Consider the following 115,343-nt stretch of genomic DNA (forward strand, 5'->3'; position numbering starts at 1 on the left):
TCTCCAACAGAATCCTACACGGTGGTTTATTGTTCCTTGTTTTAGTAGTGCATTTTTATGGTATAAATCATGTGTTATTTCATCATTTGTTTCTCTTGTTGGTTTTGATGCATATTTTCCTGCTTCTTCTGTGTAGCATCCGTTTTCATCTACTGGACAGAATGGTTTTATTCCATTCTTTATAGATACTTCATAGTCTTCCGGTCCATGTCCTGGTGCTGTATGTACACAACCAGTACCTTCATCTAGTGTTACGTGTGTACCTAGGATTACTCTGTGATTAAATTCTTTTTGTAAGGTTACTTCTTCCACTAGTGGATGGTTGTATTCTAAACCGTCTAATTCTTTTCCCTGTACTGTCTTAAGTATTGTTTTTTCTGTGTCACCAAAGACTGTGTCTATTAGTTCATCAGCCATTATAAATATTTCATCTTTTCCAGTTTCAGGATTAGCTACTTTAACATAGCTGTATTGATAGTCTGGATGTACACTTACTGCAAGGTTTGATGGTATTGTCCATGGAGTTGTTGTCCAGATTAGAATGTATGTTGTTGCATCATCATATTCCTGTTCTTTTAGTGGGAATTTAACATAAATTGATGGGTCTTCTTGTTCACCATATTCTATTTCTGCATTTGCTAATGCTGTTTCACAGTGTGGACACCATGTGATTACTCTTTTATCCTGTACTAGTAAATCATTTTTATCTGCTTGTTGTAATGTCCACCAACATGATTCTATATATCCATTATCATAGGTTACGTATGGATCATCCCAGTCCATCCATATACCCATACTTTTGAATTGTTTTGTCATGTCTTCCTTGTTTTTTATGGCGAATTCTTTACATTTTTCTACAAACTTATCGATTCCGTATTTTTCCTCGATTTCTTGTTTACTTTTAATATTTAGTAATTCTTCCACCTTGTGTTCTATTGGAAGTCCATGTGTATCCCATCCAGCTTGTCTTCTTAGACTATATCCAGACATGCTTTTAAATCTTAAGTATGCGTCTTTTAATGTCTTATTCCAAGCTGTTCCTAAATGTATTCTTCCACTACAATATGGTGGTCCATCAAGAAATGAGTATCTTGGTTTATGTTCTCGTAGTTTATTTGTTTTGTTATATATATCATTTTCATTCCAAAATGATTCGATTTTCTTTTCTAAATCTTTATTATATCCCTGTTCTACCTCATTTATTGGCATACAGAATCTCCTTTTATGTTTTATTTAATTATTGGGAAGTGTATTCATGAGTTTATGGTTTAAGTGTTTAATGAATAAATCCCTTTAGTATATCTATAATCTCATCATTTAATAGATGACATTATAATCATTAATATATTTGTAAGTACTAACAATAATATCTAACCATTTTATCTTATTATACAAATCAAGGAGTAATTCATAAAACTTTTATTGTTATCTATTTCTCCATTTATTATCCTATTTATTACATGAAAGTATAATATAATAATTAATGAATAGGATTGGGTGAACATAGAGATGAATTATTTAATTATTAATGGAAGTCCTAGACGTGAAAATACATGGAAGATTGTTGAGAGAGTTAAGGACACCTTATCAGATAGAAATAATGATGCATCATTTGAAGAGATTGATTTACTAGATATTAATTTACCTCCTTGTATTGGATGTTATAGTTGTTTTACTAAAGGAGAATCTACTTGTCCTCACAGTAGTATTATTGAACCAATTGTTGAAAAAATGAAGAAATGTGATGGATTCATAATAACAAGCCCTGTATATGCTTTGAATGTGACAGGTTTGATTAAAAATTTCATAGATCATTTAGCATACTTTTATCATAGGCCTTACTTTTTTAAGAAAAAAGCTATGATAGTTGTAACTACTGCCGGGTCAGGACATAATAAAGTGGGAGATTATCTTGATGAGACATTACGTAATTGGGGATATAATGAACGTTTCAAACTATGCTTTGTTACCGCTCATGATACAAAAGGCCGTCTTCCATTGAAAACTAAGCAGAAGATTGATGCTGTAACAAATAAATTCTATAATAGTATTTACAGTAAAAGTCTTAAAAGTCCTGATAGAAAAGCATTATTCTATTATAATCTATGGAGAGCTATGGCCTATAATAACCATGTGCCTCTAGATAATAAGTATTGGGTTGATAATGATATGATTAACAATGAATTTCATCCAGATATTCCATGTAATTCATTAAAAAAGATTCCATACAAGATTTTTTATAGAATATTATTAGGATTTCTTAGTCGTAATACTGTGAAATAATCATTTAATAAAAAAAATATATCCATTATGGATTCTAATTCTCCACCATATTTTTATTTCTATTTTAATGAAGAATTTATAAAAAAATATTTAAAAAAAAAATAGTTAAGTAAGTATTATTTAACTATACTACTTAAAATGTTCTGAGTTTTCCTTCTAACATGAAGTCTTTGATGTCAGTTATGTTTTCTAACCATCTGTCAATGATTCTGGTTACATCTTCTTCTACATCTTCAACAGTGTATCCATCTTCGGTTTGGATTTGTGCTCTTGCTGTTTTAGGTTGGTCGATAGGTTTACCAATTTGACTTAATATAATCATGTCAATGTTTTTTACTCCTTCAACATCATTTACTACTTCTCTTGTTATTTCATTTGAGAGTAAGTTGTATATTTTACCTACGTGGTTAATAGGGTTTTTACCGGATGTTGCTTCCATGGACATTGGTCTGTTTGGAGTTATTAATCCATTTGCTCTGTTTCCTCTACCTACTGAACCATCATCTCCCATTTCAGCACTTGTACCTGTTACTGTTAAATAGTATCCTGATTCATCTTTTTTAGTTTCATCGTCTGCTGTGTTGATTAATGTTTCTACGTTTAAATCAGTTGTTTTTGCAGCTAAATCTTCTACTATGTCTGTTAATTCATGTTTCATGTTAATGTATGAGTCTACATCATCAACATATTTTGATACGAAAGCTGCTGCTATTGTTAATGTAATGTTATCATTTTCACGAAGACCCATTACTTTTATATCTTCTCCTACGTGAGGATATTGTTTTTTGAAGTCTTTACTGTTTAATAATTCCTCTGTTTTTAATACTAGATTTTCTGTTTCAGTAAATGGTGCAAATCCTACTCCAAATGATGTATCATTTGATGATGGTATGTCGTTTGGTCTTTGGAATACATCTCTTAGGTCAGCTGAACCTTGTCCTATTTTACATTCTACAACTGTACCATATTCAACGTCTAAGTTTATAATAGTATCATTTAGGAATTGTTTTGCTGCTTGTATAGCTATTGTGTCTACTCCTACTTTATGTGTTTCACCATTTGGTAGGGTAAACTCGTTTGCTGCTCTTCCTGTTAATAATATTTGGATTGGTTTTATAATTTGTCCGCCACCGAATTTAGGATCAGATTCACCTGCGGTAATTTGTACTTCATCAGTATTGTGGTGTAATACATGTCCTGCTTTTTCTTTGTATGTTTGTGATAAAACTCTACTTACAGTCTCTGCAATTCCATCACTTATACTGTCAGGGTGACCTATTCCTTTTCTTTCTACTACTTCTATCTCATTTTGTCCTGCTGTTTTTCCTATAGCTTTTTCGATTTTTATATTGCGCATTGCTACACCTCTTATTTTCTGTGTTAAAAATGATTTATGACTCTAATTTTTGTTAAAAAAAACTAATGATTGTAATTTTTGTTGAAAAAATATTTTACTATATTATGATGTTACTTTAATCAAACCATTATAATAAGTATATTTATTTTTTAAATATTTAATAGTTTTAGTTGGTAATACCTGAGATTTTAGCTTCTTTTATATTATTCTATTTTCAATGAATAATTAATAAACTAACAAAACAATTATTGTATAATGATAATATATTATAAAATAACATTATATTATGTATAAAATTATAATAAATAACAAAAATAATGAACAAATTATAATAAAAACAAATTATGCATCAAGTTATGTTAAAAGAATGAAAGGGTTAATGTTTCAAGAAAACATTACCCCACTACTGTTCAAACAAAAAAATTCAAACAAGTACCTCTCAGCAATACACACTATGTTCATGAAAAAGACAATAGACATTCTCTACATAAATACAGAAGATAAGATAGAAGAAATGATAACATTACAGCCATGGAAGATACACATACCAAACAAATCAAATACAAAATACATAATTGAATTACCCGAAAATACTATTAAAAAAAATAACATAACACTAAATAATAAGATAAAAGTCGTGAAAATCATGAAACTATTAAAAAATAATGATGAACATGTAAATAACAGCATGATTGCACGCAGCACAATACAAACAGCCATGAATACTACGCGCGATAAATTAAATAGGGGAACATTTAAAGAAAATGAGTATGAAGTAGTACCTTTAACTATTCAAGATAAGAGAATACCATCAGAATTTGATGGATATCGAATAGTACATTTAACAGATTTACATTTAGGTCAGTGGATAAATCAGAAAAAATTGGATGGAATTGTTAAATTAACAAACAAACAACACCCTGATTTAATAGTAATGACAGGAGATTACATGTCCTACCAGGCAGATAAATACATTCCACAATTAGAAGAAAGTCTAAAAAATCTCAAATCAAAGGATGCAACATTATCAGTACTAGGAAATCATGACCACTGGACAAATCCTGAAAAAATCAAAGAAGCACTGAAAAAAGACAATATAATAAACTTAGAAAATGAAGTATACACTATCACACGAAATAACAAGAAACTACAAATTGCAGGAGCTGACAGTGTAACTGTAGGAAAAGATGATATAAAAAAGATAGAAAAACAGTTAGATAAAAATGCTCCAGCAATCATGTTAGTACATGAGCCAGACTTTGCAGATACAACAGCACAATTAGACCAATTCATACTGCAATTATCAGGACATAGTCATGGCGGACAAATAAGCATACCTAAAATTGGAACTCCTGTTAGAGGAAAGAATTTCATAAAATATCCAAAAGGAAAATACAAAGTAAAAAATATGATACAATACACTAGTAGTGGAGTAGGAACTAATACATTTTGGTTAAGAATAAACTGTCCCCCAGAAATAACAAAAATTACCTTGAGGACAAAAGAATGAGAATAATATGGGCAATAACAGGAGCAGGACATCTTATAAAAGAAAGTATTGATGTACTAGAAAAGATAAGCGAAGAACATGAAATAACAATAATAACAAGTAAAGCTGGAGAGGAAGTACTGCAATTATATGGGTATACTAACACGATAAATAATATAATCACTAAGAACAAGAATAATCAACTGATAAAAGATGAAGATCAGCAGTATAGTTATCCATTCTCTGGAAAGATAACAGAATACAAGTATGATTTAATAATAATAGCACCTGCAACAGCAAACACAACAGCAAAAATAGTACATGGAATAGCAGATACACTTATAACCAATGTGGCAGCACAGTCAGGAAAAGGCAGAATACCTCTACTTATAATTCCAGTAGACCAGAAAGAAGGTCTGCTACAGACACAAATACCACCATACATAGATAAAAAATTATGTAAAAAACATGACCCCTGTTATGCTAACAGATATTGTCCGGAAGATGCTATACATCCACCGAAAATAGATGCTACAAAGTGCACAAGCTGTAAAAAATGTGAAAAAAAATGTCCAGAAAATGCAATAATAACTGATAAAATCATAGAAATATACATAAGAAAAATAGATGCAGATAATGCTAAACATCTAAACAATATAGAAAATATAACAACATTAGAAAAACCAGAGGAAATACTAGAAAAAATAAGAAAAATGGAGAAAAATTAATTCTCCACCTTATTCTCCCATGAATTTTTAATCTCTTTTTTGAAGAATTTATAAACATTCTCAGCGCCAATAATAGGTTCGTTTAACTCCCAATTACTAGGATATAATATAAATGGTTCTTGCTGAGTACTGCCAGCACCACCATGACTACCAATTAACTCTTCAAATGCATATACTTGGTCATTATATGAGTCATATTCACTGTTAACAAGAATATCTGGAACATGTTCAAAGCTATCTGTACGTTTTAAGTGACTGACGATGTTTTCACCATATTTATCGAGAAAATGGTCACCAACATATTTATCATCATCCATGTAATAAACATCATCATTACATAAACAGATTGTTTCATATATAGCACTATGAACCATTACAAATCCGATACCTGGATGTTTTGCTAAACCGCTTATAAGTCCGGGGAATGCATCTTCTATCTGTTCATATGTTAATCTAGTAGACCAGTCTGTGAAGTAGATTAAACCAAGATTTCCTGAAGCAAGTACAATTGTTTGAGCTTCTTCAATACTAACCTCATCATGGGGTAAATGTATGTCAAGACCTACCTCCTCTGCAATATCATTAAGTCTGTCAATAACTGGTTCACCATCAGTCAGTAATTCTTTTTTCCTTTTAATTTCAGTAATATATTTCTGATATACTTCATTATCACTGAAATCCCTTATATGGTCTAGTGTATCATCAAAGGTATTATCAAGTTTATGTGTTAGTTTTCTTCTATTTTTTGAAGCATAATCCTTTAAGGAGAAATGTTCGATGAAGTGGTCATCGTTAGAGTGAAGTATACTGTGTATAGTAACACTCTCAGGAAGAAGTTCATCCACTAATTCTTTAAGAGAAATACCAAATTTTTGTTTAAATGTTGGTCCTTCTGATTGACCATGATCAGATAATACTATGAGATTATATTTACGTTTTGATGATTGAATTGCTTTTTCAAGGTAACTAAATTGTTTATCAATTTGACGAAGAGCATAAAAAGCATCATAATCACGAATACCTGAGTGATGAGCAATTTCATCATAGCCCATATATGTTGTATATACTGTATCACGTTGTCCTGCGAAGATATCACCAATAAGAGTGAATGTTGATGCTTCTCTCATTACAACATTAGCCCCTGCACGACCAAAGAAGTACAAAAAACCTCTGAAAGATAATCTTGGTTTAATATTTCTTATTGGATGATATATTCTTGAACATAATTCCATGAACATATCCCATAAGAATAGGATTAGTACTCTTGCAATGAAATAGGGGTTAGAGTATACATAGTACCATGATTTTGAATAGAATCCCTTGATAGATCCTAGTTTACTAAATGTTAACAAGTAATCTGATGCATCACCTGAGAATAGATTACTTCTACTAGCACCATTATTTGATAATAATCCATTATGATTAGAGATACGTTCTTCTATCATTGTTGCATCACCAAATCCATTTGATGATACTAGTTTATTATTATTCTCTTTTTCAACCCATCGAAATGCTGGTATATTCTTATTATTACCATGAAGTATACCTGCCTGTGATGCTCCTGTTTGACTTGATAAATCTGTCTCCCATTTAGTTAATTTATGTGTACCTTCATCAATCCATCTTTTTAACGTTGGCATATCTCCCCTGTCTATTGCTTGTTCTAGAATATTACGAGCTAATCCATCAATTTCTAGGAAGATAAAACCATCTTTATCTGAAATATTTTTATTGTTGAATTCCATTTCCTTTTTAAGAACATAACGGTAATATGTACTTGTCTCATCAACATTAAGTATAAATGAGAGTATTGAATTGATAATTCCTATAACTAGGGGTACTGTGAATATTGATGAACCGGTTATACTAAATTCCGGTATAAAAAAAGATAATAAAGATAATATAAATCCATCAAGAAGAAACGTACCTATACCTAACGTGAATACAATGAAACTCAGTGATATATATGAGACTAGTGGCCATAATATAGCATTAGCAACTGCTAAGGTTAATAGAACTATAACGGCTGTTCTAAGATCAGGAATGTGCATTCCATCAAAATAAGGTGCTATATTAAAGAATATATAAACTTCTAAAAAAAAGAAAAATATTAATTTAGCTATTCTGACAACTCGTTCTTTTAATAGTTTATCCAATTAAAAAACCTCCAGAATAGTTAATTATAGAAAAAAAATGTTTTGGGAGATGTTATATATCTCCCTGTTAATAGGATTACTTAAAATTCTATGTAATCGTAAGCTTCGCATCCATCATCAAAGGAGTAGTGAACTTTGGTGAAGTCTTGCATGAATTCTGTTACATCATCAGTTACATCTTTTCCATCAATTACTACTTGTTTAATGAATTCTGCTACTTGACTCATTTCACTTTCTTTGAGTCCACGGTGTGTTAATTCTTGTGTACCTAATCTTAATCCTGATGGGTCATCACTGTTGTTTACATCGTCCCATGGGAGTAGGTTTTTGTTTAATATAATGTTGTTGTTTTGTAATGTTTTTGCCATGTCAGATACGTCACCGTATTCTCGTACATCCATAGCTACTTGGTGTGATTCTGTGAATCCTTGTTCTTCGCATAATACATTGAAACCTAATTCGTATAAGTCTTGAGCTAATGCTTGAGCGTTTTTGATTGTTTGTTTTGCGTATGCTTCTCCGAATTCCATCATTTCTGCTGTTGCTATTCCTAAACCTGCTACGTGGTGTAGGTGATGGTTACTTACTAGACCGGGGAATACACAGTTATCAATTTTCTTGTGAAGTTCTTCTTTACATAAAATGATACCTCCCTGTGGTCCTGGGAATGTTTTGTGTGTACTTCCTGTTATAACATCAGCACCTTCTTTTACAGGGTCTTGGAATTGATTTCCAGCAATTAATCCTAGTACGTGTGCTCCATCATAGATTACTTTTGCTCCAACTTCTTGAGCTGCTTCGGATATTTCTTTTACAGGGTGTGGGAATAAGAATAAACTTCCACCAAGAACTATTGCTTTAGGTTCTTTATCTCTTATTTTTGCTTGTGCTTTATCAATGTCTACATTCATTATGTCTGTATCCATAGGTAGTGAGGATATTTTTAGTCCTCTTACACCAGCAGCACTAACTCCTGCGTGGCTGATGTGTCCTCCTTCTGGTACATTAATGGTTAGTACTCTGTCACCAGGTTCAGTTAATGCAAAGAAACTTGCTAAATTTGCTACTACTCCAGATGTTGATTGTACGTTAGCATGATCTGCTCCAAATAACTTTTCTGATAAGTCAATTGTTATTTGTTCAATATCATCGATGTAGTCACATCCTTCATATTTTCTTTCACCTGGTAATCCTTCTGCATATCTGTGTGATAAATCAGAAGCCATTGCCTCTCTTACAGATCTACTAGTGATGTTTTCACTAGCAATTAAGTTTAAACTGTTTTTCATCCAATCGTGATGTTTTTTAGTTAAATTTTTAATCTCTTGTGCGTATTCCAAATTAGACATTAAATATATTCCTCCAAAATAGGTTTCAAGTATTAATTTAATTTTTATAAAACTAATTAAATCATCTGCTTTTATTTGATGATTTGTAAATTTACGTTTTGTAGTTAATAGATTACTCTATAGTATATGTTATATTATTTAGTATTATAATTAATTTATGTTAAAAATAGTTTTTTATTAATGAAATTATATGATTTGCAATGAATTTGAAAAAATAGAGTAATTGATTTTTATTTAATAAAAAGTAAAATAAGGGAAGAACTTCTTCCTCCTTTTTACTCTTGTTTAACAGCTTATTGGAAAGCTGCTTCGATTTGTGCGAATATTTGTTCGTTTTTGAAGTGTGCTTGGTTTAGTGCACCTGTTGGACATGCTCCTACACATGTTCCACATCCTTTACATAATGCAACATTTACGTCACATTTACCATCAACGATGGAAAGAGCTCCAAATGGACATAATTCGATACATATTTGACAACCACCACAGTTGTCTTTGTCTACTTCAGCAGTGATAGGTTCAATAGCTACTTCTCCTTTAATCATAGGAATTGCTGCTCTTGCTGCTGCACCAGAAGCTTGTGCTACTGTATCAGGAATATCTTTAGGACCTTGTGCTACACCAGCGAGGTAAATACCGTCTGTCATTGTGTCTACAGGTCTGAGTTTAGGATGAGCTTCCATGAAGAAACCGTCTGCACTTGCGGATAATCCTAATGTTTGTCTTAATTCTTCTTTACCAGCAGGAGGTACAAGTCCTACAGATAATACTACTAAATCATAAGTGAATGCGGTTGCTTTACCTAAGAGGGTATCTTCTGCACGTACTGTAATTGATTTATCTTCATTTTCGATAAGTTGTGCTGCTTTACCTCTGATAAATCTAATTCCGTATTTTTCTTGTGATGTTCTGTAGAATTCTTCGTAACCTTTACCGAATGCACGGATATCGATGTAGTATATTGTTACTTCAGTATCTGGTTCGTGGTCAATACATAATTGTGCGTTTTTCATTGCGTACATACAACATACTCTTGAACAGTATGGGTTTCCAACTTTTTCGTCACGTGATCCTACACATTGGATGAAAGCAACTTTTTTAGGTGTTTCACCAGAGGATGGTTGAATTACGTGTCCTTGTGTTGGTCCAGATGCGTTTATGTATCTTTCAATTTGTAGACCAGTGATTACGTTTTCAGCTTGATCGAAGATGTATTCTTCTTTTAATGTTGGGTCGAATGGGTCGTAACCTGTTGCTACTACAATTGTACCAACGTCTAATTCAACGTCTTCAGGTTGTTGATCGTGGTCAATTGCACCAATTTCACAAGCTTTATCACATAAGTGACATCCAATACAGTAATCGTCATCGATTGTAGCTACAAGAGGTACTGCTTGTGGGAATGGAATGTATGCTGCTTTTACCATACCAGTTCCTTCATCGAAGTAGTTTGGCATTTCAATTGGACATGCTTCTTGACATACTCCACAACCGGTACATGCTTCTGCATCTACAAATCTTGCTTTTTTCTCTACTGTTACTTTGAAGTTTCCTATGTAACCATCTACATCTTTTACTTCAGAGTATGCTAATAATTCAATGTTAGGGTGTTTACCAGCATCTACCATTTTAGGTGCTAAAATACACATTGAACAGTCTAGTGTAGGGAATGTTTTATCTAATTGTCCCATTCTTCCACTTAAGGTTGGGTTTCTTTCTACTAAGTATGTTTTGAATCCCATGTCACCTAAATCAAGTGCTGTTTGGATACCTGCAATACCTCCACCAATAACCATTGCGGTTTTTGTTACAGGTACTACTTCAGCTGTTAATGGGTTTAATAATCTTGCTTTTGCAATTCCCATACGTACTAAGTCTTTAGCTTTTTCTGTAGCTCCTTCTGGGTCATCTCCGTGTACCCATGAGTCTTGTTCTCTTAAGTTTACAAATTCAAATAAGAATTCGTTTAATCCTGCTTCTTTTACACATCTTCTGAATGTAGGTTCGTGTAAACGAGGACTACATGCTGCTACTACTACTCTGTTTAAGTTTAATTCTTTAATATCATCTTGGATAAGTTTCTGTCCTGGGTCAGAACACATGTATTTGTATTCACGTGATACTGTAACGTCAGGAAGGTTTTCTGCATATTCTGCTACTGCTTTACAGTCTACTACACCACCAATGTTTACTCCACAGTGGCATACGTATACTCCTATACGTAATTCTTCATTATTATCTGCCAAGTTAAATCACCTATTTAATTAAGACTATGCGTTCAAAATTTAGCTTTTTTTATTAAAAAAAATCTTTTAAAAAAATTTTGTTAACTATTAAAAATTTAACAAATTATATCCTATAATCTAAGTTAAGAAAACTTAATATTTAAACTTTTTTAAAGTTCGTTTAAAAACAAATTAATCTTGTTAATGATAAAAAAATAGAAAAAAAGAGAAGATTATGTTAAAACAGTTATAACACATGTTAATGATATTAAACTTAACAGAATATCTATAAATATACATGAACTCATAAGTTTATTATCTAATCCATATGTGATAGATAATACTAAAGCAGTCATAGCTGTAGACATACCTGATTCTAATACAGCAACTTTAAATATTAATCCTGTAACATTTAAAGCACTTAAAGCTACAAATACTATTATAGGTGCAATGACTAACCTAATTGCAGAAACAACAAGGGAATCACTGAGATAATCCTTAATACCTTTAAAGTCAATAGTTAAACCTAATGAAATCATTATTAAGGGTACTGTTGAATTAGCTAGATAAGTTAAAGCACTATTTAAAACATAACCATATTGAATATGGCCAATGTTAAATATTAATCCAAATATAACTGCCCACAGTGGCATGAAACTTAAACCACTTTTAACTACTTCTTTACGGTCTCCACCAAATTGGCTGACGAGAACCATACCATACACTACAAATATTATTGATGTAGATAAGTCAAAGAAGATAGCATTTATTAATCCTTCATTACCAAATACACCTAAAGTAATTGGATAACCCACGAAACCAGTGTTCATCATTGCAGATGCAATCATGAGGGTCCATGTTTTAATTTTAGAGTAACCTCTACTTTTACAGAATAAAAATGCAATTGTCATACATATTAAACTGACAATAATAGAAGTAATTGGTAATATAATCATATTAATACTAATATTAGCAGTGACTAAATTAGTAAAAATCAATGCAGGCATACTTACATTTATAACAATTTTTGATAACGTTGTACTGTCCTGTGCTTTAAGAATATCTACTCTTTTAAGAGCATATCCTAGAAATATCATTAACGTTGGAATCAATATAATTTCAATAGAACTTACCATGTAACTTTGCCTCCATTTTATTTCTAAATATACTTTATCATAAAAAGTATTTATAAATTAAATTAAAATGAAAAATTTCCAATTTAAATCTTAAAAATAGTTTAAAAAATAAACATTATACTTAAAAAATACGTGAAAACGGTATTATGAACAATACAAATATAAATCAACTTAGAAAGTTACATATTTTGAATAATATACTATTAAAATTACTTCTTAATATAGAACATCATCTATTCTTTGAAAAATTAAATAATAAATGATAAAATTTGAATAAAAAAAGAGTAGTAAAAAAAGTTGATGTAATTAATCAACTAATCCTTCTGTAGTTATTTTAAATACAGCTTCTCCTTCAGGTAAGTGAGGACTATCTACAAGACGAGCAATTCTTTTACCTGATAATCCTTTCTTAATTAATATACGATATGTTGATGCGTGACCTAAAACGTGTCCACCAACAGCTTTTGTTGGAGTACCAAAGAATGCATCCGGTTTAGATTGAACCTGGTTAGTTATTAATATAGCAACATTATATGTGTTTGCAATATTCTGTAATGTGTGTAAATGCTGGTTTAGTTTCTGCTGACGGGTAGCTAATGATTCACGTCCAACATATTCTGCTCTGAAATGAGCCATTAATGAATCTACAATAACAAGTTTAATATTAACTCCACTTTGTATTAATTCATTAATCTTATCAGCCATTAACATTTGATGGCTACTATTAAATGCTCTTGCAACATGAATCTTCTTAAGAACCTCAGTAACATCAAGACCAAATCCTGTTGCAATTTGTTCTATCCTTTCTGGACGGAAAGTGTTTTCTGTATCAATAAATACTACTTCACCATCTAATCCTCCTTCTTCTTCTGGTAACTGTGTTGTTACAGATAGTTCATGTGATATTTGACTTTTACCTGAACCAAATTCACCATATACCTCTGTGATAGACTGAGTTTCTACTCCCCCACCGATTAATTCATCTAATCCTTTACTACCAGTAGTTATTCTTCCCACATCTTCACGTCTTTCCATAACTTCATATGCTGTTTCAAAGTCTATTTTTTCTGCTTTACGTGCTGCTTCTATAACCTTTGCAGCTACACCTTCACCAATTTCTACTTTAACACTTAGCTCTTTTGGTGTTGCTGTTGCTAAACGCATCATATCTGCAAATCCGGCATCACGTAGTTTTTGTGCTGTTTTTTCTCCTACACTTGGTAGATCTTCTAATTCTGTCATTTACAATACCTCTTAATATTTAATAAATTTTTATAATACGATTACTAAACGTCTTACATTTAATCGGATGTCCTCATCATATTCATTAAAATTGGAATCTGCTATTATAGTAACTTCATGTCCAACTAAATCCTCTATTCTTGATGACATAGATGATTCATCGCTAGTTTGTTCAAATATTTTTATTACTTCTTCTGTTGTTGTATCAATTAATTCTTCTGCCTGTTTTCTGAAGAATGTTGCTTGAATTGTTCCTGTTTCATCCCGTAATGTTGTTGATATAATCATTAGATAATTTGGTTTTTCTATTTTTTCTCCACATATATCACAGATATATCCTTCTTCACTTTGTACTATACGTTTGTTACAATTTGGACACATTGCATATAATATTTTGTCACCATTGATTTCTTCAATGACTCCTTTAACTTTAATATGTTGGTCATCTTCTTCAATATCTTCAATTGCTTTTTCAACGTATAGTTTATTTTCTATTTCACGTAGTGATGGCATTAGTTCAGCTTCTTCTTGTCTTGCTTGTCTAATTGTACTTCCATTACCTATGGATAGTCTTAGATGTCCATTTTGTGAATTGATTACTGGATTTTCTATGATTATAGCTAGTCCTTCAGGGAATTTCTTCTCTGTATCATCATCCCATAGAGATACTTGAATTTCAGCTGTTTCATCTGCTACATTTATTGGTCTTACTCTTCCATCTCGTCCATCAACACGTGTGAATGTGCTAACTTCTCCAACATTTGTGATTCTGACTCTTAGTTTTGTATTTTGTTCATTTTCTTCTAGTTGACTTATTGTTCTGTCATTATATCTGTCTCTTTCAAGATCTTGATATGATGGTAAATCAGCCATTTCTTCTTCAGATGGAACTGTGATTCTTGATGATCTTCCCACACTTAATTCCATTACATTTTGGCCAAGTCTTGTTCTTGCATTTTCAATTTTTATTGCATCACCTAATCCTTGGTCTATGTCTGATTTTTCATCCCATAGTGAAGTTCTTACAATACCTGTTTCATCAGCTAAGTCTATACTTCTTACTTGTCCTTCTGTTCCATCTACTCTTTGGAATTCTCGGATATCTTGCATTGATAATATTCTTCCAATAACATCTACTTCTCTACCCTCATCTTCATCAATGTTGAGTACGTTTTTTATTTTTGTTATTTGGAAATTGTTTATATCTGCTAGTTTTTTGCTTAGTTCATCATCTATCTCAGGGTTTATTACAATAGATGCATTCCATCCAGTGTTTAATCTGTAACTATCACCTGCATAGTCATCAAATTCCACATTTCCACCACTGATTTTAATGATGTCTCCTTTGTCCATAGCGATTTCTGTTTCCTTATTCCATAGTGTTACTCTGATAGAACCTGTGTCATCTGTTACTTCAATACTTCTTACTTGTCCTTCAGAACCATCATTTTTGTCGAATGTTATTGTATCATATATTTTAGTGATTACACCTATTATTGTAACTTTTTCTGCTTCTTTTGCATCGCCTATCTTTAATATTTCTTCTTGGAATTCAGGAACATCATAGTCGCCCTTAATTATTCTTCCATTCCAACTGTTAGATAATGATGTTTGATCATATCTTGTCTGTGCTCTTGCTTTTAGTATTTTAATTGTATCATGTTCTTTAAGGTCCAGTGTTTCTACGAGTTTTGTGTCCTTGTTCCATAGTGTAAATTCCATTGCACCTGTTTTATCCATTACATCCAATGTTACTATTTGTAGTGTCCTGTCATCTTTTTGTATTTCACGGAGTGTTGATATTTTCTTGATTCTTACTATGACATTGTATTCTCCGTCTTCTTTTATGTCGCCTAGGTTTGTTATTACCTCTTCATATTTTGGAAGAGATGGATCCACTTCTTCAGGTAATACTTGGATTGATGAGTTGTTTCTCATCTGTACTTCTAAATCACCAGTATATCCTTTACGTACTTCGAGATTGTTTATTTTTACTATGTCTCCTTCAGATATACGGCTCATATATTTCATGTTGTCTGTCCACATTACTACTCTGATTTTTCCTGTGTTGTCTTCTACTGTGAGATTTGCTACTTTTCCTTCACGTCCTTTTTTTGTTGTGAATGTTTTTATGTTAGATATAGCTATTAGTCTTCCTTGGATGCTTATGTTCCCGTTTCCTTCTATAAGGGAGGATATTTCCTGTACTTGGTTTGTATGAGTTTGTTGTATATTTTGTCTTCCTGCGTATTTTTCTATTGCCATATCCACTATTTGTTCTTCTGTTATAAATGGTGAGTCACCATTTTCTTCTTTTATTTCTTTAATATCATTTAAGAAATCTTTGTATTCCACTTTATCTTTAACTTCTTGATATCTTTCTTTATAATATTCATCTTCAGAAGCCATGAAAATTCTCCTATTGGTGTTTTTAATTATTTTATTAATATAGTGAATTTTTAAAAATAATGTATTTTTTTATTATAATAATATATATTTACGTTATCTGTTTTAGATTTTTGTATATTAGATATAAAGGTTTTTATGGTAGCGTGTGATAAGTATTATTTATTATACATTAACCTAGTTTTTTTATTAATTTAAGGTGATTTATTAATTTTTTATGTAATAGTTATATCTATTTTTCATGTTTTATTCACTAATTATTAACATCATATTGTATTACTAACTAATAAATATATAATACTTATACTTTTGGAAAAACAACAAACAACAATAAAAAATAATAAACAAAATTATCAAAAATATATATAAAGTGATGTTATAAATTCAAGATAATAATTTCAATGAAATAAAAAACACTTTATTAAAGAAAATCCACAGAAAAAATGGAGGAAAAATAAAACATGTCAATGACAATGTCTGAAAAAATATTAGCAAAAGCTTCAAACAAAGAAAAAGTAGAAGCTGGAGAAATAATCATGGCAAACATAGACACAGCCATGGTACACGATCTAACAGGTCCACTAACATTACAAGCACTAGACCAAATAAATACCGATAAAGTATGGGACCCTGATAAAATAGTAATCCCATTCGACCATCAAGTGCCAGCAGATACATTAGATGCTGCAAAAAACCATCAAATGCTAAGAGAATTTGTAAAAGAACAAGGAATAAAAAACTTCTATGATGTATATGAAGGAGTATGCCACCAAGTACTACCAGAAAAAGGACATATCATACCAGGAACAGTAGTAGTAGGATGTGACTCACACACATGTACACACGGAGCACTCGGAGCATTTTCAACAGGAATCGGATCAACAGATATGGCAATGGTATTTGCAACAGGACAACTATGGTTCAAAGTACCAGAAACCAAACAATTCAACATCACCGGAAAACTACAAGAAAATGTTACAAGTAAAGACGTAATCCTAAACATCATCGGACAAATAGGCCAAGATGGTGCAAGATACAAAGCATGTGAATACGCAGGAGAAACCGTAGAAAACATGGATGTATCCGACAGAATGGTACTAAGTAACATGGCAATAGAATGTGGTGGAAAAACAGGACTAATAGCACCAGACAAAGTAACAGACGCATACCTAAAAAACAGAACATCCAAACCATACCAGAAATACACAACAGATCCTGACGCTGCAAGTCTAGAAGTTATGGACATAGATGTATCAGACCTAGAACCACAAGTAGCATGTCCAAACCATGTTGACAACGTAAAACCAGCAAGTGAAGTAGAAGACGTTGAAGTAGACCAAGTATTCATAGGATCATGTACTAATGGAAGACTAAAAGACTTAGAACAAGCAGCAAAAGTACTTAAAGGAAAGAAAATCAAAAAAGGAGTAAGAACATTAGTCATACCAGCATCAAGAACCATCTATAAACAAGCATTAGACGAAGGATTATTTGACATATTCATAGATGCAGGAGCATTAATCTGCAATCCATGCTGTGGACCATGTCTAGGAGGACATGTAGGTCTCATTGGAGACGGAGAAGTAAGCCTTTCAACTTCAAACAGAAACTTCAAAGGAAGACAAGGTAGTCCAGAAGGAAAAGTATACCTCAGCTCACCAATCGTAGCAGCTGAAAGTGCCATAACAGGACACATAACAGCACCAGAAAAAAACTAAAAAATAGGATAGGAGTAGATTAGAATGGAAAAAATAATAGAAGGAAGAGTTCTAAAATTAGGCGATGACATAGACACAGACAGCATACTTCCAGGAAGATACTTAACACTAACCGAACCAGAAGATTTAGGAAAACATGTTATGGAAGGATATGACCTACACTACAAAGACAAAATCCAAGAAGGAGATGTAATCGTAGCAGGATCCAACTTTGGATGTGGATCATCACGTGAACACGCACCAATAGCACTAAAAGCAGCAGGAATAAAAGCAGTAGTAGCAAAATCCTTCGCAAGAATATTCTACAGAAATGCTATAAACATAGGATTAGCACTTGTAGAAGCACCAGAAGGACCAGATGACATAAATGAAGAAGATACTGTAAAAATAGATCTTGAAAACGGAACATTAGAAGATGAAACACAAAACACAAACTATTCAACAACAAAATTACCAGAATTCATGTTTGAAATACTGGAAAATGATGGATTAATAAACTACTTAAACAGAACAAGATTCAATGAATAAAAAAAATAAGAAGGCGAAAAGAATGTATAATATAGCAGTAATACCAGGAGACGGTATAGGACAAGAAGTAGTAAAAGCAGCAGTAACCATACTTGATAAACTACCAATAGATTTTAATTACACATATGCAAAAGCAGGAGACGAATGCAAAGAAGAAACAGGCGTTCCTCTTCCTGATGAAACAATCGAATTAGCAAAGAATTCAGATGCAGTACTATTTGGAGCAGCAGGAGAAACAGCAGCAGATGTAATAGTAAGATTAAGAAGAGAACTAAATACATTTGTAAACTTAAGACCTGTTAAATCTCTACAGCCAGATAAGTATGGAAACATAGACTTCATGATAGTAAGAGAAAACACAGAAGACCTATACATAGGAGACGAAGAAGAAACACCAGAAGGAGCAATAGCACGTAAAAAAATCACTAAATTTGCATCAGAAAGAATAGCTAAATATGCATTTAAATATGCTGAAGATACAGGTAGAAAGAAAGTTACAGCAGTACATAAAGCAAACGTACTAAAACTATCCGATGGATTATTCAAAAAATCATTCTATAAAATAGCAGAACAATATCCAGACATTGAATCAAATGATTTCTATGTAGATGCAACAGCAATGTATCTTATAACAAATCCATTAGACTTTGAAGTAATTGTTACAACAAACTTATACGGAGATATTCTCTCAGATGAAGGAGCAGGACTTGTAGGTGGACTTGGAATGATTCCATCAGCAAACATTGGAGATGACAATGGATTATTCGAACCAGTACATGGATCTGCACCAGACATAGCAGGACAAGGAATTGCAAACCCTGCAGCAACAATATTATCTGCATGTATGATGCTTGACTACCTCGGCGAATCACAATATGCACGTAAAGTAGAAGAAATATTAATAGATGTAATACAAGAAGGAAGTCATGTAACCCCTGATTTAGGTGGAGACTCATCTACTCAGGAAATGGCTGAATACATTGCAAGTAAATTATAAGAAAAAAGAGATTACTCTTTTTATTAACTTTTTTTAATAAGACATTATATAAAATTAATATATTACATAAAACAAAAATAAATTATCAGTATACAAAGACAACTCACAATAGCAATAATGGAGGTATAAACATGAACACAGCAAAAGCAGCAGCAATATTTATTATATTTATCATGGTAGTGAGTTCAGTATCAGCTTTCGTATTATACCTATTGTAATAGAATAACCCTGAAGAAACTATTAATTAAATAAAATAAAGGAGAAATAGATACAAATGATAAAATTAGGAGCAGTTGTATCAGAATTTAACTTTGATATAACAAGTATGATGCTAGAATTAGCAAAAGAACATGCAAAATTTCTAGAAGCAGAAATAACTGAGATAATTGCAGTACCAGGCGTATATGATATGCCAATAGCAATAAAGAAAATGTTAGATGATGGAAACGTTGATGCAGTTATAACACTCGGAGCTGTAATTGAGGGAGATACAGAACACGATGAAATTGTTGTTCAGCATGCAGCACGTAAAATCACAGATTTATCACTTGAATATAATAAACCTGTAACTCTTGGAATATCTGGTCCAGGTATGACTAGATTAGAAGCTCATCAAAGAGTAGAATATGGTAAACGTGCAGTTGAAGCTGCAGTAAAATTAGTTAAAAGACTTCAATAAACACGTATTATTTGAAAACATATCCTTTAATTATTCTTTTTTTAAGTTTAACTAAATTCTAAAAATATTAAGGAAAAATGAAAATATGGAAATTTTAACACCTGAAGAATTAAAAGAAAAATATACAGATGCTTGGATTACTCCTTATCATGAAATCCTAACTTTAACTGATGAGGATGAAGAAGAAATTGAGTTAATTGAGTATCATCCATGTCCTATTGGATCAGATTGGATGATAGAACAGTATAAAAGAACCAGCCCTCTTATTTTAGATGCTAAACGTGATGGAAATAAACATACATATTATGTTAAGAAGGGTAAAACAGAATTAGATTTAAAACCTAGTTTTCAAGCAGCTGGTATTGAAGAAGCTATCATTGAAGAGGATGATGTGAAAATAGTTCATGCGGGTCTTGCTGGTGCTGGTGTTGGAGCTGCTTTCTGTCGTGGAAAAGCATCAGGTGTAGAAAGAGTGGAAATTTTTGAAAAAGGCGGAGGTTCTAAGGTAGGTAAAGCTGCTGTAGTAACTCCTAAACTTAGAAAAGTAATTATTGGTATTGACGATACTGATATTCCTACAGAGGGAGCTACTTGGACTCTTGCTAATAATATTGGTAATGAAATTCAAGAAGAAAAAGGTTACAGATACCTTGAACATATAACTTGCCAATTATATCCAAATAATCCTAATAAAACCAAGAACTGTGTTTCTATTATACTAGTATTTGCTGTTAGAGAAGAGGATAAAGAGGATTTAATTAGCCAAGTTAAAGCTAAACTATTAAAAAATACATTATCTGATAATACAGCTTTCGTAGTCTATGATAAACTTGAAATTCCAGAGCCTGTTCAAAAATATGGTCTTGAAGCAAAGAAATCAATGAAATACTTTGATGAAGCAGAACGTGTTGCTAAAGAAAATAATATTCGTATTGAATATGTTACTGGAAAAGGTGGTCTCATCGGTGCTTTAGCTGCTATTGGATTATATAATAATCCTACAGAATATGCAAAAGTATATTATGATGAGTAATTACTTCCTTAAACCCCTTTACTCTTCTAATAAATTAATTAAATATTTTTTATCTTGTTTTGTCTGTCTATTTCCTGTGCTTTAATTAGTATGTTTATTGCTGCATTAACATCCCTATCATGAAATGTTTTACATTCAGGACATGTCCATTCTCTGTCTTTTAGTGTTAACTTATTATTTTTATATCCGCAGTTATGACATAATTTTGTTGATGGATAATTAGATGGTACTTGTATGAATGTTTTTCCATGAGCCTGTGATTTGTATTTTGTCATTTCAATTAATTTTCTCCAGCTTGCATCTCTAATTTTATCATTATTTGATTTGTTTAACATGTCCAGTATATGCAGGGTTTCCATTGCTATAAAATCATATTCTTTAACTAATCTTGCTGATAATTTATTTAAATAATCATTGATTTTATTAGTTCTCTTATCATTTGCTTTATGTACCTTTTTTAGTATTTTTTCATAGTTTTTACTGTTCTTGTCTTTTCTATTGAGTTGTTTGTATAATTTATTTAGTTTTTCATCTTCTTTTTCTAGGTTGATATTATGTATTTTTTCGCCATTAGATAGTATGGCTAACTCTTTTATCCCTAAGTCAATTCCTACAGCTTTTCCTGTTTTAGGATATTTTTGTGTTTGTTGTCGTGTTGTGACTATTATATACCATTCATCGTAGTGTTTTTTAATTATGTAGTTTAATATTTTTCCTGTGATTTTTCTTTTATCATGTATTTTTATTGTCCCGTATTTGTCTAGGTGTATTTTCTGATTTTCAATGTAAATATTAGGATTAGGTCTTATTTTAAAGGAGTTTAATGTTTTTGTATTGGATTTTTTTGGATGGTTTGATATTCCTTTCTTGTATAATGTTATTGCTCTTATTAAATTGTGATATGCATCTATTAGTATTCTTTGATCTGTTTCCTGTAGGCAGGGGTATTGTTTTATTAGTTGTTGTAATAGGTTATAGAAGTATTTTTTACCCTGTGGTTCATCTTTTGTGTATTCCTGTTTTTTAAGGTCTTGTTCATATTTTTCTTTACATTTATTGTAGACTATACGACATGCCTTTAAATCTTTTTCAAATTTTTGTATTTGTGTCTTATTTGGGTATATTCTACATTTGTAGGACAGTATTTTAGTAATCATAACTTTTATATTTTCGATTTTGATATTTAAAAATATTATTATATAAAGTTATGTATTGTATAATTTTATTATTAAAATATTATAAAAAATAGTAAAAATTGGAGGTTAATATATTAATTTGTTCTATTAACTTCAATGTTTGTAGTGTTATTTGCTAGTGACTCATTAAAGTTTAAGTTTATGTTAAGGAATTTTACCGTTGAATTCTGATTAGCAAAGACACTGTTTGTTGTTCCATTTTGATTTTCTAGTTCTACCCTTATAGTTGTGCCATCATATGTTGAATTATAGATAATTCCCGTAGATGAATTATTAAGCATTATAGAATCATCATAAACTCCATCAATGTACACATTATATGAACTATTAAGTACAGCAGCACTAGTCTGAGCAACAGGCGTGTTATTCAAGTACACTGTTAAAACCTTCTCAGGCAGTGTCTGTGATGTATATTCACTACCAATATTAACAGTAGTATTATTAGTGTTAATCTGTGATGTTGTATTATTAAAGCCTGTATTATTATCTATTTGTTCCTCACCAGGATTTATATTCTGTACCAGGTAAACATTTTCAAAGGAACTTCTTAAATCACTATCCCTTATAATATCCCCTGGAGATACATCTAAAGCCGTCCTTGCAGATTCTGGCATCCTGATAAGATCATTTTCACCATCTAATGCTTGTTCTAGTTGATACCGTTCCCCATCAATATAAATATAATCACCATACTGTGCATGCAACGTGCTCAACGCTGAATTAGATAAACGTACAAGATGTTCCTCATTTTCTAATGCATTATCAATAGTATATGGTCCTCTTACATCCACCGCAGAGTGAGGCTCAGGAGATGTTGATATAACCAAGTTTTTACTTACCGGTTCTATAGAAATCTGATTAGAAGCAATATTCACAGAACCCAGTAATGATGCAGCAATAACCAATAATATTACAACAGATATTAAAACTGGAAAATGCATCTGTATAAAAGTTCTTATAATCTGCCTATTAGGTATCTTACTCTGTCTGTACACACGTAACGAGGTACGTATAATACGTACCAGATAAACCGCGGCTATCACTATACCTATTACAATAATAGCCCCAGCAATTATTGGAGTCATTGGATTAATAAAGAATAATCCGAATATTCCGAAGATAATAAGAGTTAATCCCATAATTTCCATTCTTATGGAACTACCCACATCATCCATCATTGTTAATCTACCATAATGGATTGCTCTATCAACAATAGTACGTACTACTTCATTAGCCATTATATTCAATTCTTTAAGAGTAGACATCTCATGTACTATATTACCTATATCTACTTCTTGAATTCTCATCCCCTGAGCATCTGCATCTAATACTATACCTATATCTACCCCATAATCATGTTCAAGATCAATATTATCTAAAAAGCTCTTTATTGCAGCAAATTGTCCACTTAAAGGCTGTTCAAAACTTAATTCTGGGAAGAAAAAGTTAAGTAATGGTTTAGCTGTTAGTTCTGTTACTCTTCCAGCTTCTCTTTTAAACTTTGTTTTTGTAATATCTGCATCGCCGTTAAGGATTGGCTTAATTATTGATTCAACCTGTAATTTATTTATCTCTGATAGATCAGCATCTAAAAATAATACTATATCATTCGTGACGCGTTTAAGTCCTGTTTTCATAGCAGAACCTTTACCCTTATTTTTTTCATGAGTCAATAATATAACATTATCTTGCCGTGATACAATGTTATGGGTGTTATCTGTACTTCCATCGTCAACTATGATGATTTCAGTTATATCCTTAACTTGTTTTACCGTGTTAATTACATGTTCTATTGCTTTTTCTTCATTATATGCAGGTATTACAACGGATACTTTACCATCTATCTTAGATTTCTTTGAAGATCCTGCAAATAATAAGGATACTAATACAAATACAATTAAGTATGCAATATTTAACATGTAATTCTCCGTAAAATTAATCATTTATTATTCAATAATTTGTTTAGTATTAATCATTTATGTTAAATATAATATAAAAAGTAGTTGATTGAAAAAATCATGAGAATAAAAATTCACTGAAAAGGATTAAACAATATCATTAAACTAACTTAATAAAAAAATTAATGAATACTATAGAATATAACTAATATATATCGATTTTACAATAATGACGGAATAATTTAACATACATAAAGGGGGAGTATATATTAAAACTAAAGTTATGATAATTTTAGGAAGTGGATCTGACTACAAAATAGCAGAAAAATCTGTTAAAGTATTAGAGGAAATGAAAGTTCCATATGATATTAAAGTAGCATCAGCTCACAGAACACATGGCAGAGTAAAAGACATAATGACCAATTATACTGATAATGTAGAAGTATTTATAGCAATAGCCGGACTAGCAGCACATCTTCCAGGAGTAATCGCATCTTATACAACAAAACCTGTAATTGCAGTGCCATGCACAGGTAAAATAGGAGGATTAGATGCATTATTATCTTCAACTGAAATGCAATTAGGAACACCTGTAGCAACAATGGGTATTGACCGTGGAGAGAACGCAGCATGGCTAGCATGTCAAATTATTGCATGTAATGATGATAATATGAAAGAGGCTCTGAAAAATAAACGTGAATCCTATAATCAGAAAATGGAAAATGACGAAAAAGATGTTATAGAAAAGATTGCCGGAGAATATTACACTAAATCAGAACGTGTAGAACATGAAAGACCAGCTGTCAAAAAGGAACTAGTACTACCTGAAAATACTAAAGTATTAATCATATCTGGTAACTATTCTAACATGGAAATAGTACATAAAATAACACAAACCCTTGAAACACTAGGAATTGGTAGTAATTATAAAGTAGTATCTGCAACAAGAACACCAGATAAATTAGAAAAATACATGAAAGAAGCCGATGCCCAAGTAGATTTATATATTGCAGTATCCAGTTTATCAACTGTTCTTTCCGGTGCAATGGTTTCTCATACAACAAAACCAGTTATTGGAGTACCATGTACTACTAAAAGATTAGGAATAGATTCCTTATTATCTATGGTGGAAATGCCACCGGGTGTACCTACAGCTACTATGGGACTTGATGCAGGAGAAAATGCAGCATTATATGTTGCAAGAATATTATCAATATATGATGAAGATATACGAAATTCATTAATAAAATACATGAAAACATTACATAGAAACATCTATTATGAATAAATAGGAGAAAAGCATATGACACGCTTAATTGATGAAATAAAGGAAGATGTAATTGAAATAACCGATGAAGTATCAACAGATTATGAGATAACATCCATCCTCAAAAAACATCCTACAGATACATTAATATTTACAAATGTTAAAGATTCCGATATGAACATCATATCTGGAATATGTAACACAAGAGAAAAAATAGCAAATTCAATAAATACAACTGTTGATAAAATTACTGAGAATATAATAAGAGCAACAAACAATCCTACACCAATATACGATATAAAAGATATTGAAGAAGTATATGCAAACAATGAAGATGCTGACTTATCAAAAATACCTATACTAAAACATTACCCTAAAGATAAAGGAAAATATATTACTGCAGGAGTAGTTATTGCTAAAGATCCGGATAATGGACAAGTAAACGCAAGTATCCATAGAATGCTTGTTAATGGAAAAGATGAATTAGGCATACGTATTGTACCAAGACAATTATATACTTATTATAAAAGAGCAGAAGAACTTAATAAACCATTAAAAATAGCAATCGCCATAGGTTTAAATCCATCAACATTACTTGCAAGTACAACAAGTATACCTATTAATGAAAACGAGTTAGAAGTAGCTAATACATTTAAAGATGGAAAACTTACATTAGTCAAATGTGAAACTGTGGATATTGAAGCACCAGAATGTGAAATATTACTTGAGGGTAAAATATTACCAAATGAACGTAAAACTGAAGGACCATTTGTTGACTTAACAGATACATATGATAAAATAAGAGATGAACCAGTAATAAAACTTACACGAATGCACTATAAAGACAATCCATATTATCATGCAATTCTACCAGCAGGCAATGAACATAAACTATTACAGGGATTACCACAGGAACCAAGAATATTTAATAGTGTAAAAAACACACTACCAACAGTACAAAATGTAATACTTACAGAAGGTGGATGTTGTTGGCTACATGCAGTAGTATCTATCAAGAAACAAACAGAGGGAGATGCAAAAAATGTACTTATGGCTGCATTATCTGCACACCCATCACTTAAACATTGTGTTATAGTTGACGAGGATATCAATATATTTGACCCAGTTGATGTGGAATATGCTATTGCTACCCGTGTAAAAGGAGACGATGATATAATTATCATACCAAAAGCACGTGGATCATCACTTGACCCAGTAGCACAAATAGATGGTACAACCACTAAAATTGGTGTAGATGCAACAAAATCATTCCATAACCTTGAAGACTATGAACGTGTAAGTAAAACATTAGAAGACTAACATCTTCATAATCCCCAATCTTTTTTTGTGATACTATGACAGAGATTATAGAACAAGCCTTTCAAGGAGTTATATTCAATATCAGCTATTTTAAAGAAATTGAAGAAAAATTATTAACATATCAATTAAAACATCCTTCTGAGTGCATTCCCATAGTTCCTTTCTTTAGTAATTCTAATAAAAAGAAATTAGATGATTTCTATGTTAGTGACATTACTCCCGCTGAAAGCTATGATAAATACATGTTTAGCCTAGTAAATTATGGCTTTCCTTTTATTGTTCAAGATTTTATTAATAAACATCCAGAATGGTCCCGACTAGTTATTAGATATGAATAATCTATTAAAAATCATCTTGAACTATTCTCTTTTTTTACAATTTAATATTACTGTTTATTAAAAAAAATACAATTACTCGTTTTTATGTTTTGAATTATCATATTAGGTTTATGTAAAAATACCTGGATAAAAATTTAGTTACAGCTAAAATAAAGCATCTTTATATAATAAAAAAGCATAAGAGTATAAATAATAACTTAAATAGGTGTGGGTGTAATTATGATAACGATTAACAAAAATGAAATTAAAAAACTAGAAAAGTATTATACAAAAGAAATAACTTCTGAACTGATTGATAACTTAGTTGATGAACTTGCAGAACTAATGGAAAAATCTAGCGGATTAGAAGTTGAAATCTTCCAAGATATGGATAATCCTAATTATTACAGATTATATGCTGGATGCAGTGCTGTAGAAGTTTATCTTGAAAATAATAGAATACAAATTGATTTTGACATTGGATGGCAGTTAAGCTCAAATAATCAGTTAACCGAAGGAATCCTTGAATACTAAAAATAGAAATAAAACTAATAATTTATCAATATTACACCAAAAAAACTCTTTTTTTATTTTTAATTTAGAAATAGTTGTTAAATATAGAATAATATTAATTAAAATTATAATTAATTAATATTATCCATTATTAAGTTTTAGTTATTGTATTATTAACAACAATGACAATACTAAAGTATTATCCCCATAATAAGTTAGTATTACTTTTGTCATCACATAGATATATAATTATATTTAAAACAAATACTATTTAAAAGGTAATCTCAAAAATACATGATAAATAATAAAGTATAGTCTAATTAGCATCTTGTTACCCTACTCTTTAATATAACTAGTTAATTTGGAAATAATTATCTTAAGAAATAGTTCTTTAAACTATAAATATATTCAAATAACCATATAACATCATGTAATCAAAGAAGAATATAATTGTCCCTGTCCCTTATCTGATATTATATTCAAATATAATTCTGTTAATTCTTCAAGATTTTCATCCATACCATTTTCAATCCAACATATTATAAAGTTATAGATCCCACCTATATTATGATATAATTTATATAATTCCTCTTTGGATGATATTACAGGTATATTATCTTGTAGATAATCTAAGTAAACTTGCTGCATAATGTATAATTGTCTTGATTCTTGTATGGTTAAAAAGAACACTCTATGTTCATTATAAGTGTTTAGTATTGTGTAGATATGATTTTTTTCTGTTTTTTCTTCAACTGATTCAAACTTATTTATGTATTCTTCAGTTATCTTTCTTAATTGAAATTTCAAAATATCTTCTTTTGATTTGAAGTTTCTATAATAAGTTGATCTATTTACATGTGCATTTTCTGTTATTTCTTTAATTGTTATAGTTTCAAAATCTTTTGTTTTCATAAGACCTATCAAACTATATGCTATATATTCTTTTGTTTTCATAATAAGCTGTATAATAATAAATATTGTTTAGTAATATATATAAATTTATGTAAAATTATTATTTATTTTATTATATAATGAAAATTATAAAAAACAAGAAAAAGAAATCATAAAAGTGTTAGAAGTAAATGATTTATAATCCACCTAGAAAAGAAAGAAGAGTAACAGACTGAACAATAACACCCGTCACGCAGATAATTAACTGTATATAACCATGCTTTCTAACACTAGGATCATCAGCTCTAATTAAATCAAATGGGAAAATTAAACCAAAGAATCCCATGAACAATAATGAATTATTAATAGTTGATAGCAATGATAAAATAACACCACCCCAACCAAATAATATAGCTAAAATATATCCTACAACAACAGAACGATTTTGAAGATAAGACACGTCAAAATGATAATTACTACCATCAACCATTAATTGACAACCACAGGCCTTACAGTATTGAGCATCATCATCATTAATACAATCACATACAGGACATACTTTCATAAATTAATCACCGAATACTATTCCCTTTCTTTATTATCTTCCAATATCTCCCTGATTTCAGGAAACATCTCTAATACTTTATCTAACTGTTCGTCATTATGTTCCTGATTATAGCACCATAATGTATCCTTATTAAATACAATATCTCTAGCAGGATTAACATAGGTAATTCTATGAATATTATTTCCCACAACGTGGATTTTTGTTTTATTTAAAACAGTCATAGCCCAAAACCATAAGTCATCAGCAAATGGACAAATAGCTTCAGCTAATTCCATATTCATTATCCTTGAATCAAGAGAATTAGGTGGGAATAAAACACCACCCCCCGATGTGAAGAAATTAAAGTAACTGCTCTCTTCTTCCTGTTTAATAAGAGGCCATTCCTCATATTTACTAATTATTCCATCTTCACAAATAATTTTTCTAGCCCTGTGTGTCATAACATCCCTTGGATATTTTTTATGACTAAAATATAATGATTCTAGCCACTCTGGAGGATAATATATATCATCATCAGCAGTAACTATAATATCATCAGAATATTCTCTAAGTGCTGGAATCAATTTCTTGTATGACTTGATATCTTCACAAAATTTAATTGTTACACCATTTTGTCTAAACTTTAACACCTTATCAGGAACACTTGGAATACCTTCTGAATATGCTTTTTCAGATAACCATAATACAATCTTATCAGGCTTTAAATTTTGATTTAAAAGAGAGTATAATGTATAACATACATCATCCATCCTCTTTGGATATGAGGTTAATGAGACAATGATTCTCATATCTCTTTTATTATCTTCCTCAATTCCGATGCCATTAAAATTCATAACTGTATCTCTAAGTTCAATACGATTAATAGCTGATGGTTGCCATAATGTATCATTTATTTTAATAATACCCTCCTTTGTACCAATTAATTCAAAGTATACTAGTGGATTAAGCTTGGACTTCCTAGCATTCTTATTAACTAATTGATAGAAATCAGCGTCGAACTCTGCTCCTGGATCTTTACCCTCCAGGTAACCTATGTATATGTAATGTAGTAATGGAGGAATATCTAAGTTATAATTATAGACTGTTCTATAATATTCTTCATCAAATAAGCCATGCTTTAAAATACTATAATATCCTTTGATATTAACATCGGATTCAATTACATCATCAATCATGGTTTTATATACTACATTCTCATATTTTAGTTTAGATTCATCATCCATAATAGCCAAGTCATAAACATTTCTTTTAACTAATTGTGAAAGAGATGCATTATAAGATTGATCTATATTATTATAATAATTTCTAAACCATTTCTCACTAATTAAATCAAGTAATTCATCATAATTTAAATTATCTTCAGTGAAAGTATTGAATATACCTGACAGAATATCATTTTCATATATAACCTGTTTTTCATCGAATACAGAACTATTAAATGATAATTTAGAAATAAGATATTTCAATGTATTCTTAAATGAGTGGGTTACTAATTTTAGATTATATCTACTTAGTGTATCTGATGAGTATACATCTTTATAAAAGATTATATTACTTGAAGGTAATTGGTCTAAGTCTTCATCTGATAGATTCATTTCTACGAATTCATCATGTATTCTGTTAAATAAGTCTTCCTTAATAGTTTCATCAATATATGAATAGATGTTCTCTAACTCTGTAATCTTAAATTGTATGAAATTAATACGTAATGTTTCTGTAAGGTTTTGTTCTTCTAGCAGATTAGCTATCTCATCAAATAAATTAAATATCGTGAAGCTTGCTTCTGTGTTTCTTGAATGTACTTGCCTGGATTTATTATATTCTCTTCTATAATGATATAGACACTCTGGTAAATAAGATATTCTCTGTGCAACTATCATGGATTTTATGTGAAAGAAAACATCCTCAAAATAGCCTTTATCCGTGAATTTAAGATTATTTTCAACTATAAAACTATGTTTATGTAATTTAGTACATACTATCAGATAACTATTCATAACTAATTTTTTATTATATTTGTAATTGAATGAAAAGTCAGAATAATCAATATCCTCATCATCTGATACAGGATATATTCTTTCATTGTTTTTATTAGGAAAATGTTCTATAGCATTAAATAACACCATGTCCGAATCATTTTTAATACTCTGATTATATAGTTTTTCTAATGCATTTAAATCCAGCCAGTCATCAGCATCAACAAAGGCAATGTAATCTCCTTTTGCTTTTTCTATTCCCTTATTTCTAGCAGCACCTGGCCCCTTATTTGCCTGTGAATAGTAACTAATTCTATCATCTTTATCAGAATAGTCCTCTAGTATACTTAGAGAATTATCACTAGAACCATCATTAATACAGATTATTTCTATATCTTTTAAGCTCTGATTAATAAGAGATTCCAGACAATTACTTAGGTATAATTCATCATTATACACTGGGACAATAACAGATACTTTATACTCATTCATGTAACATCACTTATCAAAAAATATGGTTTATATCCATACTACTTATATTGACTAAACTATTCCTGCACCATTTTTCTAATATAATTATTTATGATTTAATTAGATTAAAATATTTACTAAAACATGAAAAATGAAAATTGAGTTAAAATTAAATATGTACTAAAATTTATTTATTATAAAAAAAATAATTTAAATTACTAAACTGAATAATTATTAATCGATTAATAGATATCAAAAAAATTAATTATAAAAAACAGAGTGATCCAAATGAATGATACAGTGGGAATGATTCTATGTGGTGGATTCGGTAAGAGACTAAGACCTGTAACCGAAACCATACCAAAACCATTAGTAGAATTAAAAGAAAACTACACCATCCTAGACAAACAGATATTTGACTTTAAAAGCGCAGGCGTGAAAAAAGTAATATTATTAACAGGATTCCTTGGAGAAAAAATAGAGGAACGATATGGCGACGAATACATGGGTGTAGAAATAGAATATGTTAAAGAAGAACAACCTCTCGGAACCCTTAATGCTATAAGATTAGGTATGGAACATATAGATGATGATACTCAATGTGTAATCAGAAATGGAGATGTTGTTGCAGATTTAAGTATTAAGAAAATGATAGAAGACGGTGAAAAATCACCATATGACTTTACAATATTTGTAACACAGATGACCTCACCTTATGGTATTGTAGAACTCAGTGGAGACAAAATTGTATCCTTTAAAGAAAAACCATTACTAGACTACTATATTAATGGAGGAATATACTTCTCTAAAGGTAAATTAGATTTCGGATCTTATAAAAGTGGAGATATCGAAAAAACAATATTCCCTGAATTAGCTAAAGATAAAAAACTAGGATATTACAAAGAAAATGGCCTATTTTGGATGGCTGTTGACACAAGCAAAGAATTACAACAAGTACAAAAAGAATATTCCAATAGAATAGATAAACCATGGGGATATGAAAAAGTACTTATCTATACTGAAAAATATCTTACAAAAGAATTATTCATAAAAGAAGGTTATCAAACCAGTTTCCATTATCATCCAAATAAGGACGAAACAATGTATATTGTAAGTGGAAAAGGATACATAGAATTTGAAGATAAAAAAGAATACTTTGGAGCTAAGGATACTGTAAGAATTGAACCTAAAACACCACACACAATAGTGGCAATAGAAAACACGGTATTACATGAAGTATCAACACCAGATCTTGATGATACTATTAGAATCAAAGATTTTTATGATTCAAGAACACCAACAGGTACAAGATAATATCTTATAGATTCTAATCCTAAAAAAATTAACCCCTTCCTAGGGGAATAAACTTTTTTTTCTAAATTTATTTAATATGGAGCGTGTATTATTATTAGTAATATAACAATTATAGATTATGGTAGTGGAAATATCAGAAGTATTTATAACGGTTTTAAGCATATAGGCGTTAAGGTAAATGTTTCAGCTGATAAGAATGATTTAAAAAATTCAGATGCTATCATATTACCAGGAGTAGGCGCATTCGGAGCTGTGATGGATAACTTATCCAAATATGAAGATATTATCTATTCACATATTGATGAGGGTAAACCATTATTAGGAATTTGTCTTGGATTACATATGTTATTCTCTAATAGTGAGGAAAGTCCTGAAGCACAGGGTTTAAACATATTTAAAGGAACAGTTAAACGATTTGATTTACCAAAAGGTTATAAGATACCACACATGGGCTGGAATAGAATTAGAGTAAATGATACTGCTAATAATAATACTAGTTTATTATCTGATGCTGATAATGAATACATGTATTTTGTACACTCTTATTACATAGACCCGGAAGATAAAGATATTATAACAGCTTATACAGATTACGGTGGTAAGATTCCAGTGGCAATTGGTAAAGATAATGTATTCGCATTACAATTCCACCCCGAGAAAAGTGGTCCTAGTGGACTTAACATTTTACAGAAATTCGTGAATCAGATTGAATAATTCTATTAATATTTTCACCAACCTATCCAAACATTTTCTTTTTCTATTTTTTGATATAGTATTAAAAATATAATATGATAATAGGTATGTATAAGTTATCACAAAAATAATTATCATACTTTTATTAAAAAGTAATAATTTTAGTGATTATAATGGACATAGAAGAATACACAAAAACAAGTCTGAGAAATAAAAAAGACAAAAAAGAAACAATAGAAAAACTTTCAAAGATAATACAATACTACAAAGACATAACTCCTCAACAAGCAGAAAAATTAAGTAAAACAATATATGATGAAGTGAATACAACAGAACAATTAAACCAAGATGCACTAGGTGATTTACTACAATATCCTAAAACAAACATTGGAATGGGCGAATTTGGAGTAGGATCACGGGGACAAGGAGACTTCTATGTACATAGTAAAATAGCAAAAATAATAAAAAACACTGAAACTGAATCAATAGTAAATCCAACAGCACAGGATGACGGTGGCGTTGTAAAAGTAGAGGACACATATTATATAACAACAGCTATTGATGGAATACATTCCAGATTAAGTGATTACCCCTTCTTAGCAGGTTTTCACACAGCAAGAGCTACATTAAGAGACGTATGTGTAATGGGAGCAACTCCTGTAGCACTGATTAGTGACATACACCTAGCAGATGATGGTGATATAGGTAAAATATTTGATTATACTGCAGGAATATGTGCAGTAAGTGAACTTACTGGTGTACCATTAGTATCCGGAAGTACCCTACGTGTTGGTGGAGATATGGTTTTAGGAAATAGATTAGTAGGAGCAGTAGGAGCAGTAGGTTCATCAAATAATATACCTAAGGCAAGAAGTGAAGCCCATGAAGGAGATGTTATTTTAATGACAGAGGGTTCCGGTGGAGGAACCATTACCACAACATCTATCTATAACAATTATCCTGAAGTAATAAAAGAAACATTGAATGTACAATTTGTTAAAGCATCCAAATTATTAAATAATTATGATAAACAGGAAGATATTCATGCAATGACCGATATTACAAATGGTGGTATAAATGGAGATTCAAATGAGATAAACAAAACCACAGGCTTAGGAATTCATTTATATCGTGAGAAAATAAATGAGTTAATAAATCCGAAGGTATATTCTATGCTTAACGACTTAGATATTGACCCTTTAGGTGTATCTATTGATTCATTGATGATAATTGTATCACCAAAATGCGTATCTAGTATAACACAGCTATTAGAAGAGACTAATATTAGAGTAGGAATTATCGGAGAAGTTACTGGTACTGGTAAAACATATATTGAAGATTCTAATGGCGAGGTTGAATTACTCACGCCTAAGTTTAGAGAAGCAGCTTATACTCCTATTAAAAAGATTATTGAAACGATTAATGAAACAGACTTTGAAGAAAACAAAAAAATTATTGATAAATCTGCAAAAGAGGCTATTGATAAAAAAAATAGGCTTGTAAAATATATTGAAGATAAATATGAATGAAAGTGGTCAATTATTAATTTATGATTTAATTTTTGGTGTAATAATTCTCTTAATGATTATTATATTAAGTATGTATATTTTTGAAGAAAATAGCCATTATTATATGAATATGCAGGATTCTGAAAAACCTTTAGATATTCTTAACACATTATCAGATACTCCTTATGAAGATGGCTATTTGTTAGAAATATTATCTAGAGAGTTAGATAATAATAATACAAATAAGGATACATTACATTTTGTAAATGAAATTATCTCCTCAAATACCCATTATGAGTACACATTCTCTGATGACAGTAGTGAAGTTATTCTTATTGATACTCGTTCAAGTCATTATAGAGAAGTATTTTCAGGGAGAAAAATCATTAATAAACATGTGTTTGTGTTAAAATATTATGAGAAATAACTCTCTTATTATTTTTTCAAAAAAAATAAATATCACCAAAAACAAATATATTATTAATTGAAAGGTGATGAGGTTCCACCTATTTAACCGCCAGTGATTACTGGATGATGACTTCTATTTTTTATTAAAGGTAATAAATTGTATTTTGCCTATGATCATCTATTAATCATGGAAAAAAAGGAATCACGATATTTTTTTTATTTGATTTATTTTGTATGCATACTACTTTTATTATTCTTTAATTATTTATTAAATAAAAGGAGATTTTTAATTGATTAGTGATATTTATCCTGTAGTACTAGCAGTCCTTATTGTTTTAGCTAGTGTCATTTCAATTAAGTGGAGTATTTCCATATCTATTGTTGAAATTATACTTGGTATTATTGCAGGAAATTTAGGATTGTTAGAACCTGAAAGTTGGATGATTTATGTTGCTAGTATTGGAGGTATGGTATTAACATTCCTTGCTGGTACAGAAGTTAATCCAAAGTTAATGAAAGATAATTTAAAAGAATGTTTAATGATTGGTGTTGCATCATTTCTAATATCATTTGTACTCGTATTTATTGTATGTGAATATATGTTATTATGGCCTCTTACATCATCATTACTAGTTGCTACTGCATTATCAGAGACTTCTATTGCAATTGTTTATTCCATTATTCTTGATAAAGAGTTATCTGGTAAAAAGATAGGAACAATACTCATGGGATCTACATTTGTTACAAACATTTGTACGGCATTTGCATTAAGTGCTTTATTCATGAAACCTACCATAGAAACATTAGTATTTGTAATAGCATCTGTAATTATACTTGTATTCTCATATAAATACTCAGATATTTTATTTGAAAGTCAAACATTTAGTATGACAAGTAACCAGTTAGAACTTAAATACATATTCCTATTACTTGTATTATTAATATTCTTTGCAACTCTTGGTTGTGGACAGGCATTACTTCCAGTATTCATACTAGGAGCTATACTTTCTAAACCATTCAGCCATACCAACAAAAATAATATGCTTAAAAGATTACAGACAGTAGCATTTACTGTTATTACACCAATATTTTTCATAGTTAATGGATCAAAAGTATCAATTCCAGTTATACTTGGAGCATTAGGTGTGTTCTTATTAATATTTGTAGTACGTCAAATAGGAAAATTTATTGGAGTATATACAATTGTTAAAACAAGTTTAAGTAAGTATCATATGTATATTACAATGGTTATGAGTACGGGGTTAACCTTTGGATTAGTAGCAGCATCCTATGGACTTAATAATAATATAATTTCATCTCATGTTTATAGTATTCTAACAGGAGTGCTAGTTTTAAGTGCTATAATTCCAAGTATTATTGGTAATAAATATTTTGCTCCTACTGAAGAAGATTTAAAAGAATAAATTTTCTTTTTATAACTTTTTTTTATTCTGTTTTTGGTTTGGTTCTATGACCTTTTTTTCTAATTACTTCTTTAATTATAAGATTCATTGGTGTTCTTTCACCATGAGCCGTGGATTTTCCTTTTTTTATGTATTTTAATATTGTATCTACATCATCTGCTTCTGGTATTTCCGTGTAGCATCGGCCTATTCCTTTAATAAAATGTGCATCACTTGCTCCAATTGGTGGAACGTTATTTTTTTCAGAAACTTTCTTACTTAAATAATTAGATACTCCAAATATAAATCTTGAATTCTTTGTTTCCATTGCATCGATATCTAATGATTGTACTATGTCCCCAAGACCACTTCTATAATAACAGTAGGGATGTGCTGCTATTGCTATTCCTGCATTATCATGAATCTGGTCTATTGTTTCTGCTGGAGTCTGTAGTGGTTTTATATAATCTGTTATTCCTAATGCTACAATATGTCCCTTAGTACTACTAACTTCTTCTCCAGGAATTAGTAGTAATCCTTCATGTTCTAGTTTTCTTACTGCCCATGTACCTTCTATTTCATCATGATCTGTTATTGCTATTGCATTTAAACCTATTTTCTGACTATACTTGATTATGTCTTCTAAAGGCGTGATTGAATCCTTAGAGTATTTACTGTGAATGTGTGTATCAATTTTCATTATTTCTCACCTTCATTTAGGATTTAATTATAGTTAATACTCTTATTATAGTTAAGTAAATATTTAATTGATATATTTATTTAAATAATATTAGTATTAGTAATCGTATAATATAATAATTAATTAAAACAGAAATATTATTATAATAGAAAATCTATAAGACTGTTTTTGAATCCAACATCTTAAAAGATAAAAGGATTAATAATCAAATATAAACGGAGAAATAATTAATGTATGAAATAGGAGAAGCTTTAATCGGAGACGGACCTGAATTAGCACATATCGACCTTATTGTAGGTGATAAGAAAGGTCCAGTAGGAACTGCTTACGCAACAAACATGGCAAGTATGTCTGTAGGACACACACCATTATTAGCTGTTATAAGACCAAACTTACCAGTGAAACCTGCAACACTTATTGTACCTAAAGTAACAATACAAAACTTAGAAGATGCAAATAAAATATTTGGTCCTGCACAAACAGCAGTAGGACGTGCAGTTGCTGATGCTGTAGAAGAAGAAATAATACCTAAAAACATGGTAGAAGATATTGTTATAATGGTAAATGTATTCATTGATCCTTCAGCTAAGGATTATCGTAAAATTTACCAATACAACTATGGTGCTACCAAATTAGCAATTAAACGTGCATTTGATAAATATCCATCAATAGACAAAGTATTAGCAGAAAAAGATAGAGGAACACATCCAATTATGGGATTCAAAGCAATGAAATTATGGAATCCACCATATCTACAAGTAGCATTAGATTTAGATAATGAAGATAAAATGCGTAGCATAATTAGAGATTTACCAAAACGTGAAAGAATTCTTATTGAAGCAGGTACACCTCTTGTTAAAAAATTCGGTGTAGATATTATTAGTAAAATAAGAGAAGAACGTCCTGGTGCTTTCATTATTGCTGATCTTAAAACTTTAGATGTTGGAAGAGTAGAAGTTAAAATGGCAGCAGATGAAACAGCTGATGCTGTAGCTATCTCTGGTCTTGGAACAAATGAATCTATAGAAAAAGCTATACATGAATGTTCAAAACAAGGAATTTACTCCATACTTGATATGATGAATGTACAGGATATTCCTGCTAAACTTGAACAACTTGAATTAAAACCTAACATAGTTTTATTACATAGAAATATTGACTCTGAAACAATGAATGATAATGATAATGAACAACAATCCGAATGGGGAAACATTAAAGAAATTAAAGCTAAACTTGGTAAACGCGGTTTAATTGCTGTTGCTGGTGGTGTAACACCTGAGAAAGTTAACACAGCTCTAGATAATGGTGCTAATATTATAATTGCAGGTAGATACATTATTGGTTCTTCTGATGTAAGAAGAGCAGCAGAAGATTTCCTCAGATATATGCCACAAGACTCTGACACAATGAGAGTAGCATTAGATGAAGATGAAGAAATATAATTTTATGAATTATATTCTTAATAACCTCCTTTAAGTTTTTTTTTTGTTTTGAAAAATTTTTCTGTGAAAATCAGTTCCTACTATAATACTAATTATATGTTATATCTTATTAACTTATAACTTAAAAGTTATAACTTATAATAAAATTAATTAAAAAAAATTATAAGGAGGGAATACTTAAATCCTCAGAAGGAAAACGATACTTTTTCTGCACAACATCCTTCTCAAACTGAACTCCCTCATTTTCTAATATTAATCGCTTATATAATCCATCATTCATACCTACATACCCACCAATAGTCCAATCAGAACGAACTGTTCTGTGACAAGGAATAACTATCGGAAATGGATTTGAAGATAAAACATTAGCAACTGGTCTTGCACTTTTAGGTTTATCTATTAACTCAGCTAATTTCTTATAACTAGTTACCCTTCCATGTGGGATATCCTTTTGTTTTAACAAAACAATTCTCTGAAAATCCGTGAGAATAGAAAAATCCAAATGACTATAATCAAAATGAATATCCTTGCCCATAATAATTTCCTTAACATCAGACATGACTTCCATGATATAATCATCAGGATCTGTTTCAGATAATACTCCATGATAATCTATTTTACCATAATTAAATTTCCCAGTGTTAACATCGGGAAGAATAATCTGTTTAAGAAGTTTATCTTTATTATTCCATACAATAGCTATTTCGCCTATTAAAGAATTGAAAACAATATATTTTAATGAAGTTAAATTAGACACCCCTATTTTTTTTATTAAATCTTAATTATTCATAGTTATATTAAAAGTAGAATATAAGAATATTGATTTACTAAATATAACAATGAAATAATTAATTTAGGTTCACGAAAATTCATATTATTTCCGATAATTAGCTAAATCCATAAAATATTATAAAAATAAGTATTTTACGTTTTTAATTATTCTTATTGTTAAATTTATGAGTTAACATTTGTCTATCCTACGGAATTTTTTTAGTAAACTGTCACTATTCACATAATTTTAGATAGGATAATAAGTATACTAATTTAAAATAGACAATTATTGGTTAATTGATGAATTCCAGTTATTAATTAATTTTAACAAATCTTTAATTTTTTCTATGAAAAAAAATTTATTATAAAAATAGGGATATTCTATATAATTATTTAAATAAAATAATAAGAAAAGAATAATAAGGAGGTATTGATAACCCATGATAATAGAAATGATAACATTAATCCTATTAATCCTTATTGCAATACCAGTACTATATGCATTACTTAAAATAGGAAGCATATTAATTAAGATTATATTCCACCTATTTATGGGATGGATTTTATTAATTTTAGTTAATTTCATACCTGGAATTAGTATCCCAATAACTTTACTAACAATACTAGTATCGGGATTCGGAGGTATCTTTGGAACAATACTACTAGTAATATTATACTTGATATAGTGTTATATTAAATCACTATATTAATTTTAAAATATCATTAGATGAATAATTAAATCCATAATTATCAAGTGCTTTATCACCTGCAACTCCTAGTATAAAACAGGCTATATAAGCTGCCTCAAATAAACTATTTTTTGTAGATATTGCGGTTGTTAAGCCAGCGAGAATATCACCTGTTCCACCAACAGTCATACCCTGATTACCAGTACGATTCAATTTATAATCATCAGGAGAAGCAATAATATCAACAACACCCTTCAAAAGAATAATTGTATTATATTCTTTTGCTAACTTACAAACCATGTCAATCCTATCATCAAATTTATCTGGTAATTCACAGTCGAAAAATTTTTTAAACTCAAAAGCATGGGGTGTTACAATAACATTTCCTTTTTTAATATTTTCACGATCAACTAATTTTAATGCATCTGCATCAATGATAACTGGCTTATCAGTTTTACATAATATATGATTAAATAATTCACGAGTCTTATCATCTAATCCAGCACCTGAACCAATTAATATAGAATCAACTTTACTAATTAATGGTTCTATAACCTCATATCCATTCATTGATAACACGTTTCCAGGAACACTTCTAACAATGAATTCTGGATTATATTGTTTAATCAGATTAGCAGAGGACTCTGGAGCCACAATATATATAAGATCTATTGATTGGGAAGTACAAGCTTGTGCTGCAAAAATTACAGCTCCAATGTAATCAGGGTTAGATCCAATAATTAGTACGGACCCATTCTCACCTTTATGTGAATTAACCCTGGGAGTACTTAATTTTAATAAATCACCTTCACCAACATATTCCTCTGAAACTCTTGGTATACCGATATCTAATACTTCAACATGACCCACATACTTCTCCTCTGCAGATAATAATCCTGTCTTAGCTTTATGTAAGGTTAATGTTTCATGTGCTATAACTGATTTATCATGTACAGCTCCTGTTTCAGGGTCAAGTCCAGATGGTACATCAACTGATATTCTTATAGCTGGAGAATAATTAATAGTATCAATAGCCTTTGCCGTTGGCTGTCTAATTTTACCATTAACTCCTGTTCCTAGAATCGCATCAATTATTATATCAGAATTATCTGGTTTTAACTGTGTTGAATCAGTTATTTTATAAACCTTTAAATTCTTATTGGTTTCTGATATTATTTTTATTGATTCCCAGTTAATCTTTGAATCATTGTTATTTATGTTTTCAGGTCTTGTTAATAGATATAAGTGAATATGATATCCATAATTTAGGAGATGTCTTGCTATTACAAATCCATCACCGCCATTACCACCTTTTCCAGAGTAGATTGATATTTTTTTCTTATCAGGATATTTATTTACTATATAATGAGCTATACTTGCACCAGCATTCTCCATTAATACCAATGTAGGTATATTATTGTATTCAGTATTTTTATCAACTGCTCTCATTTCTAATGGTGTTAATACTTCCTTCATTTTATCACCCATCCTATTATTTTGTAAAGTATCTTTGACTAGTCTATTCTAATAGATTTATTTTATATTTTCCAAGATTTCCACCATAGTTACCTGCAGATATTTTCTGAACATCAGGTATTGTTTTTATTGCATTTACAGCAGCTTTTGTTGCTTTAATTACATTTTCTTCTGTTAAACCATCAAATACTAATTCATACACACCATTTGTATCTTCAGGTAGTTTGGAATCTTCTATTTTATCTTTAAGTGTTGGACAATATTGTTCGTTTGTAGTAGCATTCATAAATTTATATTTTTTAGATCCTACTTTAGAACCTGATGCTACAATACCTCCAGGAAATGGTGTTATTACTCCAGATATTTCACGTATTGCATTTACAGCAGCTTCTGCAGCAATTAATGCTGATTGTTGTGTTTTTGCCATGATAAATAGGTTTCCTCCTGCAACAGCATCTACTATTCCGAAGTTTTCTTCTATTAAGAAATCTCCAGACATTACTGGAATTTTATACATGTCTTTTCCGTATTTTGTTATTTTTTCCTGGTATCCATCTGCAAAGAATGCTAGCTTAAATCCTAGATTTGTTTGTTTTTCAGCTTCTGGTAATAGGTTAAACACTGCTGTTGTTGCTGCTGTTAGTACACATTGTCCCACTCTTTCTAGTAATTGTTCTTCTACTTTTTCTGTCTTGTTTTGACATATGATTATAGAGTATCCAGGTCTGTTATCTGGCGTTTTTTCTGGTGGAACGTATTGATCTATTCCTGCTTCTGCAGGACATCCAATGAATGATGTTGCAAAACCAGTTGCTTCTACTGCAGCACGATATGCTAATTTTCTTGTTGCTGCTGTTATTAATAAATATGATGCTTTTGTTTTAAATGCTTCTGCATATGTATCTTCAATTATTGGTGAATTCATAATTAATCAATCCTCTAAAATGTTAATAAAAATAGTTTAAATAAAATTATAGACTAGATATCCTTATTAATATCTAGTCTGGGGGAATATTATTCGTCCAAGTCTACTTTGTCTAATACTCCTGTTCCAAAGTATGGAAGTACTAGTAATCCTAGTCCTGATACCATCCAGTATGAGATTAGTCTTTCTACTAGTGTTACTGCTGTGGATATGGATGATGGTACTCCTGCCATAGAATATACTAGAATCATTATACCATCAACTGCTCCTATACCTCCAGGTAATGCTGGAATCATACCAACTAATGTTGAAAGTAGGAATACTGAGGCAATCATACCAAATGATACTTGGACTCCAAATGCTAAAAATACAACATAAACACGTAATATCTCCAAAATCCATACAATAAATGCTATGATTAGTGCTTGGAAGAAGACTTTACGATCTTTCATAAGGTATTTTAAACTAGTCTGGAATCCTCTCATTGCAGATTTTGATTTTGATTCATATTTTGTTAAATCACGAGACATGAACCTGTTTAATTGCCTAAAAATCCATGCTACAGTTCTAAGACCTAATTCTTCATTAAAGCATATGTACAGTATAAATCCTAGTAATATTACAAAGAGAATTATAACAGCAATTAATGTAATAACCATTGTTTGGCTTAAATGTAGCGTGAATATTAAGTAAATCATTGCAATAATAGCCAATGTTAAAAATGGAAATGTATCAAATAATTTATCACTCATTACCGTGGCGAATGTCTTTCTAAAACCAGCACCAGAACTCTTACTTAATAAATAAGCTCTAACTGGTTCTCCACCACCCCGACCACTAGGTGTTAAATTGTTCACTGCTAATCCTACAAGTAACATTGCAAACAATGGTAGTTTTTTATAGGATATATCCAATCCAGATACTATGATACCCCATTTTACATTCCACAGAGTCATTATAATGAATTGAATTATTATAGCTAGTAATACATATTTCATATCAGCTGTTTGCAAAGCATTTAATACTTCACCTGGACCAATGAAAAGAATCATTGCAACTAATATTACAATACCAACTGACAATAATCCAAAGACTTTTTTATAATCCATACTATCTCCTTTTATAAATTCCCCATATAAATTATTATCAAAATAAAACAATTACATAGAGAATAAGTATTTTAATATATTATATATTTCTAATATTTAATAAAATTATAAGAATTATTTAAGTATATCAAAATATAAAAGGATATCTATACAATATTTGATATAAATAGAGAGGGACTACATGGCAGATAATATTATTATTGTTGGAGGAAAAAGGGTATGCATACGCCTAATTGGACTACTAAAAAGAAAAGCCCGATATAATATTACTGTAATAGAAAATAATAGAAAAATATTGAAAGATATAGAAGACAAATATGATGATGTAAATATAATTAAGGGTGATGCCACTAACAAAGCAGTACTAGAACAGGCAGGAATAGCTGATGCAGATATAATAGTAGCAGCAACAAGTATTGATGAAGTTAACCTGCTTATAGGTATTTTATCTCAGAATTATAATCTTAAAAAAATTATTGCAAGAACTGCAAATCCTTCTCATATTAAAATGTTTAAAAAATTAGGATTAAATGAAGTAGTAAGCCCTGAATTAACAGCGTGTATTGATATTCAGAAACACATTGTAGAACCAAAATCACAGACAATAAATAATGGTGGAAAAGAACAATATGAGATAATAAAGGTTCCAGTAAAATCAAATAAAGCTATTGGAAAAGAGATTGGAGCAATTAGTCCTGCTGATGATTATATTATAATGTTATGTACTAAGGGTGATAGAGAACTAATAGCTCAAAATAATATTATCTTAGAAAAGGGTGATATTCTTACAATACTAGCAAAATCTAAAAAGGTTAAAAAAGTAAATAAATTCTTTACAAAAGATAGATTAATTTAAAAAAAAAGATAAATAAAAGTAATTAACTTTAGTTATCACTTAATCTCCATCCAACAATGGCACATTGACCCATTGAAACACTACCATCTCCAGCACATGTTTTTTCGTGTTGAACGAAGGTTAATCCTTCATCTTCTACTTTTTTCTTAACAACTTCAGATATGAACTCATTATAGAAGACACCACCTGTACCTCCTATAACATTGACTTTTTTATCTCTTGCTGTTATTATTGCTATATCTGCTAGTGCTTCTGCAAGTGCTCTTTCAGATGCACATGCTATTTCATCAATACCCACGCCACCTTTTATTAGATGTACAACATCAAGTAGTAGTTTACTTGTATCAATTACTAATCTATTATTTTCTAGGGTTGGTTCTAATTCCATTACAAGTAAATCAAACCCCTCTCTTGCAACAGATTCTAATTTCATAGAACATTCACCTTCATAGCCTCTATTTTTACTAATACCTAATAGTACACTTATACTATCAAGTACACGGCCCATACTACTAGTACGTGATGTGTTAAAGTCATTGTCTAATTGTTTTAGAACCATGTCTACTTCTTTATCACCATATTTAAAGTATTCTGAGTATTCATTCTTCATCAGGTCACGTAATTCTTCTTTATCCATTATTGTGTATAGTATCCCCATGGCCATTCTTATAGGATATTTTGTACTTAAATCTCCTCCAGGCATTGGCTGTGTTTTTAAGCCACCTACATTTTTATAATGTCCGGTATTATTAAGATATAATACTTCACCACCCCATATTGTACCATCTTCACCATAACCTACACCATCTGCTGCTATTACAACCATTTCATCTAGATTATGCTCGGCCATTAAGCTAGATGCATGTGCATGATGATGTTGTACTTGTACTAGTTCTGCATCATATTCTTCACTTAGTTGTCTTGCTAGTTTTGTTGTGTTAAACTCTGGATGCATATCTGCAACTACATAATCAATATTATCTGTTCTTGTAAGTTTTATTAAATGTTTTATTGCATCTTGCATGAATTCTATTGTTTTTATTTTAGATGTGTTTCCAATATGCTGTGATGGATAACATTTACCTTCCTTTAGTATGGAGAATGTTACATCTAGTTCCGGTCCTACTGCTAATATATTATGGGTTGTATTTATATTTGAGAAGTCAAATGGCTTAGGCACATATCCTCTTGATCTTCTGATAAATCCAGGACGATTATTTCTGAATCTTACTACACTATCATCACAACGATTTAATATTTTCCTATCATGTAGTAAATAGTAGTCTGCTATTTCATCTAATTTTTCTATTATTTCCTTATTATTTATTAACATAGGATTTCCAGGCATGTTTGCAGATGTCATGACATATGCCGGCTCTAATGTATATTTGAATAATAGATGATGTAATCCTGTATATGGTAACATTACTCCCTGATTATGTAATCCTGGGGAAAGAGCTTCGGATAGCTCATAATCACGTGATTTATTTAATATGACTATTGGTCTTGCTACGGATTCTAGTACTTCTTTTTCTTTATCATTAAATTCTACAAATAATGATGCTGTCTTTGTATCTGGCGTCATACATGCAAATGGTTGTGTTTTTCGGCCTAATCTTTCCCTTAAATTTAGTATTGCCTCATCAGTTGATGTTTTACATACAAGATGAGTTCCACCTATACCTTTTATTGCAAGTATTTTTCCCTCATCAATTAATCTACTTGCATCTCTTATAGGGTCTTTAGATTGTATTACCCCATCCTTGTATAGAAATACTTGGGGTCCGCATTCTGGGCAACATGTAGCTTCTGCATGATATCGTCTGTCAAGGGGATTAGTATATTCTTCTTCACAATGAGTACATAATGGAAAATCATCCATTGTAGTATTTTTTCTGTCATAGGGTACTTTATCTATTACAGTAAATCTTGGTCCACAATTAGTACAAGCTGTGAATGGATAGTAATAATGCCTATTATTTATGTCTAGTATTTCATTTAAGCATTCATCACATATACTAATGTCTGGTGGAATAACTGCAGATCCTGATATTTTATCACTACTCTCTTTTATTGTGAAATCATCATATTTTGTTTCAGGTGTTACTTCTCCTTTTATTTCTACATCTATATTGTTTATCTCAGAACGTACAGGTTTATATTCTTGTAGTTCGTCAACAAATAATTTAATGTCGTCATAGGTTCCTTGTATAATTATTTCAACAATATTTCCCATGTTTCGAACATGACCCGTTAAATTCATTAATTTAGCAAGTCTATATACTGTAGGTCTGAATCCTACTCCTTGTACTATTCCATCAACCAATAAATATGCAGTATATTCTTTCATGTTTTTATCCCACTTATAAACTATACTAATATTTTTAAATTATTTAATATTTAGTATTTATATAGATTATAATTTAATTTTAATATTAAAGATTGTAAATATTTAAATAGAAGGATAGATAATTAAATATAAAGGGATGGAATATGAGAGATATTTTAAATAAATTACTAAATGGTGAGCTTTCCATTGATGAAGCAGAAGAACAGCTTAGAATTATGCGAACACAGGAAGTTGGAGAGAATATTAAATTTGATATTATGAGAGAAGAACGTGTTGGCGTTCCAGAAGCTGTTTACTCCCAAGGAAAAACAGATGCAGACCTTGTAAATATAATCAATAATGTTCAATTCTCAAAACAGCTAATGATAACAAGACTACCTAAAGACCGATTTAATCGAATAAAAAGTCAATTAAATAAAGATATTCTAGAAAAAGGAACATATTATGAAGAAGCATCTATATTAACTATCAACAAAGTAGAACCAAAACATCATCCGGGAAAAATAGGAATAATAACAGCAGGAACTGCAGATGTACCCGTAGCAGAAGAAGCAAGAATCACATTAAAACAGGCAGGATATGATGTGGTAAGAACATACGACGTAGGAGTAGCTGGAATACATAGATTAATTGATAAAATAACATTACTTCTGGAAGAAAAAGTTGATGTAATCATAACTGTAGCAGGCATGGAAGGTGCATTACCATCTGTAGTAGCAGGACTTGTAAATATACCAATTATAGCAGTGCCAACATCAACAGGTTATGGTGTTGGAGAAAAAGGATTTTTAGCATTATTTTCAATGTTACAATCATGTGCCCCTGGAATAGCAACAATGAATATTGATAATGGATATGGTGCAGGTATATATGCAATAACTATAATGAAACAGATTGAAAAACACGTGAATGAAAAATATTAATTAAACTCCCTAAATAATCCACTTTTTTAGATAAAATTAGCATGTAATAAATTAGATAATGAATAATTAATCATTGTAAAAAAATAGTCTATTTTGATAAAATTATAATGGGGTCACTGGGATTTGAACCCAGATCCTAGGATTTCTCTTGTCTCAGCACTCCAATTGGTCATCATAGGTATGCCTCAGCATGCGCGCTTTCTTCAAAGACAACTGGAGTCCCAGATGATGCCTGGTTACACTATAACCCCACTTATGTGTATTTATAGTGCTAAGTTTTTAACGAAATTTAGGAATGATATTATTTATTTAAAAACTAGTATATAAACTTTTATATTAATAGTTGAGAATTAGATATAAAATAATTAAATAAAAAAAAAAGAGGATAAGAATATTACTTTTTATTCTTAATGACAATTCTCTCAGCAGTAATCTGTGGTGGAATAGTATTTGTTGCATCACCAATAGTATATACATCAATCTTACAACCATTAGTAATGTTATCCATCTTACATTCTACCTGTTTATTGTCCTTTGTTTCCTTATAGATTTTAGTATTATTTGTTATTACAACTGACATGTTAGATGTATTGTTATTTTCATCATGTATATATACTGAACCTACTATTGTTTGATTAGCTGTATCAGCAACAGAAGTAGTGTTACCTACAACAGTACCTGATAAATCAGGTAGCTGATCCATAGTAGCTGAGTAGGTACCATAAGCTACTCCTATTAAAATTACTATTAAAACTAACATTTGAAGTGGACTAAGTTTCATAAAATAATACCTATTATCTTTATTATGTTTATTTTTGTATTTTTTAATTTATAATGTTTTATAACAATAAATTATTCCTCATTTAAGTCACCAATATATGTGGCATAGAATCCATCGGTATCTGCATATATTGGTTTAAAATCATATTCTTCAGCTTTTTTCATAGCATTTCTAATATACTCTCTCCCCCATGCTGTAATTGCTGCTGCACACTCTATTTTATACCATCTGAACCTTGAGTAACCATATGCACCAAACATGGAGTTAGCTAATCTTTTAAGACCTTGTTGTTCAAAGTCATATGCCCTTTTTTGTTCAGGAACCTTTTCCTCTTTCATTAATTTTTTAATCCTTTGTCTTTCATCGAGAATATAACCAATAATTGAAGGAATAAATCCTTTAGGTTCTTTTAAAAATTTATAACCATTCTCAGGACATGTGTAATATTCTGATTCATCCATATTCTCACCATCTGTGATTGTATCAGGGGATATGTTCTGAGCTATGATTATGGAAGGATATAGACTTTTGAAATCAAGGTACGCAATATGCTCAAATAAACCCTTCTCAGGCTCTTTTACATAACCTCCAATAACCTTATTTGATTTTCTTCTCTGAGAATACTCGTCCGTATCTGGCTTATTAGGAATAATATTATTCTTCTCATATGCCTTTAGCATTAAATACCATTCCACCATTTGTCCTGTAGTCATACGTGCTATGTCAAATAAAGGTTGTCCTACTAGACGTGTTTGTGCAACAGTAAGCGGTGTTAGTTTATCTCCAATCATGGTTGTTGTAACAGCATCATCCATTGAGTAGTCAAATAATTCTTCTAATCGTTCATCATCTGAATCCCAGTACTGGTATATCTGGTCACCTGGAACATCAATCTTTTTCTCATCAAATAGTTCCTCATAAACACGTTCTAGAGTATATCTTTCAAGACGCATGTTACGTCTAACAAGAAGATATAAATCTACATGTACTCTTCCCTTTATCACTCCTGCATTGTTAAATCCACGTTTCATGAATTTTATCCCACTGCCATCTACACCTAAATCTAATTTTATATTTAATTTTTCTGCTCTCTTTTTTATGTAAGGTAAGTCAAAGTTATCTGAATTATATCCTACTAGCATGTCGGGATTTTCTTCTTTAATGATTTCTACAAATCTTTTAAGCATGTCTTTTTCGGAAGATAATGTTTCAACAAAGCTTTTATCTGACTTTTTAGTGGATAATACTTTTTTAAGACCATTATTTCCACATAAACTCATCATGATGATAGGGTCATTTTCTGCAGTTGGCATTCCTTCGGCATTATATACTTCTATGTCAAAGCTTAAAATTTTGTTACGTTTATTTGTTTTGTGTGTATCTATTGGATTTTCCATCATTTTAAATAAAGTAACGTCTTCATCTATTTTTAGTTCTTCACTATATAATATTGAGTCTATTGTTTCTCCATGTAGTTCTATTATATTTGTTGGTGTTATTTGTTTATCTATGAGGTATCTTCTGTAGAATGGAATGTCATATTCTCTTATTTGTTTTACAGATGGTAAATCTCGTATTGAATCTCTTAGTTTTGGAACTTCCTGTGGATGGGTAAGTATTACTTTTATGAATTCGCTCTCTGTTCCTATGTCTATCTTTGTTTCTACTTCTAAATCATCAAGGCCCATTTCTCTTAAATCTTCTAGGCATATGTCAAAGTCATATGGTAATACATAGAGATATGGCTTGAAGGTAGTGTCCACTGCAATGACATTTTCTTCTGTTTCTGGATTTATACCAAATAATCGTATTATTGGCTTGTCATTACGTGTTACATAATCAATATCATTTAGAACTATTTTTATTGTTTCCATAGATTTAATATATATAAAACAGACTATTAAAAATTTTATAATAATAATTTGATTAAGAAAATTAGTAAAGTTATTTAATGTAATTATATGGCATGCTGAGAGTAACCCACCTCATGTTTTATTGCAGTATTTATCTTAGCAAGATACCTTTGTCTTCTTTAACAGAAATGACAATATTTACTTTTGCACTCCATGGATTGATCGTTTCATCGATTATCTATCTTAGGCATCATCAACGTAATTGTATCATCTTTCAAAGCCTGGTTTAGACGTATCGTATCGTTTCTATTTCAGTGTCACACTTCTCAGCGTATGTTAATTAAATACATCATGGTTTTCTGTAGTGGATGGAGTTTCCTCAGTGAAATTCACCGTTAACTGCACTTCAGCTTACCATATAAGTTGATTAAATTAATAAAAATAAGTTTATTTTGAAAATTATATGATAGCGGGGCCTAGATTTGAACTAGGGCTCTCGGGGTTATGAGCCCCGCGGGATCACCAGACTACCCCACCCCGCTTTCTATAAAATTACGTCTCTATTAAGAGCTATTATATATTTAAATAAAAAGTAATATATAAAGGTTACTATTTTTTTTACTAAAAAAATAAGATATGATTGAAATAATAAGAATAATTATTCCATGTCATTAAGTTTTTCATCAATATCATTAAGTCTTTGTTCTAATTCATCAACACGTTTATTGTTAGAATCTTTATAATCATTAAGATCTTTTTCAAGATTATCATATTTCTCCAGAACTATATCAATATCTTTATGTGTTGCTAAATCCCAGTCTGCAATGACTTGTTCACTCTGTTCATCTATAAACTGATTTATCTTATTTGTCATCATATCTGTCTTAGATATAGTCTCCTCAGTCTCATCCACTTTAACTCTATCTTTAAATTTTCCACCAAAATCATTAACTTTATCTGATAAGTCAATTACGTATGGCTCTTGTACTACTCTGCTAGAAATGTTTGAAGCTTGACTATGTATATTTTGATAAAGTGGATTGTTTGTACTCTGTAAATAATAATAAATTAGTATTAGAACTGCTATTAATAATATTATTATAGCCAGAATTGATGCAGCTTCCATATAATCACCCTAATTATTTTTTAAGAGATTTTTCAAGTTCTGCTTCTTTTTTATCTAATTTATCCATAAGTTTTTGAAGTTTAACTAATTCACTAGTTGCCTCTAAACGTTCAACTCTTTCATTTACTTCAGTACTTAATAATCCTACTTGACCCATTATCTCAGATGTATTTAATCTTATTTGTCTGAGTTTTTCTTGATCTTCCTGAGATAAATCAGACATGTCTTCTTTTCTACGTTTACTTTCCATATCTTTCTCTACTAATTCTATTTTCTTAAGTTCTGTTTGTTTTTCTAGTAAAAGTACCTTATTTTTTGATACTGCACTTTTACGCCATTCTATAACAATAAAAATGATTGCTATTAAAATAATTACAGCTATTATGAGAAAAAAGATTTGGTCCTGTGTAAATGCTATATTCATTGCACACCATCTCTCGTTAATTAATTGTATTAATTTTTAATAATAATACAATGTTATATATTTTATTATATATAATTAATAGGATTTATAATACTATATATTAAAATTAATAAATAGATTAAATATTAACAAATTATTTTAGTGATATACATGTTAGAAGAATATGAAAAAGCAGGAAAAATAGCAGCAAAAGTCAGAAAAGAAGCAGCTAAAAAAGCAACTGCTGGAATGAAAGTAAGTGACCTAGTTAACTGGGTAGAATCTGAAATAAAAAGTACAGGTGCTGGACTTTCTTTTCCATGTAACGTTTCAATAAACCAGATAGCAGCACATTATACATCACCTCCAACCGATGATACCTTATTCTGTAATGGTGACATTGTTAAAATAGATTTAGGAGCAGAAATTGATGGATACATATCAGATACTGCAGTAACTGTAATTATTGAAGGAGATAACAAAGAACCAGTGGATGAAGAAGGAAATCCTCTTAAAATGCCTGGAAGACTTGATGATGGAAATCCAGTCGTTACTGAAGATGAGATTGAGGAAAGAAGACGAATAATAGATGCATCCAGTTCTGCACTAGAGAATGCTATTAGTATTATTAAAGATGGTGTTACACTAAATGAAATTGGAGCAGAAGTAGAAAAGACAATGCATGATAAAGGATATACACCTATAGTAAATCTTACAGGTCATAGTTTAGAGAAAAACAATTTACATGCTGGTCTTAGTATTCCAAACTTCCCTGATGGCAGTGATCATCAACTAAAAGAAGGTGACCATATAGCAGTAGAACCATTTGCTACTAATGGAGTCGGACTAGTTAGTGATATACCACAACACTACATATACTCATATTTAAGAAATAGACCGCTACGTCAACCAGATGCTAAAAGATTATTAAAATACATTAGTACAGACTTTTCTCATTTCCCATTTGCTAAAAGACATTTCCTTGACAAATATGATGAACATAAATTAAATAGAGCAATGCAACCATTAATTAGGTCACGAGCTATTTACCCATATAATGCATTGAAAGAAAAAACAGATGCTATGGTAGCTCAAACAGAACATACCATTATAGTTGAGAAAGATGGTTGTAAAGTTACAACTTTATAATAAAAGAGGATTATTGTCTTTTATTATTCTTTTTTTTTACTTTATTTTACTTTTTATACATAATATTCTTATTTTACTGTAGTATTTATCTATTTTTAACGCCTTATTTTTTGATAATATAAAATTATTAATATTTTGATTTAAAGATAATAACATATACATATTTTTTTAAAATAAAACAAATAAGCTTGATATGTTCCTATACATACTTATTTATTTTGTTCACACCTCATGGAAAATATGTATATTCAACAAAGTAATAGGATGGAAAAAATGTTTAATAATAAGACAAAATTTTTTCTTATATGTTCCTTATTATTAATAACACTAGTTGGAATATCAGCAATATCAGCTGCTGATACAGATAATACAACAAGTGATACATCACAAAGCAGTATAAGTGATACATCACCTGTATTATCCGACCAGCCAGCAACAATTAATAATGTTGATCATAATAAGATAAAAGAAAAACAATCTGTTCAAACAACACAGAAATCAGTGAAAAAAACCCATAAATCACTGAAACAGGAGGGTACATCTGGAAATTTCGCTGAACTAAATAGCACAGTGAATACAGCAACTGAAGATGTAACCTTAGCTAAAGATTATCAGAAAAATAATGATGAACAGCCTGTAATAATAGATAAAACCGTTACAATTGATGGTAAAGGTCATACTATAACCTCAAATAATGGTTCATTTACTATTACAAAAGGTAATACAGTTACATTTAAAAACATAATTTTCACAGGTAATTTATATAAAAACTCTGTTATAACTGCTGAAGGTAATGTAACCTTTGATAATGTAACATTTATTAATAATACTGTCTCAGGTTATGTTGGAGCTGCATTAGAAACTTCTTCAGATACAGTTATTATTATGAAAAATGTAACCGGAATAAAAAACGATGGAGTATATGGTTCATTTAACTTTGGAAGATCACAGGTCACAGTTATTGACTCATCATTCTATAATAGTAGTACTAATAACGGAGTACTTACATCCAGTAATCGTCAAGTTAGTATAACTGTAATTAACTCAACCTTCGAAAACAATATCGCTGTAAATTATGGTGGTGGAATTAATTCAAGAGGAAAAATCTACATATATACTTCTACATTCATAAACAATACATCAAACTCCAAAGGTGGAGCTGTAGCAGGAAGAGGATCCTATCTAGAAATACAAAACTCTAAATTCATTTCAAACAGAGTTACTGGAACCGGTTCTTCAAAACAAGGTGGAGCAATATATATAGATTGTGACGCATTACTAGCAAATAATACTATGTCAAAAAACACTGCATACAATGGTTCAGCAATCTTCCAAAGATCAAGTGATTTATCAAGTGTAAATGTTACTGTTAATAATATTACTGTAGTTGAAGGAGCAAACTTTGATTTGACTGTTTTCGTAACAGATGACATGAATAACTCAATCTCAGGTTGCGATGTAACTATAACATTTGACAATACAAACTACACCGTGGATGTAGTGGAGGGAATTGCCACACTTCCAGTTACTAATGATCTTAATGCAGGAAATTATACTGTAACAGCAGTATATAATAATGCAGTAATAGAAAATCAAACAGTTGTTCCTGGTGTAGTAACAATAATTGAATCACCAGAATTAAGATATAAAACTGTACAGAACCAAATAAATAATATTACAGCTGGTTCAACCATAACATTACCCGACAATATAAAAAGAAGACAAGCAGAAGATAACATAACAGTTAATAAAACCGTTACAATAGATGGAAATGGAAATAAAATAAACGCAAATCAAGGCCATATATTCATTGTAAATAACGGTGCAACATTAACTCTTAAAAATATGATTATCTATAATGCAAATGGCATAGAAGGCGCTATAGCAAATATAACAAAGGGTAAATTAATTCTTGAAAATGTAACAATAGCTAATAACACTGTAAAAAATAGTGGATTAAATACAGCAGGAAATCTTATACTACTAGCTGAGGATTCTACTTTAACTATAAATAACAGTGCAATTTACAATAACACTGCAGCTATCATAAAAGCAGATGGAAATACTACTATAAATAATACAAGAATATACAATAACACCGTACCTAATGATAGTAACAGTCAGGGATGGATAAACTTAGGTGGAAAATTATCCATATACAATTCAGTAATCAGTAATAATACTGGAAGATTAGCTGGTATTTATGGATTAACACAGAAATATCCTATGATTGTAGATAATTCAAGCTTCATTAACAATAAAGCAACAATAGGTAATGGTGGAGCAATACAAACACATGAAGATACTACTATAACTAACAGTACATTCATAGGAAACAAAGTAACTAATACTATAGGAAGAGATGGTGGAGCCATAATGAATTATGGTGGATTTTTAACCATTATACAATCAACATTCATAAACAACACCGCAACAGGTGAAGGATCTATAGTTGATAATTATTATGGTGGCGGATTTAATATAACCAATTCAGTATTAATACCATCAGGAACACGGTCTGCATTATACAATGAAGATGAAACAGGAAGCGCAGTTACAGCTAACAATAACTGGTGGGGAACAAACACAAAACCTACAAGCTACATAAAATCAGGCCAATATTATGATGATTACGAAGAGGATTATTTAGACTGCAACCCAATTGTAGTAAATAATTGGGTAATAATGAATTCAACAATAACCCCTGATTCAAACATAAGCTACCTTAACAATATAACAATAAAAACAGTATTTAACAAGGTAACTGATGCAACAGGAGCGATATCAACACTTGAAGGTGGATTACCAGAAGGATTAACTGTAACATACACCTCTGACAGAGATGAATTCTCTTCACCAACAACCACAGTTGAAAATCTAGAAACAACAAACAACTACACATTATACCAAAGCACATACCTAATCAAGGTTACACAGGCAAATCAGACAATTACCTTAACAGGTAATGTAACAATGCCAGAACCTAAAAAAATAATACTCACGGATGATACATACGACCAATACTTTGACAGCGAAGGAAAACTAATACTAAGCATGGTACCACCAAACTCTGAATTACAATTCTCAGGAACATTCAAAAACAGAAACATGACAATAAGTCTTCCAATAAACATGACAACAGCAACCGACCAGGCAATACTTAATAATTGTACAATCACATTAACCTCAGAAGGACAGCACACAAACATAACAAACATAATAATGAATAACAGCAATTATTCCACAGAATTAATCTACATTGACAACACAACAGATATATTAATCAAAAACTGTACACTCACACAATTTAACAATAACGGCGGAACAACCGCAATAAACCTAACAAACGCAAACAACATAAAAATCATATCAAACAATATAAACGTGACAGGACCATCTGATAACATATACTATGATGATAACTACGTAGGCCACACTATAACAACATCAATAACAGGATACAACTCATCCAACAACACTATAGAAAATAACATAATAGTAACAAATGTTACTGGTGAATCTGAATCCTTTGGAACAATAACAGGAATTTCATTCATAGGAGACCCAATGAACTTCGACGAAGACATAGAAAGTAACTATAACACTATTAACAATAACACAATAATAACAGTTTCTAAAGCATATGGATACGGTGTATCCTTCAATGGTAAAGTAAACAATAACAATATAACCAACAACATAATAAGAACAACTAGTGACCAGTACGCAAACGGTGTTCAACTAACAGGACCAGCATCATACAACACAATATCAAACAATGATATAAATGTACAAGCTGATGATGTAACATATGGATTATATATTTCAACTAACACCATGGGTGCAGTCACATACAACACAATCACATACAACAACATAACAGGTAACTCAAGCTCCGTATATCTCATGGAAATTTGGAGCATAAATTATAACAACATATCCTATAACAAACTTAGCGGAAGCAACAACTACGTATTAGGTATAGGAGGATATCGTTCCCGTTATAACAATATAACATATAACAATATCACAGTTACAGGTGACATGAAAAATAGTCCTGTAGAAAATGATAATATACAAGTAGAAAACTCAGGAATTAAATTAATAGGCAGTTCAAACAGTAACACTATTCAATTTAACAATATAAATGTTACAACTCCTGATAACAGTACAAACACTATAAACTTAACCGGAAGTTATTCTAACACTGTAACAAACAACACATTATACTCAACATTAAACATAGGTTCAGGTTCTGTATTAACCGAAAGTTACAACACAGTAGAAAACAACACCCCTTCAAATGAAGTTACATTAACATCTGAAAATGTTAAAACAACAGCATTAAAACCAGGAGTTATAGTAGTAACAGTGACAGATTCACTTGGAAATCCAGTGAACATAGGTACTGTAACCTTCACAATGGGAAACGAAACTGTAACAGCAGATGTTGTAAATAGTACAGCAAAAGCAAACTTTACAAATGCTATTGGTACATACACAGTAAATATAAAATATAATGGTAACACTGTCTTCAATGAAAATGAAACTAATGTAACATTAACCATTGAAAAAGTAGATACAACAGTTGATTTAACTGGAAACTTATCATTATATCAAAATAATACAATAACTGTAACACTAAAAGATGCTGATGGTAACTCAATTAACTCTGGCAGAGTATTTGTTACAATAGGCGATGTTACACGTGTAGTAACCATTACTGATGGTGTAGGAACATTCACATATCAACCTACAAGCATGGATGACATTACATTCACAACAGTATATGAAGGAAATGAAATATACAACAACGCATCAAACACAAACACAATTAGTGTAACAGATGACAGATATTCCTCAAACATTAAATTAAATTACAATAACTATGTAATGCTTGTAAACAATAACTTAAATATCAATGGAGTATTCAAAGTAAATAATGCTAAGACTAATATTAATGGATTAGTTGTAACAGTTGATGGTGAATCCATTAGTTTAATAAACATTAAAAACAATGGCAAATTCACATATGTTTACACTCCAACCACTCCAGGTACACATACCATAATGATTAGTTACGCTGGAAATGAAACATGCAAACCATCAAACGCAACATTAACCATTAAAACAATGGCATTAGTAACAATAAACAGCAACATACCAAGAACAGTGATAATTAATAATACCACCGACTTAACAGCAAATATCACAGATGAACAAGGAAATCCTATAACTGGAACAATCACAATGAAAGTAAATAATAGAGTTATTAACTCATTAAGTGATGTTTCATCCATTAATACAAAATATGTATTTGACACATTAGGTGATAAAGTAATAACAATCACATACACTGATCCTAATGGAATATATGCTGATAATACTAAAATGGTAGTTCTCACAGTCGAACCAATACCTGTAACAATGAAGACAACACCAATAAATGGAGTTGTTAGAGAAGAATTACCAGTTACAGTTACAGTAGTTGATGCAGAAGATAATAATGTCAATGACGGAATAGTTAAATTTGTCACAGACAATGGCACAGTACTAGGCTATGCACAGGTAGATAAAGGATTAGCAACAGTAAAAATTACACCAGATGCATCCTTGAATACTAAAGTAGAAGCAAAATACCTTGGAACAGACACATATAACATAGCAAAAGCAACAACAACATTAGTAGTAAGTAACGAAAAAACAACTACCACAACCACATCTAACACAACAAAAACATTAAAAACAACACAGGATAACAAGAAAACTGCAACAGTTACAGTAAACAAAGTTAGTGTTAAAGCTGGCCAAAAAACAAAATTCACAGCACTCATAAAATCAAATGATGGAAAAACTGTTAACAGCGGAAATGTAGTATTTAAAATAAATGGTGTAACCCTAAAAGATAATGCAGGAAAAGTAATATCTGCAAAAGTAGTTAATGGTAAAGCAACTGTTAACTATAAAATCCCAGCTTCTATAAAAGCAAGGAATTATGTACTTACCTGTATCTATAATGAAAACTTCTATGGAAAAACATCAGATAATGCTACATTAACTGTTAAAAAATAGATAATATTATGTTTTGTAGTTGGAAACATTTGATTTCCACTACACTACTTATTTTTTTAATGAATTTCCCTTTTTTTAATAATAAAAATTTATATTCTTGTTTTAATTAATTTAGATTTTAAAAAATAGAAAATATTAGGGTGGTGATGTATAATTTATTTTAGTTATTATTATTTACAGTCTTGAAGCTAGCATTACTGCTAAAGATATTTGTTCTGTTACTGCAGATATTGCATATGGTCCGTGTCCTGGGAATATCTGTACTGCATCAAGGTCTGCTATTTTTAGTATTGATTCTCTCATCTGTGCTCTATCACCTGTTGGAAGGTCTGTTCTTCCAAAGTTTCCGCCTGAGAATAATGTATCTCCACTTATTAAGCTTTTTCCATTAAATAAGGATATTCCACCACGTGTATGTCCTGGTGTGTGTAGTACTTCATAGTCTCCTAGTTTATCTTTCTCATTTAATGGTTTCATATCTAAATCTGGTACTTCCATGTCAAATGATGTTGCTACTGTTGCATTTTCATCTTTTTCTTCTACTGTCTGTATATCTAAGGGATGCATGTATATATCATATCCATAGTTATCCTGGAAGTACTTGTCAGCTCCCATATGATCAAAGTGACAATGAGTATTTACTATTTTATTTATATCATCCATTGACTTTCCTGCTTCTTTTATGGATTCAATTACATAATCAGTGTATTGTCCAGACCCTGGGTCTATCATCATGTCATCAATTATATAACAGTTTGAATCTCTTTCTTTTCCTAGTATTATTATTATATCATCTACTTTTTCCATCATATATCCCTTCAAAAATATTTTTTTATTAAAATAAACGCTAGTCTAATTTACATTTTAAACCATAACATCCATAAGTTTTTCCGAATATTCTATGATAATTTTTACTACTTTTCTTAAATCCTAGCTTTGCATAGAAATCAAGTAGGTATGGCTTAGTATACTCTACATCAAGTAGTATTTGTTTACAGTTTGATTGTCTTGCTAGTTGTTTACATTTTTCAACTAGTTTACTTCCGTTTCCATTTTTCCTGTACTCTGGATTTACATATAGATTTCCAAGATAGTAGTCATTATCCCGTATATGTGATGCAAATAGCCTACTATTAACTGAATATTGTAATATCAAAGGTAAACTAGTACATGATGTATCACGCATTGCCTTTATTGTTTGTTCTACAGATATATCTGAACCTCTAAATGATACAGCTACTCCTTCAATAATATCAGGATTTTCATCATATATTACGGTGATATAGTCTCGGTGATATGGGTTTGAATAATTACTTGTTATTAACCTTTCTATTCCTGTAATTGCTCTTATCTTATCATTGAAGAATAGTGGATTAAATAGAAATGTGTCTGTTGAGTAAATCCATGCAGCTATTGTTTCTATATCGTCATTTTCATTTAATTTTCTAAAGTTTGTCATGGTAATCGCTCTCACATTGACTTAAAAAAAAGAATAAGTAGTTTTAGTAATTATAGATAGTAGTAATTTATAATTTTACTTGCTCATATACTATGTCAATTGCTTTTGGTATTGCATCTTTTACACTATCAGATAATCCTACTTCTACAAATGGTGATGATACTTTTTCTGGTTGACATGCTATGATTACAATCTCTACTTCATCTAAATCATCTAAAGGATCTGCTACTGATAATGAATGTGGATCCTGATATTTTCCTTCAGGTACATCATCTTTTGATAGAATTTTTACATCCCCTGGTTTTCCACCAAAGTCTGATATATCTAATATGATAATTTTTTTCCACATAGGATTTGGTAGAGAGAATACATAGTATGGCGCACTTGTTCCCCCATCTATAGTAATTACATTATCTGGTAATGGTCTTTCATCTAAATGTTCTTCTAATTCTTTTATTGCTGTAGGTCCAAATCCATCGTCCTTGAATAGAACGTTTCCACATCCTACAACTAATACTTCTGCATCGTATGTCAAATTAATTTTCTCCAGTAATAATTTTATTTATTTTATTTTATCTTTTTGTTATATTATTTATATCTATACTCTTTATTATTTGATAGTTTGTATTAAATACTAATACATGATATCAGGTACATAACAAGTTATCCTCTTTCTTTCTTCTTCTTTATTTAACGGTTCATTAAGTAACCTGTTATACCAGGACAATTCAATTTTATTAGTAACCGAATTCATATAAAATGCATATCCCTCATTTTCATCCTTCATGAATAATATCCATCTATCTGTACCATGCATAGTTTTATATATTTTAGTATAAAACCTATGTCTATCCTCATCACAACTAAAATACATGTAAACACCATGTACCACTTTTGAGGTCATAGGCTCTAAATCTCCTACATCACTCACATAATGCTCTAATAAATTCATAACCTGCAGAAAAGATAAATGAGAATAAAACTTGTTATTTATAGAAATATCTAATAAAACATCATCTTCCTTAATTATCATATCCAATCAATCCCCACGGATAATTTATAGATATTAATGTATTATATAAGAAAATGCAATTAAATATAATGCTTAAAAAAAATAGAATTTATAAAAAAAAATTTTAGGAAAAGAAAAAGTGTGGAGGTTAATAAATTAATACATGTTTAATTATTTAATGTTTCTCTAACCTTATCAAAGAATCCTTGTTTAACGTGAGATATCTCCTCACCACTCACATCAGCAAAGTCTTTGAGAATATCTTTCTGTTTATCAGATAATTTCTTAGGAACTACAACATGAACTTTAACGTAGAGATTACCTTTACCAGACCAGTTAATATCCTTTATACCTTCACCTTTAATTTTAAAGGTGCTTTCGCTCTGAGTTCCTGCTGGTATTTTAAGTGAAACTTCACCATCAATTGTTGGAACATCTACTTTGTCACCAAGACATGCTTGAACATAACTTATTGGTAACTCATAGTAAAGGTTGCGGCCATCACGTTTGAATAAGTCGTGTTTTTTAACTTTGATGGTTACATATAAATCTCCTGATGGAGCTCCTTTTATACCATCGTCACCTTCACCTGCAACGCGTAGTCTTGTACCGGTTTCTACTCCTGCAGGGATGTTGATTGATAGTTTATTAGTAGTTTGTTTAAGTCCTGTACCATGACATTCAGTACATGGATGTTCTATTATCTGACCTTCACCCTTACACTGTGGACATGGGGATACTGTTGCAAACTGTCCTAGAGGTGTATTTTGAACCTGTCTTACTTGTCCGGTACCATTACAATTAGAACAAGTATTTACTGATGAACCTGGCTCAGCACGTGATCCATTACATTTAGGACATGTCTTTTTATGAGTAACATTTATATCCTTAGATACTCCTGTTGCTACTTCTTCAAGTGTTAATTCAACAGTTTGTCCTATATCAGCACCTCTGCCGGACTGTGTATTTGATCCGCCGCCGAATCCGAATAAATCAAAAATACTTCCGAATCCACCATTAGACCCTCCGAAACCACTGAATATATCTTCAAAGTTTATGTTGTTGAATATATCTTCCTGTGTGAATCCATCCATTCCAGCATGACCATATTTATCATATCTAGCTCTTTTTTCATCATCAGATAAAACACCATAAGCCTCACTTAGCTCTTTAAATTTATCCTCTGCACCTTCCTCTTTGTTAACATCAGGATGGTATTTCATTGCTAATTTACGGTACGCTTTTTTAATAGTTTTTTTATCTGCATTACGGTCTACACCTAATACATCATAGTAATCTCTCTTTTCTGCCATGAATATACACCTCTCTTTTCCTTTTCTTTGTAATGAATAATTATTTAATGATAATTATGTTTTTGAGTTTATTATATAAAAAAAATAGTATGGGAATTATGATTAATACTCATATGCCCATACCTACAATTATTATTTCCCTTTTCCTACTTCCGATTATGGGGAAATGTATTTTTAGTTATTTTTTTCCATAACTTTCCAATTTTCCCTTATCACATGTTTTTATAGCTATTTAATTTATATGAATGTGGAAAAGTTATGTACTAATACATTAAATTGGAGTTTACTTTACCACTTGGGATATATTTATATTTTATATACTGATTTGTATTCTCTAATGAATCCAAAACATTATTTATTCTAAACTATACTAATACAATACTTCTAGAATGGTCCTCTGTGTCTACGGCCATGTCTATTTCTGAAAGATCGTAATGGATGATTTTTCATTCTTGATAGCTTGTTTTTCCTACGTGCTCCTAGTCCAACATCTATAAGATTAGATACTAAATTATAATTCCTTTCTAAATCAGCTATGTATTTCACACCATTAAATATAGTATCAGGATGGATTCTTCTAGTTGCATTTTGGAATTTGATGACTCTATGATAATAATCATACTCTCTTCTTTTTGTAGAATCAGATAATACTGAATAAGCCTCGGTTATTTGCTTAAAATATTCCTCTGATTTTTTTGATGAGTTTATGTCTGGATGGTATTGTTTAGCTAGTTTACGATATGCTTTTTTAATAGTTTTTTCATCTGCATTAGGTTTTACTCCTAATATCCTGTAATAATCCTTTCCATAATCCATAACTACACCTTATTTGATTGATTGTTTTCTTCACTTTTAGTTATATAATCTATTTAATGATTATTATATAAAAAAGGATTATGTTAAGAAATTAGTAATACTAATTCCTAATGCATATCATGTCTGTTCGCCTTTTTAATAGGATGATTTACGATTTATTATTAACTTGTCTATTTTTTCTCGAAGTCAGCATCGATTGTGTCATCGTCGTTATTGGATTGTGATGCGTTAGCATTCTGTCCTTGTGCTTGTTGTTGTGCTTGTTGCTGTGCTGCTTGCTCTTGAGCTGCTTGTTGATAAATTTCTGCTCCTACTTCTTGAATAGTTTTTTCAAGTACATCTGATTTTTCTTTGATTAAATCAATGTCATCTTTTTCAATTGCATCTTTAAGGTCTTTTTGTTGATCTTCAATTGTTTTCTTCTTGTCATCAGATAGTTGATCTTTAAGTTCTTCTAATGTTTTATCAGATGTGTATACTAATGAATCAGCATTGTTTCTGATTTCAATTTCTTCTTGACGTTTTTTATCCTCTTCAGCGTGTGCTTCTGCATCTTTGATTTTTTGTTCAATTTCTTCATCAGATAATTTATTTGAAGAGGTGATTGTTATTTTTTGTTCTTTTCCTGTACCTTTATCCTGTGCAGATACATTGATTATACCGTTTGCATCTATATCAAATGTTACTTCAATTTGAGGTGTTCCTCTTGGTGCTGCTGGTATACCTACTAATTGGAATCTTCCTAGTGTAGTGTTATCGTTTGCCATTGGTCTTTCACCTTGTACAACGTGGATATCTACACTTGTCTGGTTATCAGCTGCTGTTGTGAAGATTTGGCTCTTCTTGGTAGGAATTGTGGTGTTACGGTCGATGAGTTTTGTTGCTACTCCACCCATTGTTTCAATACCTAATGATAATGGTGTTACATCAAGTAATACTAAATCATCAATTTCACCTGCAAGTACTCCACCTTGAACTGCTGCTCCAGATGCTACACATTCCATTGGGTCAATTCCTCTTTCTACTTTTCTACCTATGTAGTTTTCAACGTATTTCTGGATACATGGCATTCTTGTTGGTCCACCTACAAGAATAATTTTATCGATTTCATTTGTATTCATTTTTGCATCGCTGATTGCTTGTTTGATTGGAGCTCCACATTTTTCTACAATTGGGTCTACAATTTCTTCAAGTTTTGCTCTTGATAAAGTCATGTTTAAGTGTAATGGACCAGCCTGTGTTGCTGTAATGAAAGGTAAGTTGATGTCTGTTGTAAGTGTTGTGGATAATTCAATTTTTGCTTTTTCTGCTGCTTCTCTTAAACGTTGTGCTGCTTGGTCATCATTTAATAAATCTACACCGTTTTCTTTCTTGAATTCTTCTGCGATGTATTTCATGATTGCTGTATCCATATCTGTACCACCAAGGTTGGTGTCACCACTTGTGGATTTTACTTCGAAGATTCCTTCTCCGAATTCCATGATTGTTACATCAAGTGTACCTCCACCAAGGTCGAATACTAATATGTTAACATCGTCTTCATCGGTCTTATCTAATCCGTATGCTAAACTTGCTGCTGTAGGTTCATTTACTAATCTTAATACTTCAAGTCCTGCAATTTTACCTGCATCTTTGGTAGCTGTTCTCTGGTTATCATCAAAGTATGCTGGTACTGTAATTACTGCTTTTTTTACTGGTTCTCCTAAAAATGATTCTGCATCTTTTTTAATTTTTTGTAGAATTAATGCTGAGATATCTTGTGGTGTGTAATCTTTTCCTTTGATGTTTACAGTGTAATCTGATCCCATGTGTCTTTTAATTGCACTTATAGTGTTTTCTGGGTTTGTTACTGCTTGTCTTTTTGCTGGTTCTCCTACAAGTATTTCTCCATTATCTGTGAATGCTACATAACTTGGGAATGATTTACCATATTGTGTTGCTCCTTCTGCACTTGGTATGATTGTTGGTTTTCCACCTACTAGTGCAGCTGCTGCTGAGTTACTTGTTCCTAAGTCTATTCCTATTACTTTTTCTTCTGCCATGTTATCACCTTATTGCTTGTTTTATATTTTAATCGTGTTTTTTGAATAATTTAAATAATAATAATTTAGTTATCTTTTATGATTATTTTTTACAAACTTTAACTTTTGAATATCTTATAACTTTTGAGTTTAGGGTGTATCCTTTTTGTAAGTCTTCTATGATTTCATTGTTTTCGTAGTTATCATTGTTTTCTGTTAATAGTGCTTCATGTTTGTATGGGTCAAATTTCTGATGTTCTGTGTTTATTGGTTCTACTCCTTCATCTTTGAGGATTTTTGTTAGTTTCTTATAGATGAGTTCTACTCCTTCTCTTAAATCTTTGTCTTCTTTAACTTGTAGAGCTCGTTCTAAGTCTTCATATGCCTCCAGTATTTTTAATATTAAGCCTTCATTGGCGTATTTGACGAAACTTTGTTTTTCTTGTTCTGACCGTTTTTTGAAGTTTTCGAAGTCTGCTCGTGATCTTTGTAGTTTATTTTTGTATAGTTCTACTTCTTCTTGTAGCTGTGTAATTGTTTCTTCTGGTGATGGTTCTTGTTCTTCTTGTTCTTCTTCTTGTTGTTTTTCTGTGTTTTGTGCTTCTTTTTTGGTTTTTTCTTCTTCTGTCATGTATTACACCCTTCTTTTTTTTATTATATGATTTTTTATAATAACTCTACAGTCATGATAATTTTTTTCTTTTTTATTTGTTAATTATAATTTAGTTACTTTTTGTTATATATAAGTTATGTTATTTTAGTAACCATTAGTTACAAAAGTAATTTTTCTTAATATTAAGTTGCATTGTCATAGTATATAAACGTTTTGGTCTTTTAGTAACCAAAGGTAATATTTATATATAATTTGAAAATATAATATATAAATAGGAAACGACGAAAAGAAAATAAACATATTAAATAAAAAAAATAAAGAAGATGATTATATGGATTTAGAAGCAGTACTCGATGTAATTGGCTGCAAAACAAGAAGGGACATACTTGCATTACTAACTGAAGAACCAAGATTTGTAAGTCAACTCTCACAACAACTAAACGTTGGACAAAAAGCAATAATAGGTCACCTTAAAGCAATGGAAGAACTAGGACTAATCAATCCAACATACCAAAAAATAGAAAGAGGAAGACCAAGAAAATACTATGAAATAGCACAGGACATCGAAATAAAAATATTCATAAAACCGGACACAATAAACATGCACATGATGGGAGAAGAATTCACAGAACTATACAACATAGAAGAAAGACTATACCGAGGAGACCCCGAAGCAATAAGTGACCTGAAAACAATAATACAAAAATACAAAAACGCACTAAATTACGCAGAAAATCTATTAAGCCAAGTAGAAAACCCTAAAAAACGAACAACGAAAACAATAATAACCGACATATCAAAAACAAAAGCAATACCCGAATATAATATAAAAGATTAAATACTAAAAATATGAGAAATAATCATATAAAAATATTATTTAATAATAATATACAATGAAACAAGAAAAATATTCGATTTAGGTGAAAAAATGGTGGATAAAAAAATCATATTATCCGTCTTAATAGTAGTCTTAATAGGAATAATAGCAGCAACATACCAGATAAATTTGGGTGATGATGTACTCAACCCATTATCCAGTGTACAGACAGAGAACTCACCGATAACAGACACATTAGCAGCACCAAGTGCAGGTGATTCAGCAAATACAGCAAATGAAAACCAGCAAAATCCATCAGATAAACAATCAGCAGATGCATCAGGTAGTCAATCAACAGGCTCATCAAACAATCAAGCAACAGACTCAGCAAATTCACAAGGTTCAGGCAGTGGATCAAACCAGGGATCAGGAGCATTAATTAATGCAAACAATCCAGTAAATACTGGAACTGGTAGTAGTGGAAGTGGTTCTACTAACGATGGAAGTTCCAGTAACAATGAAGGCTCAACTAATGGAGGAGGCCCAACTAATGGAGGAAGCCCAACTAATGGAGGAAGCCCAACTAATGGAGGAAGCCCAACTAATGGAGGAGGCTCATCAGTAATAACACAACAAGACCCAAATGATCCAAATGTTCCACACATTCTACCAGATACTTATAATACCAAAGTAATCACAGTAGATCAAGCATATCAATTCATAATAAAAGAACCAACACACGCAAAGATAGATAAAAACAGTGCCACAATACTTGATACAGATGATGGTAAATGGGTTGAATTTGAAGCAACAGATGATACAACTCATGCTAAAGTGAAAGTATATGTTCCTTTAGAACCAGCAAGAAAACAAGTATGGTACCGAAATGATGATGCGGACTAAAATAAGAAAGGTATTTCCTCAAGGATACCTTCTTTTTTACACTATTAACAGTAAAAATCATAAAATAATTCCTATAGGATACACTTTAAGATAAGATAATATTATTATTGAGATTAAAATAGAAGAAATAAGATAAACATTAAAAAAATAATTTCTTTTCTAATACATCTCAAATTAAAAACTTTTTTTATTCAATAAAAGAAACTTAAATCAATACCCACATAATAACAAATTTAATTTTAAACTAATTTTTTATTTAATGATTAAAATGATAATTAATGCAGATTTACATGTACATAGTAAATACTCTATGGCTACATCAAAAAATATGAACCCAGAAACTATGGCAATTGAATCCGTTAAAAAAGGTTTAAATCTCGTGGCAACTGGAGATGCTTTTCATTCAAAATGGCTAAAAGAACTAGAAGATTCATTAATAGAAATAGATGATACAGGAATTTACAAAACGAATGACAATATAGCACCAAATAATACCAAATTTATAACAACCACAGAACTAGAAGATAATCACAGAATACATCATCTACTTATAATACCATCCATAGAAGTAGCATGGCAAATGAGAGATGAATTCACTGTGAAGAATATGGATTCAGATGGCCGACCAAAAATCAGAATGAATGGAGCAGAAATAATGGACATAGCCCGTGAATATGATTGTATAATAGGACCAGCCCATATATTTACACCATGGACAGGATTATATAAAGAATATGATTCAATAATGGAATGTTATGATGATAAACCTGACTTTGTAGAACTAGGATTATCTAGTGATTCAGATTTAGCAGATACAATCGAAGAATTATGGGATTACACATTTTTAACAAACTCCGATTCTCATTCTCCATGGCCTCATAGAATAGGAAGAGAATTTAATAAAATGGAATTAGATGAATTATCCTATAATGGATTACGTAAATCAATAAAAGATAATAATATTATAGAAAACTATGGTTTTGATCCACGTATGGGAAAATATCATGAAACAGGCTGTATTCAATGTCATAAAATATATAATATACATGATGCAATGGCTAGAAATATGAAATGTACCTGCGGTGGTAGAATCAAGAAGGGCGTGAAGGGTAGAATTCAAGAACTAGCATCATATGATACACCTCAGCATCCAAGTAATCGTCCACCATACCAATATCTGCTTCCATTATCAGAACTGCTAAGTACTGTGCATGATAAAGGCGTTACAACAAAATATGTGCAAACACGATATGACAATCTTCTAAAACAATTTGGAAATGAAATTGAGGTTCTTCTTAATACTCCGATTGAATCTATAGAAAAAGTTGACCCATTATTATCTAAGGTTATAAATTCATATAGAAATAATGGTTTAAATGTGAATCCTGGTCGTGGAGGCCAATATGGTACTGTTGAATATAATTAAATAATAATTATACAAAACTAGTTATTCTCTTTTTTTAACGGATTTGGGGGGATTTGAACCCCCGGTCTCCAGATTAGGAGTCTGGTGCCCTATCCAGACTAGGCTACAAACCCATTTACTAAATAATATAATTAATTTATAAATAATTTATAATAATAAAATAATTCTAAAAAAAAAGTTATATATTGTTTGGATTTAATTTTTAGCGGACCTGGGGGGATTTGAACCCCCGACCTTTGGATTAGAAGTCCAACGCCCTATCCAGTCTAGGCTACAGGCCCTTGTTATAAAAAAACGTATTACTATTATTACTATCTTTAGTTCATTCTTTTTATAGTTTACTATTATGGTATTATAAAAAATAAAAATTAAACTAAAAAGAATTAAATTTAGTTTATTCTATTGAACTACCCATTGCTTGACCAATTAAAGTAATGACTACAAAACCAATGATAAAGAAGATTAGAATAGTTACATAATCCATGTTAAACATTGCTAATTCCATGATTTTAACTCCTTAATTTTTTTATGAAAAATAAAATCTTTCCTCGGTAAAGTACTTCTTAGACAGTACTGTATTATATTAATATATATACCTATTTTTACTATTTATAATTTTAGTCCATATGAAAGACTATGAGTTTATACTGGAAAATAGGATAAATTCTGTAATTTTATAGTTACTATACGCATATATAACAAAAAATATAGGAAAGGGTTATTTTACTTTTTATTATCCAATATAACGTAAATCCTCACTAGGTTTAGATACTTGTGGTTCCATTCCTACCTGTCCGAATTGAGGATTATGGGATAATCTTTTAAGTGTGTCTTCAACTTGTTCATTAAGCTCTTCAAGATCTATTTGGAAGTTTAATAATTCAAATAAGACTAGTAAAACTTCTTTACCAGCACTAGGGTCTACATAAAATCCTGGTGTTTCACCCATAAGACATGCTGCATCAATGCCTTTTTCTTCACCGTAATATAGTAATAATCCTGATGCTCCTACTATTGCTCCGCCTTCATCCTTTCTTAGTTCTGCATTGTCAATTTCTAGTATTTCATCAATTAATTCTTTATTATTACCTGCAACAACTACTCTGCTTTTTTCTATCATTTCACCAGTACCAAGTCCACCTAGGGTAAATATCTTCTGTACACCTAGATCCTCGAAGTAATTAATTAATAATTTGGAGATTGCTATTTGACCTTCAAAATCGGATCCCTGAGAGTTTCCTGTTAATAATATTATATCTTGATTATTTTCTCCGAAATCTTTAATATAATAAAACTCGTTTTTCATATGTTCTATTAGTCCATCTTTTTTCATTGTAACCTGAGGTGGGAAATAGTCTGATTGAAGTTCTGCGAATTTAGTAGCATCCATTTGTTTTATTATTTGATCAACCACTATTTTTCCTACAAATCCTATTCCTGGTAATCCTTCTAGCACTATTGGATTTTCTAGGTCTACTTCCTCAATTTCTTTTATTCTATTTTTGTTATCCAATGAATAACCCCCTTTTTTTATGTTTTATCTTATTCCATCTGTTGTTTTTTTAGAAGACGTCTATATTTACCATATTTATCTTGTGGTGAGTATCTTGCTGGGAAGATTACTCCGGTTTTTACATTACACTCTGGACAAATATCTTGTAGAGTATATTCTCCACATTTTTTACATCGTTTCATTTGAAATTTCATACTGTTATATTATATATTTTTTATCTAATATTATATTTTATTAGATAATATTGATAATTATTCTTATTATTGTTTGTCAATGCAAATTTACACTTGAAATATACGTCTTTAATTAATATAATTATTTTAGTTATATATGTGGTAAATGTTCTATTCTTTAAACTGTGACATGAATTCAACTATCTCTGGTTCAATTTTTATTAACTCAGAAGATCCAACATGTCCCATATATGAATTAAAACATACAAGTGTTGAATTTTTTATCAATGCATGCATAGGAATAGCATCAAGCTCCGGAGGGAAATACTGGTCCTCATAAATACCAATAATCAATGTAGGTACACATATATCTGAAACAATAGAAGACAAATCATAATTCATAGATGCAACATTTCTATAATAAGCATCCAATACATCCTCCATTGAATCCTCCTCTGCAAACTCATCCATATACTTATTAATATCAGATATGGATTGGTCCATATAAAACTGTCTTGAAAGACCAAAGGAATACATTGATTTACTAGCCATCTTCAAAGACCTCTTACAATCCCCCGTAATATTACCCCCATTAAAATCAGGGTCAGATGTAATAATATCATTCATAACCTTACTAATAACATAATTCTGACCACCAACCTTATAACTACTTACAAGAGATATAAGAAAATCAATACTATCTGGATAAATAGTAGCCCATGTAACAGCCTCAAATCCACCCATAGAATTACCTATTAAACCAAGTGGATGAGTAATATTCAAACACTCCTCCAAGAACTGCCTATTAAAATTAACCATATCTAAAACACCATACTCAGGATAATCATTATTTAATCCAGAAGTACTCGGACTACTACTACCTGGAGTACCAAGAGTAGATAAAGAAACGAAATAATAATCATCTAAACTAAGAGGCTTACCCTCAACAAGCATTGAACTTATCCTATTGATAGAAGAATAATTACCAGTAGTTCCATGGAAATAAATAATAGCATTACATATCTTGCCATCTGCATCATATCGAGGTGTACCTAATGTTATATATTCAACAATCTGATTTTCTAATATTCTACCATTAATAAATTCAAAACTCTTCAAAGTATAATAATTTGGTTTTATGGATTTAATGTCCATATTATAATCCTCCCATTTATCTGAAAAATAAATAATTTTCTATTAAATATTAATATGTAAATGATTAATTATTTAACACTACTATTTGAAAATAAGTTGTGATTAATAATATTAAAAAAATTATATAAAAAAAGTATAATTGTGACAAGAATAATTAGAAGAACCTAATTATTCATCTAATTCACGATGGAAACTACCTTGTCCATCATTATCTTCAACTATTGCCACACATTTATCCGCTGATTCACTAAGGATTTTTTCAGCTGTTGGGTAATCTTCCGCAGTTACCATGACCCTGTATTTTGGAGCTCCTACACATTGAACTTCCACATTATCTGCTTCAATAGCAAGTAATGCTTCCTTAATAATTTCAACACCATTAGGTTTGTATGAAGTTAAATCTACATATCCTGTAATCTGTACTTCTGGTGTAGAAATATTCTTTTTAGCTACTTCTGTTATTGCTTTTGCCCACTCAGGTTCAATATCAATGTTTAAGAGGACATCTTCTCCTTCATCAGAAGCTAATTCAAAACCTTCATATAAATCTCCAAATTCATCCATAATCAGATATCCTACTTCATCATATGCCTCATCTAGTGATTTATTTAATGATTTAGCTGAGATTTCTAGTAATTTCTCTGCTTTCTGTTCTATCTTCCATTGTTGCATCCTACGTGTTCTTTGATCTTCACGTATTCTTTTAAGAGATGCATCAACATGTCCTTTTTTTGGGTTAACTCTTAATACTCTTGCTACGATTTTCTGATTCTCTCTAACGTAGTCACGTATATTTTTTACCCATCCTGAGGATACTTCAGATATGTGAATAAAAGCCTCTTTTCCTTCATATTCCTCTAGTTTAGCAAATGCACCGTAGTTTAATACTTTGTGTACGGTTCCAACAATGAGATCACCTTCTTCAGGCCATTCTTTGTTCATTCTAACCAATATTATCACCTGGATTTAGTAATCTATTATATCCACTTACTTAGTGGTCAAGTACTTCAACTATTTGTGCATAGATTTTTGAACGTCCACCTTTTGGTTCAACTAATGTTTTTCCACAAACTACACATTTTACTGTAGATGCTGCGTGGTCAAATATTATTTGGTGGTTTTCACAGTCTCCACATTTTACTTTTAAAAAGTTACTTTCTTGTTTTGGCATGTTTTGTTCCTCCACTTGAATTGTGTGATTATCTACTCTTGTAATTATCCGTTGATATTATTCTCCATATTCTAGTTAGTTATCTTAAAAAAAGTATTTTAGAAAAAAAAGAGAATAATAGATATTAATTTTTTAGATAATTAATGCTATCTATTGTGATACAAATTCAACTTTTCCTGCACGGATATTTGTTGCTCTTTTTATGTGGGATTTTCCACATTCTTTACATTTGTATCTTAAATCTAATTTTTTAATTGGTTTACTTCCTGATGGTAAAGGCCTTGGGTAACCTCTGTAACCTGCGGTTACACGTCTGAACTGACGTTGACCCCATTTTAGCTCACTAGCTTTTCTTTTTTTAGATGTGTGTACTTCGTGTATTGTATGTTTTTTACATTTTGGACAGTATGTTCTTCGTTCTTTTGGCATTTTCATCTCTAATTCACCTCATGTTTTATATATAAAATAAATTATCCCCTTATTTTCTTTCTGTTGAAATAATTTTATTTTGTGATTGAAAATATATTTAAAGTAATGACAATCAGTCTTACTTCATTTATTATTTAATTTGTATAATTCCTTTGTTCCTTGGAATTTAGTATAATTTATTGAATTTAATTCAATAATTAAATAGAATGTAAATACGTTTTAATAATTAACCGTATTTTACTTGTTATACATCGTTCTAATTTATTAATTATTGCTTTGTATTGTTTAAATTATTTTTTACTCTGCTAATTAGCCTTAGATTCATGTATAATCATTGTTTTTCATTAAATCCTAATTGTTCTCTAGTCATAGAACAATCAATAATTTATCTATATATTATTATGATATGAATACATATTTATAATTATTGTATCATCATCCCTTTATAACTAAGAGTGATATTTAAGCCCTAACATTCAGGTATTCTAATTTCATATTTTTTTACTAAAAAAAGTTATTTTGGAGGTGATGTTTACAGTAAAATTCTACCTTATTACCTTAATTACTTCATTCTGTCTTAGTATTTTTACTATAGATCTTGGTAGTAATACTACATCCCTTACTTTGAATGGACCATACGTCTTTTCATTTTCATCTAATATATCAGTAGTTACATCTTTTTTAAATTCTACTAGCTCTTCCTCATTATATTGTATTTGTGGTATTACCTCTGTTTCTTCTCGTTTATCTTCTGATGTTACTTGTTTTTCTATTGTATTATCATGGATTTCTTCTTGTTTTTCTTCATCAGTATTTTGTAATGTTACTGTATCTGTCTGTGGAGGTGCTGGTGGTGTGAATGGTGTAGTAATATCTGTTTTCGGCTTTGATTTTACAGGATTGTTATTTTCATCCAGTAGTACATCATCTGGTGCCTGTCCAAACATCATTGCTATTTGACTTTCATCAAGTTTTGGTGGTGCTGGTTTACTTGTCTTCTCAGTTGTTGATTCTCGAGTAATTTCTTCATGTGGAGTTATTGTATCCTGTTTTTCTGGTTTTTTTACTTTCCTAGGTTTAAATCCTATTTTTGTTTCAGTATCTCTGTGTGGTTCAATGGATTCCATTAATCCTTCTCTATGTGATATTATTGTGTTTACTATGTCTTTGTATAATTTTTCTTCTTCTGGTGTTACATTGTATGGTATTTCTTCGTATAGTTCTGTGTCTTTTTTATATCCCTTAAAGATATCATGTGATTTCTGAACATTGGATATTGCAGTAGTTATTATCTTAACTTCTCTTCTTTCACAGATTTCTACTGTTATTCTCTGTGCATCACGTAACTGATATGCTTCTAGAGATAGGGGATTTTTGTCTACTACTTCTAGTAATTGTTGTAGGTATTGGGATGCTTCATCATAAAAGGTATCTTCTATTTCTGATAGTGTTCCAGTAGTTCTTTCTTTCTTTTGTATATCTCTTAATCTTTGAAAAAAAGTATCCACCTGTATTATCCCCTTTTTATTAAATTAATTATTCTATAAGTTATGATATGGTTTATTAGTAGAAGATTATTCTTCTTCTATTCTTGGTGCTAATAAGAATGTTAATTTACCCTCATCATTTAATAGTTCTAATGTTAATGTTAATGGCATGTCATTTCCTAATGATATATAGGTGTTATCTGCAAATTTTTCTGCTTTTAACATTTCTTTAATATTTTCTATTGCAAATATAGCTTTTACTGTTTCTGTTACTTTTTCACCGTGGAGGTATTCTACTTTTGCATCAGCGAAGTCTCCTACTGCTTCTAATGTAAGATTATCTTCATCTATTGTGAATGATACCCTGTCTGCTACTATTTCTATATCTTGTATTGTTTCTTTTAGTGTGCTTATAGGTACACTTATTGTTACAGGGTATTCAATTTCTGGTGGTGTTGGAGTATCATATTCTAAATCTATGAGTTTTACTTTGAATGTCTTTTTAACTGCTCCTTCAAATGTTAATATGAGACTTCCTGCATCTACAGTTAATTCCATTACATCATCAGATTTTGATCTTTTTAGTACTTTCATTAATTCTTCTGTATCAAGATTTAGTTTAATTGGTTTGTCACATTCAAATATGTCAAATAAGCTTTCTTTTAATTCTAGGTGTACGTATGTTATGTGACTTCTATCAATTGCATTTAATCTAAGTCCATCTGAATCTACTTCTATTTGTACTTCGTCAACTATTGATGATATAGCATCGAAACTGGTTTTAAAAATACCAGGATTACTTAATACTAGTTTAAACACTGTGAAATACTCTCCTTTTTTTATTATGTTCTTTTTTATCTATTTTCTTTGGAAAATTAGATGACTTTTAATATTTTGATTATGTTTAAATTTTTGATATTTATGAATAATAAATTTTATGAATTTACATATTTGTGGATTTTATGCTGTAATGGTTATTAATCCAGTAATTTAATTAGTTTGATTAAATTTGAAAATTAAAAAATTAGAATTATCATTTATTATGAAATCATCAACTAAGATTAAACATAGTGTATGATAAGTTGTTAGCTTTACTGATTATTTTTTTGGTGGTGAGTGTATTCAGGTTATTTATTATTCCTCTTATTTCTAGGTTTAGGCATGCTACTTTCAGTATCCACATCCTCAAAATCATTAAGACCTATAATATTTAATAGTTCTTTATAGAATGCAAATATTATAATAAGTATTCCTATAATTATTAGACCTACAGCTAGTGTTTCGTGTTCAGCATACATTACATTATCTGATACTTTAATAACATCATCTAATGATTGTATTATACCAATTACTGTAAGGATTAAACCTACTACTATCATCACTACTTTTCTTACTGTTTGCTTGTTGAATTTTATATTTTGGAAGATGTTTAGTTTTTTTATCTTGTTTGTGTCAAACTGATTTAGTAGAGGTACACCATCTTCATCTACTTTAACATCATCCACTATTTTTGTTGAATCTTCTGATTTACTAGTTTTTGATAGTTTATCTTTAGGTTCTACTTCGATTTTCTGTTCTTTTTCTTTGTCTTTAGTGTTTTTGTTGTTTATATCCACGTCATCAATTACACTCATTAGCTTGTTAGATTTATCTTCTTCATCATCGTCTGTTTCATCAGTTGGTTTTTCCACTATTGAACCTAGTTCACTATTATATTCAGGTATATCTTCTGCATCTCTCTGTTCTAACATATCCAATGGATCTATTTCTGTTTCAATCGTTTCTATATCATCAGATGTATCCTCTATTTCATTCAATTCATCCAGAGGATCTACTTCATCCATATTTATAGAATCATGATCATTTTTTGACATGTTATCACTATACTAGTTATTAATTTATTTTTTAAAAATTTTAGATATGATACAAATTATAATATTTAACATATTATTTCTAAATCTTCTACAATAGGCATGTTAACCTACTATAGTTCAATTGAATATTTTTTTAAAGACAATGAAAAAATATTTTAGTAATTTGTAATCTTGTTTAATAATTTCTTTTTTAGTTAATAAATATTTTATGAAGATAAAAACTTTATTAATTTTAATAAGTTCTTTACCTTGTTTGATTTAGTTAAAAGGAAGAAAATATGATGTTAACTAATCATATTCTCTCCAAGTATAATCACATTCTGTGCATCTGAAAAATCTTGTTTCTGATTCATCTGCACTTCTTGTTTGTTGTAACCACCAGAATGCAAGTTTATTATTACATTTTGGACATATTACTTTTATTGTAGGTAAAGTTTTTACATTATCATTAGTGACTATTACTGTATCTTCTTTATCAACTTTTTCAGATACTTCATATTGTTTTTTTGATTCTTCAGTTACGTTTTTCTCATATCCACAAGCGTCACATGAGAATTTACCGTCTTTTGGAAATAGTACTTTTCCACAATTTGGACAAAATTCCATTCATATCCCCTTTCCTATATTCTTATGTTTTAATTTTATATTTATGTACTAATATTCTATTATTTATATAAAATAATGATATTTGTATTTATCTATTCTTATTGCGTGTCCTTAATTAGTCCTGCGTCAGTTATTATTTCTTCATGATCAAATGCTAATTTTTCATTTTTTAATTCTGTAATTTTTATATATTTTGCATCTTTTGCATCAGAATCTGATTGTAGTGTTCCATCTATTATATGTGCAGTGAATACTACTGTCACAGTATGTCCTCTAGGATCACGGTCCGGATCAGAGTAAACTCCTACTAATTTATCTAATTCTACCTCTAATCCTGTTTCTTCTTTTGCTTCTCGTACTGCTGCATGTTCAACTTTCTCCCCATATTCCACAAAACCACCAGGTAAAGCCCAATGATCCTTATATGGGTCATTTAATCGCTTGATAAGAACTGTATTATCATTATCGATTATAATAATATCTACAGTTAATGCAGGATTTCTATGTTTTGACATGATTACAATATATATTAAATCATGTTTATGAAGATTCCGAATTAAATATAAAATAAATTATAGTGTTATGTATAATAGTTAAAAAAATAGTGATTGTAAAATAATATATTTAAAAAAAAAGATATTTAGTTAGTTGAGATTTTATTTACTGGAAATTATCTTCAACTACTTGTTTAAAATCTTGTGCTTCTTTCTTAATTTCCTCAGATGCTGTAACTATTGATTCTCTAGGATTTGGACTATGTACTTCAAACTCCGGTTGTCCTATAAGAGGGTGTGTTATATCATATGCTGCTGCTTTTACTTCATCCTGTGACATTAATCTTTTTCTTAGGATGTTACATATCGTATGTGTTTCCCCTGTTATTTCTAATACTAATTTTTCTGGTTGTTCTTCTATTACTTTCATTTAATATCCTCCATATCTGCTTGATATTTTTCTTGTGTCTATTACTCCGCATTCACATGATAATTTATTACCTTCTGTTAACTTCATGAATTTACGACAGTTAATACACATTGCTTTTATTACTCCTAGTTCTATTTCGGCTGTTGTTAACTCTACATATTCTGATCCTAGGATATTTATTACTTTTGCTTCTATTATGTCACCTATCTTAAATAAATCATGCATTGATGAAACATAATCATTAGTTACCCTGGATATATGAATATATCCTTTATATCCAGCCACTATTCCACGGTTATTATCAACTATTTTTTTAATTGTTACTAGTGCCTTATGTGGTTTAACTTCTGTTATATGTCCTACTACAATGTCTCCTAGTTTTATACGCCTTGGAGTGTTTGGTGCTTGTACAGATATTGTCTTGTTAATTTCATCTATTTTTACTATTCCATGTATAGCTGATTTTATAATTCCATCATCGATGTATGTCCATTCAGCTGGAATATACTCCTCGTAGGTGCATAATGTTTCACCAGGTAATACTATGTCATTTTCTTTATGATTCATACAAATTACTACCATCAGATAGATTATTAACATTAATGTTGTGTAGATTTAATAAATTATACTATATTAATATTTATTCTTTATTAATAATAAATGTTTTAACAATTAGTCTGTCTGCTCATCATGGATTATAATTTCATCCATCATATAGTCTTCCCAATCTCTTAATCCTAGAACAATTTCTAATTCCTGAGGAGTAATAACTGGTTTTTTATACATTGCACTATCATCAATAGCTATTCTTGGGCAGGCTGTCATTACAAATGCATCTAGATTAAACGGTAGTAATCTATCTGGTGCTATGTAATCCATGTTAAGTATCTGTGCTTTTAATCCATGTTCTTCTAGTAAATCTCTTAGTTTTAAAGCTAATTCAAATCTTAATTGTCCTTTTTTTGAGGATATTATTATTCCATATGATTTTGCTGATTTTGCCTTTGTTATTCTTGCAAATCTTATTCTGAGTATTTTATCATAGAATTTATCAATATCACGTGCTTGGCCTGTGAATGGGTCAGCTAAGATTACTGGTTTTTTTGTGAACAATTTTACTCCTAATGCATGGAAGTCACCACTACCGACATAAACTATCACATCAACATTTAAGTTTTTGATTGATGTGAAGTTACATCCTAATACTTGTCCTGTAGATGTACCTATTCCATTGTCAAGAACTACAGTATATCCATTAGACTTGAATATTTCAATCATATCGTCTAATTTATGTATATGCTGTGTTGTTGTTACTAGTCCAATAGTCTTTACATCATCATCAAGTTTATTGATAGCATCAAGTATAGGAGCATTTATATCAGCACTAGAATGAGCTTCAATATATAATACAGGACATTCAGTTTTTATAGGAAGAGCCGTATGTGCAAAGTGAACTACAAGATCAATATGGCCATTAACCTTATTATCTGCTAAATCACATGCACCAAAACAAGGATCTGCATCAATAATAATATTCACATCATTTACAACACTATTTATCTCTTCTGCAACCATTATGGCATCAGTTTTAAGACCCTCCGGGAATTGTAGAATAACATTTTTTGCATTTAATTCCTGAATCTTATCCTTTATTGTATCAATTTTATAATCATAATCTATTGTTGACATAAACAAACTCCAAATTCCAATCTAATCCTCAACAATTGTAACTTTTCCATCAACCATTTTAATTTTAACAAGTGTATCAAGAGTATAACCGGTTTCTTCCTCAACAATCATTCGTCCGTCATCCTTCTCTATTGGTACTATTATATGAACAAGATTAGCTCCGATTTCATCAAATGCTTTAATAACACTGATTAATGTTCCACCAGTACTTACAACATCATCTATAAGTAACACATTATCTTCTTTATTTATACCATTAATGAATAATTCACTTTCACTGTAACCTGTTTCCTGATGTACTTGTTTTTCTCCTTCTAATCCATAAGATCTTTTACGTACTACTACAAATGGAATTCCAGTCTTTAATGATAATGCTGTTGCTAAGGGTATACCCATTGATTCAATACCTACTATTTTATCAACAAGGTCAAGATTATAATTATTAATAATATAATCCATAATATCTTCTAACAATTCTGGTTCTACTAGTGGTACTCCATCACTAATAGGATGTACAAAATAATAATAGTTCCCTTTTTTAACTACAGGACACTCAATTAATGATTTTTTTAATTCATCTAACATATCTAATTCCCCATATTCATTAAATAAAGAATAATCTTCTTTATCATTCTAATACTCTAGTCATTACTACTCTTTAAAAATAAATCTTTGTATAACTTATTTTTTTTGATATAAAGAGTAGATTCTTCTATTAAAAAAATATTTATATTACTATTATATATTTAGATTAATCATTACTTAAGAAAGTACTTATTGAAGTGGATAAAATTAATATAAATTAGATAATATAATATAATGGATGGATAATATAATTAATAATAATATAGACTAATAATCAATTATACTAAATAAATCATCAGAGGAGGGGTCAAGTTAAATGCTAGAAGGATTAAGTGAAAGTCTAACAAAGACCATGAAGAAACTGGCAGGAATGTCAGTGATTGACAAAAAAACATTAAAAGAAGTTACAAAAGAAATTCAACGTGCACTCATACAAGCTGATGTAAACGTAAAAGTAGTATTTGCTCTTACAAAAAAAATAGAGAAACGAGCATTAGATGAAGAGTTACCAAAGGGATTAAGTCCAAAAGAACATGTAATTCGTATTGTATACCAGGAATTAGTAAACCTAATTGGAGAAAAACCAGAAGAACTCAAAATTACTAAAAAACCATATAAAATAATGATGCTTGGTTTACAGGGTAGTGGTAAAACCACAACTACTGCAAAATTAGCAAAACACTTGAAAAAGAAAGGCTATACATCAGCAATAGTATGTACTGATACATGGAGACCAGCAGCATACGAACAGTTAAAACAATTAACAGAACCCTTAGGTGTACCAGTATACGGAGACCCAGAAAACAAGGATGCAGTGGATCTTGCAAAAAAAGGACTGGAAAAATTCCAATCAAAATATGATGTACTTCTAATAGATACAGCAGGACGACATAAAGAAGAACAAGATTTACTGGATGAAATGACCGAACTAAGTAAAGTAGTAGAACCAGACGAAGTAATATTAGTAATAGATGGTACTATAGGTCAGCAAGCACGTAAACAAGCAGAAGCATTCAAACAAACCACTACTATTGGTTCAATAATAATAAGTAAACTTGACGGATCAGCAAAAGGTGGAGGTGCACTCTCAGCTGTAGCAGAAATTAAAGCTCCAATAAAATTCATTGGTACTGGTGAAAATGTAGATGACTTTGAAGCATTCGACCCTGAAAGATTCATCTCAAGATTACTTGGAATGGGTGACCTTGATACATTAATAGAAAAAGCAGCAGAGGTAACTTCAGAACAATCCGATAAAGAAATGATTGATTCCATAATGAGTGGTAAATTCACATTAAAAGATATGGAAAATCAGCTTGAAATGATGAATAAAATGGGACCAATTCAACAGATAATGAAGTTAATACCAGGACTTGGAAGCCAATTACCAGCAAATGCATCCCAGGTTACAGAAGACAAACTTAACATGTACAAGGTATTAATGAACTCTATGACAGAATACGAATTAGAAAATCCTGAAGTAATTAAAAAATCAAGAGTAAATCGTATAAGTAGAGGTGCAGGTCTTACAAATGAAGATGTAAAAGACTTACTTAAATATTACAATGTAACTAAAAAAGCATTAAAAGGAATGGGAAAACGTAATATGAGCGGACCAATGGGTAAATTATTAAGACGTATGCCAAGATAGTAAGTATACCCTCCCTATTACTACTTTTTTTATAGAATAACTATTTTTTAAATTTTTTCTCATAATCCTCAATAATCGTCTCTACACGATTTGTGAATGTATGTTCACTCACAACATTTGGATTAACAGGATTTCTATGTAATGCTTCCTCAATTTTATCCTCTAATTCTTCTTTTTTATCATATATTATAATATCATCACTACTAAATACATCTTCTAATCCTTTAACATGGTCTGTTACTATTACAGCACCACAGGCTAATCCATCAAAAATTCTGTTAGATATAAATCCTTTTTCCCGCATGTCCTTCCAATGATCATTTAGTAATACTTTAGTTGATGAATAAGCCTTATATAATTCCTCATTGGGTATATATTCATCTACAATATACTTATCATCCAATAATCCTTCCCATTGATGACCGTAAACATCTAAATGATATTTTAATGGTAATAAATCATGAAGAATCTTTCTATAAACAAAACGTGCATTACCTACAAATAATAATTCTGTATCATATTTCTCATCGTATTCCCTATGGAAACGTGACACATTTGTACACTGTAATAATCCTTCAACATCCACATCAACTAATGACTTAATTTTATCAGCCCAGTAATAAGAAGCAATGTATACCTGATTATATGAATTAAATTCACCGAAACTCACCATATCAGGATGGGATAAATTCCACATGATATTATAATGTATAGGTTTTGGTTTATATTCATATAAGCCTCTAAGAACTAATACTATGTCATAAACAGCATCTTTATATTTATCCCAATCATTATAAAACTGTATTTTAGAGATATAGCCCTGTTTATTAAATTCTTTTTGTAATTGTACTGCAAAGTGATAATCACCCCATCCCATCTTTTCCCAGTTACTAGGAGCAGGTATTTTAATCATTACTTTATCAGAAACAATGAAATTTCTTAATATGTCCATTAATTCTTTAGCTCTTTGTTTATATGTGTGATTAGATAACACTATTGAACGTAGTTCTGATACTTTTGCTCTTCTTTTATCTGGATTATTCAAGTACTCAATAATTAACTGTTCAAGTGATTCTTTTGAATTAAATGTTGGTACCTTATCTCCGAATAATTCTTTCAATCCATGTTTACAGTTACTAACAACTAACCTACCACATGCTATAGCATCAAACACCCTATTATTTACCTGTGAAGGTATGTTTCCCTGTTCTGAAGTATCATCTATAACTATTTTTGTTGAAGCATAAACCCTTGGCATTAGGTCATGTTTAACAAATCCTTTATAGTATTCACTAAGTTTACTATAACCCCATCCCACACCATATATATTGAATTCATATGGTAAATCTTCTGGATAAATTACACTTGTTATGTTTTCTTCATGTTTTTCGCTGCTTCCTGCAAAACAATAATCACAGAAATATTCCTCAGCTGGTTCTACTTCATCATTATATAAATCAGTGTTCGTTGCTTCCGGGAATAATATTGGACTATATCCTGTATTTTCCATTATATGATGTATTCCTTGACTGTTAGAAGACAGTATTATATCAAAAGATTCAAAGAATTCTTGTTTAGTCCATGTTTCAAAGCTATCCAGTATCCATGCTATATTTATCAATAGATTATTATTTGTTTTTATTTTATTAATATCATAGTCCTCTATGCATGATATTAATACATCTGAGTCTATATTATACCAGTTATCCTTATCTTGTTTTCTTGATAAAAATTCTACTTTGTATCCTAATTTTTCTAGTTGATTAGATAATCCATTAGCTATGAAGTAATCTCCTTCTACTATATGTTCTCCTCTTTGTGAAACTATGAATGTTATTTTTAGTTCGTTTTCTGAATAGAATAGCTTTTTATCTAATTTATCTTGTAATAATTGTTTTTTTAAGAAATTATTCCATTTATGTGCATAGTATTTTTTATTTCTAGAATCCCTATTTATTAGTAGTCCATTGATTGTTTTTTCTATTGATGCAAATTCATAGTGATATGCTACTGCTCTTGATGTGTAATAGTTATGGTATCCTTCTTCATTTAATCGTAGACATAAATCAACGGATTCTAGTCCAAAATTAAATTCTTCATCAAATCCTCCAACTTCATTGAATATATCTTTTTTAAGTAGCATTAATGAACCTGTAACTGCCACCACTTGTCTTATTACATCATCTCCATAAATATACGGTCTTCCATTTCTATAGTTATATGGAATTATTAATCCCTTGTATTCTTTGAACTTTATTCCTTCATGTTGTATTTTGTAGGATTTATCTGCATTATAGTTAGATGCTGTGGTATCCGGGTATACTAGTCTCGCTCCTACTGCTCCTGCATCATCTTTTAATCCCACATCCATTAGATGATTTAACCATCCATCTAGTAATTCAATGTCATTATCCATGAATACCAGGTAATCACCTTTTGCTTGTTTTACTACTTCATTGTATGCCTCTGAGTAACTCTTGTTTAGTTGATTCTTATGTATTCTTATTGGTAATACTTCTGTGTATTTGTCTATTATTTTTAGTGAGTTATCTACTGAGTCATTATCTATGATTATTATCTCGTAATTTGGGTAATCAGTGAATTCTATTAGGGAGTTTAGTAGTTTTGTTAGGTAATCTTCTCCATTACGATTTAATATTAATATTGATACGCTTGGTGCATCAGTACCGTAAATAGTATATTCTTTTGATAGAACATCTTCATCAATTAATTCTTTATAATTTTGTTTATCAATATCCCTCAAAAAGTACTTACATGTGTTATTTTTATCTTGTCCTACTGTTATATAGTGATATAATGGATTTATTGTAGGATTATCTAAATTATCATATTTATAAAGATAATAGTTATTGTCAAAGTAGCTTGAAGGATTTTTACCCTCTTTATATCCTCTTGACACATAATGATATGCTGGTGTTTCAAGACAATATTTTACATCAGGATACTTATTTAAGTAGTATTTTTCATCAAACAGGTCTGATTGTTCTATTACCTCTGCCATATGTTCATATTTTTCTTTAATCTTATCTTCTTGCTCTATAATTTCTTTTGTTATTATCGGAGAACGTCCTTCTTGTTTTCCTACAGTTAAATAGTTATAATATGGATTTATATCACATAATGATTCTGGATATTCACTTGTATAGTATCTTGTATCAAAATGTTCATTTGGATTTTTTCCCTCATCTGCACCAATTGTAACATAATGTTTTATAAGTTCTTTTGTTGATCCTTTAATGTCCCTATTTTGTTGCATATAATATTCATCATCAAAAGTGTTTGAGTTATATATTGTATTAATACAATCCTCCATATCTTCATCTGAATATTCCCTATGTGTATTATAATTATTTTTCATTCCAATGTTTGCATAATGTATTAAAGGGTTTATATCTTCATTTTTTAGATATTTTTGCTTATAATAATATGTGTTGAACGTCTTTGTAGGATTTAAGTTTAATTTATATCCTTCTTTAAGATAATGCCCGAGAGGGTCAAGACTGGTTTTTTGAAGCTGAGGATATTGCTTATAATAGTACTTCTCATCAAATAAATCATTTTCATTGATTAATCTTACTGCGCTTTCTATATCCTCCGATGTCATCTTATTAGTTGTTCGTCTACCCTTATAAATATCATATAATGCGTAATATATCAATGGATTCATATTACTTTTTTTAACATCAGGATAGGAAAGATAATAATCATTATCAAAGGATTCTGATGGATTCATTCCCTTTTTATATCCTTCTTTAAGATAATGTTCTAATAAATTACTAGTTTGCTCTGCTACCCACGGATATTTATTGTTATAATACTCTTCATCAAATAAATCATTATTCTTGATTACTTTTAAGGCTGTTTTTATATCATCATCTGTTAGTTCATCCTTGGTTTTATGGAGTTTATTATCTATTGCATCTTCATAAATTATTCCTGTACGTTCTTTGTTTACTAAATTTTCAGTTAATATCTTGTTTTTTTCATTAATTAACTTTATTTTCCTGTTTATATCAAAACTTTCCTGTGTTAATTGTCTGTTTAATTCATTGATTGATTTTATATTTTCAGATAACTTTTTACTCTTTGAAACTATTGTTTTATTCTGTAATGTCTTATCATATAAAACATGATATACTAGTGGATTAATTTCATTTTCAAGTAATCCCTTATGAGTATTTAGATATTTATCATTATCAAAGAATTTAGATGGATTAGTACTTTGCTTATAACCAACAAGTAGATAATATTCCAATAGATTGTCTGTCTGTTCGGCTATCTCTGGATAATTTCTTTTATAATACTCCTCGTCAAAGAGATTATTCTCTATTATAATTTGCTTTGCTTCTTCAAGCTTAATGCTATCCAGTTCATCCTTAACGTTTTCATATGACATGACATTAACCATCTAAAATATTTCGTTATTTTATATTTATTAGATATTAAATATATAAGAATTTAATAGAAAACATTAATAGAAAAAAATACAATTATATAAGGGAATATTAGATGACTAATAAAGATAAACCTATAAATAAATTAGATGAGTGTGCTCTTTGTCCACAATGCTTATCAAGAATATATAGAAATCCAGAGGAAAGAAAAAAATCAAAGATACCAACTATCACTTCCTCCCAGAAATGTAGTATATGTGGTAATATCCTATTACATGAAGATAAATTATTTAATCTCGTTAACAATAAGATTAAATTATTAAATATTGAGTTTAACACGTTTTTAGTAGCTTGCCAGATATCTAATAAAACAATAACTCAAAATGAAAATAGAATAAGAAAGATGACAGGATATCATGGAAATAATGATCTTAAACATCAGATAAAACGTGACCTCAATGAGATGATTACGAAGAAATTAGGAAAAACTCTTGATTATAAGAATCCTGAAGTTGTTATAATGGTTAAGATAAGAAAAAAACCATATAAACATAACCCCTATTATGAACTACGTAATATAAACATATTTATAGATTCTAATCCTCTATTTATAGAAGGAAAATACCGTAAATTAGTACGTGGAATACCACAAACAAAATGGCCTTGTACAGTATGTAAGGGAAAGGGATGTGAAGCCTGTGATTATACAGGAAAACAATACAAGGATACTGTAGAGGATTTAATTGCAAAAGATTTACTTAAAATGACACGTGGAAGCAGCACTAAATTTCACGGATCAGGACGTGAAGATATTGACGTGTTAATGCTAGGTGAAGGTAGACCTTTTGTTATTGAAGTAAAACATCCATTCAAAAGAGATATTGATCTTAAATTCCTAAGACGTGTTGTTAATAGCCATAGTGATGGTAAAATAGAGATTAATGACTTAAAATTTGTTAGCAAGGATAGAAGAGCTGCTATTAAGAATAGTTCCGTGGAAAGCTACAAGATATACTCTGCAATAGCTACCTTTAAGAATGGTGTTACAAGTAAAGATATTGAAGAAATTGAAAAACTTGACGTAATCGAACAAAGAACACCTGTTCGTGTAGAACATAGAAGAGCAGACCTTATCAGAACCCGTAAAATAAATAGTATTAGTGCTGAACGTATTAATAGTAAACAATTACGTTTAATAATTAATTGTCAGGGTGGATTATATATTAAAGAATTAATTTCTGGTGATAATGGACGTACACAGCCTAATATATCAAAAATTACTAATAATGAAGCAATATGTAGTCAATTAGACGTTTTAAAGGTACATATACCTTAGATATAATCTTACCTTATACTTTTTTTAAAACATGTGCTCTTGAGGGGTTATACTTATAAACTATAAAATTAATATATATTACACAATAATAAAACATAGTATACTCTTTAATAGTATAATGATATAATCTATAAAATCAAAACCTAAAACAAATAAATATAGATTAAATCATTAAATAAACAATTAAAATAAAAGAGACTATGTAATATAATTAATTTCTTTCATTAGCTCTAAAGAAATTACTGAGAATAATAACTTATTACGGATAATATAAAATCTAGTATTCTAAATAAAAAAGAATACACAGATTAAGTATAGTCAAAACCTAAGACTAAAAATAAACCTATAATATCGTGATAAAAACCTAATCACATGTAAAACCTATAAAATTATTCTATTAACAAAATCGAGATGATATAGATGAGAAAATCAAAAGGATTTAAAAGTCGATCAAGATACAAACTTAAAAGAAGTATCAGACCAAAACGAGCTAACCCAATATCCAGAAAAATACAAGTATTCGAAAAAGGACAAAAAGTACACATAATAGTTGATTCAAGTATCCACAGAGGACAACCTCATCCACGATTCCACGGAAAAACTGGAGAAATCGTTGGACAAAAAGGAAAAGCATACCTTGTAGCAATTAAAGATGGTAACAAACCTAAAGAATTAATCGTAAGACCAGAACATCTTAAATTACAAGAGTGATTATGATGATTGGAAAGAAAGTCATTGATACCCAACCAGTAACAATATCCGAAGCAAGAGAAATTCTAATGAAAAAAGTAGAAGAAAAAGCTGACGAGAATAATGAAGTCGATGGCCACCAATTTACATATGAACAGAATTTAACTATTGATTATGTCAATAAGTTTGCACTACTAAGCGCAGAAGATGCAGCAGAACTAAGAGGTAAATTAGAAGAATACCTTACACCAGTGCAAGCAGTTAAAGTAGTGGATTTAATGCCTGAAGATCTTGATGACCTCAGATTAATATTCGCAAAAGAAAGAGGAAACTTCGATACTGATACACTAGAAAAAATACTAGATTTACTTGATCAGTACAGGTAAATTCCTCAACCTTTTTCCCTACTTAAATTCTTTCAAAAAACAATACCCACCATCAAATAACAAGAAATATCTATAAATAAATATTTTATCTATTTTTTTAAACATTATGAAATTTAATTTAGATTTTAAGGATAACTAGCATGTTAAACAATACAAAACAAATACTAGACAAATATAACCTCCGATTAGATAAAAATAAGAGTCAAAACTATTTAATTGATAATAATAAATTAAATTTAATTCTAGAAAATGCTAATATACAGCCAGATGAAACGATACTGGAAATAGGTGCAGGAATAGGAACATTAACAATACCTATGGCAAAAAAAGCTGGAAAAGTAATAGCAATAGAAAAAGATTCAAATATAGTAAAAGTTTTGAAACAAAGGATAAAAGATGAAAATATTGAAAATATTGAGGTTATAAATGAGGATGCACTGAAAATAGAATATCCTTCATTTGATAAAGTAGTATCAAACTTACCATATCAAATATCATCACCTGTAACATTTAAACTACTTAAATATCCTTTTAAAAAGGCTATTCTAATGTATCAATTAGAATTTGCTGAAAGAATGCAGGCAAAGCCTGGGACAAAAGAATATTCCAGATTAACTGTTGCATTATATTTCAGGGCAGATATCCATATTATTGATATTGTTCCACCAAATGCATTCATACCACAGCCTAAAGTTAAAAGTGCAATTATTGAATTAATACCACAGAATTGTGAAGAACCTACAAAAATATTTGAGGACACAACACGTGCATTATTCCAACATAGAAATAAGAAGGTAAAAAAAGCATTAATACAATCCGCTCATGAACTTAAAAGTGATAAAAAAGAGCTTAAGAAGAAGTTAAATGATGTTGACGATGAAATACTCGAAAGAAAAGTATTTACTTTAACACCAGAAGAAATTTTAGTATTAAGTAAGAAGTTAGAGGCAATATTATGAAATACAATAATATAGAATACACAGAATGTGATGAAGTATACCCTCCTGCAGAAGACACCTTTCTATTAATAGATAATCTTGAAGTTAAAGAGGATGATGAAGTACTAGAAATTGGTACTGGTACAGGTATTGTTAGTATTGCCGCATCATATACTGCAAAGAATGTTACTTGTGTTGATATTAATCCTCATGCAGTTAAATGTGCAGAAAAAAACATTGAACTTAATAATAGAAGTAATATTAATGTTTTTGAAAGTGATTTATTTGAAAATATTGATGTTAAATATGATTTAATCCTATTTAATACACCTTATCTACCAGTGACCGAGGAAGAACATGATTCATCTGATGACTATAGTAAAGCATGGGATGGCGGTCTTGATGGCAGACAGGTTATTGATAAATTCATAGAACAAGTCGGTGAATATCTTAAAAATAATGGTCGTGTACAATTAATTCAATCATCACTAAGCAATAATGATAAAACAATTGAATATCTTAATAATCATGGTTTTAATGCTAAAATTAGTGCTAGTGAACATCAATTCTTTGAAGATATTACATTAATCACTGCTAAAAAAATAGAATAGATAGATTATTTTGGATTATATTATAAAATCATTCAAATAACTAACTTATTATTCTTCTTTTTTTGTATAGCCCATTTTGTTTAATAATTTTACTACTATATTTCTGTAGAATCTTACTATATATCCTACTACTATTCCTGCTAATATGGTTCCTAAACCAATTCCTTTGAATGTTCCAAATAGTACTAGTGACAATATTATACCTATTACAACGTTACTTGTGTCAAACATTGTTTTTATTTTACCAAATTCTATGTTTGTTACTTGTTTTACTGCTAATGATACTCCTTCTCCTGGCAGTACTACTGCTTTAGAGTTTACTTCCAGGAATACACCTACTGCTATTACAAAACAACTTATTATACATATTATCCATTTATCTAATTCTGTTGTTGGTGTTAAAAAGGTCAATATGCCTAATGCGTAGTCTATGAAGTATCCGAATATTGTGGTTACTACTATTTGCATTAACTGTATTCTTTGGAATCTTGATCTTAGTAAAATTATCTGTATTGCTATTAGGAGCATGTTAAAAATAACTGTTATTGTTCCTAATGATAATGGACATGCAAAGCTAAGAACGTTAGGTATACAAGATATAGGAGTTGTTCCCAAATCTGATTTTACAGAGAGTGCAACTCCAAATGACATTATGAATAATCCAATAACTAAAATTGTATAATTTTTTAATAATTCTTTAAAGTTTATTTTATACAAATTAACATTAATAAGACTTTTAAACATCATTTTCTTCATCTAATCATCATTATTACTTATATTAACCATGGTATAAAAAGATGAATAATTTTAAAAGAATTACAGTTAGTTATATGATAAAAATTGTTATAATATCTACTTTTGTCCACGTATCACAAAATATCGGTAATATTTAAAAAATACATCTACATCTCGGTATCCTATACTCTCATACCAATTAATTGTATCTTGTAATGTTGCTGGCTGGTCTAATTTTCTTCTATTTCTTAGTACTTGTTTTTCTTTTTCAGGCATGTCTTGTTTGTTAAGGTATTGTTCATCTTGTTGTTTATATAATTTCTCAGTTAATGATGTCATTCCACGTACTTGGTCTGCATTTACAAATATTCCGTTTTCTTTGAGATTATCATATATTTTTTGATATAACTTTTGTTTTTCATTATCTGTTAAGTGATGTATTGATAATGAGGATATTATTATATCATATTTCTGTGGGAACTCATAGGTGGTATAATCTGCTTCTATGTATTTGAAGTTATTTTTGTTACTGAATTTCTTTTTTGCTTTTTCCAACATTTCATTGGACATGTCTATTAGTGTGATGTTACTTTTCGGATATTGTTTATGTATCATCTCGGTTAATATTCCTGTTCCTGCCCCTAAATCTAGTATTTCCGGTTGGTTGTATCCTTTTGTTTGGTCTATTGCTGTTTGGTAGAATATATCCATGTAGGGTATTGCATGTTTTCTGTAATTATCATATTCTTCTGATCCCTTGTTAAATGCATCTTTAACTTTCTGATTTTTCATGTTTTATCATTCCTATGTAGATATTTTTAATGTTAATATGTATATTTGAGGGTTTTTAATAGAATTTAAATAATTCTTTCTATTATTTGTATCATATGCTAGGTAGATTTGTTTTTTGTCACTGTTTATATGGATGTATATTGTGTCGTTGTCCTTTCGTATTAGTTGTTCTAGTTTTTGGTTTATTTCTGTTATGTTCTCTTCTGTTTTTCCAGTTATTGTTTCATTGTATGTATTTGTTAATATATAGTCTGTGTCCTTGTCTACTATAATATAGTACGTTCCTTTGTTTAGTGTTGATTTATTAATGTTAAATGCTTTGCATGACCATTCTTTATTATCTTTTTCATGATGTAATGGACATGTATTTGAGTAGTTATGATTATATATACTTGATATATCATATCCATAATCAATTATTACAGGTGCTTCCATCGAATATACATTTCTATCAATACTTACACTACCTCTTGTTGCGATTATTGTATTATGATTTGGATTATTTTTTGGATGAATACTTAATTCATAATTTGTACCCGTAGGTAGAAGATTACTTAATAATTGATTATTACTTTTTAGTTTCATTAGTTTATCATAACTTATCATTGAGGAAGTGCTATTTTTTCTCAATCCAATTATTTTTATATTATTAAGGCTTTCATTTTCCCAATTATGTGGTGTTCCCTCTGTTTTTATAATAGTATTTAATGTATCAGTTAGTATCTGGTCAGTTTCATGATTATTTAATGATGAAACCTGGTTATCATTAATATTATCTATCGTATATATTATTATTCCCAGAATTATCGTTAATAATATTAAATATAACATCAAATCTGTTATTATTAGTTGTCCCTTTGAATTCATAATCCATATTTAGTTTTATGTCCATCGTCAAGATAGATTACCATTGTATTATTTATTACTATCCTATTACCATGATATTGGCTGTTCGGTGTTGTGTTTAGTAATACATGATCTACAGATACCGGTGCACTTGTTACATTTTTTGTTGGTAATATGAATGTTTCAAGTCCCATATCCTTACAGGCTGTTTTATTTTCTAGTCTGCAGAATATACATAGTCCATCATGGCTTTTATGATAATAATGATTAGTTATACAATCCATTATGGTTGTGTTGTTATGTCCATGTTTTTCATATTCCTGATATGGACATTCTCGTATAATGTACCCCTGTGTTGCATTATCGTATACTTGACTATTATTTGTATTAATTATCTCCTGTAATTGCTTTCCATAGTGTATATTATTATTTGTGGGTTTGATTCCTGTTTTCAGTGTTGGTAGTGGATCATATACAGGGTACTGTGAGTCTGTTAGTGGAACATGTTCTTGTTTTGTTATTTTTACAGTTGACTTGTTATTGTATGTTGTTTTTATTGTGTATTCTATTTCTATTTGAAATGGATTCTCAGATGGATTTAGGTTGTTTATTTCACAGTTTATATTGCATCCTGTTTTTTTCTTGTAATCTATTTCCTTATTGTCTATTTCTTCTTGTATTTTATTTTTTATTGTTGTTCTACTATTTGTTAGTGGTTTATCATCTTTTACTGTTTGTCTTGTTATGTCTGATAGTGTTTGTTTTGTAATTTGCGGTATTTCTTCTTGAAAATCATTTGTTACACTTGTTAGTTTATTTGATTCTATGGTTTCTGCTGTGTTGTTTATATAATAGCTTTGCTCATCAATAGTTATTATTAGTAGAAGTATGATTATTAGAAGCAACATTAGTAGAATCATACTTGTTATATATCCATTATTATCTTCAAGTATTTTCATATTTTATATAATCTTCACATTATTCTAAAAAATATTACAATGAATATATGTTTATTTTATAATATTTATATTAATATGTGTATTATATTGTAAAATTAGTATTGAATGTTATGTTTTTTGGAAAGAGTTAAAAAAAAGAATTTAATATTTTTAAGAAATATCTAAAGAGTTTACTATTACCTTGAGTTTATATTTCTCTGAGTAATATTCGTCAGATGCTCCCATTATATCTAAGATAACTCTCATATTACCATCATCCAAAAATGATAGTAATCTTGATTGGAAATTACCCCATTGTTCTTGTATTTGGGTATCATTATATACTCTACTTATTGCAGATATATCCTCAGACCATTTTCCTGCATTATGATACTCTAATTTCTCCTCAACAGGAAATCCTTTCGTAGTTATTCTTATTGATACTGATATTTCATTATTTTGTGATAACATATCTATTATTGAATAATGAATTATTTTATCCATATAAATCAACTCCTATTAGTAGTTTAGATTTCCTAAATTAGTTTACTAATTAATAATATGATTTATACCTATTTATAGTATCTCTTTAATCTCATCTTATTTTAATTAATATTATATTTTTCATCTTTTATATTATTCATTAAATCATTGTTCATATTTATTTTATTTATATTAATACTCTAAATTTAGTATTATTTAATATATTTACCAGAAATTTCAATAAGACGAAGAATCAATGAAAATTTAGATAGAGTAAAGTTATTACTAATTACCCCTTTTTCCTAAAAAAAGTATTAAATAGTTTTAAATATTTTGTTTAACAAATTAATAACAACAATACATATTAGTAATACTATTATTATGGGGAAACCACCATGAATACAAAAAATGAAAAAACAGGAATACTTTTAGTAGGTCATGGAAGTAGCCTACCTTACAATAAAGAATTATTAGATACATTATCTGAAAAAATAGAGAAGAATCTACCAGAATACACAATTGAAGTTGGATTCATGCAATTTACTCAGCCTACTATATCTCAGGCTGTCAATAACCTAAAGAAAACAGGAATAACTAAAATAATAGTACAACCAGTATTCTTAGCAGATGGAATACATACAAGAGTAGATATAAGAAAACAATTAGGACTCAAACCATTAGACACTGAAATACCTATAATAGAAGGTATAGAAAATAATAAAAAAATAAGAAAAACTAAAAAACGGGAAATAATACCAGTAGATTTTGATGGAGAAATCATATATCTAAACCCTTTAGGACCTGATGATATTATAGTCAACATTATTAAGGAAAGAGTTGACAAATATTTATATCCTCATCCAAAACAAAATATCACCAAATTAAATGAAGTTGTGGGTGAAAAGATAATATGAACGACAAAAAACAGGACTCTGGAATTTTATTAATTGGACATGGTAGCAGATTACCTTATAACAAAGAAGTAATTGATAAAATAGCAGAAAAATATTCCGAAATTATGCCTAATTATAATATAGAAGTAGGATACATGGAATTATGTGAACCTAGTATCTCACAGGCATTTAATAAACTAAAAGAAACAGGAGTAAATAGAATAATAGTACAGCCCGTCTTTTTAGCAGATGGAATGCATACAAAAGCAGATATACCAACATTATTAAAATTTTGTGCTAAAGGTTCAGAACCAGATAATGTTAATATTGAATCATCAGATAATAACGAGATTATAAAGTCAGAATCATCTGCATTTACTGGTGAACTAATTTATCTTGAACCAATAGGTCCTGATGACGGTATAGCAAATCTCATCACCCAACGTATACAGGAAAATTTATAAATAATTTCTTGATTAATAAAAAATTGTATAATTTATTCTTTTCTTTTTTAAAAAATTATGTTAATAATACTAATATAAGGTAAGTTTTTAAATGATTAAAAATAAATAGATAGTAAATAAATATATAATTATTAAGATAACTAATATCAATTTTAAGGGAGGATTTAATATATGAGTGATATTATAAAAGGATGGCGTCATAGCGATCAGAGATATAATTTAATAGGAACAAAGTGTAACAAGTGTGGATGTACTTTTTTCCCAAAAAAAGTAGTATGTCCAAACTGTAGAAGCCATGGTGAAATAGAAGACATCCAATTTAAAGGAACAGGAAAAATATACACTTATTCTATAATACACAGCGCAACAGATGACTTTAAAAATAATTCCCCATACGCAGTAGGAATTATAGAACTAGATGAAGGTGCAAAAATAACAGCACAAATAGTAGATTGTGATTTAAACGATTTACACATAGGTGACGAAGTAGAAGTTGTATTTAGAAAAATAAAAGAAGAAGGCAAAGATGGAGTTATATCATATGGATACAAATTCAAACTCAAAGAATAATACAGGAATACTACTAATAGGCCATGGAAGCAGACTACCCTACAACAAAGAAGTAGTTAACAAAATCGCAGAAAAATATTCAGAAAAAAATCCTGAATATAACGTAGAAGTAGGATTCATGGAACTAGCAGAACCAAACATACCAACAGCATTCAACAAACTAAAAGAAACAGGAGTAGATAGAATTATTGTAACACCTGTATTTTTAGCTGATGGAATGCATACTAAACGTGACATACCTAAAATATTAGGTCTTGAACCAGAAATAGAAGAAACAAACGAAGAACACCATCATGACCACGAACACGGACATGAACACGGACATCATCACCATCATCATGATGAAGAACCACAACACGTAGAGTTTGATGGAGAAATAATATATACAAAACCTCTCGGCGCTGATGATTTAATAGTAGATATCGTTGCAAGTAGAGTGAATGAACATTTATAAAATAATAACTCAATCTCCTCCATAAATCTTTTTTTTATTAAATTAATAGTAAAGAATCTTTTTTTTAAACTAAAAATAATTATAATACATGATAATTATGAAAATATCAGAACTAGGAGAAAGAAAATTAATAAAAATACTTCTTGAAAAAAGAGATGAAAAACTAACAGTTAAAGATGAAAGAATAATAGAAAGTTATCATGATGACGCGGCTATACAAGAAAATAAGCAGAAATACACAGTACTATCCACAGATATGCTAATACAACATACCCATTTTCCTAAACAGATGACATATTACCAGATGGGCGAAAAAGTAGTGACTGTAAACGTTAGTGATATCTTAGCAATGAATGCAAAACCCGAATCTATACTAGTATCTATGGCATTACCACCAACAATGCTAGTCAATGAATTCAATGAACTAGTAGAAGGTATATTAGATAAATGCAGTGAATATAATATCACTCTTATTGGTGGAGACCTAAATGAGAATGATGAAATTATATTAACAGGGACAACAACTGGGCAAATAAATAAAAACATTAAATTACAAAGTAATATACAAGAAGACAATTTAATAGCTGTAACTGGACAACTTGGAACTCCAGCAGCAGCACTAGACATCCTAAATAGTAATGAAATCATAGACATACCAGATAATGAAAGAAAAAATATCATAAATAGTATTCTTGAACCAAATCTTCCACTTAAAACATCAAAATTCCTACAAAAACACCCTGAACTTGTTACAAGTATTACAGACATAACTGATGGTTTAGCAATAGAACTAAAACACTTGCAAGAAAAAAATAACCATTTAGGATTCCAAATAATTAAAAATAAGCTACCTTATAACAAATATATCCAAAAAATAGCTGATTGTAATAATAAACCATTGAATGATTACTTATTACATTTTGGAGAAGAATTTGAATTACTATTAACACTAGATTCAGAAGAATATGAACAATATCGTGAAAAATTAGTGGATGTAACTGTTATAGGTAGAGTAAATAATAGTAAATTAATAACTATACTAGAAGATGATTGTCTTAAAGAAATAAAGATAAAAGGTTATGAACATTTAAAGGATGATTAAATGAATAGATGTAATATTTGCCCAAATCATTGTAGTTTCGATGGTAACTCAATATGTCAACAAACTCCCATATATGATTCTGAGGATGCGATATATACTACTGCAGTAGCTATTGATCCGATAGAAAAAAAACCATTATATCACTTTCTTCCAGGTACATTTACTTTATCAATTGGTACTCTTGGATGTAACTTAAAATGTTTAAATTGTCAAAATCATACAATAGCCCAGCCAGAGCAAAGTATTCTTGTTCCTACAACAACATACACTCCAGAGGATATTGTTAATCAGGCAATAGAAAATAATCTTGAAAGCATATCCTGGACATATAATGAACCAACAATTCATCCAAAATGGATTATAAGTACTGCTAAAGTAGCAAAACAATATAACATTAAAACAATAGTTGTTTCTAATGGTTATACTAGTGAGGAAACACTTGCAGATTTAGTTAAATATGTTGATGCTGTAAATATTGATATAAAAAGTATGAGTAATGATTTTTATAGAGAGGTTTGCTCTGGTCTAGTTGATCCTGTTTTAAACTCTGTTAAATATTACGTCAAACATGATGTACATGTAGAATTAACAAATCTTTTAATTCCAGGATATAATGACACTACCGAAGATATGAGAAATATTATTAATTTTGTGGGAAACACTTCTAAAGACATTCCTCTTCATTTCACAAGATTTTATCCTAACTTTAAATTAATGGATGTTGAAGCCACACCTGAAAGAACAATATCTAAAGCCTGTGATTTAGCCCAGTATCTGGGAATTAAATATGTTTATCCAGGAAATGTATCACCATCATATAAGGATAATACATATTGTAAACATTGTAGACACGTATTAGTAGAAAGAAACGGGTATGATATTAAAAGTTATGTTACAAGCCAATGTGCTTGTCCTAATTGTAGTCATAAAGCAGATATAATAATTAAATAAATACTATTTTTAAAAAAAAAGTAAGGGTATTTGGTAGAGTACTAGAATACTCCACCTCCACCTCCACCAAATCCACCAGATCCGATATCTCCAATGTCTCCAAAGGAACCAGGGTCAGTATCAGTTTCCGGCGTGTTTAATGTATTAAATGATGAATACATTATAGCCCATCCACCATAATATGAGAAGTATAATGTATCATAGTCAGAATAGTACTCCTCTGATACGTTATATTCTTTGAAGTATTTTTTCATGTTTTTATTTACTTCATCAGCACATCCTAGTGCTGTTGCATATACTAAGTATCTTCCCCAGACTTGCACTGATTCTGGAGGATATTCTTTAATTAAACTATAATCTTTAAGATATTTCTTGAAATTTTCCCATTTATCATTAAATTCTTTTCCTTCAGGCGTCCATCTTCCCATAATTCCATTTGAATCAGATAATAATATTAGTACTGATTCTATAAGCACTAATACTCCTAATATGAAAACATTTGATAATTGTGATGAAGAATCAATAAATACGAAGAGAATTATTATTCCTAATATTGCAATAATTATTGAAACAAGAGATATTAAGTTCATTATAGAATCACCTGTATCATCAAATAATTCTTTTACTCTTGCTGATGTTACTTCTTTATTAACATCTATTTCCCATGCATCCATGAATTGTGAAAATTCTCCTCTATCGCCCTCAGATATACTTTTTAATGAAATATTACCTTTTTTATCTTCATATCGTTTTAAGTATTTGATAATATCTTTTTCATATTGTTTAAGAGATGATTGATCTTTGTCTTTCCTCTTAATAATCATATCATTATCATTACCAACAATTACTTTATAGTATTTTTTATCTATTAAATCTAATAGAGTGGCTTGAAATCCATTTAAATCTGAAGTTCCTATAGGCTTACCTATCATAGCATTTACAAATACGGCTGAATCATTTGTAGGTAATTGGCTTTCATAATCTGCCTTATAATCTATTTTAGGCTCCCGGCCATACTTATAATAGACTCCTACTGGTACAAATAATAATATTACAAATATTATTTCAAGTACATAACACATATTATCCTGGAATTGGATACTATTTGCATAATCTTGTTGATCTTGTTCTATAATAGTTTTTGCATCTTTATTTATTACATCAGCATTTTCAGTACTGTTGAAATATGATTTTGGTATTAACATTCTTATTTCAGTATTTTGTCCTGAGTCTAAATGATTATATACAGTTTTAAGTGTATTATCAGAGGTCCATGTGCTTTCTTTAACATCACTTGGAGGATTATTCCATAATTCCACTTCATTATGACTTCCAGGTAACTGGATATAAGTTGTTAAATTATCTACACTAGAATCCCATCCGGAACCCCATGCCATGTACTGGTATTCAGCAATATCATTGTATATTTTTACTCCTTTATTGAAGTTATAATGATATATTATACGTACATCCTCATCAGACACTTTTTGTGTTTTAGCTTCATCTTTATATAACCATACCTTTATCTGTACATTATTAGATGAATTTATTACTTCCACTGTATTATAGTACCCTGGAGTTTCTACAGATATATTATCTATACTCTGATTACCACTTATTGTCACATCACGATAAACACCATTTACAGTTCCACTAATCTTATATGTTACATCCTCTGCTATTTGTGTTGCTCCGTTATCTTGGATTGTGATATGTTTTTCCACATTTCCTAAATTGTAGCTACCCTCTTCAGCAAATGAAAAAGGTATACATAAAAGTGTTATTACCATGACTAGAATTAGAAACTTTCTAAGACTACTTGTTTTTAATCTTTTCATAGTATATACCTCATAATTTATTAAAAATTGTTAATAGTTTCTCTTTATTATGTAATATATTTATTTGTCTTTTAAACTTGTTGTTGATAAAATAAAAGTAGATTATGAGTGAGATATAGTTTAGATATTTATGACAAACTTACATTATATGAATAAAAAATAATTTTAATTAATTAGAAAATAATATAAAAAAAATAAAAAAAGAGAAATTCTGGAATTAGAATTTTATATTTGGTGCTGCACGAGTTCCTTCCTGTGCTTCAAAGAATTCTGATTCTTCAAAATGGAATATACTTGCTACTATATTACTTGGGAATTGTTGACATAGGTTATTATATTTTAGTACGGTGTCATTATAGAATTGTCTTGCATAGGATATCTTGTCTTCTGTATCAGATAATTCTTGTTGTAATTCTAGGAAATTCTGGTTAGCTTTTAGATCAGGATATGCTTCTGCTACTGCAAATAAAGATTTTAATGCATCTGTTAGCATATTATCTGCTTCAGCTACTTCTTTAACACTTGAAGCATGTGCCATGTTTGATCTTGCCTGAGTAATTTGTTCAAATGTTGATTTCTCATGGCTTGCATATCCTTTAACTGTTTCTACAATGTTTGGTATTAAATCATTACGTCTTTGTAGCTGTACATCTATTTGACTCCATGCATTAGACACTCTGTTTTTACCATTTACTAAATCATTGTAGTATTTTACTAGTAATAATATAATTGCAATAATTATAATTACAATAATTATCAGTAACCAATCCATTGTTATAACCTCCTTATATTAATAATAAACCTACTTATTGTATAGTTTATACTATTTATTCATATTTTCTATTATATAATATAAAAATTTATTTATTAGATATCCTTATATTAATTAAATACTAATAAATATTGGAGGGATTTTGATGAGCACATATAAAGATTTACAGGTATTATCTGATGCGGCATATTATGACCGTTGTAATTATGTTAATTATAATGTGGATAATGTTCTTAAAGAAACAGATAAGATTAAAGACGGTATTTATCATGCAAAAGCCGGAAATATGGATGTACCTTTATTCAAAGTATTATTAACAAATCAGTGTAATAATGATTGTGCTTATTGTACTAATTGTATGAATCATAAATATCAGCGTGCTCGTCTTAGTCCAGAAGCTCTTGCACGTATATATATGAAATATTATGAGAATGGTACTGTTGAAGGTCTTTTCCTTAGTTCTGGTATAATAAAAGATGCTGATACTACCATGGAGGAAATGATTGAAGCAGTTAGCTTACTACGTAACAAATATTCATATAAGGGCTATGTTCATTTAAAAATTATTCCTGGTGCTAGTAAAGACCATATTAAATATGCTATGCAATTAGCAGATAGAGTTAGTATTAATATTGAAGCAGCAACCAGGGATGGATTAAGTGACCTTAGCAGTACTAAAAATTATGATAAAGATATTTTGAAAAGACTTGACTGGATTGATAATCTTCATAGAAGAAATCATAATCTGGCAAGTAGTGGACATACCACACAGATTATTGTAGGAGCTAATGAGGAAACTGATGAAGATATTTTAAAACAGGTTTACCACCTAACACAGAAGTATGATGTGCTGTATAATTACTTCAGTAACTTCAAACCTCTTGAAGGAACACCACTAGAAAACCATGAAGCAGGCGACCCTCGAAGAACAGGAAGATTATATCAGGCAGAATACCTATTCACAAAATACAATTATAACAAAGATGACATAATACTAGATGACAATGGAAACCTAGAACTTACAAATGACCCAAAATACACAATAGCATTACAACACATGGAGGACTATCCAATAGATGTTAACACGGCAAAATATAAAGAATTAATCAGAGTACCAGGCATAGGATTAAAATCAGCACGAAGAATAACACACCTACAAAAAGAAAACAAAAAAATCACGAGCCTAAAACAATTACAACAACTAGGAGCTAATATTAAAAAATGCAAAATATTTGTAAAAGTTGGTGGGTCATATCAAAGTACCTTGATATAAAAAAAATAGATTGAAATTGTATAGTTTAACCACTATACACTACTAATATGCTTGAATTATTATAAATCCTCAAATAACTTCCAGATTTCGGGATACTTATCCGCAATTGCTTCCTCTAAAATTAGTGAAGCTTCACTACTAATACTAAATTCAGGTGTTGTTTTTTTAAGATATCTTAAACATGCAGCTGATTTTGGAGACCATAAACTTATTCTAGGATTTTTTTCAACTTCTTCTTTTATTTCATTTAACTTATCATCAGATAATGTTAAAAATCTATTGTCCCTAATATTTTCAGAGGATTGTCGTTTATTGCTAGATTTTTTTGACTTTCTTGGTTTTGATTCTTTTGCAGGTTTTTTTATCAGTGCATCTAATCCTTTTCCCAGTACATTATCAGTCATATTATTCTTCACCTTCTAATTTAATAAATTCTTTTGCTAATTTTCTATATGCCTTTGCACCTTTTGAATCAGGATCATAAGTTATGCATGGTTGACCAAAGCTTGGTGCTTCTGCTAATTTAACATTACGTGGTATTTTTTCTTTAAAGATATACTCTGAATCTTTGAAGAAGTCTTTAACATTTTTTGACACGTCTTTTGCTAATTTAGTTCTTGGATCATATAATGTTATCAATATTCCTTTTATTGGACATGGACTTTTTAATCTAGTTTCTACTAATTTTATTGTTTCAAGTAAGTCTGCCATTCCTTCTAATGCATAGAATTCTGCTTGTATTGGTATTATAATACTATCTGATGCTACTAATGAATTTAATGTTAATATACCTAGTGATGGAGGTGCATCTATGAATATATAATCAAAGGCGATTTCCTGACTACTTAATTTTTCTTCTAGTATTGATTGAAATCCTATTTCTTTACTTAATTCTATTTCTGCTCCACTTAATGAAATATTACTTGGTATAATAAATAGGTTTGGTGTGTTTGTCTCCATTATTGCTTCTTCATAGGTGCATTTTCCTGTTAGTAATGTGTATATAGTTGTATCTAATTCATTTTTTTCAATTCCTACGCTTGTCGTAGCATTACCTTGAGGATCCATATCTATTATTAATATTGATTTTCCTAATTCTGCTAATGCAGCTCCTAAGTTTACAGCTGTCGTTGTTTTTCCACAACCACCTTTTTGATTTAATATTGTTATTGTTTCTGTCATTTTTAGTAGTTCCTCTATAATATTAATATTCTATTAATAGTTATGATAATATTAGTATTTATAAGTTATAATAGTATAAATTATAAGTTATAACTTATAACTAAAATTAAATTATATAATAACAAAAAAAATGAATCAAAAAAATAAGATAAAAAAAAGAGGAATAATTAATATTAAAAAATATTAATTTTAATCAAATTTTACACGTTTAGATACGTGGTATGGTAAAGGTAACTGTCTAAATGGCATTCCTTCGGTCTTTGAATGAATCTCGTTAATTAAATCTTCAATACTAATTTCCTCTTTAGTATCATCTAAACGTCTATTAACAGTAATGCTGTTATTTTCTATTTCATTATCTCCAACAACGATTGTGTAAGGGACCCATTCTTTACCAGAATTTCTAATTTTCTTACCAAGTCTTTCCTGAGTATCATCAATATCTACTCTGACATTAAGATCTCTGATTTTCTGGTAAACTTCTTCTGCATATTCCATATGTTTATCAGTTACTGGGATAATTCTAACCTGTGTAGGTGCTAACCATAATGGTAATGATGGTTTTTTACCTTTATCTGTGGATGTTTTCTCTAATAAACTACAAATTACTCTTTCAATACTACCTGTAGGACTGCAGTGTAATATTGTAGGATATTGTTGTTCTTCATTCTCATCAAGGTAAGTTATACCAAATCTTCTAGCACTTTGAATATCCATTTGTACTGTTGGATTTTCAATTGGTCTACCAAGGTCATCAATTGCTGCAAAGTCTACTTTAGCGTTCCAGTAGTGTTTCATTTTAGGAATAATTTCAAGAAGTACTGGTTTCTTAATGTTTTCTCTTACAACTTGTTTAATCCAATCTTCATTATCATCGAAGAATTTCTGTGTTACACGGAATGCAACTTCATAATGTACTTCTAAATCAGATTCTGTCTGTGAACACATGTCAACCTGTTTAGCAAATACTTGTCTTGCATGTTCATCATTTAAACATACACTGTGGAAGTCAGGCATTGTAAATGCTCTTAATCTTTTAAGTCCAACAACTTCTCCTTGTCTTTCAAATCTGAAACTGAATGTTGATAACTCATATATTCCTACTGGAAGATTTTTCCATGTTAAGAAGGAATCTGCTAGTATTCTGAATGCACCGAAACAACATGCGAATCTTAACATTAATTCTCGGTGTTTTGTTTTTAATCTGTATTGTCTTTCACCGAATTTAGCTGCATGTTCTCTTATAGCAGGGTCTGCTAAATCATACATTACAGGAGTTTCTACAGGCATTGCTCCTCTTGCTGTAACTAGTTGATATACATAATCACTAAGTAAGTCTTTAACTAATTTTCCTTTAGGATACCATCTTATATGACCTACATCTGCGGATGGTTCATTGCTTGCTAATTCTTTTTCTTTCATTAATCTTACGTGTGGAGGTTGTTTACCTGTGTCTTTAGTTTTACCTTCTTCATGGTCAACTAATTGTCTTAATGTTTTATTTTTATAATTATATTCCTCTACATCATAAATTTGTCCATCTTCTTCTAATATAAGTAATTTTGATGGTTCTGAAGGTTCTTTAGATTCTTCTTCTTCATCTTCATCAGGTTCTACTGTGATTGTTCTGGATAATTCTGATAATGGATGTCCTTTACATGCTAATTCAAATGATTTATACCAACCGAATGGTACTCTTAGAACTGCTTCATTATTATCTACTAATTCAGCTTCTATTCCTTTAAGAATCTTTTGAGCTACATCTGGATTACTGAGTGATGAACTTAAATGTGCATATGGGTATACTACAATATTTTCTGCATTAACCTTGTTTTGTACATTTAATATTTCTTTAACTGCTTTTTTAACAATTAATTCTGGATCTTCTTCGTCTTCTTTTTCAACAGCAATAAATGCAACTAATGCGTTGTCTACTCCTGCTGCTCTTTTTTCATCTTCAATATCTTCAGCCATTTTAGTTTTACTTCTAGTTTTATAACGTAAATAGTCTGAATGTATCATCAACGTTCGCATTTTTAATTATTCCTCCATAGTTAAGTGATAAAATTAATAAGAAATTTTTGTCAATAAAAATTATCTCTAAATAAGATTTAAAATATCTTTATATTTATTTATATTTATATAACTTCTATTATATTAATTTCAGTATATGAAAACTAATATAAAGATAAAAATACACTTGAAAAATAAGTATTGATGTAAAAAAAATAGTTAAAAGAAAAAATGTTAATTTAGCTTGTTGTGAGTTTAAGACCAACTACTCCTGCAATTATAAGAAATAAAAATAATAATCGTAGAGGAGATGTTGATTCATTAAGGAAGATCATACCCACAATAACAGTTCCAGCTGCACCAATAGCAGTCCAACAAGCATATTCTGTTCCTAATGGTATACCTTTTAAGGAATATTCTAGAAATACCATACTTAATATTAAGAATATCACTGTTAATACAGAGGGTACAATCTTTGTAAAACCATCAGAAAATTTTAATGGAACAGCCCAACATACTTCACAAATTCCAGCAATAACTAAATAAATCCATGAATTCATATTAATGCTCTTTTTATTATAAAATTCTAAATATTAATAGTTAAAAAAAGATTAAAAGAAGTGATGGTGAATAAGGTAGATAATTTCTTATCTTACATGTATTCAGGTGCTTTGATACCTAGTAGTTTTAATGAGTTTTTAAGTGTTATTCTGGATGCATCTACTAGTTTTAATCTTAAAGCTTCGTGTTCTGATCCTATAACTTGTTGTGTTTTATAGAATTTGTTGAATGCTCTTGATAGACTTAATGTATATTCTGCTAGGTGATGTACTCTTCTTTCTTCTGCTGATTTACGGATAATTTCTGTGAACCTAGATAATTCTTTGACTAATTCTTTTTCTTCGTCTTCTAATTCATAGTCACATTTAACGTTATCAAATTCAGAGTAATCTGTTTTAGAGAGTAATTTACATGCTCTTGCATGTGCATATTGTACTGATGCACAGCCTCTTTCGAAACTTAATGCTTCTTCCCATTTGAATGTTATTGGTTTTTCTGGTGATATTTGGTTAATGTAGAACCTGATAGAGCCTATACCTATTTTTTCAGCTACGTCCTCTATTTGTTTTTCTGTTAAATCAAGGTCACGTTTAATGATTTCATCACGTGCATGACTTATTGATTGTTCAATGAATTCATCTACTGATATGAATACTCCTTTTCTTGTTGACATAGATCCTTCTGGTAAATCTATGAATTCATAGAATACTACTTCTGGAGCTCTGTTACCTGATAATTCTAGTGCTAAGCTTAATTGTTTAGCTGCAAGTTTATGGTCAGCTCCTAGTATATCTAAGGATATATCACTGTTTTTAGTCTTATATTGATGATAAGCTAAATCCCGTGTAGCATATAAGCTTGTACCATTTGATCTTCTTAGTACTAATTCTTTATCTACTCCATATCTTTCCAGTGGAAGATATAATATATCTTTTTGTATTGTAAATGGTTGTATTTTTTCTAATACGTCTTCAACATCACCATTTCTTAGAAATGTACTTTCCCACTTGAATAGGTTGATTTTTATGTTTAATCTTTTTAGTGTTTCTTTTATACCATCAATACAATATTCCACTACTGATTCGAATTTATCTGATAATTTGGAGTCATTTCCTTCTTCGTATCTGCGTAATATATCATTGATTTCTTCGTTAAATTCAGGGTTTTCTTCTAGTTTTTGGTTGCATTTAAAGTATACTTCCCCTATTGCATGGTCTGATTTTTTTTCTTCATCTAATTTAAAGTTGAATTTATTCATTCCCCATACAATTATTGCTATTTGTCTACCCATATCATTTACATAATACTGAGCTTCTACTTTGTATCCTGCATGTTCAAGTACTCTTTTTAGGGAATCACCTAGTATAGCATTTCTAAGGTGTCCTACGTGTAATGGTCCATTAGGATTTGCAGAAGTGTGTTCTAATAATATTCTTTCGCTTTTTTCAGGTAATTCTCCATAACTTCTATCTATATAGTTTGCCACCTTTGATGTGAATAGTGTGTAATCTATAAAGAAATTTATGTAAGGACCTTTTGTTTCTACTTTATTAAAGTATAATGGTAGTTTTATGTTTTCTTTTATTTCTTCTGCTATTTCTACGGGTGATTTTTTTAATTTACTTGCTAATGAGAATGCAATGTTACATGACATATCTCCCATTGATGGATTTGGTGGTTCTTCTAGTATAATTTCATCATCATAGTTTATTCGTAACTTGTTTAAAGCGTCTGTTATACTATCATTTAGTTCATTCTTTAGTTTTGAATACATGTCCATCCTCCAATTACGTTATTAATTATTTTTTATGGTTTTATTATAATCCTCTGAACCATATGGTTATATAACCTATTTTTGGTATTACTAATAGTGAATTGTTTATTGTTATTACTTTTGCTCTTATCTGATCAGGTGTTACTAGGTATGGGTCTGCAACATCATTATTATCTCCTTTTATCAGATAATATTTAGAACCATTAATATCTTCTATACCTATAACTCTATGGATAACTGGTTCTGGATACCATTCAGCGTTATATACTACAACATCTCCTACTTTAACATCATTATATGGGTCAAATTCATGTACTCCATAATAGGTTTGAACATTTTCTGTTGCTACAATATCTCCTCTGTAAAAGGCTGGCTCCATACTTCCTGATACTACTACGCTTAGATGTGAGGACAGTAATACAGCTACGATTATTATAATAGCATAGCTTGTTATCTCTTTTAGAACATATTTTGTATCTTTCTGTTTCGTTTGTGTGTTTTTCTTTTTCTTTTTGTTTTTATTTCTATTTTTACCATTGTTTTTATTGTTATTATGCTTTTTTGACAGAAGTTCACCCCCTTGTTATGTAGATATTAAAATAATAGAAGTTATGGAATAATTAATTGTTAATTATTCTATAATTATTTGAGTATTGCTCCTTTGTCAGCTGAGGTTGCTAATTGTTGGTATTGTTTTAACCAACCTTTAAGATTTCTTTCTACTGGTTTTACTTTAGATAATCTTTCTTCTATTTCTTCATCGCTTAATTCGAGTTTGATGGTTCTTTCTTTAACATTTATATGTACTATGTCACCATTTTCTATTGCTGCTATAGGTCCTCCTTCAGCAGCCTCTGGTGATATATGTCCTACACATGGTCCTCTACTTCCACCAGAGAATCTTCCATCTGTAATTAAAGCTACATGGAATAGTTCACGTCCCATTATTGCTGCTGTAGGATTTAACATTTCACGCATACCCGGTCCACCTTTTGGACCTTCATATCTTATAACAACAACATCGCCATCTACAATTTCATCATTTTCTATTGCTGCTACACATTCTTCTTCTGAGTTAAATACTTTACATGGACCTGAATGCTCTAACATGTCTTCATTAACTGCTCCTTGTTTAATTACACAGCCATTAGGTGCAACATTACCATATAATACAGCTATTCCACCTTCAGTTCTTATAGGATTATCTAAAGTGTGTATTACATCATAGTCTATATCTGTTACATTAGCAATGTTTTCACTGATTGGTTTGGATGTACAGGTCATGCAGTCTGTGTTTAGTAATGATTCTAGGTTTTTCATTACTGCTGGAATTCCTCCAGCATTTTCAACATCTATCATACGGTTTGTTCCGCCAGGTCTTATACTGCAAATGTATGGTACTTTATGACTTAGTTTATCAAATAAATCTAATGTTACATCTACACCTTCTACTTCATTTGCTATTGCTGGTATGTGTAGTGTTGTGTTTGTTGATCCACCAAGAGCAAGGTCAACTATGATTGCATTTTCAAATGCTTCCTGTGTTAATATATCAGAAGGTCTTATATCCTTTTCTAGTAATGTGAAGATTTGCTTAGCTGATTTTCTTGCTATTTCTACTTTTTTATCACTGACTGCGTGTGCTGTAGCACATCCTGGTAAACTTAATCCAAGAGTTTCTGTTAAACATGCCATAGTGTTAGCTGTGAATAATCCTGCACAGGAACCTGCACCTGGACATGCACATCTTTCTAATTCATATAAGTCTTCTTCAGACATTTTACCAGACTGTACTGCTCCAACAGCTTCTGTTACATTAATGAAATCTACTGTTTCACCATGGAATTTACCAGGCATCATTGGTCCACCAGTAATTACTATTGCTGGTATATTTAGTCTTGCTGCTGCCATTATCATTCCAGGTACTACTTTATCACATGATGGCATTAGAATTAATGCATCAAACTGATGAGCCATAGCCATACTTTCAACTGTATTTGCTATTATCTCTCTTGATGGTAAGGAATAATACATTCCTTCATGGTTCATTGCTATACCATCACATACTGCCATTGTGTCAAATTCAAATGGTACTCCACCTTGTGCTCTGACAACTTCTTTTACTTCTTCAACTAAACTTCTTAGATGTATATGACCTGGTACTATGTCAGTATAACTGTTTGCTATTCCTATAAATGGTTTTTTCATGTCGTTATCATCTAAGCCACATGCTCTTAGTAAAGATCTGTGTGAAGTTCTGTTTATTCCTTTTTTTATATTGTCACTTCTCATTAAATCATCCTCTTAACGTGAAATTTAGATTTTATGTTAGTTATAATAAAATTAAAAAAAATATATTAATAAATTATTGCTATACATTATATATTATATTTATATTGTAGTATTATAATAATTTTTTTAATACCATTCTATTATGGGAAAAAAGTTTAATAGAATAAGATATAAAATAATATATATAGAACAAAATCAAGTTGATAAAAATATATTTTATATAAAAAAAAGATGGGCTCGTAGTCTAGCCAGGATTATGACGTGGGACTTCGGATCCCAAGGTCGGGGGTTCGAATCCCCCCGGGCTCGTTAACATTTATATAATTACTAGTTTTACAAAATCATTTTAACATGATTCAATTATACTTATTTTATTTAATATATTATGATTATACGAACAAATATAACATAATTTATATAAAAGATGAAATTCATAATTTAAAAAAAGAACTTTTTTTGAGAATCATACTAAGTGATAAATTTGAACTCTCTTTTTTTTAACAATTATAATTAATAATAAATATTATACTAGAACATAATTATTTGATAATAATATAAATAACTAATATATAATAACGAGGAATAACTATGCCATATGATTTTAATTTAAAAAAAGAAAATAATCATCTTATAATTGGAAATATTGATGCAAACGACTTAGCAGAGAAATATGGAACACCATTATATGTAATTGATGAAGAAAAAATTAGAGATAATTACAACAAATTATATACAGCATTCAGCAGTAAATATGAAGACCTACACATGTGTTATGCTGCAAAAGCAAATACAAGCTTAGCAGTAATGAGAATATTAGAAGATGAAGGAAGTTATATAGATGCAGTATCTCCTGGTGAAATATATACAGCATTACTATCAGGATTTTCACCTGACAGAATAGTATTCACAGGAAACAACGTAACAACAGAAGAATTAGAATACGCACATAAAACAGGAGTTACTATAAACTTAGATAGTGTATCAGCACTAGAAAGACTAAGTACTATTGAAGGTACAGAAGGAAAAGAAATATCTATAAGAGTAAATCCAATGGTAGAAGCAGGACATCATGAACACTGTATAACCGGAGGTCCAAAAAGTAAATTTGGTATCAAAGAAGAAGAAGCAGTTGAAGTATATCAGAAAGCAATAGACCTTGGATTTAAACCAATAGGAATGCATTCACATATAGGATCAGAAATACTAGAATCTGAACCATTTATGTTAGCAGTGGAAACTATGATGGATATAGCAGGAGAAGTACATCAAAAAGTAGGTATTGACTTTAAATTCCTAGACTTTGGTGGAGGATTTGGTATACCATATGAACCAACAGAACAAGAATTAGATTTAGAAAAATTTACAACAGATATAATTAATTTATACAAATCTAAATTAGAAGAGTATGATATGGGTAAACCATCAATGTACATTGAACCAGGAAGATTCCTAGTAGGAAACTCTGAAGTGTTACTAACACGTGTAAATACAATAAAAGAAAGCTACCGTAAATTTGCAGGAGTAGATTGTGGATTTGGTACATTACTAAGACCTACAATGTATGGATCATACCATCATATAGTAGTAGCTAATAGAATTAATGATGAAAATGAGGAAAAAATTGATATTGCAGGTAACTTATGTGAATCTGGAGATTTATTTGCAAGAGATAGACAAATGCCTAAATTAGAGGAAGGTGACCTTCTAGCAATACTTAATGCTGGAGCATATGCATTTAGTATGGCATCACAATATAATTCCAGACCTAGACCTGCAGAGGTATTAGTAAATAAAGATCAAGTAGATGTAATTAGAAGAAGAGAAGAATTTAGTGACTTATTTAATGGTCAGTCAGTCCCTACAAGGTTATTAAAATGATGAAAGAAATAGAATTTACAAAAATGCATGCTCTTGGTAATGATTATATTGTTATTAATGAAACAGAACAAGAAGTCATACCAGAACAGTACAAAAATAAATTAAGTGATGATATAAGTACTCGTAGATTTAGTGTTGGCTCTGATGGTGTTATTTTTGCATGTAAATCTGCAGTAGCTGATGTTAGATTCCGTATATTTAACAGTGATGGTAGTGAGGCAGAGATGTGTGGAAATGGTATCCGATGTCTTGCTAAATATGTGTATGATAATGATATTGTTAAAAAGGAAACTATGCAGATAGAAACCATGGAAGATATTAAGGAAGCTAGACTTACAGTTGAAGATGGTGAGGTTACTAGTATTGCTATTGACATGGGTAAAGGATACTTTAAACCTGAGGAAATTCCTGCTATTGCACCTAGTGGTGATACTGAGGAATTCATTGATGAGGAAATTGATGTTGAGGGTGAAAAAGTTATCATGAGTTCTGTTAGTGTTGGTAATCCTCATGCTGTATGTTTTACTGATGTTAATATTGATGATATTGACTTAGACTATTATGGTCCTCGTATTGAAAATCATGAGGCTTTCCCTGAAAAGGTTAATGTTCATTTTGTTAACATTATATCTCCTGAGGAAATTAATATATTAACATGGGAACGTGGTGCTGGTTTTACATTTGCTTGTGGTACTGGTACTACTAGTTGTGTATTATTAGGTTATAAGATGGGTCTTCTTAATGAGAAGGTACATGCTCATCTTTCTGGTGGAGATCTTGATATTACTATTACTGAGCATGATGATTTCTTGACTGCTGTAATGGAAGGTAAAGCTATTACTGTTTATGAAGCTAATATGACTGTTGAGTTATAATTAGTTTCATTATTTTTACTATTTTTTTGTTTTAATTTTGGGTTTGGAAGTATGAATTTTTAATAAATCCAGACATATATTTCAAGTGTAAATTTTGTTATAAAAAAAGTATTAATTGAAGAATAATTATTCTTCATCGTCACCTAAATCATAGTTACGGCCATAATCAAGGTCTCTTGTTTTATATATTGTTGCTCTTCTAAGTTTTAATAAATCTTTTTTCTTGGTGTCGAAGTCTTCCATTGATTTAATGTTTTCTTTAACATAATCTAGTACTTCATCGACTACTGCATCTTTATGTATCCAGTTACATTCTTTACAGTTCCATACATTTTTATCTTCTATCCAGTTTCCTCCTGTTGATCCGTCTGCACATGGATAGAATGGACAGTAACAGAATGTGCAGTTTTCTTGTTCTCCATGACATGGGAAATATTCGCAGTCAGTATTTGGTCCTATTTGAATGTCACCTTTAAAGAATCTGTCATAGAATTGTTCTGTTAATTCAGGTAATTTAGCATCCATCTTGTATCCTCTTGGAGTAATCATTTTACCTTTTTTAACGTATGTTAATGAGTTTCCTACAATTATTGTTGTTGACATGTTAATGTCTTGGTCTTTTAGTTCTTTTAGTTTGCATATGTGTGTTATTGTTTCTGTTCCTTTGGTTGTTACTATTCCTACTGGTGTTTCAGGGTTTCTGTTTTCTACTAGTATATCACATGCTGTTTCAAATGGTTTTGTTCTGGTTTTACTTTTAGGATTGTAGAATGCTATTACGAGGTCTGCTATTGCTGCGTATTTTATTTTTCTTTGGATTTCTTCTAGTGGTGTTAGTAAATCACTTAGGCTGATTATTGCTAAGTCGTGTAATGGTGCTCCTAGTGCACTTGCTGAGTATGTTGCTGCTGTTACTCCTGGTATTACTTCAAATTCCAGATTACTGTATT

103 protein-coding genes, 5 tRNA genes, 1 other RNA gene and 1 riboswitch (2 of these 110 running past the window's edge) are annotated in these 115,343 nt (G+C 30.1%); of the genes, 42 read left to right on the forward strand and 67 right to left on the reverse strand.

Annotation, left to right across the window (positions count from 1 at the left end):
• Positions 1-1,209, reverse strand: the 5' portion of a protein-coding gene (gene ileS, locus OTK55_RS02315; RefSeq protein WP_274870355.1) for an isoleucine--tRNA ligase. The gene continues 1,962 nt to the left of window position 1, outside the view; only the first 1,209 of its 3,171 coding nucleotides appear in the window; it begins with the start codon at positions 1,207-1,209; its stop codon lies beyond the left edge, outside the window.
• A gap of 300 nt (positions 1,210-1,509) precedes the next feature.
• Between ileS and OTK55_RS02320 the strand changes: the two genes are divergently transcribed.
• Positions 1,510-2,283 (forward strand): flavodoxin family protein, encoded by a 774-nt coding sequence (locus OTK55_RS02320; protein ID WP_274870357.1) that lies wholly within the window; start codon positions 1,510-1,512, stop codon positions 2,281-2,283.
• A 133-nt stretch (positions 2,284-2,416) separates the two neighbouring features.
• Here OTK55_RS02320 and OTK55_RS02325 read toward each other — a convergent pair whose 3' ends face one another.
• Positions 2,417-3,640, reverse strand: coding sequence for a methionine adenosyltransferase (locus tag OTK55_RS02325; RefSeq protein WP_274870358.1), 1,224 nt, complete (start codon positions 3,638-3,640; stop codon positions 2,417-2,419).
• A gap of 286 nt (positions 3,641-3,926) precedes the next feature.
• On the opposite strand from OTK55_RS02325, the gene OTK55_RS02330 reads away from it, so the two are divergent.
• Complete coding sequence (locus tag OTK55_RS02330) at positions 3,927-5,150, forward strand: metallophosphoesterase (protein ID WP_274870359.1); 1,224 nt, start codon at positions 3,927-3,929, stop codon at positions 5,148-5,150.
• Positions 5,147-5,857 (forward strand): flavoprotein, encoded by a 711-nt coding sequence (locus OTK55_RS02335; protein ID WP_274870360.1) that lies wholly within the window; start codon positions 5,147-5,149, stop codon positions 5,855-5,857. Before OTK55_RS02330 ends, OTK55_RS02335 begins: the two co-directional genes overlap by 4 nt.
• Here OTK55_RS02335 and OTK55_RS02340 read toward each other — a convergent pair.
• The 6 genes from OTK55_RS02340 to OTK55_RS02365 form a co-directional block, all read right to left on the reverse strand.
• Positions 5,854-8,013, reverse strand: coding sequence for a phage holin family protein (locus OTK55_RS02340; protein ID WP_274870361.1), 2,160 nt, complete (start codon positions 8,011-8,013; stop codon positions 5,854-5,856). The genes OTK55_RS02335 and OTK55_RS02340 overlap by 4 nt on opposite strands.
• Before the next feature lie 80 nt (positions 8,014-8,093).
• Positions 8,094-9,362, reverse strand: coding sequence for a serine hydroxymethyltransferase (gene glyA, locus OTK55_RS02345; RefSeq protein ID WP_274870362.1), 1,269 nt, complete (start codon positions 9,360-9,362; stop codon positions 8,094-8,096).
• A 293-nt stretch (positions 9,363-9,655) separates the two neighbouring features.
• The gene (locus tag OTK55_RS02350; protein WP_274870363.1) at positions 9,656-11,608 is read right to left on the reverse strand and encodes a CoB--CoM heterodisulfide reductase iron-sulfur subunit A family protein; all 1,953 of its coding nucleotides are present in this window, start codon (positions 11,606-11,608) and stop codon (positions 9,656-9,658) included.
• 212 nt (positions 11,609-11,820) lie between these two features.
• Positions 11,821-12,723 carry an AEC family transporter gene (locus tag OTK55_RS02355; RefSeq protein WP_274870364.1) on the reverse strand — a complete coding sequence of 301 codons (903 nt, stop codon included), beginning with the start codon at positions 12,721-12,723 and terminating at the stop codon, positions 11,821-11,823.
• Between the two features lie 306 nt (positions 12,724-13,029).
• The gene (radA, locus tag OTK55_RS02360) at positions 13,030-13,965 is read right to left on the reverse strand and encodes a DNA repair and recombination protein RadA (protein ID WP_274870365.1); all 936 of its coding nucleotides are present in this window, start codon (positions 13,963-13,965) and stop codon (positions 13,030-13,032) included.
• 30 nt (positions 13,966-13,995) lie between these two features.
• Complete coding sequence (locus tag OTK55_RS02365) at positions 13,996-16,374, reverse strand: OB-fold nucleic acid binding domain-containing protein (RefSeq protein WP_274870366.1); 2,379 nt, start codon at positions 16,372-16,374, stop codon at positions 13,996-13,998.
• A gap of 458 nt (positions 16,375-16,832) precedes the next feature.
• On the opposite strand from OTK55_RS02365, the gene hacA reads away from it, so the two are divergent.
• The 5 genes from hacA (at position 16,833) to mmp11 (ending at position 21,326) form a co-directional block, all read left to right on the forward strand.
• Entirely contained in the window at positions 16,833-18,089 is a 1,257-nt protein-coding gene (gene hacA, locus OTK55_RS02370) for a homoaconitase large subunit (protein WP_274870367.1), read from the forward strand.
• Between the two features lie 36 nt (positions 18,090-18,125).
• Positions 18,126-18,617, forward strand: a complete 492-nt coding sequence (locus OTK55_RS02375) for a 3-isopropylmalate dehydratase small subunit (protein WP_274871745.1) — start codon at positions 18,126-18,128, stop codon at positions 18,615-18,617.
• Positions 18,610-19,614, forward strand: a complete 1,005-nt coding sequence (locus OTK55_RS02380) for an isocitrate/isopropylmalate family dehydrogenase (protein ID WP_274870369.1) — start codon at positions 18,610-18,612, stop codon at positions 19,612-19,614. Before OTK55_RS02375 ends, OTK55_RS02380 begins: the two co-directional genes overlap by 8 nt.
• Positions 19,615-19,888: 274 nt before the next feature.
• Positions 19,889-20,293: a 6,7-dimethyl-8-ribityllumazine synthase gene (gene ribH / locus OTK55_RS02385; RefSeq protein ID WP_274870370.1), complete on the forward strand. Its 405-nt coding sequence runs from the start codon at positions 19,889-19,891 to the stop codon at positions 20,291-20,293.
• Positions 20,294-20,378: 85 nt separating this feature from the next.
• Positions 20,379-21,326 carry a methanogenesis marker protein 11 gene (mmp11, locus tag OTK55_RS02390; protein WP_274870371.1) on the forward strand — a complete coding sequence of 316 codons (948 nt, stop codon included), beginning with the start codon at positions 20,379-20,381 and terminating at the stop codon, positions 21,324-21,326.
• A 38-nt stretch (positions 21,327-21,364) separates the two neighbouring features.
• Here mmp11 and OTK55_RS02395 read toward each other — a convergent pair whose 3' ends face one another.
• Both OTK55_RS02395 and OTK55_RS02400 read right to left on the reverse strand, forming a co-directional pair.
• Positions 21,365-22,483 (reverse strand): RNA-guided endonuclease InsQ/TnpB family protein, encoded by a 1,119-nt coding sequence (locus OTK55_RS02395; protein WP_274870372.1) that lies wholly within the window; start codon positions 22,481-22,483, stop codon positions 21,365-21,367.
• A 113-nt stretch (positions 22,484-22,596) separates the two neighbouring features.
• Entirely contained in the window at positions 22,597-24,441 is a 1,845-nt protein-coding gene (locus OTK55_RS02400) for a glycosyltransferase (protein WP_274870373.1), read from the reverse strand.
• Positions 24,442-24,703: 262 nt separating this feature from the next.
• On the opposite strand from OTK55_RS02400, the gene purE reads away from it, so the two are divergent.
• The 4 genes from purE (at position 24,704) to OTK55_RS02420 (ending at position 27,858) form a co-directional block, all read left to right on the forward strand.
• Positions 24,704-25,708 (forward strand): 5-(carboxyamino)imidazole ribonucleotide mutase, encoded by a 1,005-nt coding sequence (gene purE, locus OTK55_RS02405; RefSeq protein WP_274870374.1) that lies wholly within the window; start codon positions 24,704-24,706, stop codon positions 25,706-25,708.
• Between the two features lie 27 nt (positions 25,709-25,735).
• Positions 25,736-27,007, forward strand: coding sequence for a UbiD family decarboxylase (locus OTK55_RS02410; RefSeq protein WP_274871746.1), 1,272 nt, complete (start codon positions 25,736-25,738; stop codon positions 27,005-27,007).
• A 35-nt stretch (positions 27,008-27,042) separates the two neighbouring features.
• On the forward strand, positions 27,043-27,345 hold the full coding sequence (locus tag OTK55_RS02415; protein ID WP_274870375.1) for a hypothetical protein: 303 nt from the start codon (positions 27,043-27,045) through the stop codon (positions 27,343-27,345).
• A gap of 219 nt (positions 27,346-27,564) precedes the next feature.
• Entirely contained in the window at positions 27,565-27,858 is a 294-nt protein-coding gene (locus tag OTK55_RS02420) for a hypothetical protein (protein ID WP_274870376.1), read from the forward strand.
• Positions 27,859-28,263: 405 nt separating this feature from the next.
• Here the strand turns inward: OTK55_RS02420 and OTK55_RS02425 are convergent, their stop codons facing one another.
• The 3 genes from OTK55_RS02425 to OTK55_RS02435 all read right to left on the reverse strand — a co-directional run bounded on the left by OTK55_RS02425 (position 28,264) and on the right by OTK55_RS02435 (position 31,764).
• Positions 28,264-28,791 carry a TetR/AcrR family transcriptional regulator gene (locus OTK55_RS02425; protein WP_274870377.1) on the reverse strand — a complete coding sequence of 176 codons (528 nt, stop codon included), beginning with the start codon at positions 28,789-28,791 and terminating at the stop codon, positions 28,264-28,266.
• 133 nt (positions 28,792-28,924) lie between these two features.
• On the reverse strand, positions 28,925-29,293 hold the full coding sequence (locus tag OTK55_RS02430; RefSeq protein ID WP_274870378.1) for a hypothetical protein: 369 nt from the start codon (positions 29,291-29,293) through the stop codon (positions 28,925-28,927).
• Between the two features lie 17 nt (positions 29,294-29,310).
• On the reverse strand, positions 29,311-31,764 hold the full coding sequence (locus tag OTK55_RS02435; RefSeq protein WP_274870380.1) for a glycosyltransferase family 2 protein: 2,454 nt from the start codon (positions 31,762-31,764) through the stop codon (positions 29,311-29,313).
• A 267-nt stretch (positions 31,765-32,031) separates the two neighbouring features.
• On the opposite strand from OTK55_RS02435, the gene OTK55_RS02440 reads away from it, so the two are divergent.
• The 5 genes from OTK55_RS02440 (at position 32,032) to OTK55_RS02460 (ending at position 37,090) form a co-directional block, all read left to right on the forward strand.
• Entirely contained in the window at positions 32,032-33,057 is a 1,026-nt protein-coding gene (locus tag OTK55_RS02440; RefSeq protein ID WP_274870381.1) for a sugar phosphate nucleotidyltransferase, read from the forward strand.
• 111 nt (positions 33,058-33,168) lie between these two features.
• The gene (gene hisH / locus OTK55_RS02445) at positions 33,169-33,771 is read left to right on the forward strand and encodes an imidazole glycerol phosphate synthase subunit HisH (RefSeq protein WP_326520464.1); all 603 of its coding nucleotides are present in this window, start codon (positions 33,169-33,171) and stop codon (positions 33,769-33,771) included.
• A 152-nt stretch (positions 33,772-33,923) separates the two neighbouring features.
• Complete coding sequence (locus OTK55_RS02450; protein ID WP_274870383.1) at positions 33,924-35,279, forward strand: AIR synthase-related protein; 1,356 nt, start codon at positions 33,924-33,926, stop codon at positions 35,277-35,279.
• A complete protein-coding gene (locus tag OTK55_RS02455; RefSeq protein ID WP_274870385.1) occupies positions 35,272-35,685 on the forward strand; it encodes a hypothetical protein in 414 nt (137 codons plus the stop codon). The genes OTK55_RS02450 and OTK55_RS02455 overlap by 8 nt, the downstream gene beginning before the upstream one ends.
• A 54-nt stretch (positions 35,686-35,739) precedes the next feature.
• A riboswitch (Fluoride riboswitch) is annotated at positions 35,740-35,809 on the forward strand.
• Positions 35,810-35,956: 147 nt separating this feature from the next.
• Positions 35,957-37,090 (forward strand): cation:proton antiporter, encoded by a 1,134-nt coding sequence (locus OTK55_RS02460; RefSeq protein WP_274870386.1) that lies wholly within the window; start codon positions 35,957-35,959, stop codon positions 37,088-37,090.
• A gap of 22 nt (positions 37,091-37,112) precedes the next feature.
• Here the strand turns inward: OTK55_RS02460 and OTK55_RS02465 are convergent, their stop codons facing one another.
• A complete protein-coding gene (locus OTK55_RS02465; protein ID WP_274870388.1) occupies positions 37,113-37,769 on the reverse strand; it encodes a PHP domain-containing protein in 657 nt (218 codons plus the stop codon).
• Positions 37,770-37,999: 230 nt separating this feature from the next.
• Between OTK55_RS02465 and OTK55_RS02470 the strand changes: the two genes are divergently transcribed.
• Positions 38,000-39,211 (forward strand): bifunctional 5,6,7,8-tetrahydromethanopterin hydro-lyase/3-hexulose-6-phosphate synthase, encoded by a 1,212-nt coding sequence (locus tag OTK55_RS02470; RefSeq protein WP_274870390.1) that lies wholly within the window; start codon positions 38,000-38,002, stop codon positions 39,209-39,211.
• A gap of 160 nt (positions 39,212-39,371) precedes the next feature.
• Here the strand turns inward: OTK55_RS02470 and OTK55_RS02475 are convergent, their stop codons facing one another.
• Entirely contained in the window at positions 39,372-39,968 is a 597-nt protein-coding gene (locus OTK55_RS02475) for a methylated-DNA--[protein]-cysteine S-methyltransferase (protein ID WP_274870391.1), read from the reverse strand.
• Between the two features lie 454 nt (positions 39,969-40,422).
• Between OTK55_RS02475 and OTK55_RS02480 the strand changes: the two genes are divergently transcribed.
• Positions 40,423-40,668 carry a pro-sigmaK processing inhibitor BofA family protein gene (locus OTK55_RS02480; protein ID WP_274870393.1) on the forward strand — a complete coding sequence of 82 codons (246 nt, stop codon included), beginning with the start codon at positions 40,423-40,425 and terminating at the stop codon, positions 40,666-40,668.
• A gap of 15 nt (positions 40,669-40,683) precedes the next feature.
• Here the strand turns inward: OTK55_RS02480 and OTK55_RS02485 are convergent, their stop codons facing one another.
• The 3 genes from OTK55_RS02485 to OTK55_RS02495 form a co-directional block, all read right to left on the reverse strand.
• On the reverse strand, positions 40,684-42,147 hold the full coding sequence (locus tag OTK55_RS02485) for an NAD(P)H-hydrate dehydratase (RefSeq protein WP_274870395.1): 1,464 nt from the start codon (positions 42,145-42,147) through the stop codon (positions 40,684-40,686).
• 43 nt (positions 42,148-42,190) lie between these two features.
• Positions 42,191-43,072, reverse strand: a complete 882-nt coding sequence (fhcD, locus tag OTK55_RS02490; protein WP_274870397.1) for a formylmethanofuran--tetrahydromethanopterin N-formyltransferase — start codon at positions 43,070-43,072, stop codon at positions 42,191-42,193.
• 89 nt (positions 43,073-43,161) lie between these two features.
• Positions 43,162-44,181, reverse strand: coding sequence for a UPF0104 family protein (locus OTK55_RS02495; protein ID WP_274870398.1), 1,020 nt, complete (start codon positions 44,179-44,181; stop codon positions 43,162-43,164).
• Between the two features lie 181 nt (positions 44,182-44,362).
• Between OTK55_RS02495 and OTK55_RS02500 the strand changes: the two genes are divergently transcribed.
• Complete coding sequence (locus OTK55_RS02500) at positions 44,363-45,037, forward strand: potassium channel family protein (RefSeq protein ID WP_274870399.1); 675 nt, start codon at positions 44,363-44,365, stop codon at positions 45,035-45,037.
• A gap of 28 nt (positions 45,038-45,065) precedes the next feature.
• Here the strand turns inward: OTK55_RS02500 and hypF are convergent, their stop codons facing one another.
• Positions 45,066-47,387 (reverse strand): carbamoyltransferase HypF, encoded by a 2,322-nt coding sequence (gene hypF / locus OTK55_RS02505; RefSeq protein ID WP_274870400.1) that lies wholly within the window; start codon positions 47,385-47,387, stop codon positions 45,066-45,068.
• A 143-nt stretch (positions 47,388-47,530) separates the two neighbouring features.
• Between hypF and larB the strand changes: the two genes are divergently transcribed.
• Positions 47,531-48,310 carry a nickel pincer cofactor biosynthesis protein LarB gene (gene larB, locus OTK55_RS02510; protein ID WP_274870401.1) on the forward strand — a complete coding sequence of 260 codons (780 nt, stop codon included), beginning with the start codon at positions 47,531-47,533 and terminating at the stop codon, positions 48,308-48,310.
• Positions 48,311-48,418: 108 nt separating this feature from the next.
• On the opposite strand, the gene OTK55_RS02515 is transcribed toward larB, so the two are convergent.
• The 7 genes from OTK55_RS02515 to OTK55_RS02545 form a co-directional block, all read right to left on the reverse strand.
• Positions 48,419-48,561: transfer RNA gene (locus OTK55_RS02515), tRNA-Trp, on the reverse strand.
• Between the two features lie 143 nt (positions 48,562-48,704).
• A complete protein-coding gene (locus OTK55_RS02520; RefSeq protein WP_274870403.1) occupies positions 48,705-49,091 on the reverse strand; it encodes a hypothetical protein in 387 nt (128 codons plus the stop codon).
• A 71-nt stretch (positions 49,092-49,162) separates the two neighbouring features.
• Positions 49,163-50,965 (reverse strand): DNA-directed DNA polymerase, encoded by a 1,803-nt coding sequence (locus tag OTK55_RS02525; protein WP_274870405.1) that lies wholly within the window; start codon positions 50,963-50,965, stop codon positions 49,163-49,165.
• Between the two features lie 90 nt (positions 50,966-51,055).
• Positions 51,056-51,359: RNase P RNA component (gene rnpB, locus OTK55_RS02530), an RNA gene on the reverse strand.
• 52 nt (positions 51,360-51,411) lie between these two features.
• Positions 51,412-51,486 (reverse strand) — tRNA-Met (locus OTK55_RS02535).
• 116 nt (positions 51,487-51,602) lie between these two features.
• A complete protein-coding gene (locus OTK55_RS02540) occupies positions 51,603-52,070 on the reverse strand; it encodes a hypothetical protein (RefSeq protein ID WP_274870406.1) in 468 nt (155 codons plus the stop codon).
• Between the two features lie 13 nt (positions 52,071-52,083).
• Positions 52,084-52,494, reverse strand: coding sequence for a hypothetical protein (locus tag OTK55_RS02545; RefSeq protein WP_274870407.1), 411 nt, complete (start codon positions 52,492-52,494; stop codon positions 52,084-52,086).
• A gap of 150 nt (positions 52,495-52,644) precedes the next feature.
• On the opposite strand from OTK55_RS02545, the gene OTK55_RS02550 reads away from it, so the two are divergent.
• Positions 52,645-53,622, forward strand: coding sequence for a M24 family metallopeptidase (locus tag OTK55_RS02550; protein WP_274870408.1), 978 nt, complete (start codon positions 52,645-52,647; stop codon positions 53,620-53,622).
• 273 nt (positions 53,623-53,895) lie between these two features.
• Positions 53,896-59,694: a beta strand repeat-containing protein gene (locus OTK55_RS02555; RefSeq protein WP_274870410.1), complete on the forward strand. Its 5,799-nt coding sequence runs from the start codon at positions 53,896-53,898 to the stop codon at positions 59,692-59,694.
• A 174-nt stretch (positions 59,695-59,868) separates the two neighbouring features.
• On the opposite strand, the gene OTK55_RS02560 is transcribed toward OTK55_RS02555, so the two are convergent.
• The 8 genes from OTK55_RS02560 to grpE all read right to left on the reverse strand — a co-directional run bounded on the left by OTK55_RS02560 (position 59,869) and on the right by grpE (position 66,946).
• Positions 59,869-60,501: an MBL fold metallo-hydrolase gene (locus OTK55_RS02560; RefSeq protein WP_274870411.1), complete on the reverse strand. Its 633-nt coding sequence runs from the start codon at positions 60,499-60,501 to the stop codon at positions 59,869-59,871.
• A 40-nt stretch (positions 60,502-60,541) separates the two neighbouring features.
• Positions 60,542-61,153, reverse strand: a complete 612-nt coding sequence (locus OTK55_RS02565; protein WP_274870412.1) for a GNAT family N-acetyltransferase — start codon at positions 61,151-61,153, stop codon at positions 60,542-60,544.
• Between the two features lie 67 nt (positions 61,154-61,220).
• Complete coding sequence (gene frhD, locus OTK55_RS02570; protein ID WP_274870413.1) at positions 61,221-61,688, reverse strand: coenzyme F420-reducing hydrogenase, FrhD protein; 468 nt, start codon at positions 61,686-61,688, stop codon at positions 61,221-61,223.
• Positions 61,689-61,787: 99 nt separating this feature from the next.
• Positions 61,788-62,186: a hypothetical protein gene (locus OTK55_RS02575; protein ID WP_274870414.1), complete on the reverse strand. Its 399-nt coding sequence runs from the start codon at positions 62,184-62,186 to the stop codon at positions 61,788-61,790.
• A gap of 146 nt (positions 62,187-62,332) precedes the next feature.
• The gene (gene dnaJ, locus OTK55_RS02580) at positions 62,333-63,478 is read right to left on the reverse strand and encodes a molecular chaperone DnaJ (protein ID WP_274870415.1); all 1,146 of its coding nucleotides are present in this window, start codon (positions 63,476-63,478) and stop codon (positions 62,333-62,335) included.
• 384 nt (positions 63,479-63,862) lie between these two features.
• A complete protein-coding gene (locus tag OTK55_RS02585; protein WP_274870416.1) occupies positions 63,863-64,294 on the reverse strand; it encodes a DnaJ domain-containing protein in 432 nt (143 codons plus the stop codon).
• Between the two features lie 170 nt (positions 64,295-64,464).
• Positions 64,465-66,336 (reverse strand): molecular chaperone DnaK, encoded by a 1,872-nt coding sequence (dnaK, locus tag OTK55_RS02590; protein ID WP_274870417.1) that lies wholly within the window; start codon positions 66,334-66,336, stop codon positions 64,465-64,467.
• An 82-nt stretch (positions 66,337-66,418) separates the two neighbouring features.
• Positions 66,419-66,946: a nucleotide exchange factor GrpE gene (gene grpE / locus OTK55_RS02595; protein WP_274870418.1), complete on the reverse strand. Its 528-nt coding sequence runs from the start codon at positions 66,944-66,946 to the stop codon at positions 66,419-66,421.
• Between the two features lie 313 nt (positions 66,947-67,259).
• Between grpE and OTK55_RS02600 the strand changes: the two genes are divergently transcribed.
• The 3 genes from OTK55_RS02600 (at position 67,260) to OTK55_RS02610 (ending at position 70,074) form a co-directional block, all read left to right on the forward strand.
• A complete protein-coding gene (locus OTK55_RS02600; protein WP_274870419.1) occupies positions 67,260-67,766 on the forward strand; it encodes an ArsR/SmtB family transcription factor in 507 nt (168 codons plus the stop codon).
• 90 nt (positions 67,767-67,856) lie between these two features.
• Complete coding sequence (locus OTK55_RS02605) at positions 67,857-68,648, forward strand: hypothetical protein (protein ID WP_274870420.1); 792 nt, start codon at positions 67,857-67,859, stop codon at positions 68,646-68,648.
• Between the two features lie 268 nt (positions 68,649-68,916).
• Complete coding sequence (locus tag OTK55_RS02610; RefSeq protein ID WP_274870422.1) at positions 68,917-70,074, forward strand: TIGR00375 family protein; 1,158 nt, start codon at positions 68,917-68,919, stop codon at positions 70,072-70,074.
• A gap of 38 nt (positions 70,075-70,112) precedes the next feature.
• On the opposite strand, the gene OTK55_RS02615 is transcribed toward OTK55_RS02610, so the two are convergent.
• The 17 genes from OTK55_RS02615 to hpt all read right to left on the reverse strand — a co-directional run bounded on the left by OTK55_RS02615 (position 70,113) and on the right by hpt (position 81,680).
• A tRNA-Arg gene (locus tag OTK55_RS02615) sits at positions 70,113-70,187 on the reverse strand.
• Between the two features lie 93 nt (positions 70,188-70,280).
• Positions 70,281-70,355, reverse strand: a tRNA-Arg gene (locus OTK55_RS02620).
• Positions 70,356-70,807: 452 nt separating this feature from the next.
• Complete coding sequence (locus OTK55_RS02625) at positions 70,808-71,587, reverse strand: proteasome assembly chaperone family protein (RefSeq protein WP_274870424.1); 780 nt, start codon at positions 71,585-71,587, stop codon at positions 70,808-70,810.
• 29 nt (positions 71,588-71,616) lie between these two features.
• Positions 71,617-71,781 carry an RNA-protein complex protein Nop10 gene (locus OTK55_RS02630; protein ID WP_274870425.1) on the reverse strand — a complete coding sequence of 55 codons (165 nt, stop codon included), beginning with the start codon at positions 71,779-71,781 and terminating at the stop codon, positions 71,617-71,619.
• 150 nt (positions 71,782-71,931) lie between these two features.
• Entirely contained in the window at positions 71,932-72,915 is a 984-nt protein-coding gene (locus OTK55_RS02635) for an alpha/beta fold hydrolase (protein ID WP_274870426.1), read from the reverse strand.
• A 168-nt stretch (positions 72,916-73,083) separates the two neighbouring features.
• Positions 73,084-73,866, reverse strand: coding sequence for a translation initiation factor IF-2 subunit alpha (locus tag OTK55_RS02640; RefSeq protein WP_274870427.1), 783 nt, complete (start codon positions 73,864-73,866; stop codon positions 73,084-73,086).
• Between the two features lie 40 nt (positions 73,867-73,906).
• Positions 73,907-74,086 carry a 30S ribosomal protein S27e gene (locus OTK55_RS02645; RefSeq protein WP_069591932.1) on the reverse strand — a complete coding sequence of 60 codons (180 nt, stop codon included), beginning with the start codon at positions 74,084-74,086 and terminating at the stop codon, positions 73,907-73,909.
• Between the two features lie 150 nt (positions 74,087-74,236).
• Positions 74,237-74,521: a 50S ribosomal protein L44e gene (locus OTK55_RS02650; RefSeq protein ID WP_274870428.1), complete on the reverse strand. Its 285-nt coding sequence runs from the start codon at positions 74,519-74,521 to the stop codon at positions 74,237-74,239.
• A 539-nt stretch (positions 74,522-75,060) separates the two neighbouring features.
• Complete coding sequence (locus OTK55_RS02655; RefSeq protein WP_274870430.1) at positions 75,061-76,023, reverse strand: DNA replication complex subunit Gins51; 963 nt, start codon at positions 76,021-76,023, stop codon at positions 75,061-75,063.
• 66 nt (positions 76,024-76,089) lie between these two features.
• The gene (pcn, locus tag OTK55_RS02660) at positions 76,090-76,821 is read right to left on the reverse strand and encodes a proliferating cell nuclear antigen (pcna) (RefSeq protein WP_274870431.1); all 732 of its coding nucleotides are present in this window, start codon (positions 76,819-76,821) and stop codon (positions 76,090-76,092) included.
• Positions 76,822-77,129: 308 nt separating this feature from the next.
• Positions 77,130-77,876, reverse strand: coding sequence for a hypothetical protein (locus OTK55_RS02665; RefSeq protein WP_274870432.1), 747 nt, complete (start codon positions 77,874-77,876; stop codon positions 77,130-77,132).
• A 288-nt stretch (positions 77,877-78,164) separates the two neighbouring features.
• Positions 78,165-78,482 (reverse strand): transcription factor S, encoded by a 318-nt coding sequence (locus tag OTK55_RS02670; protein WP_274870433.1) that lies wholly within the window; start codon positions 78,480-78,482, stop codon positions 78,165-78,167.
• A 98-nt stretch (positions 78,483-78,580) separates the two neighbouring features.
• Positions 78,581-78,997: an NUDIX hydrolase gene (locus OTK55_RS02675; RefSeq protein ID WP_274870434.1), complete on the reverse strand. Its 417-nt coding sequence runs from the start codon at positions 78,995-78,997 to the stop codon at positions 78,581-78,583.
• A gap of 145 nt (positions 78,998-79,142) precedes the next feature.
• Positions 79,143-79,406: a DNA-directed RNA polymerase subunit L gene (locus OTK55_RS02680; protein ID WP_274870436.1), complete on the reverse strand. Its 264-nt coding sequence runs from the start codon at positions 79,404-79,406 to the stop codon at positions 79,143-79,145.
• Positions 79,407-79,973 (reverse strand): exosome complex RNA-binding protein Csl4, encoded by a 567-nt coding sequence (locus tag OTK55_RS02685; protein ID WP_274870437.1) that lies wholly within the window; start codon positions 79,971-79,973, stop codon positions 79,407-79,409.
• A gap of 105 nt (positions 79,974-80,078) precedes the next feature.
• Positions 80,079-81,095 carry a diphthamide biosynthesis enzyme Dph2 gene (dph2, locus tag OTK55_RS02690; RefSeq protein WP_274870438.1) on the reverse strand — a complete coding sequence of 339 codons (1,017 nt, stop codon included), beginning with the start codon at positions 81,093-81,095 and terminating at the stop codon, positions 80,079-80,081.
• 21 nt (positions 81,096-81,116) lie between these two features.
• Entirely contained in the window at positions 81,117-81,680 is a 564-nt protein-coding gene (gene hpt, locus OTK55_RS02695; protein WP_274870439.1) for a hypoxanthine/guanine phosphoribosyltransferase, read from the reverse strand.
• 316 nt (positions 81,681-81,996) lie between these two features.
• Between hpt and OTK55_RS02700 the strand changes: the two genes are divergently transcribed.
• Positions 81,997-83,331, forward strand: coding sequence for a signal recognition particle protein Srp54 (locus OTK55_RS02700; RefSeq protein ID WP_274870441.1), 1,335 nt, complete (start codon positions 81,997-81,999; stop codon positions 83,329-83,331).
• A gap of 40 nt (positions 83,332-83,371) precedes the next feature.
• Here the strand turns inward: OTK55_RS02700 and OTK55_RS02705 are convergent, their stop codons facing one another.
• On the reverse strand, positions 83,372-87,748 hold the full coding sequence (locus tag OTK55_RS02705) for a glycosyltransferase family protein (RefSeq protein WP_274870442.1): 4,377 nt from the start codon (positions 87,746-87,748) through the stop codon (positions 83,372-83,374).
• Between the two features lie 113 nt (positions 87,749-87,861).
• On the opposite strand from OTK55_RS02705, the gene OTK55_RS02710 reads away from it, so the two are divergent.
• From OTK55_RS02710 to OTK55_RS02730, 5 genes are all read left to right on the forward strand, one after another.
• Positions 87,862-89,082, forward strand: coding sequence for a tRNA pseudouridine(54/55) synthase Pus10 (locus OTK55_RS02710; RefSeq protein ID WP_274870443.1), 1,221 nt, complete (start codon positions 87,862-87,864; stop codon positions 89,080-89,082).
• A gap of 420 nt (positions 89,083-89,502) precedes the next feature.
• The gene (locus OTK55_RS02715; protein ID WP_274870444.1) at positions 89,503-89,793 is read left to right on the forward strand and encodes a 50S ribosomal protein L21e; all 291 of its coding nucleotides are present in this window, start codon (positions 89,503-89,505) and stop codon (positions 89,791-89,793) included.
• 5 nt (positions 89,794-89,798) lie between these two features.
• Positions 89,799-90,158 (forward strand): RNA polymerase Rpb4 family protein, encoded by a 360-nt coding sequence (locus OTK55_RS02720; RefSeq protein WP_274870445.1) that lies wholly within the window; start codon positions 89,799-89,801, stop codon positions 90,156-90,158.
• Positions 90,159-90,298: 140 nt separating this feature from the next.
• Positions 90,299-91,117, forward strand: coding sequence for a 16S rRNA (adenine(1518)-N(6)/adenine(1519)-N(6))-dimethyltransferase RsmA (gene rsmA / locus OTK55_RS02725; RefSeq protein ID WP_274870446.1), 819 nt, complete (start codon positions 90,299-90,301; stop codon positions 91,115-91,117).
• A complete protein-coding gene (locus OTK55_RS02730) occupies positions 91,114-91,707 on the forward strand; it encodes a HemK2/MTQ2 family protein methyltransferase (RefSeq protein WP_274870448.1) in 594 nt (197 codons plus the stop codon). The genes rsmA and OTK55_RS02730 overlap by 4 nt, the downstream gene beginning before the upstream one ends.
• A gap of 48 nt (positions 91,708-91,755) precedes the next feature.
• Here OTK55_RS02730 and OTK55_RS02735 read toward each other — a convergent pair whose 3' ends face one another.
• The 5 genes from OTK55_RS02735 to OTK55_RS02755 all read right to left on the reverse strand — a co-directional run bounded on the left by OTK55_RS02735 (position 91,756) and on the right by OTK55_RS02755 (position 95,522).
• Positions 91,756-92,463, reverse strand: a complete 708-nt coding sequence (locus OTK55_RS02735; protein ID WP_326520445.1) for a YczE/YyaS/YitT family protein — start codon at positions 92,461-92,463, stop codon at positions 91,756-91,758.
• A 96-nt stretch (positions 92,464-92,559) separates the two neighbouring features.
• Positions 92,560-93,234 (reverse strand): class I SAM-dependent methyltransferase, encoded by a 675-nt coding sequence (locus OTK55_RS02740; protein ID WP_274870450.1) that lies wholly within the window; start codon positions 93,232-93,234, stop codon positions 92,560-92,562.
• Between the two features lie 12 nt (positions 93,235-93,246).
• Positions 93,247-94,101, reverse strand: a complete 855-nt coding sequence (locus tag OTK55_RS02745) for a hypothetical protein (RefSeq protein WP_274870452.1) — start codon at positions 94,099-94,101, stop codon at positions 93,247-93,249.
• Entirely contained in the window at positions 94,098-95,039 is a 942-nt protein-coding gene (locus OTK55_RS02750; protein WP_274870453.1) for a hypothetical protein, read from the reverse strand. Before OTK55_RS02750 ends, OTK55_RS02745 begins: the two co-directional genes overlap by 4 nt.
• A 150-nt stretch (positions 95,040-95,189) precedes the next feature.
• Positions 95,190-95,522, reverse strand: coding sequence for a hypothetical protein (locus OTK55_RS02755; protein WP_274870454.1), 333 nt, complete (start codon positions 95,520-95,522; stop codon positions 95,190-95,192).
• A gap of 374 nt (positions 95,523-95,896) precedes the next feature.
• Between OTK55_RS02755 and cfbA (OTK55_RS02760) the strand changes: the two genes are divergently transcribed.
• The 6 genes from cfbA (OTK55_RS02760) (at position 95,897) to amrS (ending at position 99,935) form a co-directional block, all read left to right on the forward strand.
• Positions 95,897-96,415, forward strand: coding sequence for a sirohydrochlorin nickelochelatase (gene cfbA / locus OTK55_RS02760; protein ID WP_274870455.1), 519 nt, complete (start codon positions 95,897-95,899; stop codon positions 96,413-96,415).
• A complete protein-coding gene (gene cfbA / locus OTK55_RS02765; protein ID WP_274870456.1) occupies positions 96,412-96,858 on the forward strand; it encodes a sirohydrochlorin nickelochelatase in 447 nt (148 codons plus the stop codon). Before cfbA (OTK55_RS02760) ends, cfbA (OTK55_RS02765) begins: the two co-directional genes overlap by 4 nt.
• A gap of 171 nt (positions 96,859-97,029) precedes the next feature.
• Positions 97,030-97,428, forward strand: a complete 399-nt coding sequence (locus OTK55_RS02770) for a Zn-ribbon domain-containing OB-fold protein (protein WP_274870457.1) — start codon at positions 97,030-97,032, stop codon at positions 97,426-97,428.
• Entirely contained in the window at positions 97,400-97,882 is a 483-nt protein-coding gene (cfbA, locus tag OTK55_RS02775) for a sirohydrochlorin nickelochelatase (RefSeq protein ID WP_274870458.1), read from the forward strand. Before OTK55_RS02770 ends, cfbA (OTK55_RS02775) begins: the two co-directional genes overlap by 29 nt.
• 97 nt (positions 97,883-97,979) lie before the next feature.
• Positions 97,980-98,984 (forward strand): thiamine-phosphate kinase, encoded by a 1,005-nt coding sequence (gene thiL / locus OTK55_RS02780; protein ID WP_274870459.1) that lies wholly within the window; start codon positions 97,980-97,982, stop codon positions 98,982-98,984.
• Positions 98,985-99,935, forward strand: coding sequence for an AmmeMemoRadiSam system radical SAM enzyme (amrS, locus tag OTK55_RS02785; protein ID WP_274870461.1), 951 nt, complete (start codon positions 98,985-98,987; stop codon positions 99,933-99,935).
• A 41-nt stretch (positions 99,936-99,976) separates the two neighbouring features.
• On the opposite strand, the gene OTK55_RS02790 is transcribed toward amrS, so the two are convergent.
• Together OTK55_RS02790 and OTK55_RS02795 are read right to left on the reverse strand one after the other, a co-directional pair.
• Entirely contained in the window at positions 99,977-101,773 is a 1,797-nt protein-coding gene (locus tag OTK55_RS02790; RefSeq protein ID WP_274870462.1) for a DUF2207 domain-containing protein, read from the reverse strand.
• A gap of 217 nt (positions 101,774-101,990) precedes the next feature.
• Entirely contained in the window at positions 101,991-102,545 is a 555-nt protein-coding gene (locus tag OTK55_RS02795; protein ID WP_274870463.1) for a LemA family protein, read from the reverse strand.
• 145 nt (positions 102,546-102,690) lie between these two features.
• On the opposite strand from OTK55_RS02795, the gene OTK55_RS02800 reads away from it, so the two are divergent.
• Positions 102,691-103,818, forward strand: a complete 1,128-nt coding sequence (locus tag OTK55_RS02800) for a radical SAM protein (RefSeq protein WP_274870464.1) — start codon at positions 102,691-102,693, stop codon at positions 103,816-103,818.
• Between the two features lie 59 nt (positions 103,819-103,877).
• On the opposite strand, the gene OTK55_RS02805 is transcribed toward OTK55_RS02800, so the two are convergent.
• The 7 genes from OTK55_RS02805 to ilvD all read right to left on the reverse strand — a co-directional run bounded on the left by OTK55_RS02805 (position 103,878) and on the right by ilvD (position 111,640).
• Positions 103,878-104,222, reverse strand: a complete 345-nt coding sequence (locus OTK55_RS02805; protein ID WP_274870466.1) for a hypothetical protein — start codon at positions 104,220-104,222, stop codon at positions 103,878-103,880.
• 1 nt (position 104,223) lies between these two features.
• Complete coding sequence (locus OTK55_RS02810; protein ID WP_274870467.1) at positions 104,224-105,000, reverse strand: ParA family protein; 777 nt, start codon at positions 104,998-105,000, stop codon at positions 104,224-104,226.
• A 189-nt stretch (positions 105,001-105,189) separates the two neighbouring features.
• On the reverse strand, positions 105,190-107,034 hold the full coding sequence (locus tag OTK55_RS02815; RefSeq protein ID WP_274870468.1) for a threonine--tRNA ligase: 1,845 nt from the start codon (positions 107,032-107,034) through the stop codon (positions 105,190-105,192).
• A 218-nt stretch (positions 107,035-107,252) separates the two neighbouring features.
• Positions 107,253-107,573 (reverse strand): DMT family transporter, encoded by a 321-nt coding sequence (locus OTK55_RS02820; protein ID WP_274870469.1) that lies wholly within the window; start codon positions 107,571-107,573, stop codon positions 107,253-107,255.
• A gap of 92 nt (positions 107,574-107,665) precedes the next feature.
• Entirely contained in the window at positions 107,666-109,348 is a 1,683-nt protein-coding gene (gene argS / locus OTK55_RS02825; protein ID WP_274870470.1) for an arginine--tRNA ligase, read from the reverse strand.
• Positions 109,349-109,391: 43 nt separating this feature from the next.
• Positions 109,392-109,802, reverse strand: coding sequence for a signal peptidase I (locus tag OTK55_RS02830; RefSeq protein WP_274871749.1), 411 nt, complete (start codon positions 109,800-109,802; stop codon positions 109,392-109,394).
• A 188-nt stretch (positions 109,803-109,990) separates the two neighbouring features.
• The gene (gene ilvD, locus OTK55_RS02835; RefSeq protein WP_274870471.1) at positions 109,991-111,640 is read right to left on the reverse strand and encodes a dihydroxy-acid dehydratase; all 1,650 of its coding nucleotides are present in this window, start codon (positions 111,638-111,640) and stop codon (positions 109,991-109,993) included.
• 233 nt (positions 111,641-111,873) lie between these two features.
• On the opposite strand from ilvD, the gene OTK55_RS02840 reads away from it, so the two are divergent.
• The 3 genes from OTK55_RS02840 to dapF all read left to right on the forward strand — a co-directional run bounded on the left by OTK55_RS02840 (position 111,874) and on the right by dapF (position 114,393).
• Positions 111,874-111,949: transfer RNA gene (locus OTK55_RS02840), tRNA-Arg, on the forward strand.
• Between the two features lie 279 nt (positions 111,950-112,228).
• Positions 112,229-113,518, forward strand: a complete 1,290-nt coding sequence (lysA, locus tag OTK55_RS02845) for a diaminopimelate decarboxylase (protein ID WP_274870472.1) — start codon at positions 112,229-112,231, stop codon at positions 113,516-113,518.
• Positions 113,515-114,393 (forward strand): diaminopimelate epimerase, encoded by an 879-nt coding sequence (gene dapF, locus OTK55_RS02850; protein ID WP_274870473.1) that lies wholly within the window; start codon positions 113,515-113,517, stop codon positions 114,391-114,393. Before lysA ends, dapF begins: the two co-directional genes overlap by 4 nt.
• A 126-nt stretch (positions 114,394-114,519) precedes the next feature.
• Here dapF and cobJ read toward each other — a convergent pair whose 3' ends face one another.
• On the reverse strand, positions 114,520-115,343 hold the 3' portion of the coding sequence (cobJ, locus tag OTK55_RS02855) for a precorrin-3B C(17)-methyltransferase (RefSeq protein WP_274870474.1). It continues 283 nt past the right edge of the window; 824 of the gene's 1,107 nt are visible here — the last part of the coding sequence; its start codon lies off the right edge, out of view — the gene reads right to left on this strand; it ends in the stop codon at positions 114,520-114,522.

The organism is Candidatus Methanosphaera massiliense (assembly GCF_028890305.1).
Classification (GTDB): Archaea; Methanobacteriota; Methanobacteria; order Methanobacteriales; family Methanobacteriaceae; genus Methanosphaera; species Methanosphaera massiliense.

What these genes read in the sequence shown, in the direction of transcription:
- OTK55_RS02320 (WP_274870357.1), top strand. Translation starts at nt 1,510, where the DNA reads ATGAATTATTTAATTATTAATGGAAGTCCTAGACGTGAAAATACATGG.
- OTK55_RS02325 (WP_274870358.1), bottom strand. Translation starts at nt 3,640, where the DNA reads ATGCGCAATATAAAAATCGAAAAAGCTATAGGAAAAACAGCAGGACAA.
- OTK55_RS02330 (WP_274870359.1), top strand. Translation starts at nt 3,927, where the DNA reads ATGTATAAAATTATAATAAATAACAAAAATAATGAACAAATTATAATA.
- OTK55_RS02335 (WP_274870360.1), top strand. Translation starts at nt 5,147, where the DNA reads ATGAGAATAATATGGGCAATAACAGGAGCAGGACATCTTATAAAAGAA.
- glyA (WP_274870362.1), bottom strand. Translation starts at nt 9,362, where the DNA reads ATGTCTAATTTGGAATACGCACAAGAGATTAAAAATTTAACTAAAAAA.
- OTK55_RS02355 (WP_274870364.1), bottom strand. Translation starts at nt 12,723, where the DNA reads ATGGTAAGTTCTATTGAAATTATATTGATTCCAACGTTAATGATATTT.
- radA (WP_274870365.1), bottom strand. Translation starts at nt 13,965, where the DNA reads ATGACAGAATTAGAAGATCTACCAAGTGTAGGAGAAAAAACAGCACAA.
- OTK55_RS02365 (WP_274870366.1), bottom strand. Translation starts at nt 16,374, where the DNA reads ATGGCTTCTGAAGATGAATATTATAAAGAAAGATATCAAGAAGTTAAA.
- hacA (WP_274870367.1), top strand. Translation starts at nt 16,833, where the DNA reads ATGTCAATGACAATGTCTGAAAAAATATTAGCAAAAGCTTCAAACAAA.
- OTK55_RS02380 (WP_274870369.1), top strand. Translation starts at nt 18,610, where the DNA reads ATGAATAAAAAAAATAAGAAGGCGAAAAGAATGTATAATATAGCAGTA.
- ribH (WP_274870370.1), top strand. Translation starts at nt 19,889, where the DNA reads ATGATAAAATTAGGAGCAGTTGTATCAGAATTTAACTTTGATATAACA.
- mmp11 (WP_274870371.1), top strand. Translation starts at nt 20,379, where the DNA reads ATGGAAATTTTAACACCTGAAGAATTAAAAGAAAAATATACAGATGCT.
- OTK55_RS02395 (WP_274870372.1), bottom strand. Translation starts at nt 22,483, where the DNA reads ATGATTACTAAAATACTGTCCTACAAATGTAGAATATACCCAAATAAG.
- OTK55_RS02400 (WP_274870373.1), bottom strand. Translation starts at nt 24,441, where the DNA reads ATGTTAAATATTGCATACTTAATTGTATTTGTATTAGTATCCTTATTA.
- purE (WP_274870374.1), top strand. Translation starts at nt 24,704, where the DNA reads ATGATAATTTTAGGAAGTGGATCTGACTACAAAATAGCAGAAAAATCT.
- OTK55_RS02415 (WP_274870375.1), top strand. Translation starts at nt 27,043, where the DNA reads ATGACAGAGATTATAGAACAAGCCTTTCAAGGAGTTATATTCAATATC.
- OTK55_RS02420 (WP_274870376.1), top strand. Translation starts at nt 27,565, where the DNA reads ATGATAACGATTAACAAAAATGAAATTAAAAAACTAGAAAAGTATTAT.
- OTK55_RS02425 (WP_274870377.1), bottom strand. Translation starts at nt 28,791, where the DNA reads ATGAAAACAAAAGAATATATAGCATATAGTTTGATAGGTCTTATGAAA.
- OTK55_RS02430 (WP_274870378.1), bottom strand. Translation starts at nt 29,293, where the DNA reads ATGAAAGTATGTCCTGTATGTGATTGTATTAATGATGATGATGCTCAA.
- OTK55_RS02435 (WP_274870380.1), bottom strand. Translation starts at nt 31,764, where the DNA reads ATGAATGAGTATAAAGTATCTGTTATTGTCCCAGTGTATAATGATGAA.
- OTK55_RS02440 (WP_274870381.1), top strand. Translation starts at nt 32,032, where the DNA reads ATGAATGATACAGTGGGAATGATTCTATGTGGTGGATTCGGTAAGAGA.
- OTK55_RS02450 (WP_274870383.1), top strand. Translation starts at nt 33,924, where the DNA reads ATGGACATAGAAGAATACACAAAAACAAGTCTGAGAAATAAAAAAGAC.
- OTK55_RS02455 (WP_274870385.1), top strand. Translation starts at nt 35,272, where the DNA reads ATGAATGAAAGTGGTCAATTATTAATTTATGATTTAATTTTTGGTGTA.
- OTK55_RS02465 (WP_274870388.1), bottom strand. Translation starts at nt 37,769, where the DNA reads ATGAAAATTGATACACACATTCACAGTAAATACTCTAAGGATTCAATC.
- OTK55_RS02470 (WP_274870390.1), top strand. Translation starts at nt 38,000, where the DNA reads ATGTATGAAATAGGAGAAGCTTTAATCGGAGACGGACCTGAATTAGCA.
- OTK55_RS02480 (WP_274870393.1), top strand. Translation starts at nt 40,423, where the DNA reads ATGATAATAGAAATGATAACATTAATCCTATTAATCCTTATTGCAATA.
- OTK55_RS02485 (WP_274870395.1), bottom strand. Translation starts at nt 42,147, where the DNA reads ATGAAGGAAGTATTAACACCATTAGAAATGAGAGCAGTTGATAAAAAT.
- fhcD (WP_274870397.1), bottom strand. Translation starts at nt 43,072, where the DNA reads ATGAATTCACCAATAATTGAAGATACATATGCAGAAGCATTTAAAACA.
- OTK55_RS02495 (WP_274870398.1), bottom strand. Translation starts at nt 44,181, where the DNA reads ATGGATTATAAAAAAGTCTTTGGATTATTGTCAGTTGGTATTGTAATA.
- OTK55_RS02500 (WP_274870399.1), top strand. Translation starts at nt 44,363, where the DNA reads ATGGCAGATAATATTATTATTGTTGGAGGAAAAAGGGTATGCATACGC.
- hypF (WP_274870400.1), bottom strand. Translation starts at nt 47,387, where the DNA reads ATGAAAGAATATACTGCATATTTATTGGTTGATGGAATAGTACAAGGA.
- larB (WP_274870401.1), top strand. Translation starts at nt 47,531, where the DNA reads ATGAGAGATATTTTAAATAAATTACTAAATGGTGAGCTTTCCATTGAT.
- OTK55_RS02520 (WP_274870403.1), bottom strand. Translation starts at nt 49,091, where the DNA reads ATGAAACTTAGTCCACTTCAAATGTTAGTTTTAATAGTAATTTTAATA.
- OTK55_RS02525 (WP_274870405.1), bottom strand. Translation starts at nt 50,965, where the DNA reads ATGGAAACAATAAAAATAGTTCTAAATGATATTGATTATGTAACACGT.
- OTK55_RS02540 (WP_274870406.1), bottom strand. Translation starts at nt 52,070, where the DNA reads ATGGAAGCTGCATCAATTCTGGCTATAATAATATTATTAATAGCAGTT.
- OTK55_RS02545 (WP_274870407.1), bottom strand. Translation starts at nt 52,494, where the DNA reads ATGAATATAGCATTTACACAGGACCAAATCTTTTTTCTCATAATAGCT.
- OTK55_RS02550 (WP_274870408.1), top strand. Translation starts at nt 52,645, where the DNA reads ATGTTAGAAGAATATGAAAAAGCAGGAAAAATAGCAGCAAAAGTCAGA.
- OTK55_RS02555 (WP_274870410.1), top strand. Translation starts at nt 53,896, where the DNA reads ATGTTTAATAATAAGACAAAATTTTTTCTTATATGTTCCTTATTATTA.
- OTK55_RS02560 (WP_274870411.1), bottom strand. Translation starts at nt 60,501, where the DNA reads ATGGAAAAAGTAGATGATATAATAATAATACTAGGAAAAGAAAGAGAT.
- OTK55_RS02565 (WP_274870412.1), bottom strand. Translation starts at nt 61,153, where the DNA reads ATGACAAACTTTAGAAAATTAAATGAAAATGACGATATAGAAACAATA.
- OTK55_RS02575 (WP_274870414.1), bottom strand. Translation starts at nt 62,186, where the DNA reads ATGATAATTAAGGAAGATGATGTTTTATTAGATATTTCTATAAATAAC.
- dnaJ (WP_274870415.1), bottom strand. Translation starts at nt 63,478, where the DNA reads ATGGCAGAAAAGAGAGATTACTATGATGTATTAGGTGTAGACCGTAAT.
- OTK55_RS02585 (WP_274870416.1), bottom strand. Translation starts at nt 64,294, where the DNA reads ATGGATTATGGAAAGGATTATTACAGGATATTAGGAGTAAAACCTAAT.
- dnaK (WP_274870417.1), bottom strand. Translation starts at nt 66,336, where the DNA reads ATGGCAGAAGAAAAAGTAATAGGAATAGACTTAGGAACAAGTAACTCA.
- grpE (WP_274870418.1), bottom strand. Translation starts at nt 66,946, where the DNA reads ATGACAGAAGAAGAAAAAACCAAAAAAGAAGCACAAAACACAGAAAAA.
- OTK55_RS02600 (WP_274870419.1), top strand. Translation starts at nt 67,260, where the DNA reads ATGGATTTAGAAGCAGTACTCGATGTAATTGGCTGCAAAACAAGAAGG.
- OTK55_RS02605 (WP_274870420.1), top strand. Translation starts at nt 67,857, where the DNA reads ATGGTGGATAAAAAAATCATATTATCCGTCTTAATAGTAGTCTTAATA.
- OTK55_RS02610 (WP_274870422.1), top strand. Translation starts at nt 68,917, where the DNA reads ATGATAATTAATGCAGATTTACATGTACATAGTAAATACTCTATGGCT.
- OTK55_RS02630 (WP_274870425.1), bottom strand. Translation starts at nt 71,781, where the DNA reads ATGAAATTTCAAATGAAACGATGTAAAAAATGTGGAGAATATACTCTA.
- OTK55_RS02635 (WP_274870426.1), bottom strand. Translation starts at nt 72,915, where the DNA reads ATGGACATTAAATCCATAAAACCAAATTATTATACTTTGAAGAGTTTT.
- OTK55_RS02645 (WP_069591932.1), bottom strand. Translation starts at nt 74,086, where the DNA reads ATGCCAAAACAAGAAAGTAACTTTTTAAAAGTAAAATGTGGAGACTGT.
- OTK55_RS02650 (WP_274870428.1), bottom strand. Translation starts at nt 74,521, where the DNA reads ATGAAAATGCCAAAAGAACGAAGAACATACTGTCCAAAATGTAAAAAA.
- OTK55_RS02665 (WP_274870432.1), bottom strand. Translation starts at nt 77,876, where the DNA reads ATGTCAAAAAATGATCATGATTCTATAAATATGGATGAAGTAGATCCT.
- OTK55_RS02670 (WP_274870433.1), bottom strand. Translation starts at nt 78,482, where the DNA reads ATGGAATTTTGTCCAAATTGTGGAAAAGTACTATTTCCAAAAGACGGT.
- OTK55_RS02675 (WP_274870434.1), bottom strand. Translation starts at nt 78,997, where the DNA reads ATGTCAAAACATAGAAATCCTGCATTAACTGTAGATATTATTATAATC.
- OTK55_RS02680 (WP_274870436.1), bottom strand. Translation starts at nt 79,406, where the DNA reads ATGAAAGTAATAGAAGAACAACCAGAAAAATTAGTATTAGAAATAACA.
- OTK55_RS02685 (WP_274870437.1), bottom strand. Translation starts at nt 79,973, where the DNA reads ATGAATCATAAAGAAAATGACATAGTATTACCTGGTGAAACATTATGC.
- dph2 (WP_274870438.1), bottom strand. Translation starts at nt 81,095, where the DNA reads ATGTCAACAATAGATTATGATTATAAAATTGATACAATAAAGGATAAG.
- hpt (WP_274870439.1), bottom strand. Translation starts at nt 81,680, where the DNA reads ATGTTAGATGAATTAAAAAAATCATTAATTGAGTGTCCTGTAGTTAAA.
- OTK55_RS02700 (WP_274870441.1), top strand. Translation starts at nt 81,997, where the DNA reads ATGCTAGAAGGATTAAGTGAAAGTCTAACAAAGACCATGAAGAAACTG.
- OTK55_RS02705 (WP_274870442.1), bottom strand. Translation starts at nt 87,748, where the DNA reads ATGTCATATGAAAACGTTAAGGATGAACTGGATAGCATTAAGCTTGAA.
- OTK55_RS02710 (WP_274870443.1), top strand. Translation starts at nt 87,862, where the DNA reads ATGACTAATAAAGATAAACCTATAAATAAATTAGATGAGTGTGCTCTT.
- OTK55_RS02715 (WP_274870444.1), top strand. Translation starts at nt 89,503, where the DNA reads ATGAGAAAATCAAAAGGATTTAAAAGTCGATCAAGATACAAACTTAAA.
- OTK55_RS02720 (WP_274870445.1), top strand. Translation starts at nt 89,799, where the DNA reads ATGATTGGAAAGAAAGTCATTGATACCCAACCAGTAACAATATCCGAA.
- rsmA (WP_274870446.1), top strand. Translation starts at nt 90,299, where the DNA reads ATGTTAAACAATACAAAACAAATACTAGACAAATATAACCTCCGATTA.
- OTK55_RS02730 (WP_274870448.1), top strand. Translation starts at nt 91,114, where the DNA reads ATGAAATACAATAATATAGAATACACAGAATGTGATGAAGTATACCCT.
- OTK55_RS02735 (WP_326520445.1), bottom strand. Translation starts at nt 92,463, where the DNA reads ATGAAGAAAATGATGTTTAAAAGTCTTATTAATGTTAATTTGTATAAA.
- OTK55_RS02740 (WP_274870450.1), bottom strand. Translation starts at nt 93,234, where the DNA reads ATGAAAAATCAGAAAGTTAAAGATGCATTTAACAAGGGATCAGAAGAA.
- OTK55_RS02745 (WP_274870452.1), bottom strand. Translation starts at nt 94,101, where the DNA reads ATGAATTCAAAGGGACAACTAATAATAACAGATTTGATGTTATATTTA.
- OTK55_RS02750 (WP_274870453.1), bottom strand. Translation starts at nt 95,039, where the DNA reads ATGAAAATACTTGAAGATAATAATGGATATATAACAAGTATGATTCTA.
- OTK55_RS02755 (WP_274870454.1), bottom strand. Translation starts at nt 95,522, where the DNA reads ATGGATAAAATAATTCATTATTCAATAATAGATATGTTATCACAAAAT.
- cfbA (WP_274870455.1), top strand. Translation starts at nt 95,897, where the DNA reads ATGAATACAAAAAATGAAAAAACAGGAATACTTTTAGTAGGTCATGGA.
- cfbA (WP_274870456.1), top strand. Translation starts at nt 96,412, where the DNA reads ATGAACGACAAAAAACAGGACTCTGGAATTTTATTAATTGGACATGGT.
- OTK55_RS02770 (WP_274870457.1), top strand. Translation starts at nt 97,030, where the DNA reads ATGAGTGATATTATAAAAGGATGGCGTCATAGCGATCAGAGATATAAT.
- cfbA (WP_274870458.1), top strand. Translation starts at nt 97,400, where the DNA reads ATGGATACAAATTCAAACTCAAAGAATAATACAGGAATACTACTAATA.
- thiL (WP_274870459.1), top strand. Translation starts at nt 97,980, where the DNA reads ATGAAAATATCAGAACTAGGAGAAAGAAAATTAATAAAAATACTTCTT.
- amrS (WP_274870461.1), top strand. Translation starts at nt 98,985, where the DNA reads ATGAATAGATGTAATATTTGCCCAAATCATTGTAGTTTCGATGGTAAC.
- OTK55_RS02790 (WP_274870462.1), bottom strand. Translation starts at nt 101,773, where the DNA reads ATGAAAAGATTAAAAACAAGTAGTCTTAGAAAGTTTCTAATTCTAGTC.
- OTK55_RS02795 (WP_274870463.1), bottom strand. Translation starts at nt 102,545, where the DNA reads ATGGATTGGTTACTGATAATTATTGTAATTATAATTATTGCAATTATA.
- OTK55_RS02800 (WP_274870464.1), top strand. Translation starts at nt 102,691, where the DNA reads ATGAGCACATATAAAGATTTACAGGTATTATCTGATGCGGCATATTAT.
- OTK55_RS02805 (WP_274870466.1), bottom strand. Translation starts at nt 104,222, where the DNA reads ATGACTGATAATGTACTGGGAAAAGGATTAGATGCACTGATAAAAAAA.
- OTK55_RS02810 (WP_274870467.1), bottom strand. Translation starts at nt 105,000, where the DNA reads ATGACAGAAACAATAACAATATTAAATCAAAAAGGTGGTTGTGGAAAA.
- OTK55_RS02815 (WP_274870468.1), bottom strand. Translation starts at nt 107,034, where the DNA reads ATGCGAACGTTGATGATACATTCAGACTATTTACGTTATAAAACTAGA.
- OTK55_RS02820 (WP_274870469.1), bottom strand. Translation starts at nt 107,573, where the DNA reads ATGAATTCATGGATTTATTTAGTTATTGCTGGAATTTGTGAAGTATGT.
- argS (WP_274870470.1), bottom strand. Translation starts at nt 109,348, where the DNA reads ATGTATTCAAAACTAAAGAATGAACTAAATGATAGTATAACAGACGCT.
- ilvD (WP_274870471.1), bottom strand. Translation starts at nt 111,640, where the DNA reads ATGAGAAGTGACAATATAAAAAAAGGAATAAACAGAACTTCACACAGA.
- lysA (WP_274870472.1), top strand. Translation starts at nt 112,229, where the DNA reads ATGCCATATGATTTTAATTTAAAAAAAGAAAATAATCATCTTATAATT.
- dapF (WP_274870473.1), top strand. Translation starts at nt 113,515, where the DNA reads ATGATGAAAGAAATAGAATTTACAAAAATGCATGCTCTTGGTAATGAT.